The sequence below is a fragment of the Pseudomonas sp. NFACC02 genome (assembly GCF_900110765.1).
Taxonomy (GTDB): Bacteria; Pseudomonadota; Gammaproteobacteria; order Pseudomonadales; family Pseudomonadaceae; genus Aquipseudomonas.
The window spans coordinates 1-115017 of the sequence record NZ_FOEO01000013.1 but is presented as its reverse complement, the minus strand read 5'-3'; the positions used below and the strand labels follow the sequence as shown (position 1 = coordinate 115017).

Here is a 115017-nt window from a genome sequence, read left to right as displayed (position 1 = left end):
GGGCTGAGCCTGGAAGAAGCGCAGAACTGTCGCAATCAGCAATGACGCGGCTTTGCGCGGCAATAACGGCGTATCCAAGTCGAAACTGCCGCTCACCAGAGCTCGCTTTCGGCTGATTCTATTGAAAACGTCTGACTTTCAGTTCGCCTGAACTCAGGCAAGGCCACAACCACAGAATCTACTCACCGCGTTGAAGGGTTTCTCGGCCCTTCGTGGGCCATTGTTGTTTTGTTATTGGGATAGTTTGAGGTTTTTCGCTTAGTGCAGGCGCACCTATCCCGTGGCAGGCGGCCCTTCAGATGTAAATGTGTCCAACCGGCCCAGGTTCTGAAACGCAGCCTACCGTAGCAACTGAATGGTTCTGTCGTCCGGCTTCCCGCCATAGAACTGATCGAGCGCTCGCTGATACAAGGCTGCTTCCGGCTGGGCTTCGTTGAACAATGTCAGGCATGAGCGCAGCTTCAGATCATCGGGCGAGCCAAAAATCTGCAGGGCGCTTGAATCGCCATGTTTGAGCAGAGCCTCGACACACTCCACGAGACGCGGCCCGAGCAAAGGGTGCTCCAGATAAGCGCGCGCCTCTCTCATATCAGCGATGCCGAAACGCATTGCAGTTTCGCTTGTGCCCAATCCCTTGAGCTGGGGAAACACGAACCACATCCAGTGGCTCGTCTTACGGCCTTCGCGCAGTTCATCCATAACTCGGCTGAAAACCGGCCGCTGCGCGTCAACAAATCGAGAGAGATTGAAAGGGTCGTTCATGATGGGATTTCCTTGGTCATAGCAAAATCACCCGCTTTAAATCTGGAGGTCTGGCTTATATGGACCGCCGATTCCTTCCCGTAGCTCAGCAAACCCCGAACGAATTCGCACGTTGATCTCTTGGGGCTTCCATTCATCCCATCTTTCGATTCGAACCCGGACCGCTGGCCATCGCACGCGTTGACGATGAGCAAAGGTACTGAATCAAGCCCTACCAGGAACAACATATCAGTGGCAGCCGGTGGAGGGAGTCATAGCGAATGAGTAGCTATGCTTGATCTGCTGCCAGAACGGTTTGCGCAAATTGGGCCCAAAGAGGAGTCCGCCATGACCCTAACCGATCGCCTCAGGTATCTACGCGTCGCTCTGATTCTGTCTGGGCTCGCGTGCCTTGCTCTCTACCCACTCATGGTGTTCTGGCCGTCCGGCTGGGCCTGGCACACCGGTCACTCGGACTACCCGATGATGATCGTTGGTATCTACGCCACACTTGGCGTGTTCTTGGTCCTGGCGGCACGTGATCCATTGGCCAATCTGAGCCTTATCTGGTTCACCGTCTGGTCTAGCGCCATACACGCAGGAATCATGAGCGTCCAGGCGGTCACCCAGCCAGGACAGATGGGACACTTGGCCGGTGATGTGCCGGCCCTCTTCATGGCGGCGATTGCCCTCGCCATCTTGACGCCGCGCGCTCAATCCGCCGCCAGGCCCCGGACAGGCAATCGAGGCTGTCATTAGCCGCGACAGGTCCGCCTATTTCGTTCACTTGCGGACCTGACGTTGAGTGCAGCGGATGTTTAACCCGCCGCCACGCATGCATGCCCGGTCGCGATGTATGTGTCCATCTCGGCCACCGGCACCATGCCGCCACCCGTGGCCCAGATCAGGTGCGTGGCGTTATTCATGACCTGCGGGCTGAAACCCATGCGCTGCCTGTAACCTTGTTGCTCCAACAGTACCCGGGCAAAACCAGGCGCTCCAGCTAGAGCCGACGGTTCCAGCGCGATACCTTGGGTGGATTGCATCAGGTACAACAAGGCAAACATCTCGTCATCGCCAAGCGTGTAATAACCATCAAGCATGCGCTGCATTGAGCGACCGACGAACCCTGAAGGCCGCCCCACCGCCAAGCCATCTGCCGCCGTCAGGTTGCTGATGCCAAAATCCTGCACCGCCAGGCTGTCGTGCAGCCCGGTGTACACCCCCATCAACATGCAAGGCGACTGGATCGGCTCGGCAAAAATGCAGTGGACGTGGTCGCCGAAAGCCAGCTTCAGCCCGAACGCGATGCCACCTGGACCACCACCGACACCGCAAGGCAGATAGACGAACAATGGATGCGCAGCATCGACCGTGATCCCACGTTGCTCGAACTGAGCCTTCAGACGTTCACCGGCCACGGAATAGCCGAGGAACAGGGTGGTGGAGTTTTCGTCGTCAATGAAGTGACAAGCTGGGTCCGCTTCCGCCTCCTTCCTGCCCTGCTCCACCGCCTTGCCATAGTCACCGGCGTATTCAATGACGGTAACGCCATGGGCACGTAGTTTGTCTTTCTTCCACTGCCGGGCATCGGCTGACATGTGCACGGTGGTGGCAAAGCCTAAACGCGCACCGGCAATGCCAATCGACATGCCCAGATTGCCGGTGGAACCTACCGCAATCTTGTGCGCCCCAAACAGCGCTCGGCACTGCGGCTCCGCGAGCTTGCGGTAATCATCGTCGATGGTCAGCAGGCCGTGACGGATCGCCAGTTGCTCTGCGTGAAACAGCACCTCGTAGATCCCGCCCCGTGCCTTGACCGAGCCAGAGATCGGCAGATGGCTGTCCTTCTTCAACAGCAGCGTGACAGATTGGTCAACCCCGTAGCGCTCGCACAATGCCTGGGCAAATTCAGGCACCGCTACCAGTTCTGACTCAATGATCCCGTCACTGGCCGCCACTTCGGGGAAAGCGTGGGCGAGAAACGACGCAAACCGCTGCAGTCGAGCACTGGCGTCGGCCACGTCTGATGCGCCCAACTCAATGTCCCCCAGCGCCGTTTCCAGTGGCGCGATGCCTGGATTGAACCAGGTAACAGGATCCAGGGCCAGCAACGAGGCCATCAAAGGAAATTCGCGCTTCCAGGTGTTCAGATCTTTTGCGTAAACCGACGTGATCATTTCGTTCACTCACTAGATTCAAACGGCGGACAGGCCGACACTGCTGCCGCCCAATTGCTCCAGCGGCGGATGGGTCACCGGTGTAGACAAATCCACGGTGCTGTTCAAAAGAGCTTCGATGTCCGGCAATGGACGGCGCAACTCGGCGCTTTGATCGCAGTAGCTTTCCAGAGCGCGAGCCGCGATCAACAGTTGCAGGTCGCCGCGAAACTTGCCGATGACCTGCATGCCGAATGGCATGCCCAGGTGATCGACGCCCATCGGCATTGACAGAGCAGGGTTGGTCGCCAACGTGACGACGTAGGTCAGTGCTAGCCAGCGGTAATAATTCTCCAACTCGACGCCGTTGATGTGAGTCAGGTACGGCTGCTCCCAAGCAAACGCCGACACCGGCGTGGTGGGCGACAGGATCAGGTCATACTGACTGAACAACTGCTGGAAACGACGGAAGATGCGCGTTTGCTCGGCACCCGCCCAGACACAATCCTTGAGCGACATTTTTGCGCCCATTTCATAATTGGCTCGCGGGTTGGGGCCTAATGAGGCCGGGTCTTTTTCGTAAGCGGCCTGCAGGCTGCCGACGAACGCCTCGGCGCGCACAACATCAAAACACCGGTGTGCGTGCTGCATGTCGATCTGGACTTCTTCGCACGAAGCAAACGCATTTTTCAGCGCCGCTATCTTGTTGCGGAATACCTGGCGAATATCGTTATCAACATCGCACACGCCGAAGTCTTCGGTGTAACCGACCCGCAGCTTCGAAAGGTCCACACCATCACTGATCTCGCCGGGCATGCTGAACTCATAGCTCAACGGGTCGGTGGCCGCGATGCCCGCCGTTGCCGCCAGTTGTAGCCAAGTGTCATCGACATTGCGCCCCATGGGCCCGACCACTGAAATCGGCGTCCAGCCCAGCAGTTTGCGCTCGCTGGGCACCAGGCCAGGCGACGTACGCAATCCGACAATGCCGCACTTCGCAGCCGGGATCCTCAGCGAACCGCCGGTGTCGGAACCGCTGCACAAGGGCACCATGTCCGCTGCCAACGCCGCCGCCGCGCCACCGGAGGAACCACCGGCATTCAGGCGCGGGTTGAACGGGTTGCCCGTCGCGCCCCACACCGGATTACGGGTATTGGCTCCTGCGCCCATTTCCGGCACGTTGGTTTTACCCACGACCACGGCCCCTGCAGCACGCAAGCGGCGCACCAGCTCGTTATCTTTGGAAGGAACATTGCCGCGAAACAGCGGCGACCCATAAGTGGTCAGCAGTCCTTCGGTCTCTTCAAGATCCTTGATGCCAATGGGCAGGCCGCTCAGCAAGCCGCGCGGCCGGCCTTTCATGATCGCCTGCTCCACTGCAACGGCTTCATCGTGGGCACGTTCGAACGAGGTGGCGCAAAACGCGTTGATCTTCGGGTTCAACTGTTCGATGCGCGCAATACAGTCATTAAGCAGTTCAACAGGGGAAACCTGGCGGGTATCCATCAATTGCTTAAGTTCGACAGCGCTTTTTGCGACCAGCTCGTTCGGCGTTTGCATAAGGGTTCTCAACTAATAATCTGGGGTCAATATAGAAATTGCGGATGTGCAGGCACAACCGACATTTTTAGAAGGCAGCTATGCCTTTTAAACATTTCGGTTGTGATGATCGGTTATTAAAATTGATGCGTATCCGGCAGTACGCACTTCATGTATTGAATGAAGGCTTGCATGTGTTCAGACAGAGACCTTTTCGCCATCGTCTGGATTTCGATTGAGCGCTCTTCACCACACATCTCAGGCACGGTAAGGGCCACCAGTTGACCTTGACGCAAACGCTCGCGGACAAACAACTCGCCACAGAACGTTACTGCCGCACCGGACATGCAAAATGTCAGCAAGGCTTCCAGGTGATCGCTGTCCAGGACACTTTTATAATTCAGCCCTTCACGGCTGCAATAGACGTTGAGCAACTGGCGAATAGTGGTATCAGGTCCTGGCAAGGCCAATGAGTGCCTAACCACGTTCATGAGCGATTGAGTTGCACTGGCAGCCAGCGGATGATGGGGCGCAACCACCGCAAGGATCGGTGCCGGCTGGCTGTAAGCCACGCCGATGTCCTTGGCGACACCCAGACTGAAAGAGAAACCGATATCCACTTCTGCTTCACGCACCATGCGCGTGACTTCCTGCGCCGAGGCGACCACGATGCGAAAACTGCTCGACGCGCCGCTGTTGCGAAACCCGACGATGGCATTCGGTAGGCAATGCGAGGCAAAACCCTCGGTGCAGGCGATGCTGATCAACGATTCGGACTGTTCGCGTAAGGCTTGAATATCCTGGCTGACCTGCTCCGCATCGAGCAGGGTGCGTCGGGCATAGGCCGCTAGCAATTCGCCGGCCGGGCTGAGGCTGACACCTCGAGACTGACGTTCAAACAGCAGCGAACCCAGCTCGCTTTCCAGGCGGCTGATCTGCCGGCTTACCGCCGAGGGCACCACATGCAGGCGGACGGCGGCTTCGCTGATGGAACCGCTGTTGACCACTTGCAGGAAGTAGCGCACGGCGGTTTCACTCAATGTACGAGCACTCATGGGTAATGACTTCCCAGCCCTGTGAGCGGTTGAGCTTACTGCATTGCCAACTGGCTTGCCGAGGGTACGGGCCATGAGCGTCTCCCGTAAAGATCAGGCTTCGTTGGCGTTGGCTAGCTGCACCGACCGAATCTTGCTGGCACTCAACGTAAGGCTGATAAGGGTGGCCACCGCCGTGGCGCCGATCAGGAAAAGGAAGGCAGAGTTGTACGTCTCGTAGTATGACACCAGGAAACCGATGACCATGGGCGACACGAAACCGGCCAGTTGCCCGCCGAAGTTGACCATGCCGATGGCGGTGCCCACCTGACGTTGCGCCAGAATCTTGGTCGGCAACGCGAACGCTGCGGCAAACACGAAAGATTTGAAGAAATACACCACCGCCTGATAAGCGATGACCTCGGTGGTAGTCTGCGCCGTATACATACCGTACAGAAAGATCCCGGAGAGCAGGCAACTGCCAATCATCAGGTACTTTTCTCGACCGTCGAAGTACTTGACCATCAGCCAGCCACCTATGGCCGTGGCAATCGCTGCACTGATGAATGGCAGTGGCACCAGCAGCCCAACGGTTTTGAGGTCCAGGCCACGGGCAGTCAGCAAGTACATCGGCATCCACGCATCCAGCCCCTTATTGACCAAGCCAAGCGCGAACCAGATGGCTACGATCTTCCACAACAAGGGCATTCGCAGTAGATCCCTGGTGTTGGCCTTGCCCTCCGCCACACCGATCTCAGGCTGATAGTTGCCATAAGCTTCAGGGCGTTTGACCAACACTGCGTAAAGCACGGCAAACAAGATGCCGGCGATCCCGATGGCGAGGAATACGTCACGCCAGCCCAACCACAGAAGCAATGGTGCAATGATTAGCGGGGCGATAAAGCTGCCCGTGTAGTTGGAGGAGATCATCAGGCTGGCCATTTTCGGCCGATCCTTGCGGGCATAGATCTCCGCAACGCCCTTGAGCGCCGACGACGGGTAACTTCCCTCGCCCAAACCGAACAGAAAGCGAATCACCAGCAAGGATGCTAGCGACCAGGCGAGGCCTGTCATCAGGGTGAACAACGACCAGAGGATGATCGAGATGATTACCACTTTCTTGGCGCCGAATCGATCCGACAGCCAGCCGCCGGGAATCTGCATGGCGGCGTAGCCTAGGTAAAACGCACTCAGTACTACGCCCAGTTCCGCGGGCCCCAGATGAAAATCTTTGCCGATGTGCGACAACGCCAAGGAAATGGCCGAACGATCAATGTAGGAAATGACGTAACCGAGATACAACAGAACAAATACCAGGATGGGACTGTTCAGTGCTTTTCTAATTCTCATTATTTGCACGCCTGTTAGATGGCTGGATGGGGTCGTAGCTTCATCCTAGGAGTACAAAAAAAAGCGAACAAGTGACCGTTTTAGAGCCAAGCTTTCGCAAAAACTCATAGCACGACGGCGGTGCAAGGGCCCCATAAAAGAGCATCACGCGGACGACTAAATACGTTGATCGCGCACTTATCAGGGGCAATCTGATGACCTTTGATCAGTTTGACCTACGCTACCTGCCATTGAAAAAAAACCAGGGTGCAATCTAGTTTCAGTGGAAAGAGCTGCTTAATCAGCGGGTTGGTCTGCCAGATTCGTGCGGTTAGCGCGCTTGTTCACCAGAGCTTGCGCCGGCGGTCCCCGCTCTGGATCAAGTGGGCGCGTTAGAGACTCAGTCCAGGAGGTCAGAAAACGACATTAGCTGCACTTGCTGTGTTGATTCACGCAGCAATTACCCTGCTCGGAATGATTACAGGCTCTGACGTCTACGGAACATTTCAGGGTAATCGAGCACCACATCGTACTGATCGACTTGGAGTTCAGCCGTGAAACCGTTTGGAGTGCTCTCGTAACGATATCGTTTACCCAGGATCAGGCAGGTATAGTTTTGCGTCATTACCCGAGGAACGAGGTCGCACTCGATACCGGTAGCCAGCGGTATATAAGCAACGAGGATATCGTGGGTCGCTTGCTCCTTAAGGGCCAGCCGCTTAATGGGAAGCGTGTTCGTGGCAGGCGTTGCGGCGATGTCGACATCCAGACATCCCGCCAGGCTCGGCACGGGATGTCCGCTGATCATATCGAACCAGTTTCCCTTGCCGTCCGCCAAGAGATGCAGGCGTGGGCCACCGACGAACTCAACGCGTACTTCCCGCGTGTAGAAATCGCTATCGGCACGAACATGGTAATGCGCAGCGTAACCTTCGGATCGGTTTCCAATGACGACGCCTTCGATAACGAACGAGTCGGCGTTTTTGACGAAGGAGCAATGATCGACCCCGTTCCCTTCCCAACTGTCCCATTGAACGATCGTTCGCATTCATTGCCCCTCTACGTCGATATCATTCGCTTTAGCCGGTGTTGGACTCGTTGGCGGTGATGAATGCGAGCCCGTGGACGGCGATTGGGCCCCGACAGAAAGCTCACGCCACGGCGTGCGCTCAAACCCATATCAAAACCAGACCTCCGAACGCAGACACCCATTGCAGCTGCCTCTGTTCGGCTTCAGCAGGTCAACCGCGTAACCGCATATCTATTTACTCACCATCAATCTTTGAACTGCCAACTTGTTTGCCGAGCAACCAGCACACGATGCCTAGCACCAAGGTGGCGAAACCCAACGCAGCGATGGTAGCGGCCGGTGTAGTCGTCGAATCCAGAATCACGAACTTGCGACTGAGCGCCAAGAGAGCGATCAGCAAAACTGTTTTCACCTGAACGATGCTGTCACGCCGTAGCGCTGGGCGAATGATCGAATGCTTGAATTCCAGCGCAATCAAAACAGTAAAGATCGAGCCAAAAATTGACTGGAACACTTCATGGTCAAGTGGATCGATTGCCCCCGACATCAGCATCGGAGCCAGACGCCTGCAAAGCTGGAGCATCGCCATGAGAATCACACTGGCGATGATAAGACTCAGGGCGACAACGACTATCTGCTCAAACCTCTCATAAGCATTCATCAGAGCCCATTGCACCCGGAAACGTTTAAAAGCGGAGTCTGGTTCTGATAGCGCGTGCTTCGTCATACACTAATCCTCCAGTTCATGGCCATGAAGCCCGCTTCACGGCTCTACGACGGGGCAATATTGACGGTTCCAGCCATTTTCAAGAGTAACCAGCATCACCTGCTTCGGAGCCGTTGCATCCAGTAGGGGATGCTAGGCCGGAACGCAGTTTCGTCAAGGTGGCCGCGCCGATGAGGCGGTTTTTCGCAAACTCAATGTTTTGGCTGTCGCCTCCACTTTCAGAAAATTGGTCAGGCTGGATTAACACGGTGTCGGTGCCCTGGGTGGTCAGTGGCGACGGGGCGGGTTCGGGATTGCAGGAATGGGGCCGCCGAGTCCTGTGGGCGGCGGTTCGAGCCATTGGGTGACGGGAGGCAGGAACGAACTGCACTTGATTCTTCGTCCACCACGGCCAGGCAGGAGCTCTCACAAGTCCGTCCAGGGTGACTCTCATGCTTCAGATTCATTAGCCGCCTGTCCTTCCTGTTTTCACGATGTCGTGAAAAACTACGCGCCGTTGAGCTCAATCTTTGTCATTTTTGATGGAACCACGGATGGATATCATGGATACCCAGCAAGAAAACGCCCTCGAACAATCACTCAGGCTGGCGGCGGATGAGCCGGCCCATCGACCTGACTTTTTCAAGACGCTGTTGAACTCCACCGTCTATGTGCTTGGCACTGCTGGGACTGGCAAAGGTCATGTCACACTCGAAGCAGGTAGCAACATCAGCATCGCGAATTGGCACAAGGCTGACGGCTCCGCTGTCATTCCGTTTTTTTCTTCGTTGCAAACCCTGCAAGGATCCATAGATCGCGAGGAGTCCTACGTAGAGATTCCGGCCAGATCGCTGTTTGAAATCACATTGGGCGCCCCTCTTTTCCTCAATCCAAAGTCCCCTTACGGGAAAGAGTTTTTGCCGGAGGAAGTGCGGCATTTGCTCTCAGGCGAGATAGGCCAGAAGCCGATGCAGCGCACTGTTGAAAAAGACACGAAAGTGCTGCTCGGACAACCGTCGCAATACCCGTCCCGGATGGTCAACTCGCTCACTCAGTTGCTCGCCAAACATCGCAACGTAAAACGTGCATTTCTGGCATTGATGCATGACGCATCGATAGATCAAAAGCCTCATCTCGTCATCGGTATTGAAGCGGACGGAGATTTTGAACGGGTCATGCGCGAAGCCGGTCACGTTGTTGGAGATACCGCTCCGGATGGCGAACCCGTTGACCTCTGTCGCGTTCAAGAAGGGGAATCAGGCCTTAGCAATTACTTCCTCAAGGAGACCATACCCTTCTATGAACGGAAGTCGGCAGGCTGGCTGAGTTCATTGCTTGGCTTTGGCAAAGCGTGACAGAGATCAATCGTTGCTGATGGCGATGCATTCGAAAAATCCTTGTAAGCGCCAGAAAGGTCTCGACCCCATTAAGGATGATGCATGAGCCAGATCGACATTCAACTGATCACCCATCTGCCCCCGCAGATTCGGGTGCTGGAGAAAGAGGCGGTTGGCGAAGGCTTCAGGTTTCTTACCCGCCTGATTGACGAATGGAACTCAGGAGCAAATCGCTTCAATGCCCCCGGTGAATGTCTTATGGCCGCTAATTTAAACCAGAAGCTAGTGGGTATCGGAGGCCTTTCAGTTGATCCCTACGCCGAAGGGAACACGGCCAGGTTGCGACGCGTCTATGTCAGCGCGTCGTCAAGGCGGCATCACGTGGGCCAGACGCTGGTAAAGGCACTTGTTGCGCACGCCACACTGCGCTTTCAAAGCGTGTGCCTTTTCACTGATACCGCCGACGGCGACGCGTTTTATCTGCGGTGTGGCTTTATGCGGTCAGATCAGGACCGTGCCACGCATGTGATGTGCTTGAGCAATACCTGACTCAGGCGACAGTTGTCTAAGACTGATGATTGCAGCGGGGGATGCCAATGCCGTTAGGGCGCACGTCAATCTAGTATGACGCGATGGAGATGGATTAGAGGGACAACGCTGACTGGCTGCATTTACTCTGGCACTGTGAGACCAAGGATACCCACTCATGCAGTATATGTTTTCCGAAGTCCTTAATGACTTGATTGACTACTTCCTGCTCGGTGACCTTCAACTGCTGAGGTGCTTCAAGCAAGAGCATCAACTTGCCGACGATCTCGCTAGCGAGTTTGTGTCCAACGGAAGCGGCGACAAGGCCGTTCTTGAAGGCGTCCTCATCCCTCTTGCCGGTGTGGAAAACCATCCTTACACGGTTGTTTTCACGTTGGCCGGCGTTGAAGCTGAAATGCCCCGGCACGAAGGTCGGGTCCAGCATCGTCGCGGCGGTTATTCGTTGCGCGTGGAGCACGGTCGCATACATTTGTTCACGTGGCGTATTTTGCAGGCATTCACGGATGACAATCTCAATGAGTTGCTTGAGCGTCTTGAGGAAACAAACAGGCCGACTGTTGAGGTCGAGAATGGTTGGTACGAAGTGGAGGTACTGGCAGGTGAAATTCTGCGAAATAAATACTTCGAGCCGGCATTCGAATTTGTACTGACCAAAACCGCTGAGCCGGTAGATGCCAGCAAGGTGGATATCAACTATCGCTTTGAGGTGGAATGGCGTCAGGACGTTGCAGGGTAATCGCCTTAAACAGCCTGAGCACCCGCATGTGGCTGTGCAAGCAAGGCGCCGTTTCGGGCTCAAGCCACGACGATTTCAAAGTCGTTACGACGAGATGTGCGGCAATTCGCCAAATCGAATATAGCTGCCTCTCGTTTTCAACCACAGAAATTTACAAGCGCGTTCTTGCTACTAAGCGCTCAATTTAAGGGGTCATCGTGGGATTTTTATCCAAAATATTCGGAAAACCATCCGGACCTATTCTCTACACACTGTTTTCGATTCGACCCTCGAGCGATCTAGGCGCGTGGGCCGCCAGCTTCCCGAACCACACCGAGGTTGTTGGTTACTCAAGCCTCGGCCATTTCTTTCTTCGCAACCCCCACGACTCAGAGTACCTAGTGTTGCACCCTTTCAAGTGCGCGGCCAAGTCGTACGGAAGCCACTTGGCAGTCGAAGATTTCGAAGCAGAGGTACTGAACGAGCCGGGGTTCGAACTGTATGTTCTGAATTCGGATCACGTCGCCGAGTTATTCAGGCATCTGGGCCCCCTTGCTGAAAATCAGATCTACATCCCGAATCCCTACCCGTTTCTCGGCGGCAGCGAAGCGCCGGAGACGTACGAAAAGGGTGATGCCTGGGTCTTTATGCACGTTGTGGCCCACATGCATGGCCTCGACGACAGCGCCTAAAAGGCCGCCCCGCGACACCGAATGGCGGTGGGATCATACGGGCCAGGGCATCCCATCTTGCGTGATTAGTCCGGCTTCCGCCCATGCGGCAAAAGGCGCGCGTCCTCGGCTTATAGATAGCGAAATGTAGATGCCCGAAACTGTCGTGCCCAATCGGTCTCAACCATCGCGGCTCAATGGCCAAGCGATCCAAAAATCTCATTGTCCGACCAACAGCAAGATTTGAGGTCAAGAAGAAGCCGCTCTATCTGGATCGCATCTGATCAAAAAAATGGCCTGCTATTTGGCCTAACCTGTTCAAAATCGGCGTTTGATGAACCCGCCCCCCTTTCGATGCCGCTCACAGCACAGCACCTTTCGCCTTCAGTTCGGCAATCTGCTCAGCGGTGAAGCCAGCTGCAGCCAGAACGCGCTCGGAATCGGCACCGAATTGCGGTGCTGCGAACGGCGTGCGCCCAGGGGTGCGGCTGAAGGTGGCCGCACGGGTGAAGCCACGGTAGCGGCCCACTGTGGGGTGTTCGAACTCGGTAATGAGCTCCTCCGCCTGGCACTGAGGATCATCGAACATTTCATCAACCCGACGCGCAGCGGCGCATGGCACTTCTTCACCGAAGATGGCCTCCCACTCCAGCGCGGAGTGCTGGCTGAGAGCCTCGTGCAACTGAGGAACGATGACACGATACTGCTCTGCCCGCTTACGCACGGTATCGAAACGTTCGTCGCAGAAAAGATGTTGCAGGCCGGTCTTTTCGCACAAGGCCTGCCAGAAATGCGGCGTGTTGGCTGAAACATACAAATAGCCTTCGCGGGTAGGATGGATACCGGTAATTCCGCCAGATCGCATGTCGCGATCAATCTCCTGAGGCTCACCCTCGGCCCAGATTAGCCGGGCAGACTGCATAGCCAGGGCGCTACGCAGCAGCGAAACACCCACTTCCTGGCCCTGACCGGAACGCTCACGCTCATACAGTGCGGAAGATACCGCGCCAGCCACCATGGCCGCAGCGTAGTAATCCACAATGGAGCCATAAAGAATTTCAGGAGCACTGTCTGGTTTAGCCTGAGCCGAGCACATGCCGGTCATGGTTTGCAGGATCTGGTCGTAACCAGCCTTGTTCTTCAGAGGACCATGAGTCCCGTAGCCGGTGACGGCGCAGTAAATCAACTGGGGGTTGATGGGGTTCAAGTCGGTGAAGCTGATACCCAGTCGCGCTGGAACCGAGGGGCGAAAGTTGTGCACAAGCACGTCTGCGCTTCGTACCAACGTGCGCAGCACTTCGAGCCCTTCTGCTGTCTTGAGGTCCAACACAACACCGGTCTTGCTCCGGTTTACACCGAGAAACGCACGACTTTCACCAGGCAGCGTGGAAGGGTACTTGCGCAGGTTGTCCCCTGCTGGCGGCTCGATTTTGATGACGGTGGCGCCCTGATCGGCCAACAGCGAGCAACCATACGGCCCGGCTATATAGGCACTGAGATCAAGCACAGTGATCCCGGCGAGGGGTCCGACTGGCTTGGTGTGATCTATGTTCAGGACTTGGTTCACTTGAGTTCTCCGATCTTGTTATGACAGCAGGCACTGCTGCGGCTCATTTTGCTGACCGGCACACCGAAACAAAAATGCTTATTTATACATTCAAAGACAATTAATTATGGATTCATTGACGTTGCATCTGCGCACGTAGCTCTTGGCGCAGCACATCAATCAGGCGCCCCTTGGCACTGTTTCGTTTCCACAACAATCCGATCGGCCGGAACAGGCCAGGTGCAGGCAGAGGAATCTGCGCGAGCTCATCGAGCCGCGCATGCAAAGGCCGCCATCTGGGTACCAGAGAAACACCGAGCTTGCCCTTGACCATGGCAGCGATCGCATCCAGTGCATCGATCTCAAACCGTTCGTGAGGCACGATCCCGTGCTGCATCAGATAGCGGTCGGCCATTACGCCACCCCATGAGCTGCGGTGGTAGCGAATGAAGGGTTGTGAGGCCAGCAGATCATGTGGGTGTTCATTTGCCAGAGCCTTGGGGGCCAGCACCACAAAAGGCTCATCACTGATCAATTCCCAAGTGAACTCCTTCGCCAACTCGAACTGTGGCTTGACCAGCATAGCCACATCGATTTGACCAGAAACCACTTTCTGGTAGAGAACGGTAGAGACCGCCGGCTCCAAATGCGGATGCAGAAACTGATAGTTATTGATCAGTCTCGCAAGTACCCCCGGCACCAGGTAGCTCAGTGCGGTCGTGATGCAACCGATACGCAGATCGCCGGCGACAGTATCCAGTGCGGCGATGGCCCGTAGCTCCCCCGCGCGCGCGAGCAACTCACGTGCAGGTTCTTGCAAGGCTTGGCCAGCGGGGGTGAGCTGCATGCGTCGCCCGGCCCGAACCAATATCGACTGACCAATTTCATTCTCCAGTGCCTTGATACGCTGTGCGACTGCAGTCGGTGTCAGGTTGAGCTTGCGGGCGGCTGCGGCCGTAGAACCAAGCTCCGCAACCTGGAGGAAGCTATCCAGATAACGCGTATCCACAATGAACTTTTCCTGGACTCTAAAGATAGGAAAAACGACTGTAACTGTATTTTCGATTTTTGCAATATGACCTCACCGGTCACCTTAAACCGGTTTCAAACAACAACGCTGAATATGGCTACCCATCATTCAGCCCGGCTGATGACCTACCAGGTCGGGGTCGGTATTACTGTGAGATGCTCTTCATGCGCAGCAAACTCTTTGTTCCGGGTTCGCGTCCAGAATTGTTCGACAAGGCCATGAGCTCTGCCGCAGATGGTTTGAGTTTCGACCTCGAAGATGCGGTCGCTCAAAATATGAAAGCTCATGCGCGCGAGCAGTTGCGCCAATATCTAAGCCAACGCCACGCGTCGGACAAAACAGTCATTGTTCGAATCAATGCCCAAAACTCCGAGCATTATCACGACGACCTAGTAGCCTTGGTGCCTTGTTTCGTCGACATCATCAATTTGCCAAAAGTCGAATCCGCCGAAGAAGTCCAGCGCTTGGCAAACGACTTGCAGCGCCTGGAAGAAGCATGCGGACGCACGAACCCGCTGCGCATTCTGGCAAATATCGAGTCTCCGCGCGGGCTACGCCAAGCCACCGATATTGCCACCGCACACCCTAGGGTCATGGGTTTGCAGTTGGGTTTTGCTGACCTCCTGGAGCCACTTGGCATCGACCGTCATGAGCCGGGCATCATTCGTTCGATCCAGCTGAGCGTACGACTGGCGGCCGGTGAGGCAGGCATCGCTGCTTTTGACGCCGCCCACCCTTCGATCAAAGACAGCGAGCTTTACGCCGCCGAAGCTGCTTACGCTCGACGGCTGGGTTTCACAGGCAAATCGTGCATTCACCCAACCCAGATCGAACAGGCTAACCAAGCATTTCTTCCTTCGGGAGCGGAAATCGAAAAGTCTCTGCGCATCGTCGCGGCAGCCGCACAGGCGGAGCGGGACGGCATCGGAGCCTATCTGGTCGATGGGCAGATGGTGGACGGTCCTTTCGTGGTCCGAGCTGAACAAGTTCTGTCTCAAGCCCGCCAGGCAGGTTTGCTCCAAGTTTGATACCTGCTGTGGTCAGCACGAGTTAACGGCGCGATAGAAAACATACAAAAATAATGAGGTTTTTCCCATGTCCACTATTCCGCATATTGCGAAACCTGCAACCCCTGTTGAGTTAACGTCCGAACGCAATCTGTGGAACAGGATGTTCAACATCAAAGTTGCCTTTATTCCACTGCCTGCCTACATCGCTCTCTGCCTGTTGGTTGCCGGGATAATCGCGGTCGGCAAAGTGGGCACTGACCTGATGACCATGATTGCCATTATTGGCCTGGGTGGAGCGACCTGTGCTGAAGTTGGCAAACGCATTCCTTACCTTAATAAAATCGGCGGAGCGGCGATTATTTCTGCGTTCCTGCCTTCGTACCTGGTTAGCCTCGGGTGGATTCCTGACGCCGTCACAACCTCGGTGACGACCTTCACCAAATCGAGCAATTTCATTTATCTGTTCGTTTCTTCGGTCGTGGTCGGCAGCATCTTCACCATGGATCGAGACATGATCATCAAGGGCTTCGCCAAGATTTTCCTGCCGCTGATGGCGGGCTCGATCTTGGCATTCGTTACCGGCGGCCTGGTGGGAATGGCCGCAGGTCTGGACCTAAAACAAGTGCTGTTCTTTGTCAGCGTGCCAGTAATGGGTGGGGGCCTGGGCGAAGGTGCCATTCCCATATCAGTAGGTTATGGCGAGATCATGGGTGTCGACTCGGGCAAGATCCTCGCTCAGTTGCTGCCCATCATTCTGCTGGCCAACCTTTTCGCCATCGTGTTGTGTGGCGTCACCAGCGCCATCGGCCGTCGCTACCCTCATCTGACCGGTAATGGCCGCCTGCAGGTTGGCGAGTCGGGCCCTGAGCTGCAAAGCGCACCTGTTGAGCAGCCCACGCAGAGCCTCGACGTAGAATGGGTGATTGCCGCAGGCATGTGTGCGGTGACCCTTTACCTTTCCGGCGTGCTTCTGCATGCGCTGTTCGGCCTACCGGGCCCCGTTTGCATGCTGTTCCTGGCCGTACTGCTGAAGCTGTTCAATGGTGTACCGAAACGCCTGGAAGAAGGTTCGCGCACCCTGTTCAAATTCTTCATGGCCTGCGTTACCTACCCTTTGCTGTTCGCCAACTCCATCGCGGTCACGCACTGGAACGAGCTGATCTCGGCATTCCACGTTGCCAATCTACTGGCCATCTTCACCACGGTACTGACCCTAATCGTGGTGGGCTTCCTGATGGCTCGCCGCCTGGGCCTGCACCCTGTAGAAGCGGGTATCGTCAACGGTTGTCACAGTGGTTTGGGCGGCACTGGCGACGTCGCCATCCTCACTGCAGCGGGGCGCATGGAGCTGCTGCCTTTTGCCCAGATCGCCACACGCATCGGCGGCGCCATCACCGTCATGGCGGCGCTGCTGATCTTCGCCCACGTCGGGCCCTGATGACTGGTGTGCAGTGGCGAGCCGCACGCACCTTGGTAGGCAAGCGATTCATCGGGCTAAATTTGCGAAGACATGGACGAGCGCCAAGTCAGGATTGCCGCAAGCGCATCGGGAGGAATGAAGAGTGTGTCGACGGAGGGAGTCAGTGACGGCTCCCTCCTTATGAAACAGTTTTATTGGTTAGCGACAGATTTAATTAACAACAACTAAAGATTTTGCCAGCTGTGGATAACTCACTCCACCGTCACCGACTTCGCCAAATTACGCGGCTGGTCAACATCAGTCCCCTTGAGCACGGCGACATAGTACGACAGCAGTTGCAGCGGGATGGTGTAGAGAATGGGCGCCAGAGCGTCGATGATGTGTGGCATCGAGATGACGTGGGTGCCTTCGCCGTTGTTCAGGCCGGCCTGTTCGTCGGCGAAGACGACCAGCTCGCCGCCACGGGCGCGGACTTCCTGCAGGTTGGATTTCAGTTTTTCCAGCAGTTCGTTGTTCGGCGCCACGGTCACGACGGGCATGTCGCTGTCGACCAGCGCCAGCGGACCGTGTTTGAGCTCGCCTGCGGGATAGGCTTCGGCGTGGATGTAGGAGATCTCCTTGAGCTTCAGGGCACCTTCCATCGCAACCGGGAACTGCGCGCCGCGTCCGAGGAACAGCGTGTGGTTCTTCTCGGCGAACAGTTCGGCCACTTTCTCGACCGTGCTGTCCATCGCCAAGGCTTCGCCCAGGCGGGTCGGCAGGCGACGCAGTTCTTCCACCAGTTCAGCTTCGACGCCAGCGCCCAGGGTGCCTTTTACCTGGCCCAGCGACAGGGTCAGCAGCATCAGCGCAACCAGCTGAGTCGTGAATGCCTTGGTCGACGCAACACCGATTTCAGGGCCTGCCTGCGTCAGCAGGGTCAGGTCGGATTCACGCACCAGCGAACTGATGCTGACGTTGCAGATCGCGAGGCTTGCGAGAAAGCCCAGTTCTTTGGCGTTGCGCAGAGCGGCCAGCGTGTCGGCGGTTTCGCCGGACTGGGAAATCGATACGAACAGCGTGTCCGGCTGAACCACGACCTTGCGGTAGCGGAATTCGCTGGCGACTTCGACCTGACAGGGAATGCCAGCCAGGCCTTCCAGCCAGTAACGGGCAACCATTCCGGCGTGATAACTGGTGCCGCAGGCAACAATCTGCACATTGCGCACCTTGGCGAAGAGCTCGGCGGCTTGAGGCCCGAATGCCTGAACCAGCACCTGCTCCTGGCCCAGACGGTTCTCCAGTGTGCGTTGCACGACTTTTGGCTGCTCGTGAATTTCCTTGAGCATGAAGTGACGGAACTCGCCTTTGTCAGCGGCTTCGGCACCCTCGCGGTACTGCACGACTTCTCGCTCCACCGAAACACCGGCAGCGGTCCAGATCTGCACGCTGTCGCGACGGATCTCGGCGATGTCACCCTCCTCCAGATACATGAAGCGGTCGGTAACCTGACGAAGCGCCAGTTGGTCGGAAGCCAGGAAGTTCTCGCCCAGACCCAGGCCGACCACCAGCGGACTTCCGCTGCGTGCCGCCACCAGACGGTCGGGTTGTCTGGCGCTGATGACCGCCAGGCCATAGGCACCGTGCAGCTCTTTGACGGTCGCTTTGAGAGCAGCGGTCAGATCAGGCGTGTCCTGCAGTTTGTGGTGCAGCAGGTGCACGATGACTTCGGTGTCGGTATCGGAGGTGAACAGGTAACCGAGGCTTTTCAGACGCTCACGCAGCGGTTCATGGTTTTCGATAATGCCGTTGTGGACTACTGCCAACTCGCCGCTGGAAAAGTGTGGGTGCGCGTTATGCTCCAAAGGCGCACCGTGGGTGGCCCAACGGGTGTGGGCAATACCCAGACGGCCAACCAGAGGTTCGCCAGCCAGCGATTGTTCAAGCTCATTGACCTTGCCGACACGGCGGCGGCGCTCCAGCACGCCGGCATTGCTGAACAGCGCGACACCGGCACTGTCGTAGCCTCGGTATTCCAGACGCTTCAGGCCTTCCAGCAGGATGGCGGTGACATTACGCTCAGCGACAGCGCCGACAATTCCACACATGTTTTTTTCTCCTAGGAAACGGCGGCGCAGATCAATGTCACGCCGCGGGCCTGAATGTGATCGCGTGCCTCCTGAGGCAGGCGATCATCGGTAATAAGGGTGTGGACACTGCTCCATGGCAGTTCCAGGTTGGGAATCTTGCGACCGACCTTATCGGCTTCGACCATCACGATCACTTCGCGAGCGACTTCGGCCATGACCCGACTGAGGCCGAGCAATTCATTGAACGTCGTGGTGCCACGAAGCAGGTCTATGCCATCGGCGCCTATGAAGAGCTGATCGAAGTCATAGGAGCGCAGCACCTGCTCGGCGACCTGGCCCTGAAACGACTCAGAGTGCGGGTCCCAAGTGCCGCCGGTCATCAGTAGCACCGGTTCATGCTCCAGTTCGCCAAGGGCATTGGCGACATGCAGGGAGTTGGTCATGACGACGAGACCCGGCTGCTGGCCGAGTTCCGGAATCATCGCCGCGGTCGTGCTGCCGCTGTCGATGATGATTCGGGCATGCTCACGGATGCGCTTCACCGCAGCGCGGGCAATCGCTTGTTTGTATCGGGACACCGGTTGACCGGGTTCGCCAATCAATTCCTGCGGCATCGGAACCGCACCGCCGTACCGGCGCAGTAACAAGCCGTTGCTTTCGAGTGCAGCCAGATCCTTGCGAACCGTAACCTCGGAAGTCTCGAAACGTTTCGCCAACTCGTCAACGCTCACTTGGCCCTGCTCATTGAGCAGCGCAAGAATGTTGTGACGACGTTGAGGGGTATTGCGCTTAGACATGCTGACCCGTAAGTTTCGTTTCGAAAGATAACGAAGCGAATAGAAACCTATCGAAAGATATTCGTCAAGGGGATCGAGGCTTTTTCTGGAGTGCCGACGCCTGTGAATAACTCAGAGCGTGGCACAGAGGGACTGAATCAGGCCTGAACATGCGTAGTGGCAGTCGGCCTGATCAATTGTGGATAACTTCAGTGTTTCTTGATCTTTACCGGGCGCTTCCACCCGTCGATGTTGCGCTGGCGCGCGCGGGCGACCGCCAGTTGCTCGGCCGCGACGTCTTGCGTGATGGTCGAGCCTGCAGCAGTCGTTGCCCCGGATGAGATATCCACAGGCGCAACCAGCGAGTTGTTCGAACCGATGAATACATCTTCGCCCAGCACGGTCTTGTGCTTGTTGGCGCCGTCGTAATTACAGGTAATGGTTCCCGCACCTATATTGGTTCTCGCACCGATGACAGCATCCCCTAGATAGGCCAGATGACCGGCCTTGGCCCCTTCGCCCATCTCGGCATTCTTCAGTTCGACGAAGTTACCCACATGGGCCCGAGCCCCCAGGACGCTCCCCGGACGCAGACGGGCGAACGGACCTGCGTCTGCCGCTTCACCGACGATGGCCCCTTCCAGATGACTGTTGGCCTTGATGATGGAGCCTTTGCGAAGTGTGCTGTCCTTGATCACACAGTTCGGACCAATCGACACATCGTCCTCAATGACGACGCGGCCTTCGAGGATCACGTTGATATCGATGGTGATATCGCGTCCGACCGAGACCTCACCGCGCACATCGAACCGGGACGGATCGCGGAGCGTCACGCCCTGTGCCATCAGGCGACGCGCCTCGCGCAGCTGATAGTGGCGCTCGAGCTCAGCGAGCTGTTTGCGGTCGTTGGCGCCCTGCACTTCCATGGCATCCAGAGGTTGCGTCGTGGCCACGATCAATCCGTCATTGACCGCCATCTCGATCACATCCGTCAGGTAGTACTCGCCCTGGACGTTGTTATTCGACAACCGGCCCAACCATTCCCCAAGGCGTTTGCCTGGCACGGCGAGAATACCGGTGTTGCCTTCCTTGATAACCTTCTGAGCCTCTGTGGCGTCCTTGTGCTCAACGATCGCACAAACACGGTCCTGGTCATCACGCACGATGCGACCGTAGCCCGTTGGATCGTCAAGCGTAACGGTCAGCAGTCCCACCTGTTGATCGCTCACCAGTGTCAGCAGCCGCCGCAGCGTCTCCACTTCAATAAGCGGTACATCACCGTACAGAATCAACACAGTGTCCGCGGTTAATTTAGGGACGGCCTGGGCGACTGCGTGACCGGTTCCCAGTTGCTTGTCCTGCAAGACAAAGCTCAAATCGTCGGCGGCAAGCTGTTCACGAACCTTGTCCGCGCCGTGTCCGATCACCACCTGAATGCTGTCAGGCGAAAGCTGGCGAGCACTGTGGATAACATGGCCCAACATGGAGTTGCCGGCCACCGGATGCAGCACTTTAGGAAGGGCAGAACGCATGCGAGTGCCCTGACCCGCAGCAAGAATGACGATATCAAGAGACATGAAAGGGATTCCAGGCGAGCAGCCGCAACGAAGGCCGGACTGATGATTCAGGAAAAGAAACCGAAAAAAGAAAAAGGGTAGCCGAGGCTACCCTTTTACTCAATCGCGCATGAAATTCGTGGGCCTTAGCCGCCGAACTTCTTGCGAATTTGCTGGACGGTGCGCAGCTGAGCCGCGGCCTCCGCCAGACGTGCAGCAGCAGATCCGTAGTCGAAATCTGCACCTTTTTCGCTCAGGGCGCGCTCGGCTGCCTTTACGGCTTCCAGAGCAGAGGCTTCGTCCAGGTCGGCGGCGCGTTGCACGGTATCGGCAAGCACTTTGACCATGTTCGGTTGAACCTCAAGGAAACCACCAGAGATGTAAAACACCTCGGCTTCTCCACCCTGCTTGATCAGACGGATCGGGCCCGGCTTCAGATCAGTGATCAGCGGCGCGTGACCTGGAGCAATACCGATATCACCCAGGTTACCGTGTGCAATCACCATCTCGACCAGACCGGAGAAAATCTCTCCTTCCGCGCTGACGATATCGCAATGGACTGTCATAGCCATTTGCCTGCCTCAACCTGATTAGCGCCCGTTGCCGGGCGCCTGGATTACAGTTTCTTGGCTTTCTCGATCGCTTCTTCGATGCCGCCGACCATGTAGAACGCTTGTTCTGGCAGGTGGTCGTACTCACCGGCGAGGATGCCTTTGAAGCCAGCAATGGTGTCTTTCAGGGAAACGTATTTACCCGATGCACCGGTGAAGACTTCTGCCACGAAGAACGGCTGCGACAGGAAGCGCTGAATCTTACGAGCGCGGGATACCAACTGCTTGTCGGTTTCCGACAGTTCGTCCATACCCAGGATCGCGATGATGTCTTTCAGCTCTTTGTAACGCTGCAGAACGTACTGAACGCCGCGAGCGGTGTCGTAGTGGTCCTGGCCGATAACGTTCGGGTCCAGCTGGCGCGAAGTCGAATCCAGTGGGTCAACCGCCGGGTAGATACCCAGGGAAGCGATGTCACGGGACAGAACGACGGTGGCGTCCAAGTGGGCGAAGGTGGTCGCTGGCGACGGGTCGGTCAAGTCGTCCGCTGGTACGTATACCGCCTGGATCGAGGTGATCGAACCTTCTTTGGTCGAAGTGATGCGCTCTTGCAGCACGCCCATCTCTTCAGCCAAGGTCGGCTGGTAACCTACTGCGGAAGGCATACGGCCCAGCAGTGCGGATACTTCGGTACCGGCCAGTGTGTAACGGTAGATGTTGTCGACGAACAGCAGAACGTCGTTACCTTCGTCACGGAACTTCTCGGCCATGGTCAGACCGGTCAGAGCGACGCGCAGACGGTTTCCCGGCGGCTCGTTCATCTGGCCGTATACCAGTGCCACTTTGTCCAGAACGTTGGAGTCCTTCATCTCGTGGTAGAAGTCGTTACCCTCACGAGTACGCTCACCCACACCGGCGAACACGGAATAACCGCTGTGCTCGATGGCGATGTTACGGATCAGTTCCATCATGTTTACGGTCTTGCCGACACCGGCACCACCGAACAGACCAACTTTACCGCCCTTGGCGAACGGGCAAACCAGGTCGATAACCTTGATGCCGGTTTCCAGCAGGTCGTTGCCGCCTGCCTGGTCAGCGAACGAAGGCGCAGGACGGTGAATGCCCCAGCGCTCTTCGGTGTCGATCGGGCCAGCTTCGTCGATCGGGTTACCCAGGACGTCCATGATCCGGCCCAGAGTCGCTTTACCGACCGGTACGGAGATGGCTGCGCCGCTGTCGATAACGTCCAGACCGCGCTTCAAGCCTTCGGTGGAACCCATCGCAATGGTACGAACTACGCCGTCGCCCAGCTGCTGCTGAACTTCCAGGGTAGTTTCCGCGCCTTGTACTTTCAGCGCGTTGTAGATGCTCGGTACGCTGTCGCGTGGAAATTCCACGTCGATCACGGCGCCGATGATTTGAACGATACGTCCGCTACTCATTAGCTGGATCCTCTGAATATTTGAACCGTTAAACCGCGGCAGCGCCGCCGACGATTTCCGAGATCTCTTGGGTGATCGCTGCCTGACGCGCCTTGTTGTAGATCAGCTGCAAATCGCTGATCAGGTCACCGGCGTTGTCAGTGGCGTTCTTCATCGCGATCATCCGCGCGGCTTGTTCAGCTGCGTTGTTCTCGACCACCGCCTGGTAGACCTGCGACTCCACGTAACGCACCATCAAGCCGTCCAGCAGCTCTTTGGCGTCGGGTTCGTACAGGTAATCCCAGTGGTGCTTGAGTTCTTGATCCTGGGTGGCGACCAACGGAATCAACTGCTCGACCGTTGGCTGCTGAGTCATGGTGTTGACGAACTTGTTGGATACCACGGACAGGCGGTCAATACGGCCCTCCAGGTAGGCATCCAGCATCACCTTGACGCTGCCGATCAAGTCGTTGATCGACGGCTCTTCGCCCAAGTGGCTGATCGCAGCGACGACGTTACCGCCGAAGTTGCGGAAAAACGCCGCACCTTTGCTGCCGACCACGCACAGATCGATCTCTACGCCGTTTTCACGGTTCTTCGCCATGTCCTTGACCAAAGCCTTGAACAGGTTGGTATTCAAGCCACCGCACAGACCACGGTCACTGCTCACCACGATATAACCGACGCGCTTTACTTCGCGATCGATCATGAACGGGTGGCGGTATTCCGGGTTAGCGTTGGCAAGATGACCAATCACCTGGCGGATGCGCTCCGCGTAAGGACGGCTAGCAGCCATGCGCATTTGAGCCTTGCGCATTTTGCTGACCGCCACTTTTTCCATGGCGCTGGTGATCTTTTGCGTGCTTTTGATGCTCGCAATCTTGCTGCGAATCTCTTTTGCGCCTGCCATGTAACACCTATCAGGTTAGCAAGCGGGAGCCTCGCGACTCCCGCTGCGGCTTACCAGGTTTGGGTGGCCTTGAACTTCTCGATACCGGCTTTGAGGCCAGAATCGATTTCGTCATTGAAGTCACCCTTCACGTTGATCTTCGCCATCAAATCGGCGTGATCGCGGTTGAAGTAAGCAATCAGCGCTTGTTCAAAGCTGCCGACTTTGGCGATTTCGACGTCAGTCAGGAACCCACGCTCAGCGGCATACAGCGACAGCGACATGTCAGCGATCGACATTGGCGCGTATTGCTTCTGCTTCATCAGCTCGGTAACGCGCTGACCATGCTCAAGTTGCTTACGGGTCGCTTCGTCCAGGTCAGAAGCGAACTGGGCGAATGCCGCCAGTTCACGGTACTGAGCCAGAGCGGTACGGATACCACCGGACAGCTTCTTGATGATCTTGGTCTGAGCGGCACCGCCCACACGAGATACCGAAACACCGGCGTTCACAGCCGGACGAATGCCGGAGTTGAACATGGCCGATTCCAGGAAGATCTGACCGTCGGTGATGGAAATCACGTTGGTCGGAACGAACGCGGAAACGTCGCCAGCCTGGGTTTCAATGATCGGCAGTGCGGTCAGGGAACCGGTTTTGCCGGTCACTGCGCCGTTGGTGAACTTCTCTACGTACTCTTCCGAAACGCGGGATGCGCGCTCCAGCAGACGGGAGTGGAGATAGAACACGTCGCCTGGGTAAGCTTCACGTCCCGGCGGACGACGCAGCAGCAGGGAAATCTGGCGGTAAGCCACTGCTTGCTTGGACAGATCGTCATAAACGATCAGCGCGTCTTCACCGCGGTCGCGGAAGTATTCGCCCATGGTGCAACCGGCATAAGGAGCCAGGAATTGCAGCGCAGGAGATTCCGAAGCACTGGCAGCCACGATGATGGTGTTGGCCAGAGCGCCGTTTTCTTCCAGCTTGCGAACCACGTTGGCGATGGTCGATTGCTTCTGACCAACAGCGACGTAGACGCAGAAGATGCCGCTGTCTTTCTGGTTGATGATCGCGTCGATCGCCAGAGCGGTTTTACCGATCTGACGGTCACCGATGATCAGCTCACGCTGGCCACGGCCGACAGGAATCATGGCATCGACAGCCTTGTAGCCAGTCTGTACAGGCTGGTCTACCGACTTACGCCAGATAACGCCTGGAGCAACTTTCTCGACCGCGTCGGTCTCGGTGTTGTTCAGAGGACCTTTACCGTCCACAGGGTTACCCAGTGCATCGACAACGCGACCCAGCAGTTCCTTACCAACCGGAACCTCCAGGATGCGGCCCGTGCACTTGGCGCTCATGCCTTCGGCAAGAGAGGTGTATGCGCCCAGTACGACAGCACCCACGGAGTCTTGCTCCAGGTTGAGTGCCATACCGTAGACGCCGCCCGGGAACTCGATCATTTCGCCGTACATAGCGTCGGCAAGACCGTGAATCCGCACGATACCGTCAGACACGCTGACGACAGTGCCTTCGTTGCGGGCTTGGGAGGCTACATCGAGTTTCTCGATGCGGCCCTTGATGATTTCACTTATTTCGGAAGGATTGAGTTGCTGCATTGCTCTGCTGCCCCTTCAAACTCAAGATTTCAATGCTTCGGCTAGTTGCGCGAGTTTGCCGCGAACTGAGCCATCGATAACCAGGTCGCCGGCGCGGATGATGACACCACCTATCAGGGCAGCATCCTCCGCAGCGTGCAGGCGCACTTCCCGGCCGAGCCGTGCACTGAGAACCTTGGCGAGTTTGTCTTGCTGTTCTTGGTTCAATGCAAAAGCACTGGTCACATCCACATCTACCGATTTTTCCTGCTCGGCCTTGTACAGCTCGAACAGTTCGGAGATCTCCGGCAGAAGCTGGAGACGGTCGTTTTCAGCAACGACGTGGATGAAATTCTGTGCCTTGGCATCGAACTTGTCGCCGCACACTTCAATAAAAGTGGCGGCCTTGTCTGCGCTCGTCAGTCGCGGGGCCTTGAGCATGCGCTGCATGGTGTCATCTTGCGACACCGCAGCAGCCAGGCCGAGCATGGCTGACCAATTGGCCAGTTGCTGGTGCGCCTGCGCATGCTCGAAGGCTGCCTTAGCGTAAGGTCGGGCCAACGTGGTCAGTTCTGCCATGATCGCCCTCGCTTAAATTTCTGCAGCCAGTTTGTTAACCAGCTCCGCGTGCGCGTTTTGATCGATTGTGGCACCCAGGATCTTCTCTGCGCCGTTGACTGCCAGGCTGCCCAGTTGGGCGCGCAGCGCGTCTTTGACGCCGTTCAGTTCCTGCTCGATCTCGGCCTGAGCCTGAGCCTTGATGCGGTCAGCATCGACACGAGCCTGTTCACGGGCTTCGTCGACAATCTGAGTACCGCGTTTCTTGGCTTGCTCAATGATTTCAGCTGCCTGAGCTTTCGCTTCGCGCAGTTGCTGACCCGCTTTATCTTGGGCCAGCTCCAGGTCGCGAGCTGCTCGTGTAGCAGCGTCCAGTCCATCCGCGATCTTCTTCTGACGTTCGTGCAAAGCCGCGATGACCGGAGGCCACACGAACTTCATGCAGAACAGCACAAAAATGAAGAACGCAACGGACTGGCCAATCAGGGTTGCATTAATGTTCACGCCAACACCTCGCTCGTTCGTTGTCCATCACACCAATCAACTCGAAAATTCGAGCGATCAGCCAGCGAGTTGACCAACGAAGGGGTTCGCAAAAGTGAAGAACAGAGCGATACCAACACCGATCATGGTTACGGCGTCGAGCAGACCAGCCACGATGAACATTTTAACTTGCAGCATTGGAACCATTTCTGGCTGACGCGCTGCGCCTTCCAGGAACTTACCGCCCAGCAGGCCGAAACCGATTGCGGTACCCAGAGCGCCCAGGCCGATCAGCAGTGCAACAGCGATAGCAGTTAGACCAACTACAGTTTCCATCTTTCCTCCCGACTTTTACGTCGTATTGGTTAGGTTTTTTTAGATTAAAGCGGTAAAGCAAAATCGTTTTTTACATCAAGCCCTTGCGGGCGCCCCCTCACCGCAGTGAGGGGATCATCAGACACGCCAGGCGAGTCTTAATGGTTATCTTCGTGAGCCATCGACAGGTAAACGATGGTCAGCATCATGAAGATGAACGCTTGCAGGGTGATGATCAGGATGTGGAACACCGCCCACGCCCATTGCAGAACCACGCCCAGACCGCTGAGCCACAGCAGGCCACTGCCAAACATGACCGCGATCAGGATGAACACCAACTCGCCTGCGTACATGTTGCCGAACAGACGCAGCGCCAGAGAAACCGGTTTGGCGATCAGCGTCACGAATTCAAGCAGGAAGTTCACAGGAATCAACAGCGCCTGGACAACAACGTTCTTGCTGCCAAACGGGTGCAGGGTCAGTTCGCCGATGAAACCGCCGATGCCCTTGACCTTGATGCTGTAGAAAATGATCAGTGCGAAGACCGAAAGCGCCATGCCGATGGTTGCGTTAGGGTCGGTCGTCGACACTGCGCGGAACGGAATGTGGTGATCGCCGGAAATCATCACCGCCAGCTGTGGAATCCAGTCAACCGGCACCAGGTCGACCGCGTTCATCAGGAAAACCCAGACGAAGATGGTCAGTGCCAGAGGCGCGATGACCGCGCTGCGGCCATGGAAGCTGTCTTTCACGCTGCCATCGACGAATTCGATCAGGACTTCGACGAAATTCTGCAGACCGCCAGGCTGACCCGAGGTCGCTTTTTTAGCCGCCATGCGGAAAAGCAGGACGAAGATCAGGCCTAGAGCCACCGACCAGCCGAGCGTGTCGAGGTGGAAAGCCCAAAAACCCATTTCTTTTGCTTCGGCTGCGGAATGCGCGAAGCCCCAAGTGCCGTCAGGCAAATGACCGAAGGTCAAGTTCTGCAAGTGGTGCTGGATATAGCCCGAAGCTGTTTGCTCTGCCATGGTTGCCTCAAACGCCCTAAGGTCTCAAAAGTCTTGTTCTCATTAGCAGGGGTGCGAACCAGCTGACCAACTGGGTCAGCATGAACACGCCGAAAACCGCCAGCGGCGCCAGCGGCTTCACACCTGCGAAGGTCAGTGCAAACAGCACTGCCGTAAAAATCAGTTTGCCTGCCTCGCCGGCGTAGAACGACCGAACGATGGCTTGCGCAGCCCTGGCGCCGGAAAACCGGAACGCCTTATGGGCAAAGTACAAATTGGGCAGCCAAGCTATCAGGCCTCCGCAAAGCCCTGAGTATCCAGCTACGACTCCATGCCACTGCCAAAGCGTCAACGCCGCCAGTAACAGGACAATCAATTGAGCCAGCAGTACCGGGAAAACAGCCAGACGATGGAATGGCAAGCGGTTTGGCGTGCGTGTCTCCATCACATGGGCTCCTCGTATGCCAGCCGCCAAAAATCAATAACTTGGCATAATTTGTGCCGACAAAATGCGCGCAGAGTATAGGGGCGGTTCAGCCCCTATTCAACTGCCGGGTAGTGATTTCCGACTACACGCTACGCATGATTTGTTTCAGCGGATGTGAGCGAGTACGCCCTGTAACTCATCCAGTGAGTTGTAACGGATCACCAACTGGCCTTTTCCCTTCTGACCGTGACGAATCTGCACCGCAGAGCCTAGCCGCTCGGCCAGACGCTGCTCGAGTCGCGTGATATCCGGATCGGCTTTGACAGGTTCGGCGGCCTCCTGCTTGCCACTCAACCATTGCCGTACGAGTGCCTCAGTCTGGCGCACGGTAAGCCCGCGTGCGACAACATGTCGCGCCCCGTCTACCTGCCTTTCTTCCGGCAAACCCAGCAAGGCGCGGGCGTGACCCATTTCAAGGTCGCCGTGGGACAGCATAGTCTTGATCACCTCAGGCAGCGCGATAAGACGCAAAAGGTTGGCCACGCTCACGCGCGACTTACCCACAGCCTCCGCGACCTGCTGCTGGGTCAACTGGAATTCCTGCTGCAAGCGCTGCAGCGCAATGGCCTCTTCAATCGGATTGAGGTCTTCGCGCTGAATGTTCTCGATGAGTGCCATTGCGATGGCGGCCTCGTCCGGCACGTCACGCACCATCGCAGGGATCGTCTCGATGCCTGCCTGCTGGCTGGCACGCCAGCGACGCTCGCCGGCGATGATCTCGAAACGGTTGTCGGCGATTGGACGCACCACGATCGGCTGCATGACACCTTGAGCCTTGATCGAGTTGGCCAGTTCTTCCAGCGCCTGCGGGTCCATGTCCCGGCGTGGCTGATACTTCCCGCGCTGGATCAGATCCAGTGGGATGTGCTGTAACTCGCGCTGGTCGGCCTGTACCGCCTGTTCTTCCAGCGCGCTGACGGTGGGGCTGCTCAGCAGTGCGTCCAGCCCACGTCCGAGTCCTCGTTTCTTGACGGCCATGGGATTTCCTTAAGTGGGCTGGGCGGCAGCGCGGGATCCGCGACGTTGACGACGAACCATTTCGCCCGCCAGCGCCAAGTAGGCCAGGGCGCCGCGAGAAGTCTTGTCATAAGCCAGCGCCGGCATCCCGAAACTCGGGGCCTCGGCCAGTCGAATGTTGCGTGGAATCACGGTGTCGTATAGCTGATCACCGAAATGCTCCTTGAGCTGGGCAGAGACATCGTTGATCAGACTCAGGCGCGGGTCATACATCGTGCGCAACAAGCCTTCGATTTTGAGCTGTGGATTAAGCAGCTCGGCGATGCGCTTGATGTTATCCACAAGGTCACTCAACCCTTCGAGTGCGAAGTACTCGCACTGCATGGGGATAATCACTCCGTCCGCCGCCACCAGGGCATTGAGCGTCAGCATCGACAGGGATGGAGGGCAGTCGATCAGGATGTAATCGTAGTTCTCGCGAATCGGCGCCAGCGCTGTGCGCAGGCGCGCCTCTTTCATCTGCATTTCCAGCAAGACGACTTCAGCGGCGGTCAGATCGCGGTTGGCAGGCAGCAATTGGTAACCGCCATGCTCGGAAAAATGCATGGCCTGATTCAGGTCGCATTCGCCGATCAGAAGATCGTAGACCGAATGTTCCAGCCCGTGTTTATCCACACCGCTCCCCATGGTGGCGTTGCCCTGTGGATCGAGGTCGATCAACAACACCCGACGCTTGGTTGCGACCAGCGACGCTGCGAGGTTGATGCAGGTGGTGGTTTTACCCACACCACCTTTTTGGTTCGCTATCGCGAATACCTTAGCCATTCTTGCGTGTGTTCCCTGTCATGCCGTGCGGCGCAGTATCAGCAGATGCCGTTGGCCTTGGCAACCCGGTACGGCCAAGGCTTGCGCGCTTTCCAGACGAAAATCTGCGGGCAATGCTACCAGTTCATCGGCAGGATGCAGACCTTTCATTGCCAGCCATCGCGTCTGGGTGTCACCCATGTGGCGCGTCCACTGGGTGAAGTCTTCAAGGCTGCTGAAAGCCCGGGAAATGATTCCGGTGAACGGCAGTTCTGGCCGGTACGCTTCCGCACGGCTGTGGATAACCTCGAGATTGTCGAGTCTCAACTCAAGTTTGACCTGGGTCAGAAAGCGAGTTTTTTTGCCATTGCTGTCCAGACAAGTGACTTTCATGTCCGGGAACAGGATTGCCAGCGGGATACCGGGCATACCGCCGCCGCTGCCAACGTCGAGCTGTCGTTCACCCTGGATGTAAGGCACTACGCTCAGGCTGTCGAGCAGATGGCGAGACACCATCTCGTCTGGATCGCGTACAGCGGTAAGGTTGTAGGCCTTGTTCCATTTGATCAGCAATGCGAGATAGCCCAGTAGTTTTTCGTGCTGGACTTCGCTCAGGTCGACGCCCAGTTCGCGGGCGCCTTGGGTCAATTCATCTGCGTGCTGCGGGGTGACCATAGAACTCAAGCGCTTTGCTCCAACTGACGGCCCGCGCCGCGTTTTTTCAAGTGAATCATCAACAGCGATATCGCCGCCGGGGTCACGCCGGGAATGCGCGAAGCCTGGCCAAGCGTCTCGGGACGCGTTATCCCCAGCTTGCTCTGAATCTCTTTCGACAGACCGGAAATGGTCGTGTAGTCGATATCGTCGGGCAATTTTGTATTTTCGCTGGCTCGTAGCCGAGCGATTTCGTCCTGCTGACGATCAATGTAACCGGCGTACTTGGTTTTGATTTCAACCTGCTCGGCAACCTGTGGATCGATTGAACCCTGGCCCGTCAACGCGACGAGGTTGGCGTAGTCGATTTCGGGACGGCTCAGCAGGTTGAGCAGATTGTACTCATGGGTCAGTGGCGTCCCGAAATGCGCGGAAACGGCATCACCTTGCTCGGTGCCAGGACGGATCCAGGTCGATTTCAGGCGTTGCTCTTCCTGCTCGATCCCTTCGCGCTTGGCACAGAACGCCGCCCAGCGGGCATCGTCGACCAGTCCCAACTCGCGGCCTTTCTCGGTCAGTCGCAGGTCTGCGTTGTCTTCGCGCAGGATCAACCGGTATTCCGCACGAGACGTAAACATCCGGTAAGGCTCTTGAGTGCCCAGGGTGATCAGATCATCCACAAGCACACCGATGTACGCTTCATCGCGACGCGGGCACCAGCTTTCCTTGCCTTGAGCACGCAACGCTGCGTTGGCACCGGCGAGCAAACCTTGTGCGCCGGCTTCTTCGTAACCGGTGGTGCCGTTGATCTGTCCAGCGAAGAACAAGCCGCCGATGACTTTTGTTTCCAGGCTGTATTTCAGATCGCGCGGGTCGAAATAGTCGTATTCGATGGCGTAACCGGGACGAACGATGTGGGCGTTTTCCATGCCGCGAATCGAACGCACGATCTGCAACTGCACGTCGAACGGCAGTGAGGTCGAAATCCCGTTCGGATAGAGCTCATGCGTGGTCAGGCCCTCCGGTTCGATGAAGACCTGATGGCTTTCCTTGTCGGCAAAGCGATGGATCTTGTCTTCGATCGACGGGCAGTAACGCGGGCCTACACCTTCGATTTCGCCAGCAGCGGAATACATCGGGGAACGATCGAGGTTCGCCGCGATGATTTCGTGAGTACGCGCGTTGGTGTGGGTAATCCAGCAACTGACCTGACGAGGATGCTGTTCCCTGGAACCCAGGAACGACATCACCGGAATGGGCATATCGCCGGGTTGCTCGGTCATCACTGAGAAATCCACAGACCGGCCATCGATGCGTGGAGGCGTACCCGTTTTCAGACGCCCAACGCGCAGGGGTAATTCGCGAAGACGGCGTGCGAGCGCGATCGACGGCGGATCACCCGCCCGGCCACCCGAGTAATTCTGCAAACCGATGTGGATAAGTCCACCGAGAAAGGTACCGGTGGTTAACACCACAGAGTCTGCCATGAAACGCAGACCCATCTGAGTCACCACGCCTCGCACCTGGTCCTGCTCGACGATCAGATCGTCACAGGCTTGCTGAAATATCCACAGGTTCGGCTGGTTTTCAATGATCTCGCGGATAGCTGCTTTATACAGAACGCGGTCAGCCTGAGCACGAGTAGCCCGCACTGCCGGGCCCTTGCGGCTATTTAGCACGCGAAATTGAATACCGCCCAGATCGGTAGCCGTGGCCATTGCACCACCGAGCGCATCGATCTCTTTGACCAGATGACTTTTACCAATGCCGCCGATAGCCGGGTTGCAGCTCATTTGCCCGAGGGTTTCCACGTTGTGCGTAAGCAGCAGGGTTTTTGCACCCATGCGTGCAGACGCCAGTGCTGCCTCGGTACCGGCATGACCGCCGCCGATGACGATCACTTCAAAACGGGAAGGGAAATCCACCACGCACCTCGTGCCTGTTTTTTGGGGGAATAGGAAATTGGCGGCAAGTATAGGGACTTCGCCCCCCTGAAAGGAACCTTTTGCACAAAATTTAACCAGCTGTGGATGAATGGCGGTTAAAGAAATTAAAAAGAAAGAAATTTATAAAATCTTTGTTTTTATGTTTATGTTTAGTAAGGCCGCTTTCTGTGGATAGATTTCTATAGTCCTTATATTACGTGCTGTACAGAGATTCAAAAGTCTGTGGCCAGGTGCCGATGAGACCCTTGGATAACGTGTTTAAGCCTGTGGATTAAAGTGATGGTTGTCCACAGGCGAGGTTATCCTCCGATTTGAGGCCCACTTATCAACTGAGCTGAATCGCGGTTATGCACAGGGCTCATATGGCCGGTCAAGCCTGTTCGGACGACCGAAAATCGCGCGCACGAGTACGCTCTCGCGGTCAGAGGCGTGCATTTGATGTAGAAAAGGGGATGAAGCGAGGGCAGACAGGTCGGGAATGACCTGCCTGTGGAAAAGGGGGACAGTTATTTGCCGATGCAGAAGCTGGAGAAGATCCGTCCCAGCAGGTCATCGGAGCTGAATGCGCCGGTGATCTCTCCAAGGGACTGCTGAGCAATACGCAAATCCTCAGCCAGCAACTCACCCGCCCCCGCCAGCGTCAGCTGCGAGCGACCGTGCTCGAGCGACGCACTGGCCTTGTGCAGGGCCTCCAGATGCCGACGTCGAGCGCTGAAGCTGCTTTCCGAGGTCTGTTGATAACCCATGCAGGCCTTCAGATGATCTCGCAGCAGCTCAAGCCCCTCACCACCGGCTTTGGCACTGAGGTTGATGGTGACATGGCCATCTTCGCTTACCACGAGTTCCACCGGGTCGCCACTCAGGTCGGTTTTGTTACGGATAAGCGTAACCTGTGCAGGGTCTGGGCGCTGCTCGAGGAATTCAGGCCAGAGCGCAAATGGATCGACCGCCTCGGGCGCAGTGGCGTCGACCACGAGCAGTATCCGATCCGCCTCAGAAATGGCCTTGAGTGCTCGCTCGACGCCAATCCGTTCCACTTGATCTTCGGTATCACGAAGGCCCGCAGTGTCCACAACGTGCAGCGGCATGCCGTCGATGTGGATATGTTCGCGCAGTACGTCACGGGTGGTGCCGGCAATCTCGGTGACGATCGCTGCTTCTCGTCCTGCCAGCGCATTAAGCAAGCTGGATTTTCCGGCATTCGGTCGCCCAGCGATGACGACAGTCATGCCGTCACGCAGAAGCGCGCCTTGATTAGCCTCCCTCAGGACAGTGGATAACTGAAGACGGACGTCATCCAGCATGCTGAGAACGTGCCCATCGGCCAGAAAGTCGATTTCTTCTTCCGGAAAATCGATCGCCGCTTCCACATAGATCCGCAAGCCGATCAGTTTCTCGGTGAGGTTATCCACACGCTGAGAGAACGCCCCCTGCAACGAACGCAACGCATTGCGCGCCGCCTGTGCAGAACTGGCTTCGATCAGATCAGCGATGGCTTCAGCCTGGGCAAGGTCTAGCTTGTCGTTAAGAAACGCCCGCTCGCTGAATTCGCCCGGCCGCGCCAGCCGGCTTCCCAGTTGTACGCAGCGCTGCAGCAACATGTCCAGAACGACGGGGCCGCCATGGCCTTGCAGTTCCAGGACATCCTCGCCCGTAAAGGAGTTGGGTCCCGCGAAATACAGTGCGATGCCCTCGTCTATGACTTCTCCGTGCTCATCCCGAAAAGGGCCGTAGTGCGCATGACGAGGCTGCAGTTCTTTGCCAAGGATCGCGCGAGCGGCGGTGGCCGCCAATGGCCCGGATATACGAACGATGCCCACACCGCCTCGTCCCTGGGCGGTGGCAATGGCGGCGATGGTTTCACGAGGGACGTTCATGGCCGGCTCCTGATTAACTGACGGATAGCAAAACGCCCCACGAGGGGGCGTTCTGAATGACTTATTCACAGGGTAGATCAAGCAGCGGCTTTTTTGGCCTTGGCTTCAATGCTACGCGTGATGTACCACTGTTGAGTGATGGACAGGGTGTTGTTCACAACCCAGTACAGCACCAGACCCGCCGGGAACCACAGGAAGAAGAAGGTGAAGATGATCGGCATCAGCTTCATTACCTTGGCTTGCATCGGATCCGGAGGTGTCGGGTTCAGACGCTGCTGAATGAACATGGTCGCGCCCATGATGATCGGCAGGATGAAGAACGGATCCTTGATCGACAGGTCGGTTATCCACAGCAGCCATGGCGCCTGGCGCATCTCGACGCTTTCCAGCAGTACCCAATACAGCGACAGGAACACTGGCATCTGTACAAGAATCGGCAAGCAACCACCCAGCGGGTTGATCTTCTCTTTCTTGTACAACTCCATCATCGACTGCGAAAGTTTCTGACGGTCATCGCCGTGCTGTTCTTTCAAGGCCGCAAGACGCGGCGCAACAGCACGCATACGCGCCATCGATTTATAGCTGGCAGCAGACAGAGGGAAGAAAAGCGCCTTGATCAGCATGGTCAGGAAGATAATCGACCAGCCCCAGTTACCCACAATGCTGTGGATATGTTGCAGCAGCCAGAAAATCGGCTGTGCAATGAACCACAGAATGCCGTAGTCGACAGTCAACTCCAGTCCTGGGGACAACTGTTTGAGCACGGCCTGACTTTTCGGACCGGCATAGAGCGTGGCGGTCGTTTCTGCTTTCGCACCTGGCGCGACGGAGATCGCAGGGCCGGTGAAACCGATGATGTAGTTACCCGCGCTGTCCTTGCGTGTGGTGACAGTGTTGCTGTCGGTCTTCTCGGGAATCCAGGCCGTTACGAAATAGTGCTGCAGCCAGGCAACCCACCCACCTTGAACCGTGTCTTTGAGCGAGGCTTTGTCCATGTCCTTCATCGAAACCTTTTTGTAAGGCTCCGACGGGGTCCACATGGCCGCACCCAGATACGTGGCGGTTCCGGTGGCGGTGGTTGACGAAGGATCTGCGCTGGCATCGCGTTTCAGCTGAGCGAACAGATTGCCGTTCCACGTCTGAGCGCTCTGGTTATCGATCAGATAAGAAACGGTCAGGTCATACAAGCCGCGTTTGAACGTGAAACGCTTGATGTAGTTGACGCCCGCATCGCTGAATTTCAAATCGACAACGAGGTCGTTCTGCCCATCCGCCAGTTGATAACTTTTCTGAGTGGCGACATAGACCGGACGACCGGAAGCGCGTGCATCCGGACCATTTGCGCCTGTCAGCCCGCTCTGTGCCAGAAAGGTACGCTCGCTGCCATTGTCGAACAGCTGAAACGGAATTTCGGGATGGTCCTGGCGGCGTGGATACAGTGGCAAGCGAAGTTGAACCACGTCACCGCCGACCGGATCGATTTCCAGGCTCAACACATCGGTTTTAACCTGAATCAGGTCTTTGCTGACGACGGCCGGAGTTTCGGTCGGCGCAGCGACTTCACCTGTTGCACTTGGAACGTCTGCATTGGCAGCAGCATTTCCTTGCACGATATCGGGAAGCGCGGATGTATTGGTGTTGGCGGCAACATTCTGAGTCGGCAAGGCAGCCTGACCGTAGTCCTGGTTCCATTTCAGGACACCGACATAGGTCACGATTGCCAGGGCGACGATCAGGATCGTGCGTTTAATATCCATGATTACTCGGCCATCGAAGAGGAACGGGAGGTGGGAGCTGGTGGAACCGGGTCGAAACCACCGGGATTCCACGGATGACAGCGACCTAGGCGACGCAAGGTCAGCCAGCCGCCGCGCACCAGGCCATGATTTTCAATGGCTTCGTACGCGTAGCAGGAGCAACTGGGGTAGAAACGACAGTGACTGGCCATCAGAGGACTAATGGCATAGCGGTAAAACTGGATCGGAACGAGCGCCAGTTTACGCATCAGGACTGTCTACCCCCGCAGTTTCGGTTTTGACTTCTGAGGTTGGCCGGCTGCGCGCCAGACGTTTCCAGAGCTTGCCGAAATGCTGAATTAGTTCGGGGTTTTCAATGTCACCCAAGCCTTTACGCGCGACAACCACGATATCCCAACCAATCAGGTTGTCTTGGTGGTGGCGAAAAGATTCGCGCATCAGGCGTTTCAAGCGATTGCGCTCGACGGAGAGCTTCACGCTCTTCTTACCGATCACCAGTCCCAAACGGGCGTGATCCAGGTCGTTGTTGCGCACAAGGAGCAGGAGATTTTTCCCCGGAACCTTGCCGGTAGGGGAGTCAAAGACTGCCTTGAAATGCCGGGGTGTCAGCAAACGCTTTTCCCGACTGAAGTCTCGACTCACCACCTGTGCCGATTAATCAAACTGCCAGACGCTTACGGCCTTTGGCGCGACGACGCGACAGAACTGCACGGCCGTTTTTGGTGGCCATACGAGCACGAAAACCGTGGGTGCGGGCGCGCTTGATAGTGCTGGGTTGGAAAGTACGTTTCATGGCGTGTTACCTGGTTCGTCCACAACGGGCCGGAATGGCCCCCGTTTTAAGAGACCGGGGATTCTAGAGAAAGCAAGCTCGCAGGTCAATTTCCAACCAGTGATTCTTCCATTTACTTCTTATAGGCATCCGGCGTGAGCGAGGCAGGTTCTCAAGGCGGGCATCGAAGGCTTAGACATAAAAATAAAGAAGGAAAGTATTTAAAGCTTTTCTGTAAAGCTTATAAAGACTAGAGGCGGCCTTGTCTGTGGATAAGTGGATTTAGCCCTTCTAGAATGCGGTGTACAGAGAATAGAAACTCTGTCCACAAGCGGTGCTGGTCCTGTGCTGCACCCTCGGAAAACCTGTGTGTGGATCGCGATGTTATCCACAGGCGAGTTACCCACAGATTTTCGACCCGAGTTATGCAATGAGCTGAGCGACGGTTATCCACAGAGCTTATGCACATACCGTCGGTCGGGATTTAACCTTATAAGACGTTGATTTTGAGACGCCGCTGCATGACCTACATGTGGATAAGTCTGGCGGGGGTGGTTACAATGGGCGCTTGTTTTTTGCCTCACCGGCTTTCGAAACTTAGGGGATATCCGTGTCAGTGGAACTTTGGCAGCAGTGCGTGGAGCTTTTGCGCGATGAACTGCCTGCCCAGCAATTCAACACCTGGATCCGTCCGCTACAGGTCGAAGCCGAGGGCGACGAGTTGCGTGTCTATGCGCCAAACCGGTTCGTGCTTGATTGGGTGAATGAAAAGTACCTGGGGCGCGTGCTTGAACTGTTGGCTGAACAGGGCCAAGGCATTGCGCCTTCCCTTTCCTTATTAATAGGCAGCAAACGAAGCTCCGCCCCCCGCGCTGCGCCCAATGCCCCACTGGCAGCTGCCGCTGCGGCGTCTCAGGCAGCTCAAAGCACCGCGATTCAAGGGAACGGTTCATCCGCTCCTGTTGCTCCGACTGCGTCCCTGCCTCCTGCTCCCCTGGTTCAGGTAGCGCTCGATGTAGATGACGAACCTTCGCGGGCAAGCTTCGACCCGATGGCCGGCGCCAGCTCTCAGCAGGCACCTGCTCGCGCTGAACAGCGCAATGTTCAGGTCGAAGGCGCGCTCAAGCACACCAGTTATCTGAATCGCACCTTCACCTTTGAAAACTTTGTTGAAGGTAAGTCCAACCAATTGGCGCGTGCAGCAGCGTGGCAGGTCGCGGATAATCCCAAGCACGGTTACAACCCGCTGTTTCTTTACGGTGGCGTAGGCTTGGGTAAAACCCACTTGATGCACGCTGTGGGTAACCACCTGCTCAAGAAGAATCCGAATGCGAAGGTTGTTTACCTCCATTCAGAGCGGTTCGTTGCGGACATGGTCAAGGCGCTGCAACTCAATGCCATCAATGAATTCAAGCGTTTCTATCGCTCTGTCGACGCATTGCTGATCGATGACATTCAGTTTTTCGCGCGCAAAGAGCGCTCGCAGGAAGAGTTTTTCCACACCTTCAACGCGCTGCTTGAAGGCGGCCAACAGGTCATCCTGACCAGCGACCGTTATCCAAAAGAAATCGAAGGTCTTGAAGAGCGTCTCAAATCGCGTTTTGGCTGGGGGCTGACCGTCGCTGTCGAGCCGCCCGAGCTCGAAACCCGCGTGGCGATCCTTATGAAGAAGGCCGATCAGGCGAAGGTCGACCTTCCCCACGACGCTGCTTTCTTTATCGCCCAGCGCATACGATCCAACGTGCGTGAACTGGAGGGGGCGCTTAAGCGTGTCATCGCTCACTCTCACTTCATGGGGCGTGACATCACCATCGAGCTGATTCGCGAGTCGCTCAAAGACCTGCTGGCGTTGCAGGACAAACTGGTGAGTGTGGATAACATTCAGCGCACCGTCGCTGAATACTACAAGATCAAAATCTCCGACCTTTTGTCGAAACGTCGTTCGAGATCCGTTGCGCGGCCTCGCCAGGTTGCGATGGCGTTGTCCAAAGAGTTGACCAACCACAGTTTGCCGGAGATCGGTGATGTGTTCGGTGGGCGCGACCATACGACCGTGCTGCACGCCTGCCGCAAGATTAATGAGCTTAAAGAATCCGATGCGGATATCCGCGAGGACTACAAGAACCTGCTGCGTACTTTGACTACGTGATGCTGACGCAGCTTTTCAAGGCAAGGGACTAGACCATGCATTTCACCATTCAACGCGAAGCCCTGTTGAAACCCCTGCAACTGGTCGCGGGCGTTGTCGAACGCCGCCAGACCTTGCCGGTTCTGTCGAACGTGTTACTGGTCGTTGAAGGGCAGCAGCTGTCCCTGACCGGTACCGACCTGGAAGTCGAACTGGTTGGGCGTGTGCAACTGGAAGAACCTGCAGAGCCTGGCGAGATTACCGTGCCGGCGCGCAAGCTGATGGACATCTGCAAAAGCTTGCCGAATGACGCTCTGATCGATATCAAGGTCGACGAACAAAAGCTCGTCGTCAAAGCCGGGCGTAGCCGTTTTACGCTGTCGACGCTGCCGGCCAATGATTTCCCGACTGTGGAAGAAGGTCCGGGCTCGCTGACGTTTAATCTGGTGCAAAGCAAACTGCGCCGTTTGATCGAACGCACCAGCTTCGCAATGGCTCAGCAGGACGTTCGCTATTACCTGAACGGCATGCTGCTGGAAGTCCAATCAGGCATCCTGCGTGCAGTCGCCACGGATGGCCACCGCCTCGCGATGTGTTCGATGGCGGCGGAAATCGAGCAGGCTGATCGGCATCAGGTGATCGTGCCGCGCAAAGGCATCCTGGAACTCGCACGCTTGCTCACCGAGCAAGACGGCCTGGTCAGTATCGTGCTGGGTCAGCATCACATTCGTGCGACCACCGGCGAATTCACGTTCACGTCAAAACTGGTCGATGGCAAATTCCCTGACTATGAGCGTGTGCTGCCAAAAGGTGGCGACAAGCTGGTGGTCGGCGATCGTCAAGCGTTGCGCGAAGCCTTCAGTCGTACCGCCATTCTGTCGAACGAAAAGTATCGTGGTATTCGTCTGCAACTGGCCAGCGGCCAGTTGAAAATTCAGGCGAACAACCCTGAGCAGGAAGAAGCAGAAGAAGAGATCAGCGTTGACTACAACGGCAGTTCGTTGGAAATCGGTTTTAACGTGAGCTACCTGCTCGACGTATTGGGCGTCATGACCACTGAGCAAGTTCGCCTGATCCTTTCCGACTCGAACAGCAGTGCACTGGTGCAAGAGTCTGGCAACGACGATTCGGCTTATGTTGTTATGCCGATGCGTCTGTAATCAGCAGCCGATAGATGTCTCTTAGTCGCGTCTCGGTCACCGGGGTGCGCAATCTGCACCCGGTGACCTTCTCCCCCTCTCCTCGCATCAATATTCTTTATGGCGCCAACGGCAGTGGTAAAACCAGTGTGCTAGAGGCCATCCATTTGCTGGGACTTGCCCGGTCTTTTCGCAGTGCTCGCCTGCAACCCGTTATCCAGTATGAACAGCCCGCGTGCACCGTCTTCGGACAGGTCGAACTCGCTGAGGGGGGACATAGCAACCTGGGTATTTCGCGGGATCGCCAGGGCGAATTTCAAATTCGTATCGACGGCCAGAACGCCAAGAGTGCTGCCCAGTTGGCGGAAACGTTGCCGCTGCAATTGATCAACCCCGACAGCTTTCGTCTGCTGGAAGGAGCACCGAAGATCCGTCGGCAGTTTCTGGATTGGGGAGTGTTCCACGTGGAACCTCGCTTTATGGCCACGTGGCAACGACTCCAGAAGGCCTTGCGGCAGCGAAACTCGTGGCTCCGGCATGGTACACTTGACGGCGCTTCGCAGGCGGCCTGGGACCGGGAGTTGTGCCTCGCCAGTGACGAAATCGATGAGTTTCGCCGCGCTTACATCAAAGCGTTGAAGCCAGTGTTTGAACAGACATTGAGCGAACTTGTTCAGCTTGAGGGTTTGACCCTGAGTTACTACCGCGGTTGGGACAAGGAGAAAGACTTGAGCGCTGTGCTCGCCTCCTCTCTCTATCGCGATCAGCAAATGGGTCATACCCAGGCAGGGCCGCAGCGCGCCGACTTGCGCCTTCGACTCGGTGGTCACAACGCAGCGGATATCTTGTCACGCGGACAGCAGAAGCTCGTGGTCTGCGCGTTACGCATTGCGCAAGGTCATCTCGTTAGTCAGGCGCGCCGCGGCCAATGTATTTATCTCGTCGACGATCTGCCATCGGAGCTCGACGAGCATCACCGCAGCGCATTGTGTCGCTTGCTGGAAGAATTACGCTGCCAGGTATTTATCACCTGTGTAGATCATGAATTGTTGAGGGAAGGCTGGGAGGCGGAAACGCCGGTCGCTGTGTTCCACGTGGAACATGGCAGCATCACCCAGACCCCCGACCATCGGGAGTGAATGCATGAGCGAAAATCAAACGTACGACTCGTCCAGCATTAAAGTGCTGAAAGGACTTGATGCCGTACGCAAGCGTCCCGGTATGTACATCGGCGATACGGACGATGGCAGCGGTCTGCACCACATGGTGTTTGAAGTGGTGGATAACTCCATTGACGAAGCACTGGCTGGCCACTGCGACGATATCAGCATCATCATCCATCCGGACGAATCCATCACTGTACGCGACAATGGCCGCGGTATTCCGGTTGATGTGCACAAAGAAGAAGGCGTCTCGGCCGCTGAAGTCATCATGACCGTACTGCACGCAGGCGGTAAGTTCGATGACAACTCCTACAAGGTGTCCGGCGGCTTGCACGGCGTAGGTGTGTCGGTCGTGAACGCGCTTTCCGAAGAGCTGAACCTGACCGTTCGCCGCAGTGGCAAGATTTGGGAACAAACGTATGTGCACGGCGTGCCTCAAGAACCGATGAAAATCGTCGGCGACAGCGACACCACCGGCACTGAAATCCATTTCAAACCCTCCGCTGACACCTTCAAGAACATTCACTTCAGCTGGGATATTCTTGCCAAACGTATCCGCGAACTGTCCTTCCTGAACTCGGGTGTCGGTATCGTCCTGAAGGATGAGCGCAGCGGCAAGGAAGAGTTGTTCAAGTACGAAGGCGGACTGCGTGCATTCGTCGAGTATCTGAACACCAACAAGACGGCCGTGAACCAGGTCTTCCACTTCAACGTTCAACGCGATGACGGTGTCGGTGTCGAGATCGCTCTGCAGTGGAACGACAGCTTTAACGAAAATCTGTTGTGCTTCACTAACAACATCCCGCAGCGCGACGGGGGAACTCACCTTGTGGGCTTCCGCTCCGCGCTGACGCGTAACCTGAACAACTACATTGAGCAGGAAGGCTTGGCGAAGAAGCACAAAGTTGCCACGACCGGTGACGATGCCCGTGAAGGCCTGACGGCCATCATCTCGGTGAAAGTGCCTGATCCGAAATTCAGTTCGCAGACCAAGGACAAGCTGGTTTCTTCCGAGGTGAAGACAGCAGTCGAGCAAGAGATGGGTAAATACTTCTCTGACTTCCTGCTGGAGAACCCGAACGAAGCCAAAGCGGTTGTGGGCAAGATGATCGACGCCGCCCGTGCCCGTGAAGCGGCGCGTAAAGCCCGTGAGATGACCCGCCGTAAAGGCGCTCTGGACATTGCCGGATTACCCGGCAAGCTCGCGGATTGCCAGGAAAAAGACCCTGCCCTCTCCGAACTGTACCTGGTGGAAGGTGACTCTGCTGGCGGTTCCGCCAAGCAGGGACGTAACCGTAAGACTCAGGCCATTCTGCCCCTTAAGGGCAAAATCCTGAACGTTGAAAAAGCCCGCTTCGACAAGATGATTTCTTCGCAGGAAGTCGGCACCTTGATCACCGCGCTGGGCTGCGGCATCGGCCGCGAAGAGTACAACATCGACAAGCTGCGCTATCACAACATCATCATCATGACCGATGCTGACGTCGACGGTTCGCACATCCGTACCCTGCTGCTGACCTTCTTCTTCCGTCAGTTGCCGGAACTGGTAGAGCGTGGCTACATCTACATCGCTCAGCCACCGCTGTACAAGGTCAAGAAAGGCAAGCAGGAGCAGTACATCAAAGACGACGATGCCATGGAAGAGTACATGACGCAGTCGGCCCTGGAAGATGCGAGCCTGCACTTGAACGAATCGGCGCCTGGTATTTCGGGTCCTGCGCTGGAAAAACTGGTGAATGACTTCCGCATGGTCATGAAGACGCTCAAGCGTCTGTCGCGCCTGTATCCTCAGGAGCTGACAGAGCACTTCGTGTACCTGCCGCCTGTGGCGATGGAACAGTTGTCGGATCACGCGGCCATGCAAGACTGGCTGGCCAAGTTCGACGAGCGCCTGCGTGTCGGCGAAAAATCCGGTCTGGTCTACAAGGCAAGCCTGCGTGAAGACCGTGAACGTAATGTCTGGCTGCCAGAGGTCGAACTGATCTCCCACGGCCTGTCCAATTACGTGACGTTCAACCGCGACTTCTTCGGCAGCAACGACTACAAGACCGTTACTGCTCTCGGTGCGCAGATCAGCACCTTGCTAGAAGAAGGGGCTTACGTACAACGTGGCGAGCGCAAGAAGGCTGTCACCGAGTTCAAGGACGCCCTCGCCTGGTTGATGGCAGAAAGTACCAAGCGCCATACCATCCAGCGATACAAAGGTCTGGGTGAGATGAACCCCGATCAATTGTGGGAAACCACGATGGACCCAAGCGTGCGTCGCATGTTGAAGGTCACCATCGAGGACGCGATTGCAGCCGATCAGATCTTCAACACGCTGATGGGCGATGCGGTAGAGCCTCGCCGCGACTTCATTGAAGCCAACGCGCTGGCGGTGTCGAACCTGGATTTCTAAGGTTTTGTCCCCCAGAAACGAAAAACCCCGGTTGACCGAAGGTCACCGGGGTTTTTTATTGGGACGAAGGTGTAGCGCAAATGGACGGACTCCGGACTCATCTTTTTTACAACAACAGCTATCTCTGCAGGTAAGGACGATAAGTCAGGGTGAATCCACACTGCCGAATGTCTCCCAGGCCTAACATCCGCCCAACTGGGTGTTACGGCTGAGTAACAGGCAGGCAAACCGTCTGTCGACGGACTTACACAAGTCACAATCCTTGCGCATACTCAGACCGTCGAGCGATGCCGCCGGCGACAGTATCTTCCTGTCCCGACGCACCTAATGATCGCCGGCGCAGTATCCCCGAAGCGACTTCGTCGTGACGGATTTCAGTATTCATCGGTAGTCCATGCGCCCCCGCATTTCGCATGGTTGATGTGAAACCCCCTTTATTTGATTCATCGCTCCGAGGCATCTCGGTGCGGTAGCTATATCAAATTTTTGGTTCCTGCCTGTTGTACCCCTGCCCCCAGTGAACACTGGTCGTGCAGATGCCGCCTGCCCACTCAAACTCTGAGGCAGTGTCTGGCAAAGAATATCCCGCGTTTTCCTTTCCCCACCGGCGTCATTCCGGATGGGTTTTCGGCGTTTGTTTGCCTTTTTCCATGCCCATTGTCTGGCCGAGCGCTGGAAGGAATTGTGAATGATCAACCGGAAAGATCTCCTGGCTTTGCTCATGTCCATCCCTTTTCCTTTGGCGGCGATGGAGGGCAAACCTCAGAGCGTTGAGGTGGGCGGGTTCGACTTCACGCCCTCACTGAAAGTCAGTGAGCAGTACGACGATAACTTCCGAACATTGCCCAACCACGAGCAAGCATCGTGGATAACGTCGGTGCGCCCGACGTTTCTCCTCGAGACGCAAACACGTACCAGCGGTTATCAACTTGAATACGCGGTCGATAGCCGCACCTATCAGGACCACGCGGACGCCGATCACGTGGATCAAGCGCTCAAGGCCAGAAGCGTCATGGAGTTCAACTCTCGAAATCGGTTGAATCTGGAGTTGGGTTATCGCCGTGCCGAAGAAACCGTGCAGACCGCAGAGCCTCGTGAAAACGACAAGTACACGCTGAAGAACGGCAAAGTGGGTTACAGCTTCGGCGCGCGAACGGCGATGAACCAGATCGACGTATCGGCTGAGTACCAGCAGCTGCGATATCGCAACAGCGGCACGCTCAACGATGACAAAGAGCACGACACCACGACCTATATCGGAACCTGGTACCACCGGCTTGGCGGGAGTACGCGTGCGCTGGTGGAAGTGCGTCACAGCGACTTCGATTACGTCATCAGCAACAGCCCGCGCAACAGTACCGGAGATGCGGTGTTAGTCGGTGTCACCCGTGACATCACCGCCAAGCTCAGCGGCAGTGTGCGGGTGGGCTACGAGCGCAAGAACTTCGATGACAGTGATGTGAATGACTACAGCAGCCCGACATGGGAGGCCAACGTTGAATACAAACCGCGTACCTACTCCACGTTTTACGTCAATGCGCGCAAGTCGTTCGAAGAAGGTGACGATGGCGCAAACACCGTGCATGACACCAGCACCCGGCTCGGTTGGCGACATACCTGGTCGCCCTGGATCGCCACTGACGTGCACTACCGATACGCGGATCTTGAATACCTGGGCGTTGGTGGGCGTGACGACAAGCTCAATGCCTTTGGGACTTCAGTGATCTATTCGCCCACCCGTTGGGCCGAGGTGTCGCTGGGGTATCAGCGTTGGAAAAACGACTCGAATCTGGATGAGCAGACCTACACCCGCAACGTTTACATGCTGACTATCGCCTTGAGCCTGTGAGATTCGCAGGCTTGAAGGTCGACGTGAAAAGGCCCTTCAGGGCCAGAATCTGGATGGGAGGTTGCTCTATGTCTATCCGTCAAATCCTCATCGCAACCGTGCTTCTGGTCTGCAGTACGCTGAGCTTTGCGGCGGCGCAGTATCAGCTCGGCTCAGGCGACGTCATCAACATCAATGTATTCGGCGAGTCTGACTTGAGTTTCAAAGAGATTCGGCTGACCGACGCAGGCACTTTCTCCTACCCGTTCATTGGGGAGATCAATGCGAAGGGGCTGACCCCGACTGCGGTTGAAAAGCTCATCACCAGCAAGCTCAAAGACGGCTATCTGGTCGACCCCAGGGTTTCGGTCAGCGTGCTGACTTACCGCCAGTTCTACATCAGCGGCGAAGTCAAACTACCCGGCGGTTATCCCTTTCAGCCCGGGTTGACGCTGGACCGTGCGATCGCTGTCGCGGGGGGCCTCACCGAGCGGGCTTCTGACAAGCGCATCAGCATCATTCGTGGAACAGACCCGAGCCGCAGCGTCGTCAAGGCGTCGTTGAATACGTTGGTTGAACCGGGTGACACCATCAACATCGATCAGGGGTTCTTTTGACCATGGGCCAGATCAGCATCAGCACGCGAAACGAGATCGGCCGGCATTCGCCAGGGATTCCGGAAGACGATCGAGACTTTCTTGACTCGCGCAAAATAGGACAGACCCTGTGGGCGAGCAAGTGGAGCATTCTGACGGTCACGCTCCTCGCCGTCGTACTGGCGGCAGGACTGATGCAGACGATCACCCCAGTGTATCGCGCGGTGGCGTCTTTGGTGATCGAGCCGAAAAGCGCATCGCTGATTTCATTCCAGCCACCGGCCGACCCGAGCAACCCGACCAGCGATTACCTTCAAACCCAGATCAGCCTGATTCAGAGTCGGGGCGTTGCAGAGCGTGCCGTGCGACAGCTGAACCTCACCGAGCATCCTGAATTCGACCCGCGCCAGCGTCCCTACCTCATGGCCCGTCTGAAATCGATGATTGCGGCTCTTCGGCCTGAGTGGTTTCCGGCGCAGTGGAGCAAAGGCGAGGTGCTCACGCCGACACAGGTATTCGATGGCGCTGTGATGGAATTGATGGAGCACACCTCGGTGGGCTCTGTGGGTAAAAGCCAGTTGGTCACCATCGGTGTCACGCTCAAGGACAAACAGACTGCGGCTGCGGCAGCCAATTCACTGGCGCGAGGTTATCTGGACAGTCGGCTCGACGCGCAGGTGAACGACTCACTCACCGCCAGCCGGTGGATGGACACACGCGTGAACGAACTGCGCACGCAATTGCAGGCATCGGAAAACAAGCTTCAAGCCTATCGCGATGCCCAAGGGCTGGTTGATGTGGGCGGCGTGACGACGATCACCGCCAATGAACTCGCGAAAACCAGTGATCGCATGATCGACGCACGCCGTGAACGCGCCGAGGCACAAAGTCAGTATCAGCAGGTGCAATCGATCAGTGGCAAGAGCGCCAGCCAGTTGTCGACGATTCCTGCGGTGATCAACAACCCGGTGATTCAACAATTCCAGGCAGACGTGGCCAAGGCTCAGGCCAAGGTCGATGAGTTATCCCGACGTTACGGCGACCGACATCCGAAGATGATCGCTGCGCGCTCGGACCTTGCCGCCGCCAAGGCCAGCATGGAAACGCAGGTCAACCAGGTGGTTGCCGGCCTGCAGAATAATTACCAACTGGCGCAGGCCAACGAAAGCGCCCTGCGTGCATCGGTGAATACCAGTCGTGCGCAGATTCAGGACATTTCGCGCAAAGAGTTCAAGTTGCGAGAGTTGCAGCGCGATGTCGACAGCAATCGCTCGTTGTACGAGACCTTCATTAATCGGTTGCGAGAAACCATGGCGACGTCCGATTTGGGGTCAAGCAATGCGCGAATCGTCGATGAAGCGATTACACCCCTGCAACCCAATACACCGCGCAAGTCGCTGATCCTGTCGATCGCTGCGCTGTTGGCATTTGGATGTGGCTGCGGTGTGTCACTGCTGCGTGACGCGATGAAAAACACCGTCAAATCCACCGACGATGTCGAGAAGAAAATGCGCCTGCCGGTGTTGGGTGTCGTGCCGTTGTTGCAGAAGAAAAACCGGGCACGGATTGCCCGGCAGTTCGAGCGCAACGACGACTCGGCGTTCAGTGAAGCGATTCGAACGGCGCGCACCGGGGTCATGCTCAGCGACATCAATGCTCGTCGCCATGTGCTGGTGATCACCTCATCCGTGCCTGGCGAAGGCAAAAGCGCGATTGCGGTGAATCTGGCTTGCGCCTTGGGGCGGCTGGAGCGCGTGCTGTTGATCGAGGCTGACCTTCGACGACCGACACTGGCCAAGAACCTGGGCTTGAGTAATGGTCAGATCGGACTGGCGAACCTGGTAAACGGCAGCGCGCGCAGCGGCGAGTGCATTCAGCACGTAGCGGACATGGATGTCTTGCCGGCCGGCGAGGTTCCGTCCAACCCGCTCGAGTTGCTCGCCTCTCCCCGCTTCACCAGCTTTCTGGACTGGGCCCGACAGCACTACGACCGCATCATCATTGATTCGCCCGCCAGCCATTCGGTCAGTGATGCCGCGTTGCTCTGCGCGCTGGCTGATGCAGTGCTCTACGTCGTGAAGTCAGACAGCACGTCCACCCCCGTTGTACAGCGAGGTGTCGGGCAGCTGTTGCGTAACGGGGCGCCGGTGATCGGCGTCATTCTCAATCAGGTCTCTGCGACCAACGCTCGCTATGACCATCAAGGCTATTACGGCTATCTACCGGGTGAGGCATATCAGCCAAAGGTGTAACGGGAAAACGGCGACTGTCGCTTAAGAAAATCATCAGCTCAGCCTGGGCAATGACTTACGGGCGTGCGACGAACGCTTGGGAGTATCACCATGCTTGCTCGACGCTTACATCCTCTGGTCAATCGCAGAGGTCTGACGTTCTGGGCTCAGTGGGCGAGTGCCACGGTCCTTTCCAGTCTGACCATCTGTTTTCTGGTGCTCCACCAGTTCGGCTATATCGCAACGGAGTACCGGGTGCTGATCCTTCTCGGGGTGCTCGCCTCGGTCCCTGTCTACGCCGCGTTGCACGTGTATCACAAACGCTATGGATACGGCGTTGGCCTGTTGCGTCTGCTGGCGGGCTGGGCTGTGTTGATGGCGAGCCTGTCTGCCGTCGCACGGGTTTGCCTGGACTATGTGAACCTCGATCATGCGTTGCTGGCAAGGATGGCCGTCTTCGGGTTCCTGGCGCAGGCGGGCAGCTACCTCCCCTTGCGCTACCTCACCCATTTGCATGCTCGCTGGCTGCGATACGAACGCACCGCCGTGATCGTCGGGACCTGCCCGCTGGCCTACAGCCTGGCGCAACGATTACATGAGCGGGTGCCTGTCATCGGGATGGTTTCCAGCGCTGATGAGGACGTCGCGCATCCCGTGCCGCACGCTCACATACCGGTGCTTGGCGCCCTGCCAGAGCTCAACGATCTGGTGACGCGGCATCGCATCAGGCGGGTGTACATCGCCATGCCGCTGAGCAAGGCGGCGCAGATAGAAGCCATTTACCTGGCCCTGCTCGACCTGAATGTCGATGTGGTGTGGATTCCGGATTTCAGCAGCATGATGTTGCTCAACCAATCCATTTCGCAGATTGAGCAATTTCCCGCGATCTACCTCAACGAGACTCCGCTCAGTTCTCATCCGGCGGCAGCCCTGGGCAAGGAGTTGTTCGACCGTGGACTGGCGTTGGTGTCGCTGATAGTTCTGTTCCCGGTGATGCTTGCCGTAGCGATCGCGGTGAAAGTGTCATCGCCCGGTCCCGTCTTTTTTCGACAACCACGGCATGGCTGTAACGGGATGGTGATTCTGGTGTGGAAATTCCGCTCCATGCGTCTGCACGACGACACAGCGGTCAAGCAGGCGACGCAGAACGACGCGCGTATCACTAAAGTCGGCGCTTTCATCCGACGTACGTCGATCGATGAGCTGCCTCAGTTGATCAACGTCTTGCGCGGTGAAATGGCCCTGGTCGGACCGCGTCCACACGCGGTCGCCCATAATCACTATTACGGCGACAAGATCATCGCTTACATGGCCAGGCATCGAATCAAGCCCGGCATGACCGGGCTTGCGCAGGTGAGCGGGTTGCGGGGCGAAACCGAAACCCTCGAAAAAATGCAGAAGCGGATCGAAAAGGATCTGGACTACATCAACCATTGGTCGCTCTGGCTGGATATCAAAATCCTGTTCAAGACGCCATTCACCTTGTTCTCTCGCAACATCTATTGAAGCGCGGCGGCGATCAAAGGAGATCGGTCATGGCAGATCCCGAATTAACCGCCACCGGCCTGCCTGGCGCGGGTTGGCGTGGTGTGGTTCGACAGGTGTGGCAGGCACGGTTGGTACGCAACATCGTCACCACGATTTCCGGCAGCGCGGGGGCCCAGGCGATAAACCTCGCGCTGATTCCGGTGATCATGCGCATCTATGGCCCGGAAGCATTCGGTGTGGTCGGCACGTTCCAGAGCCTCACGATCATTCTCATCCCGTGGTGCGCATTGACGTACCCGATGGCGATTGTCCTGCCACAGTCAGACCGTGATGCCCGCGGCCTGATTCGGCTTTCCTTGTGGATCGCGGCGACGGTCTGCGGGGTGATTGCCGCGTTGTTATACGGCTGGGGTGTCCAGGCGTCCGAAGCGTTGGGAATCGACATTCTGATCCCTTACCTGATGCTGCTGCCGATTGTCATGTTCAGCTCGGCGGTACTGGAGATCACTCAGCAATGGCTCTATCGCAACCAGCGCTTCAGCCTGACGGCGCGTGCGGCGACCTTGCATGCGCTGATATACAACGCCACCCGCAGTGGGGCCGGTTTAGTGCTGGCGACCGCGCCGGTTCTCGTCGTGACGAGTGCGCTTTATTACGTGATACACAGCGCCTTGCTGTTGATCGGCATTCGTCTGCGCCGTGAGCCAGGGCGTGTTTCCGGTCACTCAAACGCGGCTGAGCGCTCGCACAAAACCTTACGCCAACTCGCCTCCGAATATCGGGACTTCCCGCTGTTTCGCGCGCCGCAAGTGTTGATCAATGCCCTGTCTGTACACATGCCGACGCTGGTGCTGGCTTCGGCTTTCGGTGCGGTTCCGGCCGGCTTTTTCGCGCTGTGTCTGCAAGTGCTGGCGATGCCCAGCAACTTCATCGGCAAGGCGGTCGGCAGTGTCTACTACCCGCGTATCACCCAGGCGATTCACGGCAGCGAACCCGTCACAGGCCTGCTGATGCGAGGCGTGGCCGGGATGGCATTGGCCGGTCTGGCACCGTTTGCCGCGCTGGTCATCGCCGGGCCGTGGCTGTTCGCGCTCGCGTTCGGCACGCCGTGGGAAACCGCGGGCGAGTACGCGAGGTGGCTGGCGATCTCCGAGTTTGCCGGCTTTATCGGCGGGCCCTGTCTGGTCGCCATACCGGCGCTGTCCCTGCAGAGGACCTTCCTGGTGTTTGAGCTCGTCAGCACGAGCCTGCGAATTCTGGCTGTGCTGGGCGGTGCATTTATCGTGAAGGATCCGCTCGTGGTGGTCATGGCGTATGCCGCCGCCAACGTGCTGATCAACCTGTCGATGATCATCATCGTGCTGTTCCAGGGGCAACGCTGGTATCGCCGTCTGCCCGTGCGAACGGCCTGATTTAAAAATCGGATGTTGCGCTGATCGGGCGGCAGCTACGCCTGCAGTATCCCTTCCCCTCTGAGGATTTCTTTCATGAACACCGACAAGGTTTGCGCGATTATCCTCAACTGGAACGGCGCCGAGCAGACCCTCGACTGCATTCGCTCTCTTGAGGCCAGCTACTCGACTCCCGTCGTGATCATCGACAACGACTCTCGGCCAGACGACTACCAGAGACTGGTTGCTCATCTGTCCCGGCAGGGTCCTGACCGGACGCTCATCAGCACCCAGGATGAGATACGGCATGACTCGCGCAAATATGCGCGTTGTCTGATCAGGAACAACGGTAACCACGGGTATGCCGGCGGTAATAACGTCGGCATCGCGTACGCACACAGGGCGGGCTACGACTATTTCTGGATTCTGAACAACGACATCACGGTCGAACCTGGCGCGCTGGAGGCTCTGCTCGACACGATGACGGCTGATCCGCATTGCGGTTTCACCGCGTCGGTGCTCGTGTACGCCGATGATCCCGACATTGTGCAGTGCGTGGGCGGCGGTACGGTCTACCCATGGCTTGGCAAAACGAAGCTGATTGGCAAGAACGCCGATCGTTCACGACTGGCCCAGCTCAACCTGCCCTCCCCTGATTACCTGATGGGTGCATCGATGCTGGTGTCCCGCCGCGTCATCGATCAGGTCGGCCTGATGGACGAGCGTTACTTCATGTACTCCGAAGAAGTCGACTGGCAGCGCCGGGCGGCGGGACGTGGCATCACCTGTCAGGTCGCGCTGAACAGTTTTGCCCGCCATGGCGACAGTGGCAGTACCAAGGGCAAAAGCCACCTGTTCCACTTTTATCGAAACCGAGCGGCGATCATGTACAACCGCAGATTTCACTCAGCGATCTGTTGTGTCGTCTCTTCGCTGGCGCTGGCGTCCATCACCGTGCTGCAAAACAGCAGAAGCCCCAAAAATATTCGTTACGGTTTGAAGGGCATCAGTGAGGGCTTCGCCTTTTCCTGGCGCTGATCAGCCGCAGTGCTCGCTCGCCTGATGTTTTGTCCAAAAAGGTATTCGCCGTGACCAGAAGGCTCTTTTCCTTTGCGACGCTGTTATTCGCCTTGATGTTTCTGAACTCGGCGTGCCTGTTTCTGACCGACAACAAAAAAGCAGGTCTGCCGTATCTACGTGAAATGTTCATCGTCGCGGTGGTACTGGCGGCGCTGGCATTGTTGCTGTTGTGGAAGCGCGCGCATCAGTCCAGGGCGGCGCTGTGGGCGGTTTGTTTTGGCTTGATGTTGCCGCTGCTGTCGGCGTTTCTGGCCAATGCAAAGTTTGGTCAACCGCTGCTGTATGGCCTGCTGGAGGAGCGGCGCAGTTTTCTGTATCTGCTGTTCTTTCCAGCCTTGTACTTGATGATCAAGGCCCGCCCGACTCAGGAAGAACTGGAGCGGTTCTTTTTGATGTCTGGGCTTGCCTGCGTCATGGTGGGCTATCTCTATTACTTCGGCGTGATTCCGGAAAACAGTGACGTCGCCTTCACCGTCGATGAAAAAGACTACGGGCTCAATCCGTTGCGTCCGAACCGCTTCAGCGTCGGCGCAGCGTATGTGAGTGTGTGCGCCTACATGCTGATGTACCGGCTCAGACGGGACTACTCGCTGGCATCGGTCGCGCTGTTGCTGCTGTTCGCCTCTTACCTGTGGCTGGTCCTGCAGACCCGCAACACCATGTTGGTCTGGATGTTGGGTGGACTGTGGATCTTCCGCAGCCGATGGGGCGTTCTGCTGAAATCAGGCGTCGCCGTCATGGTGATCGTGACGGTGGCTTACTTCATCGTTCCAGCGTTCTTTGCCGACCAGTACGAGCGCTTCCATGCTTTGCTGGGCGAGGCCACCAGCGAGGGTGGTGTGCGTTCGACCACCTCGGACATCGTGTTGCGAGAGGTGCAGGACAACTATTGGGTCGGCATGGGCGCGTTGTCTTTGCAGTGGCAGAACGGCTTTGCGCGGCTGTACAGCGCTTACTTCTATCTGTCAGATGTCGGACTGTTGGGCGTGCTCTACCGCTTTGGCTTTCTGACGCCGGTCATCGTGCTGTTCTACTACCTCGGTTACTGGCGAATCATGCGTCAGTGTCGGCGTAAGGGCGATCTACTCAGTGCGTTTCAGCTGGATTTCGTGCTCAACGCGCTGAATTTCTTTCTGTCGACGTCAATCATGTATGGCGGCGACCTGGCGGGGCTGGCGATCGCCGCGTTCGTGTATTTCGCTCGTGCCGAAGCAGTGCGTAACGACACGCTCAGGCCACCTGTGCTGCCAGACGGTCATTCTCGCCAGCCGCTTTTGCCGCATCGTTGAGTCAGTGACGCGCCGGCCTTGGCCCGTAGTCATCGCACCCCGGCGCTTCAAGGTACTTGGAGAGCACTGCCCATTGTGGCCGGTCATGCCCGTCGACGGGCTCCAGATTCATCGGTTCACGGCCCCAGCTTTCGCCGGACGTCCAGTAAGCGACCGGCACACAGTGTTTGCGCAGATAGCCGAGCAGCCGATCCGCGGCTTCGTTCCATCGTGGGTCGTCGTCGGGGAAACCCATTTCGCCAATCTGCCCTCGACGGCCGTTTTTCTGCAGCCACTCGATGAAAGGTTTTACCCGGCGCACGCCGATGTCCGGATCGATGGGTGTGCCTTTCGGGTCCTTGTAAACACCGCTTCCATTCACATCCATATACAGGTGAGCGGAAAAAACGATGTTATTGGCAGGGTCCTTCAGCGCCAGCAAGGCGTCGTTGTACTGCGGCCACCGCTCGGCGCTGGACCAGGAGCGTCCCTCGACGATGATCAGTCGCTTGCGGTCGATCTTTCGAATCGCATCGATGCCCGCCTGTGCCGCCAGGGGCCAGCTGGCGTCCGAATCATCGTGGGGCTCGTTCATCAAGTCATAGGCATAGAGGGCCGGTGCAGCATGCCAGCGCTCGGCAATGCGCTGCATCAACTGGCGATAGTGATCAACGCTCACCTGGCGACTGCCGATCACGTGCTGTCGATACCGAGCATAGTTATGCACATCGAGGATTACACCGATGCCTTGCCGGTTCGCCTGCACAAGCATCTTGTCGATCAACCCGGCATAGGTGGCATCCAGACCACCGCCCAACACCGGCTGCAAGCGTTCCCATTTCACCGGAAACCGCACCGTGCGGATCCCCTTGGATTTCCAGCGAGCGAAATACCCATCGCTGGGGAAGAAGTAGTGCGTGCCGTTCTGTCCAGGAAACACATTCTCCGAAGACTCTGCCCCTGACACGTTGATCAGCACCATGGGCAGGGGCGAAGCCTGGGCGCTTATGCACATTCCCTGAATGCACGTCAGCGACAAGCCGGCCCACACCGTCTTGCGCAACCACCTCATAGCGCGACTCATCTTCGCCGTCTGTTCACCACGTGAGAATCCCGAACGGAATTCGTGCTGTTCAAGCAGCGCGGGCGCGTCGCCTGCCTGTTTGTTACGTCGCTCCTGATGCTTACCGCTGGTCCTCGAGAGGGTCGCACTCGCCGGTATCACGCTGCTGTTCGGTGTGATCCGGCACTCCACGCGGTTATTCATTAGCAGGAGCCCGCCCTATGAAAGTGTTTGGAATCGATTTTTATCGTGGACCGCAACGGGAACTCATCGACGAACTGATCAAGCTCAGCGACGCACCTTTCCGGTACCTGGTGACTGCCAACGTCAATCACGTGGTCCTCCTCGAACAAGACGAGTCTTTTCGTGAGGCGTATCGCTACGCGGGCCACCGGTTGTGCGACAGCCGGGTTCTGTTTCCGGTGCTGCAGCGCTTGAATGCTGGCGTTGCAGAGCCGATTCCTGGCAGCACGCTGACCCGGGCAATGATGGGCATCGCGCAACTCAGACAATGGCCAGTGACCGTTCTGGGTTGCGAACCCGATGTCGTGGCAACGCTGAAAAGAAAGTATCCAGCGGTGACCTTCCATCACTACAACCCCCCGATGGGTTTCATCAATGACGTGCGGGAAGTCGAGCGATGCATTGCCTTTATTCAGCAGCAGCGCTCGCGCATGACGTTCTTTTCCGTCGGCTCACCCCGCCAGGAGATATTGGCCTGCGCCGTGTACAAGCGAGGCGGCGCCACAGGCATCGGCCTGTGTACGGGCGCTTCGCTGACGTTTCTGTCGGGTAAGGTCAAACGGGCTCCCATATGGATTCAACGTATGTCACTGGAGTGGCTGCACCGCTTGTGTTCAGAGCCCCGGCGGCTAGGTCGACGTTACGCAGTCGATGCCTACCGGATTCTGCCGATCATTGCTCGGCAGTTCCGGAACCGTTAGCGCCTGTTGTTTTGCCCGGCAAACCGGGTACTTACTGCCTGGGCTAAACCTTCGTACCCCATACACTTCAACCGCTTCACCCAAAACCCTGGTCGATGCACGTCGGCCAGGGTTTTTTCGTTTCAGACCGTCCCTTTGCGCATGCCTGCCCAGTACGCCTTCAAGTCGGTGAAGGAGGTCGCGAGCCGCGCTGCAAACGCATGCCGCCGCGACATCGCCGGTTTCTCGATGAAATGCCAGGAGAACATCGCGGCAATCAGCACGATCGGAAACGCCACAAGCATCATGCTGATCGGCGTGATGCCTTTGACCTGATGAGCGAGGATCTCCTGCACGGGAAAAGCATAGATGTACATGCCATAGGAGTAATCGCCCAACTGATTGTAGCGATCCACGACGCGGTGGGTGGCAAAGCCCAGATAGAAGATCAGGTACGTCCAGGCGGCCACGAAGCATTCGAAGAACCAGGGCTTCTGATAAGACCATGCGGCCAGCGCCGCCAGCGGCAGGCACCACACGAATCGATGCTGAATGTGCTGGCGATATCGGTACAGCGACATGCCGAGTACAAAGGGAAGGCTCCAGGTGAAAAAGAACTGCGCCCGGTGCAGATCGTTCAGCACTGTGGTGTTCGCCAGGGTCATTTTGAAAGCGATGTAGGCCAGCGCATAAACGAGCAGAAAACCGGCAAACCGCACCCCTCGTCCATAGAACGCAAAGGCCCCCAGCCCACCGACCAGAACATACAAGGTCACTTCGTAGAACAGCGTCCACAGTGACCCATTGATGCCGGGCCACGGGTTATCGTCGAAGACGCCGGGTAACTGAAATTTCATGCTGAACAGCATGAGGTTATTGCTCAGGTAGCTGTAAATTGCACCCGAGCGGAAATATTCCAGCGTCCCCAGTGTCGTAAAGATCGGACCGATCAGGAACACACTCAGCAGCAGGACCAGGGACAGACCGGGATAGATGCGCAGGAACCGCGCCGAAAAGAAATCCAGATTGCTCGGCGCACGGTCGCGGCTAAGGGAAATAAAGAAACCGGAGACGCAGAAGAAGGTGATCACGGCCAGTTCGCCCAGCGACAGACCCAGCCAACCGGATAAAGGCTCGACGGCAGCACTGCCTTGAGCGAGCGGATAACTGTGAGAAATCAGCACAGCCGTTGCCGCAAGCATCCTGATCAGGTTGAAGTTATTGTTCCGTCTGGACGCCAGATCACCCAATGTATTCATACCGCCTCCGCCCGCGATCAGGGCAACCACGTTCCGTTCCTGTCACCGCTGTGATGCTTCACGTCCATAGCAACGCGCAATACCGAGGGGCAATAAGTGTGTGTTTACCGTGGAACCATACACCGGCGGTGCACAGCGTCTAATTGCGATCCGTAATCGGGCTGTGAATAACCCGGTTGCCAATAATTTGACCCAAGGTGCCGCTCGATAGATTTCCTTGCACCGAGCGCCGGCTTTCAGCCGTTAAACCTGATCCTCTGGAAATGAGCATGCCTGCCGAATCAATCAAGACGCCGCTGCAGCAGACAGCAGAAGGACTACGCCTGACGGGAGACGCCGTCGCCGAGTGGCGAGAGTGGGGGCCGTACCTCAGTGATCGGCAGTGGGGAACCGTACGGGAGGATTACAGCGCCGACGGCGATGCGTGGGCTTACTTCCCGCATGACCACGCGCGTAGCCGCGCGTATCGCTGGGGCGAGGACGGTCTGGCCGGGTTTTCGGACAAGTTGCAGCACTGGTGTCTCGGCCTGGCGTTATGGAATGAGCGTGATGCGATTCTCAAGGAACGCCTGTTCGGCCTGAACAACACCGAGGGTAACCATGGCGAGGATGTGAAAGAACTTTATTTCCACCTCGACGGTTTGCCCAGCCATGCGTACATGCGCATGCTCTACAAATATCCGCACGCTGCCTTTCCTTACAGTGATCTCGTTGAAGAAAACGCGCGACGCGGGCTGGACGATCCTGAGTACGAAGTGCTCGATACCGGCGTGTTTAACGACGATCTTTATTTCGACGTGACCGTCGAATACGCCAAACACACGCCCGACGATATTTTCATGCGGGTGACGGTGGTCAATCGATCTGATCGCGCTGCACGTCTGCACGTACTGCCCCAGCTGTGGGCGCGCGATACCTGGAGTTGGGCGCCGGGAACCGACCGCCCTGCCCTGTCGCGTGTGGATAACCGGGTCTTGGCTTCCCATCCCTTGCAGGCCGTCAGAGAAGCGACTGCATGGGGACATGAACCCTGCGAGTGGTTGTTTTGCGAAAACACGACCAACACGCCAAAGCTCTTTAATCAGCCAGCGCCCGGACCCTTTAAAGACGGCATCAATGAGTGTCTGATCGCGGGTAACCTCGATGCGATTCGGCGCGATGCCGGAACCAAGGTCGCCGCACATTTCGTGATGACACTGGACGGCGGTACATCGCAGACCGTCTACATGCGCTTCGCACCGCAAGGCGCCGCGCAGGTGAATGCCCGAGCGCTGTTCGAGCAACGCCGCAGCGAGGCAGACGAGTTTTACGGCGCCTTGCAGCACAAGCTGACGGATCCCGATGCGCGCAATGTTCAGCGTCAGGCGTTGGCGGGGTTGCTGTGGTCCAAGCAGCTCTATTATTTCGACGTCAAAGCCTGGCTCGAGGGTGACCCGGGAAAAGGCCCATTGCCCGCAGGCCGCTCCCATATTCGCAACAATCAATGGCGCCATCTGTGCAATTTCGACATCGTCTCGATGCCGGACAAATGGGAGTACCCGTGGTACGCCTCATGGGATCTTGCGTTTCAGGCCGTGGCCTTCGCATTGATCGATATCGAGTTCGCCAAGGACCAGCTGCTGTTGCTGGTTAAAGACCGCTTCATGCATCCGAATGGGCAGCTTCCGGCCTATGAGTGGCGTTTCGACGACGCCAACCCACCTGTCCATGCCTGGGCGACGTGGCGCGTCTATCAGATGGAGAAAACGCAAACCGGCAAAGGGGACGTGGTGTTCCTGGAGCGGGCTTTCCACAAGCTGCTGCTGAATTTCTCCTGGTGGGTCAATCGCAAGGATGCCGAAGGCCACAACATCTTTCAGGGCGGATTCCTGGGACTGGATAACATCGGCCTGTTCGATCGCTCGGCCGCCCTCGCCCCTGGCTACCAGCTGGACCAGGCCGATGGCACCGCGTGGGTGGCCGGTTATGCGCTGGATCTGATGCGTATTGCGCTGGAGCTTGCCCAGCACAACGGCGTGTACGTCGACATTGCCGTGAAGTTTTTCGAGCACTTCCTTTATATCGCCGGTGCGATCAATGAGGTGGACAAGGACGATATCGAGGGGCTTTGGAACGAAGAGGACGGCTTTTTCTACGATGTGCTGCATCGACCTGACGGTTTGCGCGAGTCCGTAAAGCTTCGTTCTTTCGTGGGGCTGATTCCTCTGTTTGCCGTGCGTGTCCTGGAACAGCGCGAGCATGAAGGTCTGAAGGGGTTACGTGAGCGCTTGCTGGGCTTTCTCCACCATCGTCCCGACCTTGCGGCATTGATTTCCCGCTGGACCGAGCCCGGCAAGGGCAACCGTTTGCTGCTGGCGCTGTTGCGCGGACAACGCACCAAGGACCTGATCAAGCGCATGCTCGATGAAAGCGAGTTTCTCTCGGCCTTCGGTGTGCGTTCACTGTCCCGTTACTATGGTGATCAGCCGTTCAAGATGCAGGTGGATGGCAGTACGCTGTGTGCGGATTATCAGCCAGCGGAATCGAACTCTCGGCTGTTTGGCGGCAATTCGAACTGGCGCGGGCCGGTCTGGATGCCGCTGAATTACATGCTGATCGAATCCCTGCGGGAGTTTCATCGCTACTACGGCGAGAATTTTTCCGTTGAATACCCCAGCGGCTCGGGGTATCTGGCGTCACTGGACGAAGTGGCCGACGGACTCAGCCATCGCATCAACAGCCTGTTCCTGCGCAATGAGGAGGGCAACCGCCCGTCCATGGCGGGTTATCCACAGCTTGAAATAGATCCCGAGAGTCGGGATCTGGTGTTGTTTCATGAGTATTTCCACGGCGAGAACGGGCGTGGACTTGGGGCTTCCCACCAGACAGGCTGGAGTGCGCTGGTTGCCCTTCTCCTTCAGCCCAGGGAATAGATTGCCAACCGCTCGCTGGAAAACCGAAATCGCGGTATCAGGAAAAAGACGGGTCAAGGAGCTGTAACCGGATGTCGTTTCGCAAATACCAGAAAGTACTGGCGATCCCGAGGGTATTGCCAGCCACACTGTTCATGTTCGTCGCGGGTTTACCGCTCACGATCATGACGCTGACCCTGAGCTTGCACGTCCTCAATGAAATGGGGCGCAGTTACTTCGATGCGGGTCTGGTCGCCACGGCCACGGCATTGGGGTTTGCCGTGGGCTCGCCGTTACTGGGACGCATGATGGACCGGCACGGTCTGCGGCCGGTGGTCGCTGTCTGCGGTGCGTTATCCACAATTGCCTGGGTGCTGCTGCCGCTGGTGAATTACGCGCTGTTCGTCGGGCTGGCCTTTGCTGCCGGCCTCTTCACCATACCGACCGGCTCCCTTTCCAGGCAGTTCGTCGCCAGTCTGGTGCCGGAAGATCAGCGTCGTCCGGCGTATTCGCTGACGACGATGCTGATGGAGTTGTCTTTTGTCATCACCCCTGCTGTCGGCATTCTGTTGATAACGGCCTATTCGGCCACTGCGGTGCTGTTGGGCATCGGCATCTGGCGTGCGTTGTCCTACGCCGCGCTCTACCTGTTGAACTGGCCGATACGCCATCCTGATGAAATCGTCGCTGTGACGGAGCCCGCCCGTCCAAAGCTGCGAGAGTGGCTCAACGCTCGGCTGATCAGCGTGTTGTTGATCAGCTCAGGCGCGCTGTTCGTGATGTTCGGGACGGAGCTTGCGTTGATTGCGGTACTTCGGGAAAACGGTGAGCTCGCCTACACCGGCTATGTCATTGCGGCCATGTCGATTGCCTCCATCGCCGGTGGTTTCGTTCACGGGATTGTCCACAGGTCCTGGTCGTTGAACCGGCTGGCCGTCACCATGAGTCTGCTCCTGCTGCCCGTCGTCTTCTTCGATCAGGTCTGGTGGTGGCTGTTGCTCGCGCTCTTGCCGACTAACTTGCTGTGTACGCCAACGCTGGCGGCAAGCTCCGAAGCGATCGCGCAACTCGCGCCCGCCGGCGTGCGAGGCCAGGTCATGGGGCTGCAGGATTCGGCGAATCGGATGGGCCAGACGCTGTCCATGCCTCTGGTGGGGTTCGCGATCGATAGCCTGTCGCCAGCGATGGGTTTCGTGGCAGCGGCGTGTGGAGGTCTGGTTTTGATCGCAATTGCGGCGCTGTGCAAGCTGTTGATAGCCAAATCTACCCAAACGGGCTGAAAACAAAATCGGCCTTGACCGTGAAGGCTCAAGACCCATGTGTTCAGCGCTAGAAAGCGGCGCTCAGAAAAACTTATGCACGTTTTTGGTTCGATAGTCGCCATCAGAAATAAGTAATTAAATGAACGACTTAGGCCCTGTTATCGAAAAATCTCGCACAATTGGTACACAGGTTATCCACAATTCACACGGGTGATTTTTCGGGCGTGGCCGCAGGCATGACGGGAGACCCCAACGCCCTTTGAGTGGCTTCATTCCATGCCGACACGCGGTCATTGAGCGCTGCAATGGCGCGAGGTCCTGTGCCCTCTGCATACATCGGTTCGCCGATCACTACTTCGATCGTGCCCGGCTTTTTGCCCCAGCCTTCTTTGGGCCAGTATCTGCCGGCGTTATGAGCGACAGGCAGGACCGGTAGCCCGGCGTTCACCGCCATGGCAGAGCCACTGCGTGAGAACTTGCCGATCTGGCCGTAGGGCACGCGCGTTCCTTCCGGAAAGATCAGTACCCAGACGCCGTCCTTCAGCAACTCGTCGCCTTTCTTCGCCACGACCTTGAGCGCCGCTTTAGGGTTATTGCGGTCAATGGCGATCGGTCGCAGCATCGCCATCGCCCAACCAAAGAACGGCACATACAGCAGCTCACGCTTGAGCACTTGACTCAGTGGCTGGAAATGCGCGGACAGAAAGAACGTTTCCCACGTGCTCTGGTGATTTGAAACGATCACGCAAGGCGTCTTGGGGACGTTTTCCTGGCCTGTGACGTTAACCCTGATGTTGAGAAGCACTTTGGTCAGCCAGACCGCACAACGACACCAATAGACGTTGATGAAGCGATAACGGATGCGGAATGGCAGGAAAGGCGCGACAAAAAAACTCAGTGAGCACCACAGCAGGGCGCTGGTGCCCAGCAGCAGGTAAAAGAAGAAGATCCTGATGGCCTGCACTATCGACATAGCTGCTTTTACCATTACGGGCATTGCCCGGATTGAGCGTGCCGTTGAACGACCGGTCAGCCGTTCAACGAGGCGCTGTTGTGGATAAGTTCTGCGGCAACTGCCGCCAGATCGTCAAAAATCAACGTTCCCGCGGGCAAAGGATTGCTCCGCGTCTTGTGACCTTTGCCCGTCATGACCAGAACAGGTTGAGAGTCGACGGCCACCGCCGCCTCCAGGTCACCCTTGCTGTCACCGACAAACCAGATTCCGTTCAAATCGAGGGCGTAATGACTGGCGATCGTCCTCAACATGCCCGGCTTGGGTTTGCGGCAGTCGCACCCTTCGTTCGGGCCGTGAGGGCAATAAACAATCAGACCGACCTCACCGCCCTGCTCCGCCACGAGGTCACGCAGTCGCGCGTGCATGGCGTCCAGCGTGGTCAGGTCGTAGTAGCCGCGCGCAATGCCGGACTGGTTGGTCGCCACGGCAACCGTCCAGCCGGCCTTGCTCAGTTCTGCGATCGCCTCGATCGAGCCGGGGATCGGCACCCACTCCTGCACCGACTTGATGTAAGCGTCGGAGTCTTCGTTGATCACGCCGTCCCGATCGAGAATCACCAGCTTCAAATCACGCTCTCCTGACTCAGCCCGGCTTAACCCAGAAGGGAGATATCGGCAACGCCGAGGAACAGATTGCGCAGGCGCGCCAGCAACGCATAACGGTTGGCCCGTACGCTTGCATCTTCTGCGTTGACCATCACCGCTTCGAAGAAAGCGTCCACCGGTTCGCGAAGTGCCGCCAGGCGCGTCAGAGCCTCGTTGTACTGACGGTTGGCAGACATCGGCACGACCGCCTGATCAGCCTGCTGAATCGCCGAGTACAGGGAGAACTCGTTGGCGTTGTCGAAGTACTTTGGCTCCACCGTCTGGGCAATGTTGCCTTCGGCTTTGCTCAGCAGATTGGACACGCGCTTGTTCACAGCGGCCAGCGCCGCCGCTTCCGGCAGCTTGCGGAACGCCTGAACGGCTTGCACACGCTGATCGAAATCCAGCGCCGAACCCGGCTGCAGGGCACGTACCGACAGGTAAACCGAGACATCGACGCCTTCATCCTCATAACGCGCACGCAGGCGGTCGAAGATGAACTCGAGGACTTGCTCGGCCAGACCGGCCGACTTCACCTTGGCACCGAACTGGGTGACGGCGAACTGCACGGTCTTGATCAGGTCCAGGTCCAGCTTTTTCTCGATCAGGATGCGCAGGATGCCCAGCGCCGCGCGACGCAGTGCGTACGGGTCTTTGCTGCCGGTTGGCAGCATGCCGATGCCGAAGATGCCGACCAGCGTGTCGAGCTTGTCAGCGATCGCCACGGCGCATCCGGTCAGCGTGCCTGGCAATTCAGCGCCAGCGCCACGCGGCATGTACTGCTCATTGAGGGCCAGTGCCACGTCTTCCGGTTCGCCATCCGCCAGCGCGTAGTAGTAACCCGCCACGCCCTGCATTTCAGGGAACTCGCCGACCATTTCAGTCGCCAGGTCGCACTTGGACAGCAGCCCTGCGCGGCCGGCACGTTGAGCGTCGCCGCCAATGCGCGGCGCGATGAACGCAGCCAGCTTGGAAACGCGCTCGGCTTTGTCGAACACGGTCCCCAGCTGGGCCTGGAACACGACGTTCTGCAGGCGCTGGTTGAAGGTTTCCAGCTTCTGCTTCTTGTCCTGCTTGAAGAAGAACTCGGCGTCGGTGAGGCGTGGACGAACGACTTTCTCGTTACCTAGGACGATCTGCGACGGGTCCTTGCTCTCGACGTTCGCGACCGTGATGAAGCGCGGCAGCAGCTTGCCGTCGGCGTCCAGCAGGCAGAAATACTTCTGGTTGTCCTGCATGGTGGTGATCAGGGCTTCCTGAGGAACCTCCAGGAAACGCTCTTCGAACGAACACACCAGCGGAACCGGCCACTCGACCAGTGCGGTCACTTCGTCGAGCAGTGCCGCCGGTACGATCGCAGTGCCTTCGTGCTGGGTGGCCAGCTCGTCGACGCGCTTGCTGATCAACTGACGGCGCTCGTTGAAGTCGGCCAGCACGTGGGCCGCGCGCAGGTCGCTGGCGTAGTTGGCTGGCGAGGTGATGCGCACGCTTTCAGGGTGGTGGAAGCGATGGCCACGGGACTCACGCCCTGCGGTTTGAGCCAAAATCGTGCAGTCGATCACCTGATCGCCAAACAGCATCACCAACCATTGGGTTGGACGGACGAACTCTTCCTTGCGAGCACCCCAGCGCATGCGCTTGGGGATCGGCAGGTCATTCAACGAGTCTTCGATGATGGTCGGCAGCAGGCTCGCGGTCGGTTTACCGGCGATGCTCTGGCTGTAACGCAGCTTCGGGCCGCTCTGGTCGATTTCGCTCAGGTCGACGCCGCACTTCTTGGCAAAGCCCAGGGCAGCCTGAGTCGGGTTACCTTCGGCGTCGAACGCGGCCTGACGTGGCGGGCCGTCCAGATTGACGCTGCGGTCCGGCTGCTGAGTCGCCAGATCGCTGATCAGCACCGCCAGACGACGCGGCGCGGCATACACCTGCTTGGCGCTGTAGGTCAGACCCGCTGCCTGCAGGCCTTTTTCGATACCGGCCAGAAACGCATCGGCCAGGGTGTTCAGGGCTTTTGGCGGCAGTTCTTCGGTGCCCAGTTCAACCAGGAAATCTTGAGCACTCATTGTGCAGCCTCCAGCTTAGCCAACACTTCATCGCGAATATCGGGTGCAGCCATCGGGAAGCCAAGCTTGGCCCGGGCCATCAGGTACGCCTGGGCAACGGAACGTGCCAGCGTGCGCACGCGCAGGATGTATTGCTGACGCGCGGTCACGGAAATCGCGCGACGGGCATCCAGCAGGTTGAAGGTGTGCGACGCCTTGAGCACCATTTCGTAGCTCGGCAGCGGCAGCTCAGCGGCGATCAGGCGCACGGCTTCGCTTTCGTAGAAATCGAACAGCTCGAACAGTTTGTCGACGTTGGCGTATTCGAAGTTGTAGGTCGATTGCTCCACTTCGTTCTGGTGGAACACGTCGCCATAGGTCACTTTGCCGAACGGACCGTCGGTCCACACCAGGTCGTAGACCGATTCAACGCCTTGCAGGTACATCGCCAGACGCTCAAGTCCGTAGGTAATTTCGCCGGTGACCGGGTAGCACTCGATGCCGCCCACCTGCTGGAAGTAGGTGAACTGAGAGACTTCCATGCCGTTCAGCCAGATTTCCCAGCCCAGGCCCCAGGCGCCCAGGGTTGGCGATTCCCAGTTGTCTTCGACGAAACGCACATCGTGCACCAGCGGATCGAGGCCGACATGTTTCAGAGAGCCCAGGTACAGCTCCTGGAAGTTGTCCGGGTTAGGCTTCAGAACCACCTGGAACTGATAGTAGTGCTGCAGGCGGTTGGGGTTCTCGCCATAACGGCCATCGGTAGGACGACGGCTCGGCTGTACGTAGGCGGCGTTCCAGGTTTCCGGGCCGACGGCGCGCAGAAACGTGGCGGTGTGGAAAGTGCCGGCGCCCACTTCCATATCGTAGGGCTGAAGTACCACACAACCTTGCTCTGCCCAGTATTGCTGGAGGGCGAGGATCAAGTCTTGGAAGGTACGCACGGCTGGCGTAGGCTGGCTCACGAAATTCACCTGTACTGGGGGGCTGCGATTTAAAGAGCGGGAGTATACCCGATTCAGCAGCGCCTCCACCCTTGGGAGCCCTATGCCACGCTGCTTTTGGTGCAACGAAGATCCTCTTTACATGGACTATCACGATCAGGAATGGGGCGTGCCGCTGCGCGACGCGCAGATGCTGTTCGAGTTTCTGTTGCTCGAAGGGTTCCAGGCGGGTCTGTCGTGGATCACGATTTTGAAGAAGCGCGCGCGTTATCGCGAAGTGATGTTCAACTTCGACGTGCAGCGCATAGCGGACATGACCGACGCCGAAATCGATGAGCTGATGCTTGAGCCGGGCATCGTTCGAAATCGTCTCAAGCTCAATGCAGCCCGCAAGAACGCACAGGCCTGGCTGCGTCTCGAAGACCCGGTTGCGTTCGTCTGGTCCTTCGTCGGTGGCCAGCCAAAGGTCAATCACTTCAAGGATCGCAGCGAAGTCCCGGCCATCACGCCCGAGGCCGAAGCCATGAGCAAGGCCCTGAAAAAAGCCGGTTTCACTTTCGTCGGCCCGACCATTTGCTACGCCTACATGCAGGCCACGGGGATGGTCATGGATCACACGGTTGATTGTGATCGGTATGCGCAGTTGGCCAAATAATATCGACCGCCATTTGTAGGAGCGCGCTTGGTCTGGGCCGCATCCGGACGAATGTGGTGTGTCAGTCTGCAGCGATGTATTAGACAGATCGCATTCGCGGGCAAGCGCGCTCCTACAAGTCGGAATGGTTACAATGCCCACCTCATCGATTCAGGAGTGATCTGTGGATAAGTTCAAAGGCGCCATGATGGTCGGGGCGTTGCGGTTGTTCGCCCTGTTACCGTGGCGCGCCGTGCAGTGGGTCGGCACTGGCATCGGCTGGCTGATGTGGAAGCTGCCTAATCGTTCTCGTGAAGTTGCCCGCATCAACCTCTCCAAATGTTTTCCCGAGCTGAGCCCTGCCGAGCTTGAGGCGTTGGTCGGTCGCAGCCTGATGGACATCGGCAAGACCCTGACCGAAAGCGCCTGTGCGTGGATCTGGCCTGCTCAGAAATCGATCAATCTGGTCCGTGAAGTCGAAGGCTTGCAGGTGTTGAAGGACGCGTTGGCGTCGGGCAAAGGCGTGGTGGGCATCACCAGCCATCTGGGCAACTGGGAGGTGCTCAACCACTTCTACTGCAGCCAGTGCAAGCCGATCATTTTTTACCGTCCGCCCAAGCTCAAGGCCGTGGACGAACTGCTGCGTAAACAGCGCGTGCAGTTGGGTAACCGCGTGGCCGCGTCGACCAAGGAAGGGATTCTCAGCGTCATCAAGGAAGTACGCAAAGGCGGTTCAGTGGGCATTCCGGCGGATCCGGAGCCGGCTGAATCGGCCGGCATCTTCGTGCCTTTTTGCGGCACCGTGGCACTGACCAGCAAGTTCGTGCCAAACATGCTGGCGGGCGGCAAAGCGGTGGGTGTGTTCCTGCACGCCATGCGCCTGGACGACGGCTCCGGCTACAAAGTGGTTCTGGAAGCGGCACCGGAAGAGATGTACAGCACCGACACCGAAACCTCGGCAGCGGCGATGAGCAAGGTCGTTGAAAAGTACGTGCGCGCTTACCCGAGCCAGTACATGTGGACCATGAAGCGATTCAAGAAACGACCTGAGGGAGAGGCGCGCTGGTATTGAGTCTGGCCTGAGCTGGCACGGTCATTACTGTAGCCGGCTTGCTGGCGAATGGGGCCGGCCTGATACATCAATGTTGAATGACGCATTGGGTTCGCCAGCAAGCCGGCTCCTACAATGAATTGCATTCCGATGTGGTATCTGTGGCGCTACGTCTGGCGATCCAGCTTTTTCAAAAACACCATCATCTCTTTTTCGGCCTGTTTATCCCCATGGCCGACTGCCGCCGAAATGCCCTGCTCCCAGGCCTGACGGGCTTGCCCGGTGTCTCTGGACGCCAGCCAAGCCTTGCCGAGCAGTTTCCACGCCGCGGAATACTTCGGGTCGAATTCGACGCAACGCTGTAAGTGCTCGATAGCCTTCTGATGATCTCCCACATCGAGATAACCCTTGCCTAGACCGAAGCGCAGCAGTGCGTTGTCTGTCCCTTTGGCGAGCATTTTTTCCAGGGATTCGAGCACGTCGGTTCTCCTTGCTTAAAAAAAGCTCAACCCTACCTGAAACAGCCGCTCCACATCGCGGATGTACTTTTTATCCACAAGGAACATGACCACGTGGTCGCCGGATTCGATCACTGTGCTGTCGTGGGCGATCAACACTCGTTCGGCGCGCGTGATGGCGCCGATGGTGGTGCCGGTCGGCAGGTTGATGTCCTTGATGGCCTTGCCAATCACCTTGCTGGAATTGGCATCGCCGTGGGCCACGACCTCGATGGCTTCCGCGGCGCCACGCCGTAACGAGTGTACGCTGACAATGTCGCCGCGCCTGACGTGAGCGAGCAAGGTACCGATGGTCGCCAACTGCGGGCTGACCGCGATGTCGATTTCCCCGCCTTGCACCAGATCCACGTACGCCGGATTGTTGATGATGGTCATGACTTTTTTCGCGCCCAGCCGCTTGGCCAGCAATGAAGACATGATGTTGGCTTCATCGTCGTTGGTCAGTGCGAGGAACAGGTCGGCGTTGTCGATGTTTTCTTCCATCAACAGGTCGCGGTCCGAAGAGCTGCCTTGCAGGATTACGGTGTTGTCGAGCGTGTCCGACAAATAGCGACAGCGCGCCGGGTTCATCTCGATGATCTTGACCTGGTAACGATTTTCGATGGCCTCGGCCAGACGCTCGCCGATCTGTCCGCCGCCGGCGATGACGATACGTTTGTAGCTTTCATCCAGACGGCGCATTTCGCCCATTACCGCACGAATGTCGGCTTTGGCGGCGATGAAGAAGACTTCGTCATCCGCCTCGATGACCGTATCGCCTTGAGGAATGATCGGACGATCACGGCGGAAAATGGCCGCGACGCGGGTGTCGACATTCGGCATGTGCGCGCGCAACTGACGCAGTTGCTGACCCACCAACGGGCCACCGTAATATGCCCTCACCGCCACGAGTTGCACCTTGCCGCCAGCAAAGTCGATGACCTGGAGCGCGCTCGGGTATTCGATCAGGCGCTTGATGTAATTGGTGACCACCTGCTCGGGGCTGATCAGTACGTCCACCGGAATGGCGTCGTTGTCGAACAGCCCGGCGCGGGTCAGGTAGGCCGACTCCCGAACCCGGGCAATTTTGGTCGGGGTATGAAACAACGTGTAGGCGACCTGGCAGGCGACCATGTTGGTTTCGTCGCTACTGGTCACGGCCACCAGCATGTCGGCGTCATCTGCCCCGGCCTGTCGCAGTACGGTGGGGAAAGACCCCCGGCCTTGAACGGTCCGGATGTCCAGGCGATCACCCAGTGCCCGCAGGCGATCCGGGTCGGTGTCGACCACGGTGATGTCGTTGGCTTCGCTGGCCAGGTGCTCCGCCAGCGTGCCACCGACCTGTCCTGCACCGAGAATGATGATCTTCAATCAGTCTCTCCTTGAAATGATGATGGTGTCGTTGCCTGCGCAGGGTGACGCCTGTTTTTGATAGGGAACGCGGGCTGTAGGCGCCGGCTTGCTGGCGAATGCAATCGATCATTCGCCACTGAGGCGTCTGGCCTGACGCCTTCGCCAGCAAGCCGGCTCCTACAAGGGAGTGGCTTCAGGTGCTTGCCGCAATCTTGATCAGTTTGGCGTAGTAAAAGCCGTCATGCCCGCCTTCCTGCGCCAGCAACTGGCGGCCGTGTGGCTGTTTCAGGCCTGGCGGTGGATTGCCTTGTTGCCCCGCGATGTCCAGCTCCCGGGCGCCGGGCGTGCGGGCGAGGAAGGCGTCGATCACTTCGGTGTTCTCGGTGGGCAGTGTCGAACACGTGGCGTACAACAGAATGCCGCCGACTTGAAGTGTCGGCCACAGCGCATCAAGGAGCTCGCCCTGCAACGTCGCAAGGGCCGGGATGTCATCGGCCTGACGGGTCAACTTGATGTCCGGGTGGCGACGAATGACGCCGGTCGCCGAACAAGGCGCGTCGAGCAGAATGCGCTGGAACGGCGTGCCGTCCCACCATTGATCGGTCGCACGGGCGTCGGCGGCGATGAGTTCTGCGCTCAGGCCCAGACGGTCCAGGTTTTCCTTCACGCGCACCATGCGTTTGGCTTCCAGGTCCACGGCAACAACGCCCGCGAGCCCCGGCTGCACTTCCAGCAAATGGCAGGTCTTGCCGCCCGGCGCGCAACAGGCATCGAGCACACGCTGACCCGGCGCCAGTTCCAGCAGGCCAGCGGCAAGCTGTGCGGCTTCGTCCTGTACGCTGATCCAGCCTTCGGAAAAACCCGGCAGTGAGCGGACGTCACCCGGTTCGGTCAGCACGATGCCGTCCTGACTGAAGGCGCTGGCAGCAGCGCCAATGCCCGCCTCCTGCAGCAGTTGAAGGTACTGATCACGGGTTTTGTGACGACGATTGACCCGCAGGATCATCGGCGGATGCGCGTTGTTCGCCGCACAAATCGCTTCCCAATGCTCCGGCCAGGCGGCTTTCAGGGCTTTCTGCAGCCAGCGCGGGTGGGCGGTTCTCACGACGGGGTCGTGTTCAAGCTCGGTCAGCAACGCTTCGCCTTCACGCTGTGCACGACGCAGGACGGCGTTGAGCAGTGCCTTGGCCCATGGCTTTTTCAGTTTGTCTGCGCAACCCACGGTTTCGCCGATGGCCGCATGCGCGGGGATGCGTGAGTAGAACAGCTGATACAGGCCGACCAGCAGCAGCGCTTGAACGTCGCTGTCGGCGGCCTTGAACGGTTTCTGCAGCAGTTTCGCGGCTAGGGCTGACAGCCGAGGTTCCCAGCGGGCGGTGCCAAAGGCCAGGTCCTGGGTCAGGCCGCGATCACGGTCTTCGACTTTGTCCAGTTGAGTGGGCAGCGAGCTGTTGAGTGACGCTTTACCGCTGAGTACGGCAGCCAATGCCTTTGCAGCGGCCAGACGCGGATTCATTGGCTGTCCACCTGAGCGCCCAGTACGGTGCCCACAGCGAATTTTTCACGGCGACTGTTGAACAGATCGGCGAAGCCCAGCGGTTTGCCGCCCGGCAATTGCAAGCGCGTCAGGCGCAGCGCGTTTTGCCCACAAGCTACGATCAGACCGTCCTTGCTGGCGCTGAGCACCGTACCGGGCTCGCCTTGGCCTTCGGCGACGCGAGCGGCGAGCACTTTCAATGCCTCACCGTTGAGCGTGCTGTGGCAGATCGGCCAAGGGTTGAAGGCACGAACCAGACGCTCCAGTTCATCCGCCGGACGCGCCCAGTCGATGCGTGCTTCGTCTTTGTTCAGCTTGTGGGCGTAGGTGGCCAGATTGTCGTCCTGCACTTCGCCTACCAGCGAGCCATCCGCCAGGCCTGCGATGGCCTGTAAAACGGCAACAGGTCCGAGTTCCGCCAGGCGATCATGCAAGGTGCCGCCGGTGTCCTCGTCAGTGATCGCGGTCATGGCCTTGAGCAGCATCGGCCCGGTGTCCAGACCGGCTTCCATGCGCATGACCGTTACGCCGCTTTCAGCGTCGCCGGCCTGTACGGCGCGCTGGATCGGTGCGGCACCACGCCAGCGCGGCAGCAAAGAGGCATGACTGTTGATGCAGCCCAGGCGCGGTATGTCCAGCACCACCTGCGGCAGGATCAGGCCGTAAGCGACCACCACCATCAGATCGGGCTTAAGGGCGGCGAGCTCGGCTTGTGCTTCAGGCGCGCGCAGGGTGGGCGGCTGTAATACCGGAATGTCGTGTTGCAGGGCGAGTTGCTTGACCGGACTGGGCATGAGCTTCTGGCCACGGCCCGCCGGGCGGTCGGGTTGGGTGTAAACCGCGATCACCTCATAAGGGCTGTCGAGCAGGGCTTTAAGGTGTTCGGCGGCAAATTCAGGGGTGCCGGCGAAGACAATGCGCAATGGCTCAGTCATGGGCTTCTCGTTGAGGAATAGGGTCGCAGGAGTGCGTCTGCCCGGGATGCAGGGTATCTGCCGCCGAGTGCGTCAGAGACGAATTGCAAGCGCGCTCCTGCAGACAGGGAAGGATCAAGCGTTCTGCTTGTGCTGTTTTTCCAGCTTCTTCTTGATCCGGTCACGCTTGAGATTAGACAGGTAGTCCACGAACAGCTTGCCGTTCAGGTGATCGCACTCGTGCTGGATGCACACGGCGAGCAGGCCTTCGGCGATGAGTTCGTAAGGCTGGCCGTCACGGTCCAGCGCCTTGACCTTGACCTTCTGCGGACGGTCCACGTTCTCATAGAACCCGGGGACCGACAGGCAACCTTCCTGATACTGATCCATTTCGTCAGTCAGCGGCTCAAGCTCCGGGTTGATGAAAACCCGTGGTTCGCTGCGATCTTCGGAGAGATCCATTACAACGACGCGCTTGTGTACGTTAACCTGCGTCGCGGCCAGGCCGATGCCAGGTGCCTCGTACATGGTTTCAAACATGTCGTCGACCAACTGGCGAATGCCGTCGTCCACAGCGGCCACCGGCTTGGCGATGGTGCGCAGGCGCGAATCGGGGAATTCGAGGATGTTTAAAATGGCCATATACGTAAGCGCTGCACTTGTAGGGTAAAGTCAAAATCGGCTGCTAGGCTTGGGACGTCACAAGCGGGCAGCCCTTGTAAAACCGATGTCTCGCAAGATGCCGGGTTTCACGCGAAGCCAACATGATAAAGGGATTCACCGCATGAGGAAATCACTACTCGCCCTGCTGCTGTTGGCCGCGACAGGCCTTGTCCAGGCGCAAGTACAACTCAAGGAAGGCCATCCACAGCGTTACACCGTTGTCGCCGGTGACACACTCTGGGACATTTCCGGCAAGTTTCTCACCCAGCCGTGGAAGTGGCCGCAGCTCTGGAGAGCCAATCCGCAGGTTCACGACCCTGATCTGATCTACCCTGGCGACACCCTGAACCTTGTTTATGTCGACGGGCAGCCGAGAATTGTCCTCAACCGCGGCGAGTCTCGCGGCACGATCAAACTGTCTCCCCGCGTGCGCAGCACACCCATCGCCGACGCGATCCCGACCATTCCGCTGGGCGCGATCAACGCCTTCCTGCTCAACAACCGGATCATGGACACGCCTGAGCAGTTCGAGGATGCACCGTACATCGTCGCCGGTAGTGGCGAGCGTGTCCTGAGCGGTGCGGGAGACCGGATCTTCGCCCGTGGCAGCTTCGATCCGAGTCATGTGTCCTACGGGATCTTCCGTAAGGGCAAGACCTACTTCGATGCCGAGACCGATGAACCGTTGGGTATCAATGCCGATGACATCGGCAGCGGCGAGGTCATCGCGGTTGAAGGTGACGTGGCGACCCTGCAGATGCAGCGTTCGACTCAAGAGGTACGACTGGGGGATCGACTGTTCGTCAGTGAGGAGCGCGCGATCAATTCCAACTTCGTGCCGAGCGAGCCGACACGGGAAATCAGAGGCACGATTATCGATGTGCCGCGCGGCGTGACGCAGATCGGCGAGTTTGACGTGGTCACGCTGGACCGTGGCAGCCTCGACGGTCTGGCGGAAGGTAATGTGCTGGCGATCTACAAGACCGGCGAAACCGTTCGCGACCGTATCACGGGCGATCGGGTCAAAATCCCGGACGAGCGTGCCGGCTTGTTGATGGTGTTTCGCACCTACAATCGCCTGAGCTATGCGATGGTCCTGCATGCGTCCAGATCTTTGGCGGTGAATGACCGGGTGCGTAATCCGTAATGCTATGTATCAGCTCCAAAACACTTTTTCCCACCGGCATGCTTCACTTATCTAATTGTTGTTAACAGACTTATCCACAGGTTTGCCCGCTGATTGAAGTGGGCCCAGGATCAAGGAAGATCTCATGCCGTTGTTCGAAAAAGCCGGGCAGTCGCCTGCCGAGCTGGAGGCGCGTCTGCGCCTTCATCGATTGCCCGAAATCGGTCCCAAGCGTTTTCACACCCTCATCGATGCGTTCGGCAGTGCGTCCGCTGCCCTGAGCGCTCCGGCATCCGCATGGCGCTCCTTGAGGCTTCCAACCGCCAGTTCCGAAGCCCGGCGCAGTCCCGAAGTGCGCGATGGCGCCAGCGCTGCATTGGCCTGGCTAGAGCGTCCGGGCCAGCATTTGCTGATGTGGGACGATGCCGACTACCCGCCTTTGCTCGCCGAAATTCCCGATCCTCCTCCGCTGCTTTTCATCGCCGGTGATCGCACATTGCTTGATCGTCCGCAGCTCGGAATGGTGGGCAGCCGACGCGCTTCCCGACCGGGACTGGATACGGCCACGGCGTTCGCTCGTAGCCTGGCGGGCGCAGGATTTGTCGTCACCAGCGGCCTCGCCCTTGGTATCGATGGCGCTGCCCATCAGGGGGCGCTGGATGTAAAAGGCGCCACGATTGGTGTACTCGGCACCGGGATCGAAAAACTTTATCCACAGCGGCATCGTCAACTTGCAGCAACCATGATGGCGCAGGGTGGCGCGGTGATTTCCGAGCTGCCACTGGACGCCGGTCCTCACGCCAGCAATTTTCCGCGACGCAACCGGATCATCAGCGGCCTGTCGTTGGGTGTGCTGGTGGTGGAGGCCAGTGTTGCCAGTGGCTCGCTGATCACGGCGCGTCTGGCCGCTGAGCAGGGCCGGGAGGTCTACGCGATTCCCGGTTCGATCCATCACCCCGGCGCCCGGGGTTGTCATCAACTGATCCGTGAAGGCGCGGTGCTGGTGGAGACGATCGATCACATTCTTGAGGCGCTGCAAGGCTGGAAAAATCTGCCGCCCTGCAATGAGTCAAGGAAAAGCGAGTCTGGAGCCATCCACCCTCTTCTGGCGTTGTTGCACGCCGCGCCTCAAACCAGCGAGGGCTTGTCGGCCAGCAGTGGCTGGCCGTTGCCCAAGGTGCTGGCGGCGCTGACAGAACTTGAACTCGACAACAGCGTGGCCTGTGAGGGCGGGCGATGGTTTGCCCGGGCGCCCTGAGGTTAAACTGCCCACCAGCGTTAATTCGGAGAGCGAACGATGGTCAGCAGTTGGCGTGTGCAACAAGCCGCACGAGAGATCCGGGCCGGGGCGGTGATTGCCTATCCAACCGAAGCGGTATGGGGTTTGGGGTGCGATCCTTGGGATCCGGAGGCGGTCTACCGCTTGCTGGCAATCAAGGCGCGGCCTGTGGAAAAAGGCTTGATCCTGATTGCCGACAACATTCGCCAGTTCGATTTCCTCTTCGAGGATTTCCCTGAGCTGTGGATCGATCGCATGGCCAGCACCTGGCCTGGCCCGAACACCTGGCTGGTGCCACACCAGGGCTTGCTCCCCGACTGGATCACCGGTGGCCGCGACACGGTGGCGCTGCGTGTCAGTGATCATCCGCTGGTGCGTGAACTGTGCGCCCTGACCGGTCCACTGGTGTCGACGTCAGCCAACCCGACGGGCCGACCCGCTGCCCGCTCGCGGCTGCGGATCGAGCAATACTTCCACAATCAGCTGGACATGGTTTTGGGCGGCGCACTGGGTGGGCGTCGCAATCCGAGCGTGATTCGTGATCTGGTGACGGCTGAAGTGGTGCGGGCGGGGTGATGGCGCGGGCCCGACTCCTGTAGGAGCTGCGCGAGGTTACGAGAGTGGCGAATGCGGTGTGTCAGGCCAAACGCGTTCGCCACCGTCGTAACCTCCGGCAGCTCCTACAGGTATTGAGTCGCTGGACTAAGGCACCAGAATAATCGACCCGGTCGTGCGTCGTGCCGACAGTTCGGTGTGTGCCTGGGCCGCATCCTTCAAATCGAATTTTTTCAGGTCATCCACCTTGACCTTGCCGCTGGTCACCATCGCGAACACTTCGTCGGCCATCGCCTGCAAGGCTTCCGGGGTATTGGCGTAGGAGCCGAGGGTCGGGCGGGTCACGTACAACGAGCCTTTCTGCGCCAGGATCCCCAGGTTCACCCCGGTCACTGCGCCTGAAGCGTTGCCGAAACTCACCAATAGGCCGCGCAGTTCCAGGCAGTCCAGTGAGGTTTCCCACGTATCTTTGCCGACACCGTCGTAGACCACCGGGACTTTCTTGCCGTCGGTCAACTCAAGCACGCGCTTGGCCACATCTTCCTTGCTGTAGTCGATGACTTCCCACGCGCCGTTCGCCTTGGCGTGGGCCGCTTTCTCTGGCGAGCTGACCGTGCCGATCAGCTTCACGCCCATGGCCTTGGCCCACTGGCAGGCGATGGAGCCCACGCCCCCGGCGGCGGCGTGAAACAGGATGGTTTCCTCGGGACGAATCTCGTACGTCTGGCGAAACAGGTACTGCACCGTCAGGCCCTTGAGCATGATCGCGGCGGCTTGCTCAAAGCTGATGTCGTCCGGCAGTTTGACCACGTTGGCACCCGGCGTCAGATGCAGGTCCGCGTAGCTGCCCAGCGGACCCGTGCCGTAGCCCACGCGGTCACCGACTTTGACGTGGGTGACCTCTGCGCCCACAGCCTCGACCACGCCTGCGCCTTCATTCCCCAAGCCCGATGGCATCGAGGCAACGGGGTACAGTCCGGTGCGGAAATAGGTTTCGATGAAGTTGACGCCAATCGCTTTGTTGCGCACGAGCACTTCTTTCGGACCGGGAGCGGCCGGTTCGAAGTCAACGTACTCAAGAACTTCAGGGCCGCCGTGGGTGCGGAACTGGATACGCTTTGCCATTTGCTTTCTCCGTCATGGATCGAAACTGCATGGATCAACTGAAGCTTGCAAGGAGGCTATCGGACTCCTTCGTTTGCGCTTCGTCAACTGCGGCACCGGCCAAGCCGGTGATATGCTACGCGCCACTTTCGCGGCAGCGTTTTGATGAGCGGCGGTCTTCCCGGTGGCAGACTGCGCCCTGAACGATGCTCAAAAACACCGGTTTCACGTTCTTTCAAGGTACTGCCATGTCCTTTCGCACCGATGCCGTCAAAGCCTACCTGCTGGATCTGCAAGACCGGATCTGCGCCGCGCTGGAACAGGAAGACGGCAGCGCACGTTTTGTCGAAGACGCCTGGGAGCGACCCGCCGGTGGCGGCGGACGGACCCGGGTGATCGAGAACGGCGACGTCATCGAAAAAGGCGGCGTCAACTTCTCCCATGTCTTCGGCGCAGGGCTCCCGCCCTCGGCCAGTGCTCATCGTCCGGAACTGGCCGGCCGTGGCTTTGAGGCATTGGGCGTGTCGCTGGTCATGCACCCGCACAACCCACATGTTCCGACCTCACACGCCAACGTGCGTTTCTTCATTGCCGAAAAAGAAGGTGAAGAACCGGTCTGGTGGTTCGGCGGTGGCTTCGATCTGACGCCTTACTACGGCGTCGAAGAGGACTGCGTACACTGGCACCGGGTCGCCGAGCAGGCCTGCGCGCCGTTTGGCGCCGACGTCTATCCGCGGTACAAGGCTTGGTGCGACCGTTACTTCCATATCAAGCATCGCAACGAGCCGCGCGGCGTGGGCGGTCTGTTCTTCGATGATTTGAACGAGTGGGACTTTGATACCAGCTTCGCTTTCCTGCGCGCCATCGGCGATGCCTTTGTGGACGCCTACCTCCCCATCGTGCAGCGTCGCAAGGCCACGCCTTACACGGCACAGCAGCGCGAATTCCAGGAATTCCGACGCGGGCGTTATGTGGAGTTCAACCTGGTGTATGACCGCGGCACGCTGTTCGGGCTGCAATCGGGTGGGCGTACCGAGTCGATTCTCATGTCCCTGCCGCCGCAGGTTCGCTGGGGTTACGACTGGAAAGCCGCGCCGGGCAGCGAAGAAGCGCGCCTGACCGAATACTTTTTGCAGGATCGCGACTGGTTGGGTCTAGTGCCTGCGTCGGCTTGAAAACGCATCGCCCCTTTCGCGAGCAAGCTCGCTCCCACAGGTGTATGACAGGAGTGCTTGCTGATTTCCGGCTCTCCCCGCTCCACTGTGGGAGTGAGCTTGCTCGCGAAGCGGGCGTGACAGACCACTGAATCTCTGGAGACTGACTCCAGTTCTGGAATACACATGGACCACTACGTCGTCTTCGGCAACCCGATTGCACACAGCAAGTCACCGCTGATTCATCGCCTGTTTGCCGAGCAAACCGGTCAGGCACTGGATTACCAGACCGCCTTGGCGCCACTCGATGACTTCACGGCCTTCGCCAGGCAGTTCTTCGAGTCTGGACTTGGCGCCAACGTCACGGTTCCGTTCAAGGAAGAGGCTTTCCGTCTGGCCGACCAATTGACTGAGCGCGGTCGCCGGGCGGGTGCGGTGAACACCCTGGCGAAGCAGGCCGATGGCAGCCTGTTGGGTGATAACACCGACGGTGCCGGCCTTGTGCGCGACTTGAAGGTCAATCATGGCGTGACGCTCAAGAACAAGCGCGTGCTGTTGCTGGGGGCTGGCGGGGCTGTACGGGGTGCGCTGGAGCCGTTGCTGGCCGAAGAGCCCTACGTACTGGTCATCGCTAACCGCACAGTGGAAAAGGCCGAACGGTTGGCACAGGAGTTTGCGGACATCGGCCCGGTGCTGCCGGCCGGCTACGACTGGCTTGAGGAGCCCGTGGACATCATCATCAACGCAACCTCAGCGAGCCTTTCGGGGGAGCTGCCGCCGATTGCGCCGAGCCTGATTCAGCCGGGCGAAACCTTTTGCTACGACATGATGTACGCCAAGGAGCCCACCGCGTTCTGCCGCTGGGCGACTGAGCACAAAGCCGGGCGAGCCGTGGACGGTCTGGGGATGCTGGTCGAGCAAGCGGCGGAAGCCTTCTTCCTGTGGCGCGGCGTGCGCCCGGATTCAGCACCGGTGCTGGCCGAGTTGCGGCGGTTGATGGCTGAGGGTTGACGTGCCGAACGGAAGGCAGGCAAGGCGTTAATCTCCCTGCGCTGCTGACCTTTGTAGGAGCCAGCAAGCCGGCTCCTACAGGATCAGGGCAACCTTGAGTTCAGGGAAACCCGAGGTAGCTATTGATGCTTACAACTTGGCTTTCACCGCTGGCAGGGCATCCTTGTCGTCGATGGTCTTTACACCGCTCAACCACTTCTCAAGCACCGCCGGATTTTCCTTGAGCCAGGCTTTGACCGCGTCGGTATTGCTGACCTTGTTGTCCACCACGTTTTTCATGATGGTGTTTTCCATGTCCTGCGTGAACATCAGGTTGGAAAACAGCTTGGCCACGTTAGGGCAGGCATCGGCGTAGCCCTTGCGGGTCACGGTGTAGACGCTGCCAGTGTCACCGAAGTACTTCTCGCCACCTTTGAGGTAGTGCATGCCTTTGATCTGCACGTTCATTGGGTGCGGCGTCCAGCCCAGAAACACCACGAACTCCTTCTTCTTCACGTTGCGCTGCACTTCCGCCAGCATCGCCTGTTCACTGGACTCAATCAGCTTCCAGTCGCCCAGATCGAACTCGTTCTTCTTGATGATTTCCTGAATCGACGCGTTGGCCGGAGCCCCCGAACCGATGCCGTAGATCTTCTTGTGGAACTTGTCAGCGAACTTGTTCAGGTCGGCAAAGTTATGCACACCCGCGTCGTAGACGTAGTCAGGTACGGCGAGGGTGAATTCGGTGCCCTCGAGGTTCTTGGCGTATTGCGTCACATCGCCGGTGGCGATGAACTTGTCATAAAAGCCCTGCTGCGCAGGCATCCAGTTGCCCAGAAAAACGTCCATTTGACCGTCTTTGAGACCACCATAGGCAATCGGCACTGCCAGCGTATCGACCTTGGTTTTGTAACCCATGCCGTCGAGCAAAAAGCTCGCCGTGGCATTGGTTGCAGCGATGTCGCTCCAACCTGGATCGGCCATCCTGACCGTACTGCAGCTTGCATCAGCGGCGTGTGCTACGACGCTGCTCAAGCTCATCACCGCAACCGCCAGCGTTGTGAACAACTTTTTCATGGTGTGCCCCTTTTTGGTTTTCTAGGTGTTGGCAGGGTTCAAGGTTGTGGATAACGGGCCTTGCGCTCCAGATCGTCGAGATCGATATGGTTGCGCATGTATTGCTGACTGGCGTCTACCAGCGGCTGGTGATCCCAACTCTTCAGCTTGCCTAGGGCCAGCGACGTGGCGACGAAACGCCGACGACGCTGGCTGGCGAGCACCTGGTGGTGTATCGCCGGAATGTCCCACTTGGCCTTCGCTTCGGCCAGGAACGCGTTGAACAGGTCGCGATGAGCCTCGGACTGGCTCAGCTCTTCCTGCTCTTTCGGATCGTTGTGCACGTCATACAGCAGACATGGATCTTGTTCCGAATACATGAATTTGTAAGCGCCGCGCCGAATCATCATCAGCGGACTGTTCGTGCCTTCGGCCATGTATTCGCCGAACACTTCGTCATGGCCGCCCGTGCCATGCAAGTGCGGCAGCAACGAACGGCCGTCCAGCGGAAGGCCTGGTTCAAGCTCGCCTTGCGCCATCGCGACGAACGTCGGCAACAGGTCTGCGGTGGACACGGCGGCCTTCACGCGGCCAGCCTTGAACTGCCCCGGAGCGTAGACGAGCAACGGCACGCGGGCGGACATTTCAAACCAGTGCATTTTGTACCAGAGGCCACGTTCGCCGAGCATGTCGCCATGGTCGCCAGAGAATACGATGATCGTGTCCTCGGCCAGGCCGGTGTCTTCCAGGGTCTGGAGCAGCTTGCCGACGTTATGGTCGATGTAGCTGCACGCGCCGAAGTAAGCGCGGCGAGCGTCGCGGATTTTATTCTCCGGCAGCGGCTTGTCCCACAGGTCGTAGACCTTGAGCAGGCGTTGGGAGTGCGGGTCCTGATCGGCCTGCGCGGGCGGTGCAGGCGGCATGGGGATCTCGTCGTCGGTGTAGAGATTCCAGAACGATTTGGGGATGGTGTACGGGTCGTGAGGGTGGGTCATCGACACGGTCAGGCAGAACGGCTGGTCGCCGTCTTCACGCACATGGTCGAAGAGGTACTGTTGGGCCTTGAAGACCACTTCTTCGTCGAAGTCCAGCTGGTTGGTCCGCACGCAGGGGCCGGCTTGCAGCACCGACGACATATTGTGGTACCAGGTCGGGCGAACGTCAGGCTCGTCCCAGTTCACCGCCCAGCCATAATCGGCCGGATAGATGTCGCTGGTCAGCCGTTCTTCATAACCGTGCAGCTGATCGGGACCACAGAAATGCATCTTGCCCGACAGCGCCGTGCGATAGCCAAGACGGCGCAGGTAATGGGCATACGTCGGGACATCTGCCGGGAAGTCGGCAGCGTTGTCATACGCACCGATCTTGCTAGGCAGCTGACCGCTGACAAGCGTAAAGCGCGACGGAGCGCACAGCGGGCTGTTGCAATAAGCAGCGTCGAACACCACGCCCTCAGCGGCGAGGCGGCTCAAATTCGGCATCTTGATTGGAGATGAGGCGTAAATCGGCAACATCGGCGCGGCCATCTGATCGGCCATGATGAAAAGAATGTTCTTGCGCTTCATGTCTTCGCGGCATTCCATAGTGAATATTTATGCGAAATTGCTGTACCAGAGAATGAGACCCATGGGATCAGCGGTAAAGCCCATAGAACGCAATGCCTAGGATAAGCCACGCTTATGTTTGAATCCCTCGGTGACATGTCGTTGGACCTGATGCGCGGTTTCGAAGCCGCCGCGCGCTTGCGCAGCTTTACGGCAGCGGCCATAGAGCTGGGTACCACTCAACCTGCGATTAGCCAGCAAATCAAAAGGTTAGAAGAACAACTGGCAACGCGCCTGTTCGATCGCATATACCGAGGCATCGAACTCACCGATGCCGGTGAAATTCTGTTCAGTCATGTACAGGCCGGGTTGCAGTCGATGGATGCCGGTCTGAATCTCATCACCGAGCAACATCAACATGAGGTGTTGCAGGTCGCCACCGACTTCGCGTTCGCGGCGTATTGGCTGATGCCGCGTCTGCACCGCTTTCATAAAGACAATCCGGATGTTGACGTCAGCCTGGTGACCAGTGAGCGCAGCCACAGCATGTTGCGGGCGGATATCGATGTGGCGGTATTGTTCGGGGACGGGCGCTTCAAGCAGGGCGAAAGTCACTGGTTGTTCAGCGAGGAAGTGTTTCCGGTTTGCAGCCCAAAACTCGTGGGTTCACGTCCCCTGCCCTTGCCGACCGAAGCGCTGAGGGAGTTTCCCTTGCTGCACTTGCGAGGTGAGACCAGCACCAACTGGTTCGACTGGAACGGCGTGTTCCGAGCGCTCAACATTGCCAAGGCGCCCGCGCCCGGACAGCTGCGGTTCGACAACTACACGTTGCTGATTCAGGCGGCGATTGGCGGCCAGGGCGTCGCGATCGGCTGGCGGCATCTGGTAGACGATCTGTTGGAACAAGGCTTGCTGTGCCGTCCCATTGAAGCGACGGCCATCTCGGGTTACGGGTATTACATCGTCTTGCCGCAGCGAAAACGACGGGTGCAGATCGTCCAGCGGTTCGTCGACTGGTTGAAAAGTGAGCAATCGCTGAGCGGCGATTCGTTGGTCGGCAAGCCGATGCCTTCCATCGCGATTTAGAACCAGCCGAATGCACAATGGCTTTGCCGGGTTGAGGGACAACACCCTGTCAGTTGTTCAGGAAGTAGCGGTGACACCGTTACACGGTGGAAGCGAGCTTGCTCGCGAAGGGGCCGGTGCATCCGCTGCATCAGCAGGGGCTGTACCATTCCCTTCGCGAGCAAGCTCGCTCCCACAGGATTTATATCGTTAGCAAGAATGCGTCGGGATCAGTCCAAAACACCGTCCAGACAGCTTTGTCTTCAGGACACACGGGCCTTACGCACGCCTTCGGACAGCTCGGAACACAGCTTGAGAACACCGCTGACCGCTTGATCAGCTGACTGCGCATTGGCGATCTGATCGATCAGTGCTGAGCCCACCACCACACCTTCGGCGACGCGGGCGATGGCGGCAGCCTGGTCCGGTGTGCGAATGCCGAAGCCGATGCTGATGGGCAGATCGGTATGGCGGCGCAAGCGCGTCACCGCTTCCTTCACGTGTTCAATGGTCGCCGCGCCCGCACCCGTTACACCGGCCACCGACACGTAGTAAACGAAACCCGAACTGCCATTGAGAACCGTCGGTAGACGGTTGTCATCGGTGGTCGGCGTGGTCAGGCGGATGAAGTCCAGGCCCGCGTCCTGCGCCGGGTCGCACAGCTCGTTGTTGTGCTCAGGAGGGAGGTCCACAACGATCAGACCGTCGACACCGGATTCACGTGCTTCGGCGATAAAACGCTCGACGCCATAATTGTGAATCGGGTTGTAGTAACCCATCAGTACCAACGGTGTCGTGCTGTCTTCGACGCGGAATTCGCGAACCATCTGCAGGGTTTTCGCCAGATTCTGCTTGGCGTCCAGCGCGCGAATGTTTGCCAGCTGGATCGCCGGGCCGTCGGCCATCGGGTCGGTGAAGGGCATGCCCAGTTCGATCACATCGGCACCGGCTTTTGGCAGGCCTTTCAGGATCGCCAGCGAAGTGTCATACGCCGGGTCGCCTGCGGTGATGAATGTCACCAGGGCGGCACGGTTTTGTTCTTTGAGGTCGGCAAAGCGCGTTTGCAGGCGGCTCATCAGTGTTTCTCCTGCTTGGACAGATCCAGATGGTGCATGACGGTTTGCATGTCCTTGTCGCCGCGACCGGACAGGTTGACCACCATCAGGTGATCTTTAGGCAGTGTTGGCGCGCGCTTGAAGACTTCAGCCAAGGCGTGAGCGCTTTCCAGCGCAGGGATGATGCCTTCCAGACGGCAGCACTGGTGGAACGCGGCAAGGGCTTCATCGTCCGTGACCGAGGTGTATTCAACGCGGCCAATGTCGTGCAACCACGCGTGCTCAGGCCCAATGCCCGGGTAGTCCAGGCCGGCAGAAATCGAGTGCGCGTCGATGATCTGACCGTCGTTGTCCTGCAGCAGGAACGTACGGTTGCCGTGCAGTACGCCCGGAACGCCGCCGTTCAGGCTCGCCGCGTGCTTGCCGGTTTCAATGCCGTGGCCGGCCGCTTCGACGCCAATGATCCGCACGGTGGTGTCATCGAGGAACGGGTGGAACAGGCCCATGGCGTTGGAGCCACCGCCGATGCACGCCACCAGGCTGTCCGGCAGGCGGCCTTCCTGGGCTTGCAACTGCTCGCGGGTTTCCTTGCCGATCACGGCCTGGAAATCGCGGACCATCGCAGGATAAGGGTGCGGACCGGCGACGGTGCCGATCAGGTAGAACGTGCTGTCGACGTTCGTCACCCAGTCACGCAGGGCTTCGTTCATCGCGTCTTTCAGTGTGCCAGTGCCCGCCACGACCGGGATTACCGTGGCGCCCAGCAATTTCATGCGGAACACGTTGGCCTGCTGGCGCTCGATGTCGGTGGTGCCCATGTAGATCACGCATTCCAGGCCAAAGCGCGCGGCCACGGTGGCGGTCGCCACGCCGTGCATGCCGGCGCCGGTTTCGGCAATGATGCGCTTCTTGCCCATGCGGCGGGCCAGCAGGATCTGACCGATGCAGTTGTTGATCTTGTGCGCGCCGGTGTGGTTCAGCTCTTCGCGCTTGAGGTAAATCTTGGCGCCGCCGCAGTGCTCGGTCAGACGCTCGGCGAAATACAGCGGGCTTGGACGACCCACGTAATCGCGCTGGAAGTAGGCCAGTTCCTTGAGGAAGGCAGGGTCTTCTTTTGCCGCCTCGTACTCGCGGTTCAAGTCGAGGATCAGTGGCATCAGGGTTTCGGCTACGTAGCGACCGCCGAACGCGCCGAACATGCCACGCACGTCCGGGCCATTGCGATATTGGGTCTGAGTCTGGGACATCGGAACCTCCGAGGTGACGAATGGGGTGAGCCGTTGAGGCAGTGAACACACTTTAACCAGCGCCAAGGCCGATGAAAACCGATAAGATCGACGCGACCTGTCAGGAAAACTCACAGATACCATGAGCCGAGACCTTCCCCCGCTGAACGCACTGCGCGCCTTCGAAGCCACTGCCCGCCTTAACAGCGTCAGTCAGGCAGCGGAGCAGTTGCATGTCACGCATGGCGCCGTCAGCCGACAGTTGAAAGTGCTGGAGGAACACCTTGGCGTCAGCCTGTTCAGCAAGGAGGGTCGCGGCCTGAAACTCACAGATGCAGGCATTCGACTGCGGGACGCCAGCGGCGAAGCGTTTGATCGACTGCGCAGCGTTTGCGCGGAATTGAGTCAAGGCAGCGCCGATGCGCCGTTCGTCCTTGGCTGTTCCGGGAGTTTGCTGGCTCGATGGTTCATTCCTCGGCTGGGAAGGCTGAACAATGACCTTCCTGATCTGCGGCTGCATCTGTCCGCTGGTGAAGGCGATCTCGATCCACGGCGTCCCGGTCTGGACGCGTTGCTGGTATTCGCAGAGCCACCCTGGCCTTCAGACATGCAAGTCTTCGAGCTGGCAAGCGAGCGGATCGGCCCGGTGTTGAGCCCGCGTTTCGCACGGTTCGACGCACTGCGCCAAGCGCCCGCGCATGCGCTGCAGGACGAGCCTCTGCTGCAAACGATGTCGCGGCCTCAAGCATGGCCCAGTTGGGCGAAGCACAACGGCATCGATCCCGACGCGCTGCACTACGGTCAGGGTTTTGAGCACCTGTATTACTTGCTGGAGGCCGCCGTTGCGGGCCTTGGAGTCGCCATCGCGCCAGAGCCGCTGGTCGCGGACGATTTGAAGGCAGGACGCCTCGCTGCGCCATGGGGTTTCAGCGAAACCCCGGCGCAACTGGCGTTGTGGGTACCCAAACGTGCCGCCGACGGGCGCGCGCAGCAATTGGCCCAATGGCTCAGGCGAGAGCTGACACGTTCAGGTCAGGCGTAATCAGTTACCGCGCTTGCACATCAAGTAGGCCGCCAGCAGACCGATCGCGCCCACGGCGACGCCAGCAGTAGTCCAAGGGTGCTCTTGAGCGTAATCACGCGTGGCGACGCCGGTTTCGCGTGTTTTCACCTTGACGTCTTCATAGACATCGCTCAGCAGGCTGCGCGAATGGCTCAGTGCGCTCTCGGCATTGGCCTTCAAAGCTTTCAAGGTTTTGCGCGACTCGTCCGAAGCGTCCGACTTCAAGCTCTCCAGCGACTTGAGCAGACTTTCGATCTCGGCTTCCATGCTTTGCAAAGACGCTTTACGGGATGACGTGAATGCCATGATTTGACTCTCCTGCAGTGATGAGTGGCGTGTGTTGTTTCCGACTACAGGGTTCTCAGAAAGTGCAGTACCGTTTCGACGAGGCGCTTTTTATGAACTTTTCAGCCCTCTCGTGCGCCTCACAGTTAGGCAACCCACACCGGATGTCAGCAGCGGATTCGCAGCTACGCTCCAATCGAAGACCACTTGAGGAACACTGCCATGACCGATCACCACACTTACAAGATGCTCGAACTCGTCGGCTCGTCGACCACCAGTACCGACGATGCGATTCAGAATGCGATTGCACAGGCCGCCAAGAGCGTCAAACTGATGGAATGGTTCGAAGTGCTGGAGACCCGCGGGCACATTCAGGACGGCAAAGTGGCGCATTTCCAGGTCACGATCAAAGTGGGATTCCGCATCGATAACAGCTGATCAACCTGAACTTTTAGACTGGCCGAGTGCCACAACCTTCGCTATACATACTCCGCCGTTCGTGAATTCGGACGCGTGGACTCTGTGACGGGCCGCTGATCACCAGCGGCCTCTTACGCTTTGAAGTGCGCCTGACGAGGGAGTGTGACCGATGAAGAAGATTCTTTTGGCGGTTGGGTTGTTGAGTATTGCGGGCACCACCTTTGCAGCCGGAAAGTCGTGTGATGACGTGAAGGCGGACATCGACGCGAAGATCAAGGCCAAAGGTGTGTCGTCCTACACCTTGGAAGCTGTAGACAAAGGCAGCGCCGCGGACGGAAAGGTCGTAGGCACCTGCGACGGCGGCAGCAAGGAAATCGTCTACAAACGCGGCTGATTCGGCCCGTTGTGCACATAAAAAACCGACGCATGTGGCGTCGGTTTTTTATTTCTGCTCCTACACTCTCCGCGCTAACCCTGCGCAACCTGCGCCAGAACCTCGTAAGAGCGCAGGCGATCGGCATGCTCATACATGTCACAGGTGAAAATCAGCTCGTCGGCGTCGGTCTGTTCCAGCAAAACATCCAGCTTGGCGCGGATCTTTTCCGGGCCGCCGACCATCGCAAGGCCCAGGAAATCCATCACCGCTTCGCGCTCATGGGGCAGCCACAGGCCGTTCATGCTCTCGACCGGGGGTTTCTGCATCAGGCTCTGCCCGCGCATCAGGTTGAGAATGCGCTGGTACACCGACGTCACCAGGTATTCCGCCTGCTCGTCCGTATCGGCGGCCGCCAACGGCACGCCCAGCATGACGTAGGGCTTGTCGAGCACCTCGGAAGGCTGGAAGTGATTGCGATAGACCCGGATGGCCTCATGCATGTAACGCGGCGCAAAATGCGAGGCGAAGGCATACGGCAGGCCTCGCTGGCCGGCCAGCTGTGCGCTGAAGAGGCTCGAACCCAGCAGCCAGATCGGCACGTTGGTGTTGGTGCCTGGCACGGCGATCACGCGTTGGTGAGGTTGGCGTGGGCCAAGGTAGCTCATGAGCTCCGCAACGTCGTCAGGGAAGTCGTCAGCACTGCCGGAGCGTTCACGGCGCAGGGCGCGAGCGGTCATCTGATCGGAGCCCGGCGCGCGGCCCAGACCCAAGTCGATACGGCCCGGAAACAGGCTGGCCAGCGTACCGAACTGCTCAGCGATCACCAGCGGCGCGTGATTGGGCAGCATGACGCCGCCCGAGCCGACGCGGATGGTCGAGGTGCCGCCCGCCAGATACGCCAGCAGCACGGACGTCGCGGAGCTGGCGATACCGTCCATGTTGTGGTGTTCGGCAACCCAGAATCGGTTGTATCCCCATTTTTCAACGTGTTGGGCCAGGTCCAGCGAGTTACGCAGCGAGACGGCCGGGCCTTTGTCCTCACGTACGGGCACCAGATCGAGGGTGGAAATCTTCACATCAGCTAATCGTTTCATAGGCCGTTGTTGATCCTCTTGGGGCTTTTGTCTGGCGCCTGGATCGTTCGAGGCGTGAGAACTGAGCCGGTGTTAAGCCTAAATATTTGCGTTAAGCCATAGGATAAGGCCGGATTCTGAGGTTGCAATGGTCAGAGAGAAAATTCCTACTAATTTGGTCGGATTTTCCCTCACGCAAAAAGCGCAAATTAAGCACGCGTGTCATAACCGTTGAACTAACTCCCGCCTACACTCCTCAGACTTTTGGTCCATGTGCGATCACTCGCACTTTTTCTTTCATGAGGAGACACCATGAGCATCGTCAAGAAAGCATCCGCCCACTGGGAAGGTGACCTGAAATCAGGTATCGGTAGCATCTCCACTGAAACCGGCGTACTGCGCGAGGCCCCTTACGGCTTCAAGGCCCGCTTCGAAGGCGGTAAAGGCACCAACCCGGAAGAACTGATCGGCGCAGCCCACGCAGGTTGCTTCTCGATGGCCTTGTCGATGATCCTCGGTGGGGCGAATCTGAAAGCCGAGAGCATCGACACTCAGGCTGAAGTCACGCTGGATCAGGACGGTGAAGGTTTCTCGATCACTGCTGTTCACCTGATCTTGAAAGCCAAAGTGCCAGGCGCGACGCAAGCGCAATTTGATGAGCTGACAAAAAAAGCCAAAGAAGGCTGCCCGGTTTCCAAGGTACTGAATGCCAAGATCACCCTGGATGCCACGCTGGTGAGCTGATCCAGCGCTGAGGAATACCCGATGACCCGCACCTGCGGGTCATCTGCGTTTTGGGCCTGGGAGAACCGGCTCGTCGCGGCATGGTCATATGCAGCGCCGATGCGAATCGCACGGCATCGAAGGAGTCGAACATGAAACGCATCGCCGCAACCCTGATCATCAGTGCACTGACCACCAGCGTGTTCGCTGCTCCCAAACCCTGCGAAGAACTCAAGGCCGAGATCGAAGCCAAGATCCAGGCGCAGAACGTCAGTTCATACACGCTGGAAATCGTCAGCAACGAAGAGGTTCATGACCAGAACATGGTCGTGGGCACCTGTGAGAACGGCACGAAAAAGATCATCTATCAGAAGAATGATCGGTAAGTGTGTCAATGACGCATGCCCTCGTGGGAGTGAGCTTGCTCGCGAAGGGCCCGTTACACCCACGACGTTTCCGGGCCTTTAACTCAGTATTCGCGAGCAAGCTCACTCCCACAGATCATCACTCCGCGGAAACCGGGTTGTGATGAGGGATGTCACGGAATACAGAAAATCTCACCCTCTTGCGCCAATACCTGGCGCTGCTCGTCCCGCAACTGGGCATCGATGCTGTTGGCGATGTGGCGCACGTCGAGGCGATAACGGTGGCCCGCTTCGAAATGGTCGTAATTGATGGTGACGTAGCAAGTCAGCTCGTTGTAGATATCCATCGAAAGCCCTAGCCCACCGGGCGCGTACTCATAGTCGTAGCGCACTTCGAGCTTGTGTTTGCCAGGGGTGACCTGAAAATAGCGGCCATCCGCCGTACGCACGCCGTCGAGCTTATCCGCCATCAGCGTCTTGCCGGTGTACGTGTGCAGGTCCACCCAGGCTTTTTGCGGATCGACCGCAGGCAGCGGCCCTGCGCATCCAGCCAACAGACTCAGGGCGATGATCGACAGGGGCAGGCGCATGACGGACTCCGCATTCGGGCAGATGACGATGATGGTTGCGTCAGACGCCGGCTCTGCGGCATAACGCTGAGCGTGAGCAATCTGGGTATTTTCTACGTTAAGGCCGCTGGATGAATCGATTCAAGATCACGTGGTTCCGGCGCGGCGTGCCGATGCTGGCGATTTTACTCCTCAGCGGCTGTTCCAGTCTTTCCTATTACACGCAGTTGGCGAGCGGTCAGCTGGCGTTGCTCAGGGCCCGGGAGCCGGTGAGCGAGATCGTCGCCGATCCACAGCGCGACCCGAAACTGCGTGAACGGCTGCTCAAGTCTCAACAGGCCCGTGAGTTCGCCAGCCGGCACCTTCACCTGCCAGACAATCAAAGCTACCGGTTGTTTGCCGACATCCATCGGCCTTACGTGGTCTGGAACGTCTTTGCCACGGGCGAGTTCTCTCTCGATCCGGTGACGCATTGTTTTCCCATCGCCGGTTGCGTCGCCTATCGCGGTTACTACGACCAGAATGCGGCGCGAGGAGAAGCGGCGTTGCAGAAACTCGACGGCAAGGATGTGTATGTCAGCGGTGTCGAGGCGTATTCCACGCTGGGCTGGTTCAACGACCCGATCATCAGTTCGATGATGAACTGGGGGGATGAACGTCTGGCGACCTTGATCTTTCACGAACTGGCGCACCAGCGGTTTTATGTGAAGGACGACAGCGAATTCAACGAGTCCTACGCCACCTTCGTCGAGCAGGAAGGCACCCGGCAGTGGCGCGCGGCGCGAGGGTTGCCACCGGAGACTGCATCGTCGGAGACACAACGCCGTGATCAACTCACGCAGTTGGTGCTCAATACCCGGGATCGTCTCAAAGCGCTGTACGCCGAGCCTCTTGGGGCCGACGTCATGCGCCAGCGCAAGGCGGCGGAATTCGAGCGTCTGCGCAGTGAGTACCGACAACTGCGCGACAGCCAGTGGGGCGGCGACAAGCGATTTGACGCATGGGTATACGCCCCCATGAACAACGCCCGATTATTGCCGATCGGGCTCTACGATCAGTGGGTGCCGGCGTTCGAGGCTTTGTTCAGGCAGGTGAACGGCGATTGGCCGTCGTTCTACACAGCCGTGGAAAAGATGGGCGGCTTGCCCAAGGAAGAACGCAAGGCTGCGCTGGAGCGGTTGGCAAAACCTGGAGCCTGACCTCGGACCTGTAGGAGCGCGCTTGCCCGCGATTGCGGCCTTCCTGAAACATCAATGCCGGATGACACACCGCAATCGCGGGCAAGCGCGCTCCTACAATGGGAAGTGGTGCGGTCAGGATTTGAGAAACGCCTGATGCAGCGCCTTCAGCGACTCAAAGTGATACGTCGGCGCTTCGGCTTCGAGTTCTTCGCGGCTGCCAAACCCATAGCCCACTGCCGCGACGTCCAGCCCGTTGCGTTTGCCGCCAATCAGGTCGTGCTTGCGGTCGCCGATCATCAACGTCTGTTTGGGATCGAGTTTTTCTTCGTCCAGAAGGTGGCGAATTAACTCGACCTTATCGGTTCGCGTGCCGTCCAGTTCGCTGCCATAGATCAGTTTGAAGTGCCGGGCAAAGTCGAAATGCCGCGCGATTTCATGGGCGAATACCCAAGGTTTGGACGTCGCAATGAACAAGGTACGGCCTTGATCGGACAGCAAATCGAGCAGTTCGAACACGCCATCGAACACGAGGTTTTCGTACAGACCGGTGACCTTGAAACGCTCACGATAGAACCCGACCGCCTCCCACGCCTTGGCTTCATCGAAATCGTAGGCACGCATGAATTGCTGCAACAGCGGCGGACCGATGAAGTGCTCAAGGCGGGTGATGTCGGGCTCGTCGATGCCCAGTTTGCTCAGGGCGAACTGAATCGAACGGGTGATGCCTTCGCGGGGATCGGTCAGCGTGCCGTCCAGGTCGAACAGAATATTCCGGTAATGCATGGGTTCCCTCTTGAACGTGCTCAGGGCTTGTCGAAACCTTCGGCCAGATGTTGATCCTTGAGCTTTACGTAATTGGTTGCGCTGTAGGGGAAGAAGGCGATTTCCTTCTCGGTCAGCGCACGGACCTGTTTCACAGGGCGACCGACATACAGAAAGCCGCTTTCCAGACGCTTGCCCGGCGGCACCAGGCTGCCAGCACCAATGATCACTTCGTCTTCGACGACGGCGCCGTCCATGATCGTGCTGCCCATCCCGATCAGGATACGGTTGCCGATGGTGCAGCCGTGCAACATGACTTTGTGGCCGATGGTCACTTCGTCGCCGATCAGCAGCGGGAAACCGTCCGGGTTGAAAGGCCCGGCGTGGGTGATGTGCAGCACGCTGCCGTCCTGGACACTGGTGCGGGCGCCGATACGGATGCGGTGCATGTCGCCGCGAATCACCGTCAGGGGCCAGACGGAGCTGTCGGCGCCGATCTCGACATCGCCGATGACGACGGCCGAATGATCGACAAACGCCCTGTCGCCAAGGGCCGGTGTGTGGTTCTGGAACGTGCGAATAGCCACAATAGGCTCCTTCTCTGGCGCTGATAGCTGCGGTCAGCGCCGATTGTAATTAAGATGCGCAGGTGTTTCTTCCAGCCAAGGTGCCAAACCGTGAGCGCGAACAACCCTCTTTTGCAATCCTACGACCTGCCACCTTTCTCGGCGATCCGCGCCGAGCACGTAAAACCTGCCATTGACCAGATTCTTGCCGACAACCGCGCCGCGATTGCCGACATCCTCGCCAAGCAAGGCAAGCAGCCTACATGGGCTGGCCTGGTATTGGCGATGGACGAACTGAACGACCGTCTGGGCGCGGCCTGGAGCCCGGTCAGCCACCTGAACGCCGTGTGCAACAGCGCCGAACTGCGCGAAGCCTATGAGTCGTGCCTGCCTGCACTGAGCGCGTACTCCACGGAAATGGGCCAGAACCGCGAGCTGTTCCAGGCGTTCGAAGCCCTGGCCAACAGCCCGGAAGCCGCCGGTTTCGATGTGGCACAGAAAACCATTCTGGAACACTCGCTGCGTGACTTCCGTCTGTCGGGCATCGACCTGCCACCCGAGCAACAGAAGCGTTATGCCGAGGTGCAGAGCAAGCTGTCGGAGCTGGGCAGCCAGTTCTCCAATCAGTTGCTCGATGCGACTCAAGCCTGGACCAAGCACGTCACGGACGAAGCGGCGCTCGCCGGTCTGACCGACTCGGCCAAGGCGCAGATGGCGGCGGCGGCCAAGGCCAAAGACCTCGACGGTTACCTGATTACCCTGGAGTTCCCGAGCTATTACGCGGTGATGACCTACGCCCAGGATCGTGCGCTACGTGAAGAAGTCTACGCAGCCTACTGCACTCGCGCGTCGGACCAGGGCCCGAATGCCGGTCAGAACGACAACGGCCCGGTGATGGAGCAGATCCTCGACCTGCGTCAGGAGTTGGCAAAGCTGCTGGGCTTCGCGAGCTTCTCGGAGCTGAGCCTGGCGACCAAGATGGCCGAATCCAGCGATCAGGTACTGAGTTTTCTGCGCGACCTGGCCAAACGCAGCAAGCCGTTCGCCGCCCAGGACCTGCAACAGCTGAAAGCCTACGCCGCTGAACAGGGCTGCCCTGACCTGCAAAGCTGGGACAGCGGATTCTACGGCGAGAAGCTGCGTGAGCAGCGTTACAGCGTGTCTCAGGAAGCACTGCGCGCCTACTTCCCGATCGACAAGGTGTTGACCGGGTTATTCGCGATTGTGCAAAAACTGTACGGCATCGAAATCGCCGAGCAGAAAGGCTTCGACACCTGGCATCCCGACGTTCGCCTGTTCGAAATCAAGGAAAACGGTCAGCACGTCGGCCGCTTCTTCTTTGACCTCTATGCCCGCGCCAACAAGCGTGGTGGTGCATGGATGGACGGCGCACGTGACCGTCGTCGCACGTCGACAGGCTCGCTGCAAAGCCCGGTTGCCAATCTGGTGTGTAACTTCACCCCGGCGACTCCCGGCAAACCTGCCCTGCTGACCCACGATGAAGTGACGACGCTGTTCCACGAATTCGGTCACGGGCTGCATCACCTGCTGACCCGCGTCGAGCACGCAGGTGCCTCGGGCATCAATGGCGTGGCGTGGGATGCGGTCGAGCTGCCCAGTCAGTTCATGGAGAACTGGTGCTGGGAGCCGGAAGGTCTGGCGCTGATCTCCGGCCACTACGAAACCGGCGAGCCGCTGCCACAGGACCTGCTGGAGAAAATGCTCGCAGCGAAGAATTTCCAGTCGGGCCTGATGATGGTCCGTCAGTTGGAGTTTTCGCTTTTCGACTTCGAACTGCACGCCACCCATGGCGACGGTCGTACCACGCTGCAAGTGCTGGAAGGCGTGCGCGACGAGGTGTCGGTGATGCGTCCGCCGGCATACAACCGCTTCCCTAACAGCTTCGCGCATATCTTCGCGGGTGGTTACGCAGCCGGTTACTACAGCTACAAGTGGGCTGAAGTGCTGTCGGCAGACGCCTTCTCCAGGTTCGAAGAAGACGGCGTGCTCAATGCCGAAACCGGTCGGGCGTTCCGTGAAGCGATTCTGGCGCGTGGCGGTTCTCAGGCGCCGATGGTGCTGTTCGTCGACTTCCGGGGACGCGAGCCTTCGATTGACGCACTCTTGCGCCATTCCGGCTTGAGTGAGGAAGCGGCAGCATGACCGATACACCGCACGTGATCACCAAGAAACGCTTCATCGCCGGGGCGGTCTGCCCGGCGTGCAGCGAGCCCGACAAGTTGATGATGTGGAGCGAGGACGACGTGCCTCATCGCGAGTGCGTCGCCTGCGGGTATTCCGACACGCTCAATGCCCAGGGTCAGTCGATCCCGAGAGAACTGGGAACACGCGTCAACAAGGCGCCTGTCAAACCGGCTGATCCGAAGGTTCAGGGTGTGCAGTTCTTTCCGAATCCGAAGTTGAAAAAGCCTGTGGATCCGAGTTAGGGAAAAACCTGGAAAACCCGGTCATCCTCGCTCGCGAGGATGACCGGGATCGGCGCTGAAAGCGTTTGGCGCTAAACGTTACAACCGCCACAGAATCGTCTGTACCCCCACCACATCGGTCTTCTGAAACCAGCCCTTGATCGCACAACCGGCAAACGCGCTGGTGCTGCATGCGCCGCTATTGAGCGCCGTCCTCAGAGCATCCACATCGACCTTGTTGATGTAATCGATGCCGTGCTTGAGGTTGTCTTCGTCGCCATATCCGCCGTGCTCCATCTCATCGAGCGCTGCCTGTTTGCTCCAGCCTTGCACGACAATCCGATACATCGCCGCCACCAGACCGGTGCGATCCAGGCCATGCTTGCAGTGAATCAGCACTGGCCCGTTTTGCTGTGCGTTCTGTATCGCCCGCAGGCTTTCAATCATGTCGGCATCGTCGACATGCACCGTTTGCAGTGGAATTTGCACCTGCGCGATCGAGGGGTCTGACAGCCACTTGTTGTCGCTTTGCTTTATGAAGTTCACGACCGTGTGCACGCCGAGTTGTTCGAGCAATGGCTGCGCGGCAGCGTCCGGCTGGCGACTGCGGTACAGCGTCGGTGTGATGCGATAGAGGTTGTAATGAGGGTCTATCGGCTGCGCCCACTGGCTTGGGCGTACCGTAGGCGTGGGTAGAGAATCGTCGGCCCGGGCAGGCCCGGAGAGGGCAAGCGTTAACAGGCTGGCAACCAGCGGAGCAAACAAGCGAATGCGCATCGAAGACATACCGTTCGAACGAAGCGTTAGGAGGTCCGCAGAGTCTCTGTTGCGCAGGGTCAAGGCGATGTGAGGGATATGTAAAAAGTTTGTAGAACGGCGAACGGCCTGCGTGCCGCTTATCAGCGTACTGAAGTTTCTGCGACATGAGCATGGAGGGCGCCGGATTTCCACTGTACTGTATGTATAAACAGTAATGGGAAAGCTCGCATGTCCACTTCACTTCCCCCTCGCGGTCGCGGCACCGCCACCAATCCGCATAACCGCTTTGCGCCGAATCGCTCAGTGGCGGAGGACGACGGCTGGTATCAGGAGGTGCCTGTGACCCAAGGCACCACCGTCATGCTGGAAACCGCCAAAAGCATCATTGCGCGCAACTCCTCGCCGGACATTCCTTTCGATCGCTCGATCAATCCGTATCGTGGTTGTGAACATGGTTGTATTTACTGTTATGCGCGGCCCAGTCATGCCTATTGGGACATGTCACCGGGGCTGGATTTCGAGACGAAGCTGATCGCCAAGACGAACGCTGCGGCGTTGCTGGAGCAGCAACTGTCCAAGCCGGGCTACAGCGTTGCGCCGATTACGCTGGGTGCCAACACCGACCCGTATCAGCCCATCGAGCGTGAATACAAGATCACCCGCGCCACGCTCGAAGTGCTGCTGCGCTACCGTCATCCGGTCACGATCATTACCAAAGGCTCGTTGATTCTGCGCGACCTGGACCTGTTGGCCGAACTGGCAAAGCAGCGGCTGGTCTCGGTGTTTATCAGCCTGACGTCACTGGACGACGAGCTCAAACGCATCCTCGAACCGCGCGCTGCGGCGCCCAGGGCCCGATTGCGGGCGATCAGGGTGCTGCGTGACGCAGGCATCCCGGTGGGCGTGCTGCTGGCGCCGATGATCCCCATGATCAACGACATGGAGCTTGAAACGCTGATGAGCGAGGCCAAAGCCGCCGGCGCCTTGAGTGCGAGTTACGTGATGCTGCGGCTGCCGCTGGAGGTCGCGCCGCTGTTCGAGGAATGGTTGCAGGCACACTATCCGCAACGCGCCGAGCACGTGATGAGTCTGGTCCGGCAGAGTCGTGGCGGTCAGGTGTACGACAGCCGGTTCGGCTCGCGCATGCGAGGCGAAGGGGTATTCGCCGAGTTGCTTGCTCAGCGCTACAGTATTGCGGTGAAGAAACTGGGCCTTAACGCGCGCGACAGTTTCAGACTCGATTGCGAGGCGTTCTGTCCACCGGGCGGGCAGATGTCGCTGTTGTGACTCGCGTGGCGTCTCAACTGTGTTGCGGTTGTCTGTAGACGTGCTGAGATTAAGATTTTCTTAAGCAAGACCCGCGAGCTAGAGCGATGCATTCAGTTTCAATTAAGTTTGGGCCGTTAGGGTAACTGCAAGTGACCGGCTGGTCGCGTGCAAAGGAATTGTCCGTAATGCCAGAAAAAAGTGGGTCGTCCACCGGGAAACACGGGAATATCCACTTCAATCCGACAGTGAGGATCAGACATGAGTAACCAGGATAAGCCGCAGTCGGCCGCCTCGGCTGGCGCTTCGACTACAGAATCCGCCGATGTAGCACTGCAGCACATCGTTGATGGCTTCAAGCACTTCCGCCACGATGTTTTCCCTCAGCAGGAAGAGCTGTTCAAGAAGCTCGCGACTGCACAGCATCCAAAAGCGATGTTCATCACATGCGCCGATTCGCGCATCGTCCCTGAACTCATCACCCAAAGCTCGCCCGGCGATCTGTTCGTAACGCGTAACGTCGGTAACGTGGTGCCGCCTTACGGGCCGATGAACGGCGGTGTTTCAACGGCCATCGAATACGCTGTGCTGGCGCTGGGTGTGCAGCACATCATCATTTGCGGGCATTCCGATTGCGGTGCCATGCGTGCCGTACTCAATCCGGACACCCTGGAAAAGATGCCGACGGTAAAAGCCTGGTTGCGTCATGCCGAGGTCGCCAAGACCGTGGTGCAGGACAATTGCAGCTGCACCGGCGAGCACGAAACCATGCACGTGCTGACCGAAGAGAACGTCATCGCGCAGTTGCGCCATTTGCAGACGCATCCTTCGGTGGCATCGAAGATCGCCGCGGGCCAGTTGTTCATTCATGGCTGGGTGTACGACATCGAAACCAGTGAAATCCGGGCTTACGATGCCGAGCAAGGGACGTTCCTGGCGCTCGACGGCGAACACTCCATTCCAATGGCGACGCCCCGAAAGCGCTATTGACGATCAGCGACTGATCACACCCAAGAGCCTGTGAATCCACTTCACAACTGACGGTTCGAACCTCATTCAAGCTCGTAGCGGCCGCGCTTTGCGCGTGCCGTCGGGCGTTGTCACGTCTGAAGAATTACCGGAGAGTCGTCATGGCTACTACAGATCTCAAATCCTTGTTACCACGGGAGCTGCTGGCTTCCGTGGTGGTGTTTCTGGTGGCGCTGCCACTGTGCATGGGTATCGCCATCGCGTCGGGCATGCCGCCCGCCAAAGGCCTGATTACCGGCATCATCGGCGGCCTGGTCGTCGGTTGGCTGGCGGGCTCGCCGTTGCAGGTCAGCGGCCCGGCGGCGGGTCTTGCGGTGCTGGTGTTCGAGCTGGTGCGTGAGCATGGAATGGCGATGCTTGGGCCGATTTTGCTGCTGGCCGGCGCGCTGCAACTGCTGGCCGGTCGTTTCAAGCTGGGCTGCTGGTTTCGCGTGACGGCGCCCGCCGTGGTCTACGGGATGCTCGCCGGGATTGGCGTGTTAATCGTACTTTCCCAGGCCCATGTGATGTTCGACGCCGGACCGAAACCTTCCGGGCTGGATAACCTGATCGCCTTCCCGCAGACCCTGTTGGGCGCTGTCGGTCCCGGCAGCGGCATGCAAGCCGGTTTGCTCGGCCTGGGCACCATCGCGGTGATGTGGCTGTGGGAAAAGCGTCGGCCTCATGCGCTGCGCTTTGTGCCGGGCGCGCTGCTGGGCGTGGGGATCGTTACTGCGGTCAGTCTGTTCATGAGCTTGCAGGTCAAGCGCGTCGAAGTGCCGGCCAACCTCGCTGAAGCCATCGACTGGCTGCGTCCTGCCGATCTGCTGAACCTGGCGGACCCTGCGATCCTGATCGCGGCGATTGCGGTGGCATTCATTGCCAGCGCCGAGACGCTGTTGTCTGCGGCTGCGGTCGATCGCATGCATGACGGCCAGCGTTCGGATTTCGACAAGGAACTCAGTGCTCAGGGTGTTGGCAATATGCTCTGCGGCCTGGTCGGCGCGCTGCCGATGACCGGCGTGATCGTGCGCAGCTCGGCCAACGTGCAGGCCGGCGCCAAGACTCGCCTCTCGGCGATGTTTCATGGCCTGTGGTTGCTGGCGTTCGTGTTGCTGCTGTCCAGCGTGCTGCAGAGCATTCCGGTGGCCAGTCTGGCGGGCGTGCTGGTGTACACCGGTTTCAAACTGGTGGACCTCAAGGCGCTGCGTGGGCTGGGTCGTTATGGTCGCATGCCGATGTTCATCTACGGCGCGACCGCGTCGGCGATCATCCTCACGGATCTCCTGACGGGCGTGCTGATCGGCTTCGGATTGACATTGGTGAAGCTGGCGCTGAACGCCTCCCGGTTGAAAATCAACCTGGTGGACCTGGAAGCCGAAGGCGAGATGGAGCTGCGTCTGAACGGCGCCGCGACGTTTCTCAAGGTGCCGGCGTTGACGCAGGCGTTGGGGGCCGTGCCGCCAGGCACCACCCTGCATGTGCCGCTGAGCAACCTGACTTACATCGACCACTCCTGCCTTGAGTTGCTGGAGGAATGGGGTCGCGCCAATGCGGCGCAGGGCTCGCGTCTGCTGCTGGAGCAACGCCTGCTCAAGCGTCGCGTCGAAGGGCGGATCCGCACGTCGATTGGCGGCGCGGCGTTGCATTGATTTCTGAGTAAGCCTGCCCTCCACCCTCCCCTGTGGGAGCGAGCTTGCTCGCGAAGCGACATTTCAGCCGACAGATGGGTGTCGGTTGTACTGGCCTCTTCGCGGGCAAGCGCGCTCCTACATGGGTGGGTGAGTCCAGGTCATCAGTCCTTCGAACATTCCATCTCAAGCCCTACCCCCAACTGGCGAGACAGGCTCGGCCAGCGCTTCCATGCCGCTTCGGTATCGGGGCTGGCGAGTTGGTCGCGGTAGGCTTCTACCGATTCCAGCGAGAAACTGTCTTCGTCCAGCAACTCATCGATGGCGTGATGCACCACTTCATCGAGCTGGTTGGCGAAGTCTTCCCCGATCAACTGATGTGCAATGACGCTGGCGACGGTGGTGTTCACCGGGATCAGTGGCTGACCGAAATGCACGATGTACAGATCGTTGATCTCTTCCACCAGACGGTGCGCGAGGTAGGCTTCGTCTAGCAGGCCATCCAGGCCTTCATGACCGGCCATGATGGCCGGTGGCGCGCTGAAGAACTGTTCGGCGATTTTCAGCACGGGTTTGATCTGACTCTCGATCCCCGCTCGCAGCGCTACGTCGTGGGCAGCGTCCAGCACGTCCGGAACCTGTTGGATGTAGGCGATGACAAAACGCGCCAATACGCCTCTGGCATCCACATCGGGCAAATGGATGGCGGGGTGCAGATGGGGAAGTTGTAATTCGAGTTGGCGCAATAATTGACCGGTCTGGATCTCGTGTTCCTGTGCTCGTGTGATCTGCTCGCGCAACGCGGCGGTGTTCATGAATGCTCCATAAGGCAATAAAACCAAAATGACATTATAGGGGAAGTCATACGTTAGCCTGCCTGTCGAGGAGGTTAAGACGTAATTGTCATAAGGGTTTCATGGTTATGTGCATCCGCTATTAAAAGGCCACTTTTGTCCGATTTCCCCGGTTTTTTTCAATAAATGCGCGTGCATATAGCTCGCTTTGGCGGATTCTCCAGTGCATTGCGGACCGATTGCCCGTGTCTATACTCGGGGTTGTGATGAATTGGCTGATGAAACTGGAATGTGACGCTGGCCTGGCCCCGGTCCTCTAGCTGCTTACCTGACCGCTCCCTCGCCCGCACAGGCATTTGTGACGACTTTGCGCACGGCATTGTTTTCACCCCGCCTGAAATGACTGCTGGCTAATAAGAAGAACAAGAGGGAACCCGCAATGATGCGACATCCACACGTCTGGATGGGCCTCCTATTGTGGTCGGTATTCGGTCAGGCGCAGGCCGCCTGGACCACGAATATGGCACCTGGAGCGACCGAAGTCAGTCACGAGGTCTTCGACCTGCACATGACCATTTTCTGGATCTGTGTGGTGATCGGAATCATCGTGTTCGGCGCGATGTTCTGGTCGATGATCGTTCATCGGCGCTCGACCGGGCAGGTCGCCGCCAAATTCCACGAAAGCACCACGGTGGAAATTCTCTGGACCGTCGTGCCCTTGTTGATCCTGGTCGTCATGGCAATCCCCGCGACCAAGACCCTTATCCAGATGTATGACAACACTGAATCGGCGCTGGATATCCAGATCACCGGCTACCAGTGGAAGTGGCAGTACAAGTACCTGGGTCAGGACGTCGAGTTCTTCAGCAACCTGGCCACCCCCGCCGATCAGATCCACAACAAGGAAGCCAAGGGCGAACACTACCTGCTGGAAGTGGATCAGCCGTTGGTGGTGCCTGTGGGGGTGAAAATCCGTTTTCTGGTGACGGCCGCCGACGTTATTCACTCCTGGTGGGTGCCTGCTTTCGCGGTCAAGCGCGACGCCATTCCCGGTTTCGTCAATGAGGCCTGGACCCGGATCGAGAAGCCCGGGATCTATCGTGGCCAATGTTCGGAACTGTGCGGCAAGGACCACGGCTTCATGCCCATCGTGGTTGAGGCCAAGACGCAGGCCGATTACGACACCTGGCTGGCCGGGCGCAAGGCCGAATCCGCCAAGCTCAAGGAACTGACCAGCAAGGACTGGACGCTTGAAGAGCTGGTTGCCCAAGGGGACAAGGTCTATCACACGACCTGTGTCGCCTGTCACCAGGCCGAAGGCCAGGGCCTGCCACCGATGTTCCCGGCCCTTAAAGGCTCGAAAATCGTCCTGGGCCCGAAAGAAGATCACCTCGCCATCGTATTCAACGGCCGACCGGGTACGGCGATGGCGGCGTTCGGCAAGCAGCTTTCGGAAGTCGATATCGCCGCCGTTGTCACCTACGAACGCAACGCGTGGGGCAACAACAAGGGCGACATGGTGACCCCGAAAGACGTGCTGGCGCTGAAGCAGGCGGCCGCGAAATGAATACCCGTCAATGTTTCGTAGGAGACAGGACATGAGTGCAGTGATTGATGACCATGGCCACGACGCGGGCCATGTGCATGGTCCGGCCAAAGGCCTGATGCGTTGGGTGCTGACCACCAATCACAAGGACATCGGCACCCTGTACCTGTGGTTCAGCTTCTGCATGTTCCTGCTCGGCGGCTCGTTCGCCATGGTGATTCGTGCCGAACTGTTCCAGCCCGGTTTGCAGATCGTGGAGCCTGCGTTCTTTAACCAGATGACCACCATGCACGGCCTGGTGATGGTGTTCGGGGCGGTGATGCCGGCCTTTGTCGGGTTGGCGAACTGGATGATCCCGCTGATGATCGGCGCGCCGGACATGGCGTTGCCGCGCATGAACAACTTCAGTTTCTGGCTCCTGCCCGCTGCGTTCCTGCTGCTGGTGTCGACCCTGTTCACGCCGGGCGGCGGACCCAACTTCGGCTGGACGTTCTACGCACCACTCTCCACCACGTACGCGCCGGAAAGCGTCACTTACTTCATTTTCGCCATCCACCTGATGGGGATCAGCTCGATCATGGGGGCGATCAACGTCATCGCGACCATCCTCAATCTGCGCGCGCCCGGCATGACCCTGATGAAAATGCCGCTGTTCGTCTGGACATGGCTGATCACGGCGTTTCTGCTGATCGCGGTGATGCCGGTGCTCGCCGGGTGCGTGACCATGATGCTGATGGACATTCACTTCCACACCAGCTTCTTCAGCGCGGCAGGTGGCGGTGACCCGGTGTTGTTCCAGCACGTGTTCTGGTTCTTCGGGCACCCCGAGGTGTACATCATGATCCTGCCAGCATTCGGCGCGGTCAGTTCGATCATTCCGGCGTTCTCGCGCAAGCCGCTGTTCGGCTACACCTCCATGGTCTACGCCACGGCGAGCATCGCGTTCCTGTCGTTCATCGTCTGGGCGCACCACATGTTCGTGGTCGGCATCCCGCTGGTCGGCGAACTGTTCTTCATGTACGCGACCATGCTCATCGCCGTGCCGACCGGGGTGAAGGTGTTCAACTGGGTGAGCACCATGTGGCAGGGCGAACTGACGTTCGAGACGCCGATGCTGTTTGCCGTGGCCTTCGTGATCCTGTTCACCATCGGCGGGTTTTCCGGATTGATGCTGGCCATTGCGCCTGCGGACTTCCAGTACCAGGACACTTACTTCGTGGTCGCCCACTTCCATTACGTGTTGGTGCCCGGCGCGATCTTCGGCATTTTTGCGTCGGCCTATTACTGGTTGCCGAAATGGACCGGCCACATGTACGACGAAACCCTGGGCAAGCTGCATTTCTGGCTGTCTTTCATCGGCATGAACATGGCGTTCTTCCCCATGCACTTCGTTGGGCTGGCGGGAATGCCGCGGCGGGTACCGGACTACAACCTGCAGTTCGCCGACTTCAACATGGTCTCTTCGATTGGCGCGTTTACCTTCGGTGCCACGCAGATCTTCTTCCTGTTCATCGTGATCAAGACCATCCGTGGCGGCCCGCCAGCACCGGCCAAACCGTGGGATGGCGCCGACGGACTGGAGTGGACCGTGCCTTCGCCCGCGCCTTATCACACGTTTGTGACACCGCCGGAAGTGAAGTGAGAGAGCCAATGACATGAGCGACACACCGCGCCCGAACAAGCGACTCGTGACCCGCCTGCTGATGTTGGTGGTGGTGATGTTTGCGTTCGGTTTCGCGCTGGTGCCGCTGTACGACGTGATGTGCAAGGCGCTGGGCATCAACGGCAAGACCGGGGATCAATACACGCAGACTCAACAGGTGGATGACAGCCGTCAGGTGCGGGTGCAGTTCCTGGCGACCAACAATGCCGACATGACCTGGGGTTTCTTTCCCAAGGCCCAAGAGCTGACGGTTCACCCGGGGGCGGTCAGCGAAATGCTTTTCGTGGCGCAGAACCCGACGGACAAGCCGATGACGGCCCAGGCAATCCCGAGCATCTCGCCCAGCACCGCCGCCGTGTATTTCCACAAGACCGAATGCTTCTGCTTCACCCAGCAAATGCTGCAGCCGGGCGAGCGCATCGAAATGCCGGTGCGCTTCATCGTCGACCGCGATCTGCCCAAGGATGTGAAACACCTGACGCTCGCTTACACGCTGTTCGATATCACCGCTCGCATGCCGCCGGTTGCCCGCCCCGTTGCGGCATCGGGTGGTTAGGCCGATAAGGCCGAGGAGATTCAGAAGATGGCAACGCATGAGCATTACTACGTCCCGGCGCAGAGCAAATGGCCGATCATCGCCACGGTCGGCATGTTCATCACCATGTACGGACTGGGCACCTGGTTCATTGACTTGAAGGCAGGACGCGAGTCCCACGGACCGATCTTCTTTGCCATTGGCGGCCTGATCGTGGCCTACATCCTGTTTGGCTGGTTCGGCACGGTGATCAAGGAAGGTCGAGCGGGGCTTTACAGCGCGCAGATGGACCGGTCATTCCGCTGGGGCATGAGCTGGTTCATCTTTTCGGAAGTGATGTTCTTTGTGGCGTTCTTCGGTGCGCTGTTTTACGTACGCAACGTTACCGGGCCGGCACTGGGTGGCGAAGGTCCGAAGGGCATCGCGCACATGCTGTGGCCCAACTTTCAGTACGCCTGGCCGCTGCTGCAAACGCCCGATCCAAAGTTGTTTCCACCGCCCAGGGAGATTATCGATCCCTGGCATTTGCCGCTGATCAACACCGTGCTGCTGGTCAGCTCCAGCGTCACGGTGACCATCGCTCACCACGCGTTGAAGAAAGGGCATCGGGCCGCGCTGAAACGCTGGCTGGGGCTGACCATCTTGCTGGGCCTCGGGTTTTTGATACTGCAGGCCATGGAATACCACGAGGCCTATACCGAGCTGGGTCTGACATTGGGGTCCGGCATTTATGGCGCAACGTTCTTCATGCTCACGGGTTTTCACGGCGCCCACGTGACCATCGGCACGATCATCCTGTTTGTGATGCTGATGCGGATACTGCGCGGGCATTTCGATGCCGAGCACCAGTTCGGGTTCGAGGCGGCGAGCTGGTATTGGCACTTTGTGGATGTGGTGTGGGTGGGGTTGTTCGTTTTTGTGTATGTCTTGTGATTGCTGGCTGCTGGCCTCACGCAGACCTGTAGGAGCGTGGCTTGTCCCGCGATCTACCGCGAAGCGGTAGCGAATCCGGTAAACGCGGTCAGCCTGTGATACCGAGTGCGCAGGTTTTACGACGGGTCCCGTCGGACGCGACCCCGGCGCGATCGCGGGACAAGCCACGCTCCTACAGAGGGACGGCGTTGAGTCACCAAGGCGTGTGATAAACCAGCTGCCCGCTGAAATACCCGTAGGCAATCAACGCCAGGGTAATGGCAGCGCAGGTCACGCGCACGGTCAGGGCTTTGACCAGGCGGGTGGATGATGCGTCGTCCTTGACCAGAAAGAACAGGCCGCTGAACAGACTGACCACCGTGGCGATGAGCATAAAAACAATGGCCGCTTTGAGCATCGGGTCACTCCGGGAGCAAGCGCTATGCAAAGGAGTATAGGTGGGGCGCGTCAGCAGGCGCGGGAGGCGTGATGAAGCGCTTTCGGCCCGGCATTGCGCCCACGCTGGTGGTGCTTCTGTTGCTGCCGGTGCTGATTTACCTGGGCTTCTGGCAGCTCGGACGCGGTGAAGAAAAACGCCTCATGCTTGCGAACTATGACGAGCGCCGCGCCGCACCGCCGATGTCGGCCGAAGGGTTGCCCGCCATTGCCGATCCTGCCTATCGCCGTGTGCAACTGCGAGGGTGCTTCGACGCCGAACACAGTCTGCTGTTGGACAACAGCACCCGCGACGGCAAGGTCGGCGTTGAGCTGATTCAGCCGTTCCATGACCCATCGAGCGGTGTGTGGCTGATGGTCAATCGCGGTTGGCTGCCTTGGCCGGACCGTCGCACGCCGCCTGTATTCGAGACGCCGACGCAATCGCTGAACCTGGACGCGTGGGTCTACGTCTCGCCCGGAGCGACCTTCCAGTTGCATCCCGATGCGCAGAACGACCGTTGGCCGAAGCTGGTCACGGCGCTTGATCCAGCCAAGGTCTGGCCTGAGCTGAATCGCGAAGGCTTCGCTCATGAGCTGCGCCTGGAAGCGGGTCCTGCGGCGTATCGCGTCGACTGGCCAGTGGTCGCGATGGGGCCTGAAAAGCACTTGGGCTACGCCGTGCAATGGTTTGCCATGGCCACCGCGCTGGTCGGGCTTTATCTGTATCTGGGTTTCAACGCGACCGGAACGGCTAGGCGCACACACAAAAACTACAAAAATAAGGAGAAGCCGCATGGGAACCGCGACGAATCCAGCCAGCATGTCTGAAGCCCGCCGGCCGAATAACCGGCGTCGCGGTCGGCTTCAGTTGATCCTGGTGTTGCTGGTCGCGCTCGGGCCGATGGTCCTTGCCACCACCATGTATAAATTCAAGTTCTGGGTGCCGGACAGCCGCAGTTTTCATGGTGAACTGATCGGCAATGGTGAGAGCCGCAGCGAACTGGGCGTGCAGTCCGACGAGAAGCGCTGGCAACTGCTGGTCACCGCGCCCGATCAGTGCGACGCCGACTGCCAGCAACTGGTGTACCTGGCGCGGCAAATCCAGATCGGTCTGGGGCGCGATGCCTCACGGGCCAGCCACGCGCTCACCACCGCCCAGCCCCTCAGCCCCGAATACGACGCCAGACTCACCCGCGAATACCCGCAGTTGCAGCGTTATCCGCTGGACCTCAAGCGCTATCGCCGAATGGCGCCGGGCGTAGAGCTGCCGCAACTGTGGATCGTCGATCCGCACGGCAACCTAGTGTTGCGTTATGGCGCGGAGGTCAACGGCAAGGACCTGCTCAACGACCTGCGCCAACTGCTGAAACTGTCGAACATCGGATAAGGGGGTCATGATGACCAAGCCCGGATTTCGTCTCGCACTGTGTGCAACCCTGTTGGCGCTGGTGGTTGTGCTGCTCGGCGCTTACACCCGCCTGACCCATGCAGGCCTCGGCTGTCCCGACTGGCCCGGCTGCTATGGCTTTATCAGCGTGCCCAAGACCGAGGCGCAACGGGCCCATGCCGAACTGCGCTTCCCGGATGCACCCATTGAGGAGCACAAAGGCCGCAACGAGATGGTTCATCGCTATTTCGCCGGTGGCCTGGCGCTGATGATCATGATGCTGGGTGTTCAGGCCTGGCACCGTCGGCACATCGCCGATCAACCGGTTGGACTGCCGTTGTTGCTGGTAGGGGTGGTCGGCGCCCAGGCAGCGTTCGGCATGTGGACGGTGACGCTCAAGTTGTGGCCGCAGGTGGTGACCGCCCACTTGCTGGGGGGGATCACGACGTTAAGTCTTTTGTTGTTGCTGACGGCCCGGTTGAGTGGAGTGTTCGCGCCGATGCCACAGGTGAGCCCGCGTTTGCGGCGTCTTGCGACGGCCGGTCTGGCACTGGTGGTGTTGCAGATCGCGCTGGGCGGTTGGGTCAGTTCCAACTATGCGGCGATGGCCTGCACCGACCTGCCGACGTGTCAGGGTCAATGGTGGCCTGAAGCTGACTTTGCCAACGGCTTTCATCTGACCCAGCACATCGGCCCCAACTATCTGGGAGGCCAGCTGGACAGCACGGCGCGAACGGCGATTCACCTGACCCACCGCGTCGGCGCGCTGCTGGTGACCTTTTCGTTGCTGGCGCTGGTCTGGCAGCTGAATCGCGCAGGGCTCAAGGGGTTGGCCCGGTTGTTGGTGCTGGCCCTCTTTTTCCAGATCGCCCTGGGTATGAGCAACGTGCTGTTCCACCTGCCACTGGCCGTGGCGGTCGCGCACAACGCCGGGGCTGCGGTCCTGATGCTGACCTTGACCCTCATCAATTACCGCGTCAGGCCGGCAGTCACCGTATCACGCAGGCACGCACCGAGCTTCTGGCAACACGCGCATGTGCTGCTGCATCTGGGGCCGCATCGGTGAACGTAGCCGAACACTTTCAGGTTTTTGTTCTGGCCGGAGGCCGTGAGAGGCCAACTTGATGACGATTGACCGGGATCCGGTCATGAAACTTGCGCTCGCGGTGTGTCAGATACCGTCAGTTGGCAGATTTTGCTGCCGCTGCGCGCCAGATCGCGAGCAAGCTTGCTCCCACGCCCTTCGGGCAGAAGCAATCCGAGACAAGGGGTAGGTCAATGACAACCGCAACCGGCGAGCAGCATCGCCAGGCCCTGTGGCGGGATTATCTGGAGCTGACCAAGCCCAAGGTTCTGCTGTTGATGCTGATGACCTCGCTGGTGGGGATGTTCCTCGCCACCCGTGCCGGCGTGCCGTGGGCGGTGCTGGTGTTCGGCAACATGGGGATCATGTTGTGTGCCGGTGGCGCGGCGGCAGTGAACCATGTGGTCGACCGTCGCATCGATGTCCTGATGGCCCGCACCCATAAGCGACCGATGGCCGAAGGTCGGGTTTCACCTGCCGCCGCCCTCACCTTCGCCGCTGTATTGGCGATCGTTGGTCAGGCGCTGCTGCTGACGTTCACCAACAGGCTGGCCGCCTGGCTGACCCTGGCGTCGCTGCTCGGTTACGCCGTGATCTACACCGGTTTTCTGAAGCGTGCGACACCGCAGAACATCGTCATCGGCGGGCTGGCCGGTGCTGCGCCGCCGATGCTCGGTTGGGTCGCCGTCACGGGGCACATCAGCGCTGAGCCCTTGCTTCTGGTGCTGATCATCTTTGCCTGGACGCCGCCGCACTTCTGGGCGCTGGCCATCCATCGCAAAGACGAATACGCCAAGGCTGCCATCCCGATGCTGCCGGTCACTCACGGCGAGCGGTACACCAAGCTGCACATCGTGCTCTACACCTGCGTGCTGCTGGCGGTGAGCCTGATGCCGTTCGTGATCAAGATGAGTGGCGTGCTGTACCTGATCTGCGCCAGCGTGCTGGGGATTCGCTTTCTGCATTGGGCGCTGGTGTTGTACCGTGGCAGCCGGCCGCACGCCGCGATCAACACCTTCAAGTACTCGATCTGGTACTTGCTGCTGCTGTTCATCGCGCTGCTCGTAGATCACTACCTAGTGTTGAATTTATGACCCGAACGCAAAAAACCGTCTTTATTCTCGTGGCCATCGTAGCGGTGGTGCTGGGCCTGACCGTCAACCGCGTGCTGTCGGGCAAGGGCCAGGGTGACCAGACCGCGCTGATCGACGCGGGTGTGATTCTGTTGCCGCAAAGTCGCGACGTGCCGGATCTGAAAATGGTCGACCAGGACGGCCAGCCGGTATCGCTGGGGTCATTGAAAGATAAATGGACGCTGCTGTTCTTTGGCTACACCTTCTGCCCGGACATCTGCCCGACCACCCTCGCCCAACTGCGTCAGATCAAGAGCGAGCTGCCGAAAGAGGCCGTCGATAAAATGCGGATCGCGCTGGTCAGCGTCGATCCGAACCGTGACACACCGCAGCAGCTCAAGACGTATCTGGGTTATTTCGACAAACAGTTCGTGGGCCTGACCGCGCCGGTGGACACCATCCAGAAACTGGCCAATGCGGTGAGTATTCCATTCATTCCGGCCGACACCAGCAAGCCGAACTACACGGTCGACCACAGCGGCAACCTCGCCCTCCTCGGCCCGGACGGCACCCAGCGCGGTTTCATCCGCGCACCATTGAACAACCAGAAGCTGATCGCGCAGTTGCCGGGGTTGGTGGAAAGGAAGTGATGGGGGATTGTTCGCTACGAATTGTGTGGCGGATGCCAGACCTGTGGGACAGATGATCGTGCCCACGCTCCGCGTGGGCATGCATCCCGTGACGCTCTGCTTCACAGTGGCCGCAGAGCGGCCTGATCGGCGTTCCCACGCGGAGCGTGGGAACGATCAATCAAATCGGTGTCGCGAGGCCCTGATCAGAACGCCGGAACCACCGCCCCTTTGTATTTCTCAAGAATGAACGCTTTGGTTTCCGGGCTGTGCAGTGCGGCGACCAGTTTCTGGATGGCCGGCGAATCCTTGTTGTCTTCGCGGGTGACCAGAATATTCGCGTACGGAGATTCCGGGCCTTCGATGATCAGCGCATCCTTGGTTGGATCAAGCTTGGCGGTCAGCGCGTAGTTGGTGTTGATCAGCGCCAGGTCCACCTGAGTCAGCACGCGTGGCAAGGTGGCCGCTTCCAGCTCGCGGAATTTCAGCGCTTTCGGGTTCTGCTGCACATCGCTTGGCTTGGCCGTGATGCTGGTCGGGTCTTTCAGGGTGATCAGACCGGCCTTGACCAGCAGCAGGAGCGCGCGGCCTTCGTTGGTGGCGTCGTTCGGCAGAGCGACGGTCGCACCATCAGGCAGGTTGGCGAGGTCCTTGATCTTGTCCGAGTAGGCACCGAAAGGCTCGACATGAACCTTGGCCACGCTGACCAGATGCGTGCCTTTGCCCTTGTTGAATTCATCCAGGTACGGCTGGTGCTGGAAGAAGTTGGCGTCCATGCGCTTCTGATCGACCTGCACGTTCGGCTGAATGTAGTCGTTGAAGACCTTCACGTTCAGCGTCACGCCTTCTTTGGCCAGCGTCGGTTTGACGAATTCGAGAATCTCGGCGTGCGGCACCGCCGTGGCGGCAACGGTCAGGGTTTCATCGGCGTGGGCGGAAAAGGCAGCCACGGCAGCGAATACGGCCAACAGTTTTTTCATGGTTCTACTCCTTGAAATGCGCGCGGGGTGGCGCGCATTTGCCGGTCGGCGACCGGCGAATTCAATTAACGGTGCGAAAAATGCGCGACCAGTCTGTCGCCCACGGTTTGCAGGATCTGCACCAGCACCAGCAGCAATACGACCGTCACGAACATCACATCGTTCTGGAAGCGCTGGTACCCGTAGCGAATCGCCAGATCACCCAGACCACCCGCCCCCACGGCGCCCGCCATGGCGGTGAAGGACACCAGCGCAATGGCCGTTACCGTGATGGCCGCCAGAATGCCCGGACGCGCCTCCGGCAGCAGCGCCTTGACGATGATCTGCCGCGTGGTGGCGCCCATCGCCTGAATCGCTTCGATGATGCCGCGATCCACCTCCCGCAATGCCGTTTCGACCAGACGCGCGAAGAATGGCGTGGCACCTGCGATCAGCGGCGGTAGCGTGCCGAGAATTCCCAGCGAGGTGCCGGTGATGATTTCGGTCAGCGGCATCATCACGATCAACAGGATGATGAACGGCAACGCCCGGAGCATGTTCACGATCAGGCCGACGGTGGCGTAGACCGACTTGTTTTCGAGCAACTGGCGCGGCGACGTCAGGAACATCAGCACGCCCAGCGGCAGGCCCAGCAGCACGGTGAAGGCCAGCGATACGCCCAGCATGATCAGGGTATCGCCGGTGGCGACCCAGATTTCATACCAGTCGACGTTGGAAAACAGATTGATCAGGGTATCCATCAGCGCAGGATCTCCATGTGAACGTCGGCCGCGGTGAAGCGGGCGAATGCGGCGTCCATGTCGCCGCCGGTAATCGCCAGCGTCAGTTGCCCGTAAGGCGTGTCCTTGATGCGGTCGATGCGGCCGGCCAGGATGCTGTAGTCCACGCCGGTTTCCCGCGCGACGGTGCCCAGCAGCGGCGCGTAGGTCGCTTCGCCCTGAAAGGTCAGGCGCACGATACGGCCCTGCACATGAGCGAAGTCGGTGTTCTGCTCGTTCTCGTCGACCTGTTCGTCTTCCTGAACGAAGCGCCGGGTGGTCGGATGTTTGGGATGCAGAAACACATCGGCAACAGGGCCCTGCTCGACGATCACACCCGCGTCCATCACCGCCACCTGATCGCAGACGCGACGGATCACGTCCATCTCGTGAGTGATCAGGACGATGGTCAGCTTCAGCTCGCGGTTGATCTCGGCCAGCAACTGCAGGACCGACGCCGTGGTTTGCGGGTCGAGGGCGCTGGTGGCCTCATCGCACAGCAGAATCTTTGGCTTGGTCGCCAGCGCACGAGCGATGCCGACGCGCTGCTTCTGACCGCCGGACAATTGCGCGGGGTACTTTTTTGCGTGGTCGGACAGCCCGACACGGGCCAGCAACTCCGCCACTCGCTGGTCGATCTGCGCGCGGGACATGTCCCCGGCCAGGGTCAGCGGCATGGCGACGTTGTCGGCGACGGTCCTGGACGACAGCAGGTTGAAGTGCTGGAAGATCATTCCGACCTGTCGACGAAAACCCCGCAAGCCGTCGGCATCCAGGGCGGTGACATCGACGTCATCCACCAGAATCCTGCCGCCGCTTGGCGCTTCCAGGCGGTTGATCAGGCGTAGCAGGGTGCTTTTGCCCGCACCGGAGTGGCCGATCAGGCCAAACACCTGGCCGTCTTCGACGCGCAGGCTGGTCGGGTGCAGCGCGGGGATTTCCCTGTCGGCGACCCGATAGGTTTTATGGACGTTTTGAAACTCGATCACTTAGCGAACCTTGTGGGGCGCGGTAGAAAAAACAGCATGCGAGAAAGGTCTCGAGCACACTGCTGGGCGATGCCATTTCGGCCGTTTATCGCCTCGGCTGGATAAACCGGGCGCGCATTTTAGCCTGTCAGGCCGGGGTTGGGCCCAGAATTCTTAGCATTTATTTAGCGGACCACCTGCCAAACGGTCATATCGCCAAATACCGCGGGTCTGACCTGGGCTGAAGCAACGTTAGACCAAAGGTCAGAAAAAACACGGAACGGCCCTTTTTTCTCTCAGTCACTAATTAAGCGCCGCGATTTCCCCTGTCTCCTGTCCGGGAAATCCTTGCTTAACGAGCTTATTCCGCCTTTCGCCTATGGAAGAACGAGAAAGAGCCGCCTGAACCGAGGAGTTTTGAACCGATGGCTACAAAGAAACCAGCACCTGTAAGTCCGACATCCACGAGTGACCTTGCCGGTACCGATACCTTGGATCGCGGCAACACCAACGAGAAACTCGAAAGTCTGGAGCAGTTTCGCTCAGACGCTACAGGGCAAGCTCTGCGCACCAATCAAGGCGTGAAAGTCGCCGACAACCAGAACACGTTGAAAGTCGGCAGCCGCGGCCCGTCGCTGCTTGAAGACTTCATCATGCGCGAGAAGATCACGCATTTTGACCATGAACGCATTCCGGAGCGCATCGTTCACGCACGCGGCGCCGCCGCCCACGGCTACTTTCAGACCTACGAGAACCATTCCGCGCTGAGCAAGGCCGAGTTCCTGCGTGATCCGGGCAAGAAAACTCCGGTGTTCGTGCGCTTCTCCACGGTACAGGGCCCACGCGGATCCGGTGATACCGTACGTGACGTACGTGGCTTTGCGGTCAAGTTTTATACGGGCGAAGGCAATTACGACCTGGTCGGCAACAACATGCCGGTGTTCTTTATCCAGGACGCGATCAAGTTTCCAGACTTCGTGCATGCGGTGAAACCCGAGCCCCATAACGAAATCCCTACCGGCGGATCGGCGCATGACACTTTTTGGGACTTCGTCTCGCTGGTGCCCGAGTCCGCGCACATGGTGCTCTGGACCATGTCCGACCGGGCGATTCCGAAAAACCTGCGGAGCATGCAGGGCTTCGGCATTCATACCTTCCGCATGATCAACACCGAGGGTAAATCCTCGTTTGTGAAATTCCACTGGAAGCCCAAGTACGGCACTTGCTCGTTGCTTTGGGACGAAGCCCAGAAGCTCGCGGGCAAAGACACGGACTTCCACCGCCGTGACCTGTGGGAGTCCATCGAGTCAGGTGACTATCCTGAGTGGGAGCTGGGCGTACAGATTGTCGCCGAAGAAGACGAGCACAAGTTCGACTTCGACCTGCTCGACCCGACCAAGATCATTCCGGAAGAAATGGTGCCGGTGACGCCGCTGGGCAAAATGGTGCTCAATCGCAACCCGGACAATTATTTTGCCGAAACCGAGCAGGTCGCTTTCTGCCCCGGCCACGTTGTTCCAGGCATCGACTTCTCCAATGACCCGTTGCTGCAGGGCCGTTTGTTCTCCTACACCGATACGCAGATCAGCCGCCTCGGTGGCCCGAACTTCCATGAGATCCCGATCAACCGCCCGGTTTCGCCGAACCACAGCGGGCAGCGCGATGCTCAGCACCGCATGACCATCGACAAGGGCCGCGCTTCCTATGAGCCGAACTCCATCGATGGCGGCTGGCCGAAAGAAACACCGGCCGGCCCACAGGATGGCGGCTTCGAGACTTACCAGGAGCGCGTTGAAGCTCACAAGGTGCGTGAGCGCAGTCCATCGTTTGGCGATCACTTCTCGCAAGCCACACTGTTCTTCAACAGCATGAGCGAGCACGAGAAAGAGCACATCATCGCGGCGTACAGCTTTGAGCTCGGCAAGGTCGAGCGCGAGCACATTCGCGCACGTCAGGTGAACGAGATTCTGGCGAACATCGACATGACCCTGGCCACGCGCGTCGCCGAGAACCTCGGGTTGCCTGCGCCAACGGGTCCAACGGTTAAACCCCAGAAGACCGGCAAGCCGACGGTGGATCAGTCGCCATTGCTGAGTCAGGCTAATCTGCTGCCGCCTGATATCGCTTCTCGCAAAGTGGCGATCCTGGTTGCAGACGGTGTAGATGAGAAGGCGGTCGCAACCATGAAGGCTGCGCTGGAAGCCGAGGCGGCTCATGCGAAGGTACTGGGCCCGACCTCTGCGCCTGTGAAAACGGCTGACGGCGGAACGTTGGCTGTGGATGCGTCGGCCGAGGGGATGCCTTCGATCGCATTCGATGCCGTGTTCATTCCGGGTGGCGCCGCGTCCGTGAAAGCCCTGAGCGGCAACGGGGTTACGCTGCATTACGTACTGGAAGCGTACAAGCATCTCAAAGCGATCGCTTATGCAGGAGACGCCAAAGAGCTGATTGATGCATTGCGTCTGGAACCCGATGCAGGACTGCTAGCCGTTTCGGACAGCAAATCGTTCGGCGCTTTCTTCGACGCGATGAAACAACATCGTGTCTGGGCGCGGGAGCCTAAGGCCAAGGCAATTCCGGCCTAAGGTCAATCGCTGCGGCTCGTTCACCGCGGAACTGTGGGAGATTCTATGTTTGGGGGGCAACCCCCAAACGTTTCGTAGGGTCATACTCTTCCCGTTTCTTCATCAGCGAGAAGGCCACCCCTGCCAGCTTCCTGCTCAATATCGTCAATGCTTCAGTTCTGGCTTTTCCCTCGCCTATTTTCTTCTCGTAATACGGCTTCCATGTCGCCGATCGGCAGGCGGCCATTGAAGCGTTGAAGCCTAGTCGGCGTACCTCAGGGTCGCCTTTTTTGCTTAGCCGGCGGCGACCTGATTTGTTCCCAGAGTCCGACACCCGCAAGTCCAGCCCCAGGTAGGCGATATACGCATCCACATTTTTAAACTCGCCTCGAAGAAAGGCCGCAAACAGCGCTGTGGCGGTCAGGAA

109 protein-coding genes (1 of these 109 only partly in view) are annotated in these 115017 nt (G+C 58.5%); 50 read left to right on the top strand and 59 right to left on the bottom strand.

All coding sequences use genetic code 11. From position 1 onward, the window contains the following. Together BMY73_RS27980 and BMY73_RS13625 are read right to left on the bottom strand one after the other, a co-directional pair. Positions 1-96 carry the 5' portion of a hypothetical protein gene (locus tag BMY73_RS27980; RefSeq protein ID WP_139214225.1) on the bottom strand. Its footprint begins 1368 nt before the window's first position, so only the first 96 of its 1464 coding nucleotides appear in the window; its start codon is at positions 94-96; its stop codon lies off the left edge, out of view. A gap of 243 nt (positions 97-339) precedes the next feature. After that, positions 340-762 (bottom strand): DUF1810 domain-containing protein, encoded by a 423-nt coding sequence (locus BMY73_RS13625; RefSeq protein ID WP_062386146.1) that lies wholly within the window; start codon positions 760-762, stop codon positions 340-342. 327 nt (positions 763-1089) lie between these two features. Here BMY73_RS13625 and BMY73_RS13620 point away from each other — a divergent pair, with 327 nt between their 5' ends. Then, on the top strand, positions 1090-1500 hold the full coding sequence (locus tag BMY73_RS13620; protein ID WP_092407712.1) for a DUF6632 domain-containing protein: 411 nt from the start codon (positions 1090-1092) through the stop codon (positions 1498-1500). Positions 1501-1559: 59 nt separating this feature from the next. Here the strand turns inward: BMY73_RS13620 and dsdA are convergent, their stop codons facing one another. The 6 genes from dsdA to BMY73_RS13590 all read right to left on the bottom strand — a co-directional run bounded on the left by dsdA (position 1560) and on the right by BMY73_RS13590 (position 8559). Beyond that, the gene (dsdA, locus tag BMY73_RS13615) at positions 1560-2921 is read right to left on the bottom strand and encodes a D-serine ammonia-lyase (protein ID WP_092407684.1); all 1362 of its coding nucleotides are present in this window, start codon (positions 2919-2921) and stop codon (positions 1560-1562) included. An 18-nt stretch (positions 2922-2939) separates the two neighbouring features. Further along, positions 2940-4460 (bottom strand): amidase, encoded by a 1521-nt coding sequence (locus BMY73_RS13610; RefSeq protein ID WP_092407682.1) that lies wholly within the window; start codon positions 4458-4460, stop codon positions 2940-2942. Between the two features lie 116 nt (positions 4461-4576). Then, positions 4577-5494, bottom strand: coding sequence for a LysR family transcriptional regulator (locus BMY73_RS13605; protein WP_092407680.1), 918 nt, complete (start codon positions 5492-5494; stop codon positions 4577-4579). Between the two features lie 93 nt (positions 5495-5587). Next, positions 5588-6823 (bottom strand): MFS transporter, encoded by a 1236-nt coding sequence (locus BMY73_RS13600; protein WP_092407678.1) that lies wholly within the window; start codon positions 6821-6823, stop codon positions 5588-5590. Between the two features lie 457 nt (positions 6824-7280). After that, positions 7281-7850 (bottom strand): putative glycolipid-binding domain-containing protein, encoded by a 570-nt coding sequence (locus BMY73_RS13595; protein WP_092407676.1) that lies wholly within the window; start codon positions 7848-7850, stop codon positions 7281-7283. A 217-nt stretch (positions 7851-8067) separates the two neighbouring features. Continuing rightward, positions 8068-8559 (bottom strand): phosphate-starvation-inducible PsiE family protein, encoded by a 492-nt coding sequence (locus BMY73_RS13590; RefSeq protein WP_092407674.1) that lies wholly within the window; start codon positions 8557-8559, stop codon positions 8068-8070. Between the two features lie 533 nt (positions 8560-9092). Here BMY73_RS13590 and sseB point away from each other — a divergent pair. The 4 genes from sseB (at position 9093) to BMY73_RS28415 (ending at position 11831) form a co-directional block, all read left to right on the top strand. Then, positions 9093-9893, top strand: coding sequence for an enhanced serine sensitivity protein SseB (gene sseB, locus BMY73_RS13585; protein ID WP_218190155.1), 801 nt, complete (start codon positions 9093-9095; stop codon positions 9891-9893). An 84-nt stretch (positions 9894-9977) separates the two neighbouring features. Beyond that, the gene (locus BMY73_RS13580) at positions 9978-10424 is read left to right on the top strand and encodes a GNAT family N-acetyltransferase (protein ID WP_092407672.1); all 447 of its coding nucleotides are present in this window, start codon (positions 9978-9980) and stop codon (positions 10422-10424) included. 157 nt (positions 10425-10581) lie between these two features. Beyond that, a complete protein-coding gene (locus BMY73_RS13575; RefSeq protein ID WP_092407670.1) occupies positions 10582-11160 on the top strand; it encodes a hypothetical protein in 579 nt (192 codons plus the stop codon). A gap of 425 nt (positions 11161-11585) precedes the next feature. After that, entirely contained in the window at positions 11586-11831 is a 246-nt protein-coding gene (locus BMY73_RS28415; RefSeq protein WP_218190154.1) for a T6SS immunity protein Tdi1 domain-containing protein, read from the top strand. A 340-nt stretch (positions 11832-12171) separates the two neighbouring features. Here BMY73_RS28415 and BMY73_RS13565 read toward each other — a convergent pair whose 3' ends face one another. Both BMY73_RS13565 and BMY73_RS13560 read right to left on the bottom strand, forming a co-directional pair. Next, positions 12172-13377, bottom strand: coding sequence for a CaiB/BaiF CoA transferase family protein (locus tag BMY73_RS13565; RefSeq protein ID WP_092407668.1), 1206 nt, complete (start codon positions 13375-13377; stop codon positions 12172-12174). Positions 13378-13489: 112 nt separating this feature from the next. After that, a complete protein-coding gene (locus BMY73_RS13560; RefSeq protein WP_062386173.1) occupies positions 13490-14365 on the bottom strand; it encodes a LysR family transcriptional regulator in 876 nt (291 codons plus the stop codon). Between the two features lie 185 nt (positions 14366-14550). On the opposite strand from BMY73_RS13560, the gene BMY73_RS13555 reads away from it, so the two are divergent. Beyond that, entirely contained in the window at positions 14551-15414 is an 864-nt protein-coding gene (locus BMY73_RS13555) for an HpcH/HpaI aldolase/citrate lyase family protein (RefSeq protein WP_092407706.1), read from the top strand. 142 nt (positions 15415-15556) lie between these two features. Further along, positions 15557-16834 (top strand): 2-hydroxycarboxylate transporter family protein, encoded by a 1278-nt coding sequence (locus BMY73_RS13550; protein WP_218190153.1) that lies wholly within the window; start codon positions 15557-15559, stop codon positions 16832-16834. Between the two features lie 233 nt (positions 16835-17067). On the opposite strand, the gene glmS is transcribed toward BMY73_RS13550, so the two are convergent. The 21 genes from glmS to rpmH all read right to left on the bottom strand — a co-directional run bounded on the left by glmS (position 17068) and on the right by rpmH (position 37311). Continuing rightward, positions 17068-18903 (bottom strand): glutamine--fructose-6-phosphate transaminase (isomerizing), encoded by a 1836-nt coding sequence (gene glmS / locus BMY73_RS13545; RefSeq protein WP_092407664.1) that lies wholly within the window; start codon positions 18901-18903, stop codon positions 17068-17070. Between the two features lie 11 nt (positions 18904-18914). Beyond that, on the bottom strand, positions 18915-19682 hold the full coding sequence (locus BMY73_RS13540) for a DeoR/GlpR family DNA-binding transcription regulator (protein ID WP_092407662.1): 768 nt from the start codon (positions 19680-19682) through the stop codon (positions 18915-18917). Positions 19683-19870: 188 nt separating this feature from the next. After that, positions 19871-21238, bottom strand: a complete 1368-nt coding sequence (gene glmU, locus BMY73_RS13535; protein WP_092407660.1) for a bifunctional UDP-N-acetylglucosamine diphosphorylase/glucosamine-1-phosphate N-acetyltransferase GlmU — start codon at positions 21236-21238, stop codon at positions 19871-19873. A 125-nt stretch (positions 21239-21363) separates the two neighbouring features. Continuing rightward, positions 21364-21789 carry a F0F1 ATP synthase subunit epsilon gene (locus tag BMY73_RS13530; protein WP_062386200.1) on the bottom strand — a complete coding sequence of 142 codons (426 nt, stop codon included), beginning with the start codon at positions 21787-21789 and terminating at the stop codon, positions 21364-21366. Between the two features lie 44 nt (positions 21790-21833). After that, the gene (atpD, locus tag BMY73_RS13525; RefSeq protein ID WP_062386203.1) at positions 21834-23210 is read right to left on the bottom strand and encodes a F0F1 ATP synthase subunit beta; all 1377 of its coding nucleotides are present in this window, start codon (positions 23208-23210) and stop codon (positions 21834-21836) included. Between the two features lie 28 nt (positions 23211-23238). Then, the gene (gene atpG, locus BMY73_RS13520) at positions 23239-24099 is read right to left on the bottom strand and encodes a F0F1 ATP synthase subunit gamma (protein WP_062386205.1); all 861 of its coding nucleotides are present in this window, start codon (positions 24097-24099) and stop codon (positions 23239-23241) included. A 50-nt stretch (positions 24100-24149) separates the two neighbouring features. Continuing rightward, positions 24150-25694 carry a F0F1 ATP synthase subunit alpha gene (gene atpA, locus BMY73_RS13515; RefSeq protein WP_062386207.1) on the bottom strand — a complete coding sequence of 515 codons (1545 nt, stop codon included), beginning with the start codon at positions 25692-25694 and terminating at the stop codon, positions 24150-24152. A 21-nt stretch (positions 25695-25715) separates the two neighbouring features. Beyond that, positions 25716-26252 (bottom strand): F0F1 ATP synthase subunit delta, encoded by a 537-nt coding sequence (locus BMY73_RS13510; protein ID WP_037016920.1) that lies wholly within the window; start codon positions 26250-26252, stop codon positions 25716-25718. Positions 26253-26264: 12 nt separating this feature from the next. Continuing rightward, the gene (locus tag BMY73_RS13505; RefSeq protein WP_062386210.1) at positions 26265-26735 is read right to left on the bottom strand and encodes a F0F1 ATP synthase subunit B; all 471 of its coding nucleotides are present in this window, start codon (positions 26733-26735) and stop codon (positions 26265-26267) included. Between the two features lie 57 nt (positions 26736-26792). After that, positions 26793-27050 carry a F0F1 ATP synthase subunit C gene (gene atpE, locus BMY73_RS13500; RefSeq protein WP_002555987.1) on the bottom strand — a complete coding sequence of 86 codons (258 nt, stop codon included), beginning with the start codon at positions 27048-27050 and terminating at the stop codon, positions 26793-26795. A 137-nt stretch (positions 27051-27187) separates the two neighbouring features. Then, on the bottom strand, positions 27188-28057 hold the full coding sequence (gene atpB, locus BMY73_RS13495) for a F0F1 ATP synthase subunit A (protein WP_074757408.1): 870 nt from the start codon (positions 28055-28057) through the stop codon (positions 27188-27190). A gap of 16 nt (positions 28058-28073) precedes the next feature. Further along, positions 28074-28481, bottom strand: a complete 408-nt coding sequence (locus tag BMY73_RS13490; protein WP_062386215.1) for a F0F1 ATP synthase subunit I — start codon at positions 28479-28481, stop codon at positions 28074-28076. A gap of 147 nt (positions 28482-28628) precedes the next feature. After that, on the bottom strand, positions 28629-29501 hold the full coding sequence (locus tag BMY73_RS13485) for a ParB/RepB/Spo0J family partition protein (RefSeq protein WP_092407658.1): 873 nt from the start codon (positions 29499-29501) through the stop codon (positions 28629-28631). Positions 29502-29510: 9 nt separating this feature from the next. After that, positions 29511-30305 carry a ParA family protein gene (locus tag BMY73_RS13480; RefSeq protein ID WP_062386221.1) on the bottom strand — a complete coding sequence of 265 codons (795 nt, stop codon included), beginning with the start codon at positions 30303-30305 and terminating at the stop codon, positions 29511-29513. Positions 30306-30323: 18 nt separating this feature from the next. After that, complete coding sequence (gene rsmG / locus BMY73_RS13475) at positions 30324-30959, bottom strand: 16S rRNA (guanine(527)-N(7))-methyltransferase RsmG (RefSeq protein WP_175500179.1); 636 nt, start codon at positions 30957-30959, stop codon at positions 30324-30326. Between the two features lie 5 nt (positions 30960-30964). Beyond that, positions 30965-32863, bottom strand: a complete 1899-nt coding sequence (gene mnmG, locus BMY73_RS13470; RefSeq protein WP_092407656.1) for a tRNA uridine-5-carboxymethylaminomethyl(34) synthesis enzyme MnmG — start codon at positions 32861-32863, stop codon at positions 30965-30967. 527 nt (positions 32864-33390) lie between these two features. Beyond that, positions 33391-34761 carry a tRNA uridine-5-carboxymethylaminomethyl(34) synthesis GTPase MnmE gene (gene mnmE, locus BMY73_RS13465; RefSeq protein WP_062386229.1) on the bottom strand — a complete coding sequence of 457 codons (1371 nt, stop codon included), beginning with the start codon at positions 34759-34761 and terminating at the stop codon, positions 33391-33393. Between the two features lie 77 nt (positions 34762-34838). Continuing rightward, positions 34839-36518, bottom strand: coding sequence for a membrane protein insertase YidC (gene yidC / locus BMY73_RS13460; protein WP_092407654.1), 1680 nt, complete (start codon positions 36516-36518; stop codon positions 34839-34841). A 2-nt stretch (positions 36519-36520) separates the two neighbouring features. Then, the gene (gene yidD / locus BMY73_RS13455; protein WP_062386233.1) at positions 36521-36766 is read right to left on the bottom strand and encodes a membrane protein insertion efficiency factor YidD; all 246 of its coding nucleotides are present in this window, start codon (positions 36764-36766) and stop codon (positions 36521-36523) included. Continuing rightward, complete coding sequence (gene rnpA / locus BMY73_RS13450) at positions 36759-37160, bottom strand: ribonuclease P protein component (RefSeq protein ID WP_062386236.1); 402 nt, start codon at positions 37158-37160, stop codon at positions 36759-36761. Before rnpA ends, yidD begins: the two co-directional genes overlap by 8 nt. A gap of 16 nt (positions 37161-37176) precedes the next feature. After that, entirely contained in the window at positions 37177-37311 is a 135-nt protein-coding gene (gene rpmH, locus BMY73_RS13445) for a 50S ribosomal protein L34 (RefSeq protein ID WP_002551315.1), read from the bottom strand. Between the two features lie 589 nt (positions 37312-37900). On the opposite strand from rpmH, the gene dnaA reads away from it, so the two are divergent. The 11 genes from dnaA to BMY73_RS13390 all read left to right on the top strand — a co-directional run bounded on the left by dnaA (position 37901) and on the right by BMY73_RS13390 (position 54021). Next, positions 37901-39439 (top strand): chromosomal replication initiator protein DnaA, encoded by a 1539-nt coding sequence (gene dnaA / locus BMY73_RS13440; protein ID WP_092407652.1) that lies wholly within the window; start codon positions 37901-37903, stop codon positions 39437-39439. Between the two features lie 35 nt (positions 39440-39474). Continuing rightward, positions 39475-40578, top strand: coding sequence for a DNA polymerase III subunit beta (dnaN, locus tag BMY73_RS13435; protein ID WP_062386242.1), 1104 nt, complete (start codon positions 39475-39477; stop codon positions 40576-40578). Between the two features lie 14 nt (positions 40579-40592). Continuing rightward, positions 40593-41696 carry a DNA replication/repair protein RecF gene (gene recF, locus BMY73_RS13430; RefSeq protein ID WP_062386245.1) on the top strand — a complete coding sequence of 368 codons (1104 nt, stop codon included), beginning with the start codon at positions 40593-40595 and terminating at the stop codon, positions 41694-41696. Between the two features lie 4 nt (positions 41697-41700). Continuing rightward, positions 41701-44118: a DNA topoisomerase (ATP-hydrolyzing) subunit B gene (gene gyrB / locus BMY73_RS13425; RefSeq protein ID WP_092407651.1), complete on the top strand. Its 2418-nt coding sequence runs from the start codon at positions 41701-41703 to the stop codon at positions 44116-44118. 688 nt (positions 44119-44806) lie between these two features. Further along, positions 44807-45967: an outer membrane beta-barrel protein gene (locus tag BMY73_RS13420; protein ID WP_256571178.1), complete on the top strand. Its 1161-nt coding sequence runs from the start codon at positions 44807-44809 to the stop codon at positions 45965-45967. Between the two features lie 68 nt (positions 45968-46035). Beyond that, positions 46036-46563 (top strand): polysaccharide biosynthesis/export family protein, encoded by a 528-nt coding sequence (locus tag BMY73_RS13415; protein WP_062386249.1) that lies wholly within the window; start codon positions 46036-46038, stop codon positions 46561-46563. 2 nt (positions 46564-46565) lie between these two features. Next, on the top strand, positions 46566-48794 hold the full coding sequence (locus BMY73_RS13410) for a GumC family protein (protein ID WP_092407649.1): 2229 nt from the start codon (positions 46566-46568) through the stop codon (positions 48792-48794). 90 nt (positions 48795-48884) lie between these two features. Further along, positions 48885-50279, top strand: a complete 1395-nt coding sequence (locus tag BMY73_RS13405) for an undecaprenyl-phosphate glucose phosphotransferase (protein WP_092407647.1) — start codon at positions 48885-48887, stop codon at positions 50277-50279. Positions 50280-50308: 29 nt separating this feature from the next. Further along, positions 50309-51673, top strand: coding sequence for a lipopolysaccharide biosynthesis protein (locus BMY73_RS13400; RefSeq protein WP_092407645.1), 1365 nt, complete (start codon positions 50309-50311; stop codon positions 51671-51673). Between the two features lie 75 nt (positions 51674-51748). Beyond that, the gene (locus BMY73_RS13395) at positions 51749-52690 is read left to right on the top strand and encodes a glycosyltransferase family 2 protein (protein ID WP_092407643.1); all 942 of its coding nucleotides are present in this window, start codon (positions 51749-51751) and stop codon (positions 52688-52690) included. 50 nt (positions 52691-52740) lie between these two features. After that, positions 52741-54021: a hypothetical protein gene (locus BMY73_RS13390; protein ID WP_139214223.1), complete on the top strand. Its 1281-nt coding sequence runs from the start codon at positions 52741-52743 to the stop codon at positions 54019-54021. A 1-nt stretch (position 54022) separates the two neighbouring features. On the opposite strand, the gene BMY73_RS13385 is transcribed toward BMY73_RS13390, so the two are convergent. After that, on the bottom strand, positions 54023-55072 hold the full coding sequence (locus BMY73_RS13385; protein WP_256571177.1) for a glycoside hydrolase family 5 protein: 1050 nt from the start codon (positions 55070-55072) through the stop codon (positions 54023-54025). A gap of 212 nt (positions 55073-55284) precedes the next feature. Between BMY73_RS13385 and BMY73_RS13380 the strand changes: the two genes are divergently transcribed. Beyond that, the gene (locus tag BMY73_RS13380) at positions 55285-56007 is read left to right on the top strand and encodes a WecB/TagA/CpsF family glycosyltransferase (RefSeq protein ID WP_092407639.1); all 723 of its coding nucleotides are present in this window, start codon (positions 55285-55287) and stop codon (positions 56005-56007) included. Positions 56008-56129: 122 nt separating this feature from the next. Here BMY73_RS13380 and BMY73_RS13375 read toward each other — a convergent pair whose 3' ends face one another. Continuing rightward, positions 56130-57245 carry an acyltransferase family protein gene (locus BMY73_RS13375; protein WP_139214221.1) on the bottom strand — a complete coding sequence of 372 codons (1116 nt, stop codon included), beginning with the start codon at positions 57243-57245 and terminating at the stop codon, positions 56130-56132. A 269-nt stretch (positions 57246-57514) separates the two neighbouring features. Between BMY73_RS13375 and BMY73_RS13370 the strand changes: the two genes are divergently transcribed. Together BMY73_RS13370 and BMY73_RS13365 are read left to right on the top strand one after the other, a co-directional pair. Continuing rightward, positions 57515-60157 carry an MGH1-like glycoside hydrolase domain-containing protein gene (locus BMY73_RS13370; RefSeq protein WP_092407635.1) on the top strand — a complete coding sequence of 881 codons (2643 nt, stop codon included), beginning with the start codon at positions 57515-57517 and terminating at the stop codon, positions 60155-60157. A 71-nt stretch (positions 60158-60228) separates the two neighbouring features. Then, positions 60229-61416: an MFS transporter gene (locus tag BMY73_RS13365; protein ID WP_092407633.1), complete on the top strand. Its 1188-nt coding sequence runs from the start codon at positions 60229-60231 to the stop codon at positions 61414-61416. Positions 61417-61600: 184 nt separating this feature from the next. Here BMY73_RS13365 and BMY73_RS13360 read toward each other — a convergent pair whose 3' ends face one another. The 4 genes from BMY73_RS13360 to glyQ are packed head-to-tail and all read right to left on the bottom strand — an operon-like array spanning position 61601 to position 66004. After that, entirely contained in the window at positions 61601-62371 is a 771-nt protein-coding gene (locus tag BMY73_RS13360; RefSeq protein WP_062386273.1) for a lysophospholipid acyltransferase family protein, read from the bottom strand. A 56-nt stretch (positions 62372-62427) separates the two neighbouring features. Then, complete coding sequence (gene gmhB / locus BMY73_RS13355) at positions 62428-62979, bottom strand: D-glycero-beta-D-manno-heptose 1,7-bisphosphate 7-phosphatase (RefSeq protein WP_092407631.1); 552 nt, start codon at positions 62977-62979, stop codon at positions 62428-62430. Positions 62980-63005: 26 nt separating this feature from the next. Further along, positions 63006-65060 (bottom strand): glycine--tRNA ligase subunit beta, encoded by a 2055-nt coding sequence (glyS, locus tag BMY73_RS13350; RefSeq protein ID WP_092407629.1) that lies wholly within the window; start codon positions 65058-65060, stop codon positions 63006-63008. Continuing rightward, positions 65057-66004, bottom strand: a complete 948-nt coding sequence (gene glyQ / locus BMY73_RS13345) for a glycine--tRNA ligase subunit alpha (protein WP_062386280.1) — start codon at positions 66002-66004, stop codon at positions 65057-65059. The genes glyS and glyQ overlap by 4 nt, the downstream gene beginning before the upstream one ends. A gap of 82 nt (positions 66005-66086) precedes the next feature. Here glyQ and BMY73_RS13340 point away from each other — a divergent pair, with 82 nt between their 5' ends. Further along, positions 66087-66638 carry a DNA-3-methyladenine glycosylase I gene (locus BMY73_RS13340; RefSeq protein ID WP_092407627.1) on the top strand — a complete coding sequence of 184 codons (552 nt, stop codon included), beginning with the start codon at positions 66087-66089 and terminating at the stop codon, positions 66636-66638. A gap of 163 nt (positions 66639-66801) precedes the next feature. Next, entirely contained in the window at positions 66802-67689 is an 888-nt protein-coding gene (locus tag BMY73_RS13335) for a lysophospholipid acyltransferase (protein WP_062386286.1), read from the top strand. Between the two features lie 146 nt (positions 67690-67835). Here BMY73_RS13335 and BMY73_RS13330 read toward each other — a convergent pair whose 3' ends face one another. From BMY73_RS13330 to def, 5 genes are all read right to left on the bottom strand, one after another. Next, on the bottom strand, positions 67836-68126 hold the full coding sequence (locus tag BMY73_RS13330; protein ID WP_371914977.1) for a tetratricopeptide repeat protein: 291 nt from the start codon (positions 68124-68126) through the stop codon (positions 67836-67838). A gap of 36 nt (positions 68127-68162) precedes the next feature. Further along, complete coding sequence (gene trkA / locus BMY73_RS13325; RefSeq protein WP_092407623.1) at positions 68163-69536, bottom strand: Trk system potassium transporter TrkA; 1374 nt, start codon at positions 69534-69536, stop codon at positions 68163-68165. Between the two features lie 175 nt (positions 69537-69711). Then, positions 69712-71034, bottom strand: coding sequence for a 16S rRNA (cytosine(967)-C(5))-methyltransferase RsmB (gene rsmB / locus BMY73_RS13320; RefSeq protein WP_092407621.1), 1323 nt, complete (start codon positions 71032-71034; stop codon positions 69712-69714). Further along, on the bottom strand, positions 71031-71990 hold the full coding sequence (fmt, locus tag BMY73_RS13315) for a methionyl-tRNA formyltransferase (protein WP_092407619.1): 960 nt from the start codon (positions 71988-71990) through the stop codon (positions 71031-71033). The genes rsmB and fmt overlap by 4 nt, the downstream gene beginning before the upstream one ends. A gap of 114 nt (positions 71991-72104) precedes the next feature. After that, complete coding sequence (def, locus tag BMY73_RS13310; RefSeq protein ID WP_062386298.1) at positions 72105-72611, bottom strand: peptide deformylase; 507 nt, start codon at positions 72609-72611, stop codon at positions 72105-72107. A 142-nt stretch (positions 72612-72753) separates the two neighbouring features. Between def and BMY73_RS13305 the strand changes: the two genes are divergently transcribed. The 3 genes from BMY73_RS13305 (at position 72754) to BMY73_RS13295 (ending at position 75613) form a co-directional block, all read left to right on the top strand. Next, on the top strand, positions 72754-73779 hold the full coding sequence (locus BMY73_RS13305; protein ID WP_092407617.1) for a LysM peptidoglycan-binding domain-containing protein: 1026 nt from the start codon (positions 72754-72756) through the stop codon (positions 73777-73779). Between the two features lie 124 nt (positions 73780-73903). Continuing rightward, positions 73904-75016 (top strand): DNA-processing protein DprA, encoded by a 1113-nt coding sequence (dprA, locus tag BMY73_RS13300; protein WP_092407615.1) that lies wholly within the window; start codon positions 73904-73906, stop codon positions 75014-75016. A gap of 39 nt (positions 75017-75055) precedes the next feature. After that, positions 75056-75613: an L-threonylcarbamoyladenylate synthase type 1 TsaC gene (locus tag BMY73_RS13295; protein WP_062386306.1), complete on the top strand. Its 558-nt coding sequence runs from the start codon at positions 75056-75058 to the stop codon at positions 75611-75613. 126 nt (positions 75614-75739) lie between these two features. Here BMY73_RS13295 and BMY73_RS13290 read toward each other — a convergent pair whose 3' ends face one another. Then, complete coding sequence (locus BMY73_RS13290) at positions 75740-76717, bottom strand: NADPH:quinone reductase (RefSeq protein WP_092407613.1); 978 nt, start codon at positions 76715-76717, stop codon at positions 75740-75742. Between the two features lie 227 nt (positions 76718-76944). Here BMY73_RS13290 and hemF point away from each other — a divergent pair, with 227 nt between their 5' ends. Further along, positions 76945-77871 (top strand): oxygen-dependent coproporphyrinogen oxidase, encoded by a 927-nt coding sequence (hemF, locus tag BMY73_RS13285; RefSeq protein WP_092407702.1) that lies wholly within the window; start codon positions 76945-76947, stop codon positions 77869-77871. A 165-nt stretch (positions 77872-78036) separates the two neighbouring features. Further along, on the top strand, positions 78037-78861 hold the full coding sequence (aroE, locus tag BMY73_RS13280; RefSeq protein ID WP_092407611.1) for a shikimate dehydrogenase: 825 nt from the start codon (positions 78037-78039) through the stop codon (positions 78859-78861). 129 nt (positions 78862-78990) lie between these two features. Here the strand turns inward: aroE and choX are convergent, their stop codons facing one another. Then, a complete protein-coding gene (gene choX, locus BMY73_RS13275) occupies positions 78991-79917 on the bottom strand; it encodes a choline ABC transporter substrate-binding protein (protein WP_062386313.1) in 927 nt (308 codons plus the stop codon). A gap of 38 nt (positions 79918-79955) precedes the next feature. Further along, positions 79956-81461: a choline-sulfatase gene (betC, locus tag BMY73_RS13270; protein ID WP_092407609.1), complete on the bottom strand. Its 1506-nt coding sequence runs from the start codon at positions 81459-81461 to the stop codon at positions 79956-79958. 114 nt (positions 81462-81575) lie between these two features. On the opposite strand from betC, the gene BMY73_RS13265 reads away from it, so the two are divergent. Then, positions 81576-82526 carry a choline sulfate utilization transcriptional regulator gene (locus BMY73_RS13265; RefSeq protein ID WP_062386320.1) on the top strand — a complete coding sequence of 317 codons (951 nt, stop codon included), beginning with the start codon at positions 81576-81578 and terminating at the stop codon, positions 82524-82526. Positions 82527-82768: 242 nt separating this feature from the next. On the opposite strand, the gene trpA is transcribed toward BMY73_RS13265, so the two are convergent. Together trpA and trpB are read right to left on the bottom strand one after the other, a co-directional pair. Beyond that, positions 82769-83581, bottom strand: a complete 813-nt coding sequence (gene trpA, locus BMY73_RS13260; RefSeq protein ID WP_062386321.1) for a tryptophan synthase subunit alpha — start codon at positions 83579-83581, stop codon at positions 82769-82771. After that, positions 83581-84807 (bottom strand): tryptophan synthase subunit beta, encoded by a 1227-nt coding sequence (trpB, locus tag BMY73_RS13255; protein ID WP_062386324.1) that lies wholly within the window; start codon positions 84805-84807, stop codon positions 83581-83583. The genes trpA and trpB overlap by 1 nt, the downstream gene beginning before the upstream one ends. 121 nt (positions 84808-84928) lie before the next feature. Between trpB and BMY73_RS13250 the strand changes: the two genes are divergently transcribed. Further along, a complete protein-coding gene (locus BMY73_RS13250) occupies positions 84929-85828 on the top strand; it encodes a LysR family transcriptional regulator (RefSeq protein ID WP_092407607.1) in 900 nt (299 codons plus the stop codon). On the opposite strand, the gene BMY73_RS13245 is transcribed toward BMY73_RS13250, so the two are convergent. After that, the gene (locus BMY73_RS13245) at positions 85829-86155 is read right to left on the bottom strand and encodes an ElaB/YgaM/YqjD family protein (RefSeq protein WP_062386328.1); all 327 of its coding nucleotides are present in this window, start codon (positions 86153-86155) and stop codon (positions 85829-85831) included. Between the two features lie 201 nt (positions 86156-86356). Between BMY73_RS13245 and BMY73_RS13240 the strand changes: the two genes are divergently transcribed. Together BMY73_RS13240 and BMY73_RS13235 are read left to right on the top strand one after the other, a co-directional pair. Beyond that, positions 86357-86572, top strand: a complete 216-nt coding sequence (locus tag BMY73_RS13240) for a dodecin (RefSeq protein WP_062386331.1) — start codon at positions 86357-86359, stop codon at positions 86570-86572. A gap of 151 nt (positions 86573-86723) precedes the next feature. Next, positions 86724-86948 carry a DUF1161 domain-containing protein gene (locus BMY73_RS13235; protein WP_062386334.1) on the top strand — a complete coding sequence of 75 codons (225 nt, stop codon included), beginning with the start codon at positions 86724-86726 and terminating at the stop codon, positions 86946-86948. Between the two features lie 74 nt (positions 86949-87022). On the opposite strand, the gene BMY73_RS13230 is transcribed toward BMY73_RS13235, so the two are convergent. Further along, complete coding sequence (locus BMY73_RS13230) at positions 87023-88024, bottom strand: LLM class flavin-dependent oxidoreductase (protein WP_092407605.1); 1002 nt, start codon at positions 88022-88024, stop codon at positions 87023-87025. Between the two features lie 291 nt (positions 88025-88315). Here BMY73_RS13230 and BMY73_RS13225 point away from each other — a divergent pair, with 291 nt between their 5' ends. Both BMY73_RS13225 and BMY73_RS13220 read left to right on the top strand, forming a co-directional pair. Further along, complete coding sequence (locus BMY73_RS13225; protein ID WP_092407603.1) at positions 88316-88747, top strand: OsmC family protein; 432 nt, start codon at positions 88316-88318, stop codon at positions 88745-88747. Positions 88748-88878: 131 nt separating this feature from the next. Continuing rightward, positions 88879-89112, top strand: coding sequence for a DUF1161 domain-containing protein (locus tag BMY73_RS13220; protein ID WP_062386342.1), 234 nt, complete (start codon positions 88879-88881; stop codon positions 89110-89112). 152 nt (positions 89113-89264) lie between these two features. On the opposite strand, the gene BMY73_RS13215 is transcribed toward BMY73_RS13220, so the two are convergent. Beyond that, positions 89265-89681, bottom strand: coding sequence for a PA0061/PA0062 family lipoprotein (locus tag BMY73_RS13215; RefSeq protein WP_092407601.1), 417 nt, complete (start codon positions 89679-89681; stop codon positions 89265-89267). A gap of 110 nt (positions 89682-89791) precedes the next feature. Here BMY73_RS13215 and BMY73_RS13210 point away from each other — a divergent pair, with 110 nt between their 5' ends. Then, on the top strand, positions 89792-90859 hold the full coding sequence (locus BMY73_RS13210) for an aminopeptidase (RefSeq protein WP_092407599.1): 1068 nt from the start codon (positions 89792-89794) through the stop codon (positions 90857-90859). A gap of 114 nt (positions 90860-90973) precedes the next feature. On the opposite strand, the gene BMY73_RS13205 is transcribed toward BMY73_RS13210, so the two are convergent. Together BMY73_RS13205 and BMY73_RS13200 are read right to left on the bottom strand one after the other, a co-directional pair. Next, positions 90974-91624 carry an HAD family hydrolase gene (locus BMY73_RS13205; RefSeq protein WP_092407597.1) on the bottom strand — a complete coding sequence of 217 codons (651 nt, stop codon included), beginning with the start codon at positions 91622-91624 and terminating at the stop codon, positions 90974-90976. Between the two features lie 20 nt (positions 91625-91644). Next, complete coding sequence (locus BMY73_RS13200) at positions 91645-92190, bottom strand: gamma carbonic anhydrase family protein (RefSeq protein WP_092407595.1); 546 nt, start codon at positions 92188-92190, stop codon at positions 91645-91647. A gap of 90 nt (positions 92191-92280) precedes the next feature. On the opposite strand from BMY73_RS13200, the gene prlC reads away from it, so the two are divergent. After that, on the top strand, positions 92281-94332 hold the full coding sequence (prlC, locus tag BMY73_RS13195) for an oligopeptidase A (protein ID WP_062386355.1): 2052 nt from the start codon (positions 92281-92283) through the stop codon (positions 94330-94332). Then, positions 94329-94616, top strand: coding sequence for a YheV family putative zinc ribbon protein (locus tag BMY73_RS13190; protein ID WP_092407593.1), 288 nt, complete (start codon positions 94329-94331; stop codon positions 94614-94616). Before prlC ends, BMY73_RS13190 begins: the two co-directional genes overlap by 4 nt. Before the next feature lie 78 nt (positions 94617-94694). Here BMY73_RS13190 and BMY73_RS13185 read toward each other — a convergent pair whose 3' ends face one another. Continuing rightward, positions 94695-95381 carry a dual specificity protein phosphatase family protein gene (locus BMY73_RS13185; RefSeq protein ID WP_371914975.1) on the bottom strand — a complete coding sequence of 229 codons (687 nt, stop codon included), beginning with the start codon at positions 95379-95381 and terminating at the stop codon, positions 94695-94697. 201 nt (positions 95382-95582) lie between these two features. Between BMY73_RS13185 and BMY73_RS13180 the strand changes: the two genes are divergently transcribed. From BMY73_RS13180 to BMY73_RS13170, 3 genes are all read left to right on the top strand, one after another. Continuing rightward, positions 95583-96641 carry a PA0069 family radical SAM protein gene (locus BMY73_RS13180; RefSeq protein ID WP_092407589.1) on the top strand — a complete coding sequence of 353 codons (1059 nt, stop codon included), beginning with the start codon at positions 95583-95585 and terminating at the stop codon, positions 96639-96641. Between the two features lie 240 nt (positions 96642-96881). Then, complete coding sequence (locus BMY73_RS13175; protein ID WP_062386366.1) at positions 96882-97610, top strand: carbonic anhydrase; 729 nt, start codon at positions 96882-96884, stop codon at positions 97608-97610. A gap of 140 nt (positions 97611-97750) precedes the next feature. After that, entirely contained in the window at positions 97751-99280 is a 1530-nt protein-coding gene (locus tag BMY73_RS13170) for a SulP family inorganic anion transporter (RefSeq protein WP_092407587.1), read from the top strand. A 143-nt stretch (positions 99281-99423) separates the two neighbouring features. On the opposite strand, the gene BMY73_RS13165 is transcribed toward BMY73_RS13170, so the two are convergent. Next, the gene (locus BMY73_RS13165) at positions 99424-100074 is read right to left on the bottom strand and encodes a hypothetical protein (protein WP_092407585.1); all 651 of its coding nucleotides are present in this window, start codon (positions 100072-100074) and stop codon (positions 99424-99426) included. Between the two features lie 418 nt (positions 100075-100492). Here BMY73_RS13165 and coxB point away from each other — a divergent pair, with 418 nt between their 5' ends. From coxB to BMY73_RS13145, 4 genes are read left to right on the top strand one after another with little or no spacing between them, the layout of a single operon-like run. Next, the gene (gene coxB, locus BMY73_RS13160; protein ID WP_092407583.1) at positions 100493-101620 is read left to right on the top strand and encodes a cytochrome c oxidase subunit II; all 1128 of its coding nucleotides are present in this window, start codon (positions 100493-100495) and stop codon (positions 101618-101620) included. A 31-nt stretch (positions 101621-101651) separates the two neighbouring features. Further along, entirely contained in the window at positions 101652-103241 is a 1590-nt protein-coding gene (gene ctaD, locus BMY73_RS13155; RefSeq protein ID WP_062386378.1) for a cytochrome c oxidase subunit I, read from the top strand. A gap of 13 nt (positions 103242-103254) precedes the next feature. Next, positions 103255-103818 carry a cytochrome c oxidase assembly protein gene (locus BMY73_RS13150; RefSeq protein ID WP_092407581.1) on the top strand — a complete coding sequence of 188 codons (564 nt, stop codon included), beginning with the start codon at positions 103255-103257 and terminating at the stop codon, positions 103816-103818. Between the two features lie 27 nt (positions 103819-103845). Next, positions 103846-104730, top strand: coding sequence for a cytochrome c oxidase subunit 3 (locus tag BMY73_RS13145; protein WP_062386382.1), 885 nt, complete (start codon positions 103846-103848; stop codon positions 104728-104730). A gap of 193 nt (positions 104731-104923) precedes the next feature. Here the strand turns inward: BMY73_RS13145 and BMY73_RS13140 are convergent, their stop codons facing one another. Next, positions 104924-105127: a twin transmembrane helix small protein gene (locus tag BMY73_RS13140; RefSeq protein ID WP_062386384.1), complete on the bottom strand. Its 204-nt coding sequence runs from the start codon at positions 105125-105127 to the stop codon at positions 104924-104926. A gap of 71 nt (positions 105128-105198) precedes the next feature. Here BMY73_RS13140 and BMY73_RS13135 point away from each other — a divergent pair, with 71 nt between their 5' ends. The 5 genes from BMY73_RS13135 (at position 105199) to BMY73_RS13115 (ending at position 109341) form a co-directional block, all read left to right on the top strand. Continuing rightward, a complete protein-coding gene (locus BMY73_RS13135; RefSeq protein ID WP_092407579.1) occupies positions 105199-105975 on the top strand; it encodes an SURF1 family protein in 777 nt (258 codons plus the stop codon). Next, the gene (locus BMY73_RS13130; protein WP_092407577.1) at positions 105941-106534 is read left to right on the top strand and encodes a hypothetical protein; all 594 of its coding nucleotides are present in this window, start codon (positions 105941-105943) and stop codon (positions 106532-106534) included. Before BMY73_RS13135 ends, BMY73_RS13130 begins: the two co-directional genes overlap by 35 nt. A gap of 10 nt (positions 106535-106544) precedes the next feature. Continuing rightward, on the top strand, positions 106545-107600 hold the full coding sequence (locus BMY73_RS13125; protein ID WP_092407575.1) for a COX15/CtaA family protein: 1056 nt from the start codon (positions 106545-106547) through the stop codon (positions 107598-107600). A 212-nt stretch (positions 107601-107812) separates the two neighbouring features. Next, on the top strand, positions 107813-108712 hold the full coding sequence (cyoE, locus tag BMY73_RS13120; RefSeq protein ID WP_092407573.1) for a heme o synthase: 900 nt from the start codon (positions 107813-107815) through the stop codon (positions 108710-108712). Next, on the top strand, positions 108709-109341 hold the full coding sequence (locus BMY73_RS13115) for an SCO family protein (protein WP_092407571.1): 633 nt from the start codon (positions 108709-108711) through the stop codon (positions 109339-109341). Before cyoE ends, BMY73_RS13115 begins: the two co-directional genes overlap by 4 nt. Positions 109342-109526: 185 nt before the next feature. Here the strand turns inward: BMY73_RS13115 and BMY73_RS13110 are convergent, their stop codons facing one another. From BMY73_RS13110 to BMY73_RS13100, 3 genes are all read right to left on the bottom strand, one after another. Continuing rightward, a complete protein-coding gene (locus tag BMY73_RS13110) occupies positions 109527-110300 on the bottom strand; it encodes a MetQ/NlpA family ABC transporter substrate-binding protein (RefSeq protein ID WP_062386397.1) in 774 nt (257 codons plus the stop codon). Positions 110301-110365: 65 nt separating this feature from the next. Next, positions 110366-111040 carry a methionine ABC transporter permease gene (locus tag BMY73_RS13105; RefSeq protein WP_092407569.1) on the bottom strand — a complete coding sequence of 225 codons (675 nt, stop codon included), beginning with the start codon at positions 111038-111040 and terminating at the stop codon, positions 110366-110368. Next, positions 111040-112047 (bottom strand): methionine ABC transporter ATP-binding protein, encoded by a 1008-nt coding sequence (locus BMY73_RS13100; protein WP_062386403.1) that lies wholly within the window; start codon positions 112045-112047, stop codon positions 111040-111042. The genes BMY73_RS13105 and BMY73_RS13100 overlap by 1 nt, the downstream gene beginning before the upstream one ends. A 404-nt stretch (positions 112048-112451) precedes the next feature. On the opposite strand from BMY73_RS13100, the gene katE reads away from it, so the two are divergent. Further along, entirely contained in the window at positions 112452-114611 is a 2160-nt protein-coding gene (gene katE / locus BMY73_RS13095) for a catalase HPII (RefSeq protein WP_062386405.1), read from the top strand. Positions 114612-114654: 43 nt separating this feature from the next. Here the strand turns inward: katE and BMY73_RS13090 are convergent. Then, positions 114655-115017, bottom strand: a 363-nt coding sequence (locus BMY73_RS13090; RefSeq protein ID WP_139214217.1) for a transposase, incomplete at its 5' end; no start/stop codon positions are given.

Bases quoted from the DNA above. Each gene is read 5' to 3' on its own strand.
- BMY73_RS13625 (WP_062386146.1), bottom strand. From the start codon at position 762: ATGAACGACCCTTTCAATCTCTCTCGATTTGTTGACGCGCAGCGGCCG.
- BMY73_RS13620 (WP_092407712.1), top strand. From the start codon at position 1,090: ATGACCCTAACCGATCGCCTCAGGTATCTACGCGTCGCTCTGATTCTG.
- dsdA (WP_092407684.1), bottom strand. From the start codon at position 2,921: ATGATCACGTCGGTTTACGCAAAAGATCTGAACACCTGGAAGCGCGAA.
- BMY73_RS13610 (WP_092407682.1), bottom strand. From the start codon at position 4,460: ATGCAAACGCCGAACGAGCTGGTCGCAAAAAGCGCTGTCGAACTTAAG.
- BMY73_RS13605 (WP_092407680.1), bottom strand. From the start codon at position 5,494: ATGAGTGCTCGTACATTGAGTGAAACCGCCGTGCGCTACTTCCTGCAA.
- BMY73_RS13600 (WP_092407678.1), bottom strand. From the start codon at position 6,823: ATGAGAATTAGAAAAGCACTGAACAGTCCCATCCTGGTATTTGTTCTG.
- BMY73_RS13595 (WP_092407676.1), bottom strand. From the start codon at position 7,850: ATGCGAACGATCGTTCAATGGGACAGTTGGGAAGGGAACGGGGTCGAT.
- BMY73_RS13590 (WP_092407674.1), bottom strand. From the start codon at position 8,559: ATGACGAAGCACGCGCTATCAGAACCAGACTCCGCTTTTAAACGTTTC.
- sseB (WP_218190155.1), top strand. From the start codon at position 9,093: ATGGATATCATGGATACCCAGCAAGAAAACGCCCTCGAACAATCACTC.
- BMY73_RS13580 (WP_092407672.1), top strand. From the start codon at position 9,978: ATGAGCCAGATCGACATTCAACTGATCACCCATCTGCCCCCGCAGATT.
- BMY73_RS13575 (WP_092407670.1), top strand. From the start codon at position 10,582: ATGCAGTATATGTTTTCCGAAGTCCTTAATGACTTGATTGACTACTTC.
- BMY73_RS13555 (WP_092407706.1), top strand. From the start codon at position 14,551: ATGCGCAGCAAACTCTTTGTTCCGGGTTCGCGTCCAGAATTGTTCGAC.
- BMY73_RS13550 (WP_218190153.1), top strand. From the start codon at position 15,557: ATGTTCAACATCAAAGTTGCCTTTATTCCACTGCCTGCCTACATCGCT.
- glmS (WP_092407664.1), bottom strand. From the start codon at position 18,903: ATGTGTGGAATTGTCGGCGCTGTCGCTGAGCGTAATGTCACCGCCATC.
- BMY73_RS13540 (WP_092407662.1), bottom strand. From the start codon at position 19,682: ATGTCTAAGCGCAATACCCCTCAACGTCGTCACAACATTCTTGCGCTG.
- glmU (WP_092407660.1), bottom strand. From the start codon at position 21,238: ATGTCTCTTGATATCGTCATTCTTGCTGCGGGTCAGGGCACTCGCATG.
- BMY73_RS13530 (WP_062386200.1), bottom strand. From the start codon at position 21,789: ATGGCTATGACAGTCCATTGCGATATCGTCAGCGCGGAAGGAGAGATT.
- atpD (WP_062386203.1), bottom strand. From the start codon at position 23,210: ATGAGTAGCGGACGTATCGTTCAAATCATCGGCGCCGTGATCGACGTG.
- atpG (WP_062386205.1), bottom strand. From the start codon at position 24,099: ATGGCAGGCGCAAAAGAGATTCGCAGCAAGATTGCGAGCATCAAAAGC.
- atpA (WP_062386207.1), bottom strand. From the start codon at position 25,694: ATGCAGCAACTCAATCCTTCCGAAATAAGTGAAATCATCAAGGGCCGC.
- BMY73_RS13510 (WP_037016920.1), bottom strand. From the start codon at position 26,252: ATGGCAGAACTGACCACGTTGGCCCGACCTTACGCTAAGGCAGCCTTC.
- atpE (WP_002555987.1), bottom strand. From the start codon at position 27,050: ATGGAAACTGTAGTTGGTCTAACTGCTATCGCTGTTGCACTGCTGATC.
- atpB (WP_074757408.1), bottom strand. From the start codon at position 28,057: ATGGCAGAGCAAACAGCTTCGGGCTATATCCAGCACCACTTGCAGAAC.
- BMY73_RS13490 (WP_062386215.1), bottom strand. From the start codon at position 28,481: ATGGAGACACGCACGCCAAACCGCTTGCCATTCCATCGTCTGGCTGTT.
- BMY73_RS13485 (WP_092407658.1), bottom strand. From the start codon at position 29,501: ATGGCCGTCAAGAAACGAGGACTCGGACGTGGGCTGGACGCACTGCTG.
- BMY73_RS13480 (WP_062386221.1), bottom strand. From the start codon at position 30,305: ATGGCTAAGGTATTCGCGATAGCGAACCAAAAAGGTGGTGTGGGTAAA.
- rsmG (WP_175500179.1), bottom strand. From the start codon at position 30,959: ATGGTCACCCCGCAGCACGCAGATGAATTGACCCAAGGCGCCCGCGAA.
- mnmE (WP_062386229.1), bottom strand. From the start codon at position 34,761: ATGAACGTCCCTCGTGAAACCATCGCCGCCATTGCCACCGCCCAGGGA.
- yidC (WP_092407654.1), bottom strand. From the start codon at position 36,518: ATGGATATTAAACGCACGATCCTGATCGTCGCCCTGGCAATCGTGACC.
- yidD (WP_062386233.1), bottom strand. From the start codon at position 36,766: ATGCGTAAACTGGCGCTCGTTCCGATCCAGTTTTACCGCTATGCCATT.
- rpmH (WP_002551315.1), bottom strand. From the start codon at position 37,311: ATGAAACGTACTTTCCAACCCAGCACTATCAAGCGCGCCCGCACCCAC.
- dnaN (WP_062386242.1), top strand. From the start codon at position 39,475: ATGCATTTCACCATTCAACGCGAAGCCCTGTTGAAACCCCTGCAACTG.
- recF (WP_062386245.1), top strand. From the start codon at position 40,593: ATGTCTCTTAGTCGCGTCTCGGTCACCGGGGTGCGCAATCTGCACCCG.
- gyrB (WP_092407651.1), top strand. From the start codon at position 41,701: ATGAGCGAAAATCAAACGTACGACTCGTCCAGCATTAAAGTGCTGAAA.
- BMY73_RS13420 (WP_256571178.1), top strand. From the start codon at position 44,807: ATGATCAACCGGAAAGATCTCCTGGCTTTGCTCATGTCCATCCCTTTT.
- BMY73_RS13415 (WP_062386249.1), top strand. From the start codon at position 46,036: ATGTCTATCCGTCAAATCCTCATCGCAACCGTGCTTCTGGTCTGCAGT.
- BMY73_RS13410 (WP_092407649.1), top strand. From the start codon at position 46,566: ATGGGCCAGATCAGCATCAGCACGCGAAACGAGATCGGCCGGCATTCG.
- BMY73_RS13405 (WP_092407647.1), top strand. From the start codon at position 48,885: ATGCTTGCTCGACGCTTACATCCTCTGGTCAATCGCAGAGGTCTGACG.
- BMY73_RS13400 (WP_092407645.1), top strand. From the start codon at position 50,309: ATGGCAGATCCCGAATTAACCGCCACCGGCCTGCCTGGCGCGGGTTGG.
- BMY73_RS13395 (WP_092407643.1), top strand. From the start codon at position 51,749: ATGAACACCGACAAGGTTTGCGCGATTATCCTCAACTGGAACGGCGCC.
- BMY73_RS13385 (WP_256571177.1), bottom strand. From the start codon at position 55,072: ATGAGGTGGTTGCGCAAGACGGTGTGGGCCGGCTTGTCGCTGACGTGC.
- BMY73_RS13380 (WP_092407639.1), top strand. From the start codon at position 55,285: ATGAAAGTGTTTGGAATCGATTTTTATCGTGGACCGCAACGGGAACTC.
- BMY73_RS13375 (WP_139214221.1), bottom strand. From the start codon at position 57,245: ATGAATACATTGGGTGATCTGGCGTCCAGACGGAACAATAACTTCAAC.
- BMY73_RS13370 (WP_092407635.1), top strand. From the start codon at position 57,515: ATGCCTGCCGAATCAATCAAGACGCCGCTGCAGCAGACAGCAGAAGGA.
- BMY73_RS13365 (WP_092407633.1), top strand. From the start codon at position 60,229: ATGTCGTTTCGCAAATACCAGAAAGTACTGGCGATCCCGAGGGTATTG.
- BMY73_RS13360 (WP_062386273.1), bottom strand. From the start codon at position 62,371: ATGTCGATAGTGCAGGCCATCAGGATCTTCTTCTTTTACCTGCTGCTG.
- glyS (WP_092407629.1), bottom strand. From the start codon at position 65,060: ATGAGTGCTCAAGATTTCCTGGTTGAACTGGGCACCGAAGAACTGCCG.
- BMY73_RS13340 (WP_092407627.1), top strand. From the start codon at position 66,087: ATGCCACGCTGCTTTTGGTGCAACGAAGATCCTCTTTACATGGACTAT.
- BMY73_RS13330 (WP_371914977.1), bottom strand. From the start codon at position 68,126: ATGCTCGCCAAAGGGACAGACAACGCACTGCTGCGCTTCGGTCTAGGC.
- rsmB (WP_092407621.1), bottom strand. From the start codon at position 71,034: ATGAATCCGCGTCTGGCCGCTGCAAAGGCATTGGCTGCCGTACTCAGC.
- fmt (WP_092407619.1), bottom strand. From the start codon at position 71,990: ATGACTGAGCCATTGCGCATTGTCTTCGCCGGCACCCCTGAATTTGCC.
- def (WP_062386298.1), bottom strand. From the start codon at position 72,611: ATGGCCATTTTAAACATCCTCGAATTCCCCGATTCGCGCCTGCGCACC.
- BMY73_RS13305 (WP_092407617.1), top strand. From the start codon at position 72,754: ATGAGGAAATCACTACTCGCCCTGCTGCTGTTGGCCGCGACAGGCCTT.
- dprA (WP_092407615.1), top strand. From the start codon at position 73,904: ATGCCGTTGTTCGAAAAAGCCGGGCAGTCGCCTGCCGAGCTGGAGGCG.
- BMY73_RS13295 (WP_062386306.1), top strand. From the start codon at position 75,056: ATGGTCAGCAGTTGGCGTGTGCAACAAGCCGCACGAGAGATCCGGGCC.
- BMY73_RS13290 (WP_092407613.1), bottom strand. From the start codon at position 76,717: ATGGCAAAGCGTATCCAGTTCCGCACCCACGGCGGCCCTGAAGTTCTT.
- hemF (WP_092407702.1), top strand. From the start codon at position 76,945: ATGTCCTTTCGCACCGATGCCGTCAAAGCCTACCTGCTGGATCTGCAA.
- aroE (WP_092407611.1), top strand. From the start codon at position 78,037: ATGGACCACTACGTCGTCTTCGGCAACCCGATTGCACACAGCAAGTCA.
- choX (WP_062386313.1), bottom strand. From the start codon at position 79,917: ATGAAAAAGTTGTTCACAACGCTGGCGGTTGCGGTGATGAGCTTGAGC.
- betC (WP_092407609.1), bottom strand. From the start codon at position 81,461: ATGAAGCGCAAGAACATTCTTTTCATCATGGCCGATCAGATGGCCGCG.
- BMY73_RS13265 (WP_062386320.1), top strand. From the start codon at position 81,576: ATGTTTGAATCCCTCGGTGACATGTCGTTGGACCTGATGCGCGGTTTC.
- trpA (WP_062386321.1), bottom strand. From the start codon at position 83,581: ATGAGCCGCCTGCAAACGCGCTTTGCCGACCTCAAAGAACAAAACCGT.
- trpB (WP_062386324.1), bottom strand. From the start codon at position 84,807: ATGTCCCAGACTCAGACCCAATATCGCAATGGCCCGGACGTGCGTGGC.
- BMY73_RS13250 (WP_092407607.1), top strand. From the start codon at position 84,929: ATGAGCCGAGACCTTCCCCCGCTGAACGCACTGCGCGCCTTCGAAGCC.
- BMY73_RS13245 (WP_062386328.1), bottom strand. From the start codon at position 86,155: ATGGCATTCACGTCATCCCGTAAAGCGTCTTTGCAAAGCATGGAAGCC.
- BMY73_RS13240 (WP_062386331.1), top strand. From the start codon at position 86,357: ATGACCGATCACCACACTTACAAGATGCTCGAACTCGTCGGCTCGTCG.
- BMY73_RS13235 (WP_062386334.1), top strand. From the start codon at position 86,724: ATGAAGAAGATTCTTTTGGCGGTTGGGTTGTTGAGTATTGCGGGCACC.
- BMY73_RS13230 (WP_092407605.1), bottom strand. From the start codon at position 88,024: ATGAAACGATTAGCTGATGTGAAGATTTCCACCCTCGATCTGGTGCCC.
- BMY73_RS13225 (WP_092407603.1), top strand. From the start codon at position 88,316: ATGAGCATCGTCAAGAAAGCATCCGCCCACTGGGAAGGTGACCTGAAA.
- BMY73_RS13220 (WP_062386342.1), top strand. From the start codon at position 88,879: ATGAAACGCATCGCCGCAACCCTGATCATCAGTGCACTGACCACCAGC.
- BMY73_RS13215 (WP_092407601.1), bottom strand. From the start codon at position 89,681: ATGCGCCTGCCCCTGTCGATCATCGCCCTGAGTCTGTTGGCTGGATGC.
- BMY73_RS13210 (WP_092407599.1), top strand. From the start codon at position 89,792: ATGAATCGATTCAAGATCACGTGGTTCCGGCGCGGCGTGCCGATGCTG.
- BMY73_RS13205 (WP_092407597.1), bottom strand. From the start codon at position 91,624: ATGCATTACCGGAATATTCTGTTCGACCTGGACGGCACGCTGACCGAT.
- BMY73_RS13190 (WP_092407593.1), top strand. From the start codon at position 94,329: ATGACCGATACACCGCACGTGATCACCAAGAAACGCTTCATCGCCGGG.
- BMY73_RS13185 (WP_371914975.1), bottom strand. From the start codon at position 95,381: ATGTCTTCGATGCGCATTCGCTTGTTTGCTCCGCTGGTTGCCAGCCTG.
- BMY73_RS13180 (WP_092407589.1), top strand. From the start codon at position 95,583: ATGTCCACTTCACTTCCCCCTCGCGGTCGCGGCACCGCCACCAATCCG.
- BMY73_RS13175 (WP_062386366.1), top strand. From the start codon at position 96,882: ATGAGTAACCAGGATAAGCCGCAGTCGGCCGCCTCGGCTGGCGCTTCG.
- BMY73_RS13170 (WP_092407587.1), top strand. From the start codon at position 97,751: ATGGCTACTACAGATCTCAAATCCTTGTTACCACGGGAGCTGCTGGCT.
- BMY73_RS13165 (WP_092407585.1), bottom strand. From the start codon at position 100,074: ATGAACACCGCCGCGTTGCGCGAGCAGATCACACGAGCACAGGAACAC.
- coxB (WP_092407583.1), top strand. From the start codon at position 100,493: ATGATGCGACATCCACACGTCTGGATGGGCCTCCTATTGTGGTCGGTA.
- ctaD (WP_062386378.1), top strand. From the start codon at position 101,652: ATGAGTGCAGTGATTGATGACCATGGCCACGACGCGGGCCATGTGCAT.
- BMY73_RS13150 (WP_092407581.1), top strand. From the start codon at position 103,255: ATGAGCGACACACCGCGCCCGAACAAGCGACTCGTGACCCGCCTGCTG.
- BMY73_RS13145 (WP_062386382.1), top strand. From the start codon at position 103,846: ATGGCAACGCATGAGCATTACTACGTCCCGGCGCAGAGCAAATGGCCG.
- BMY73_RS13140 (WP_062386384.1), bottom strand. From the start codon at position 105,127: ATGCTCAAAGCGGCCATTGTTTTTATGCTCATCGCCACGGTGGTCAGT.
- BMY73_RS13135 (WP_092407579.1), top strand. From the start codon at position 105,199: ATGAAGCGCTTTCGGCCCGGCATTGCGCCCACGCTGGTGGTGCTTCTG.
- BMY73_RS13130 (WP_092407577.1), top strand. From the start codon at position 105,941: ATGGGAACCGCGACGAATCCAGCCAGCATGTCTGAAGCCCGCCGGCCG.
- BMY73_RS13125 (WP_092407575.1), top strand. From the start codon at position 106,545: ATGACCAAGCCCGGATTTCGTCTCGCACTGTGTGCAACCCTGTTGGCG.
- cyoE (WP_092407573.1), top strand. From the start codon at position 107,813: ATGACAACCGCAACCGGCGAGCAGCATCGCCAGGCCCTGTGGCGGGAT.
- BMY73_RS13115 (WP_092407571.1), top strand. From the start codon at position 108,709: ATGACCCGAACGCAAAAAACCGTCTTTATTCTCGTGGCCATCGTAGCG.
- BMY73_RS13110 (WP_062386397.1), bottom strand. From the start codon at position 110,300: ATGAAAAAACTGTTGGCCGTATTCGCTGCCGTGGCTGCCTTTTCCGCC.
- BMY73_RS13105 (WP_092407569.1), bottom strand. From the start codon at position 111,040: ATGGATACCCTGATCAATCTGTTTTCCAACGTCGACTGGTATGAAATC.
- katE (WP_062386405.1), top strand. From the start codon at position 112,452: ATGGCTACAAAGAAACCAGCACCTGTAAGTCCGACATCCACGAGTGAC.